Consider the following 111,963-nt stretch of genomic DNA (forward strand, 5'->3'; position numbering starts at 1 on the left):
TCCAGCGCGGTGTGGTTGCGCTTCATCGCCGCGAGGATGCGATCCGAGCCCGCCTGCACCGGCAGGTGGACGAACTTCACCAGCTCCGGCACTTCGGCATGGGCGGCGATCAGCGCGTCGGAGAATTCCAGCGGGTGCGAGGTGGTGTAGCGGATGCGCTCGATGCCCTCGACCTCGGCGACCACGCGGATCAGTTCGGCGAAGTCGGCGATTCGCCCGTCATGGGTCTCGCCGCGATAGCCGTTGACGTTCTGCCCCAGCAGGGTGACTTCGCGCACGCCGTGCTCGGCGAGGTGGATGACTTCGGCGAGCACGTCGTCGAACGGCCGGCTGACTTCCTCGCCGCGGGTGTAGGGCACCACGCAGAAGGTGCAGTACTTGCTGCAGCCTTCCATGATCGAGACGAAGGCGCTGGGGCCGTCGATGCGCGGCTCGGGCAGGCGGTCGAACTTCTCGATCTCGGGGAAGGAGATGTCCACCTGCGGCGTGCGCGTGCTGCGCGCGGCATCGATCATTTCCGGCAGCCGGTGCAGCGTCTGCGGGCCGAACACCACGTCGACATAGGGCGCGCGGTCGCGGATCGCCGCGCCCTCCTGGCTGGCCACGCAGCCGCCGACGCCGATCACCAGGCCGGGGTTCTCCAGTTTCAGCTCGCGCCAGCGGCCGAGCTGGGAGAACACCTTGTCCTGCGCCTTCTCGCGGATCGAACAGGTGTTGAGCAGGATCACGTCGGCTTCGGCGGGGTTCGCCGTGACTTCCAGGGCCTCGTGCTCGCCCAGCAGGTCGACCATGCGCGAGCTGTCGTACTCGTTCATCTGGCAACCGTGGGTTTCGATATAGAGCTTCTTGGTCATGGCAACGTCAGGGTGGTTAAAAAATGACCGGCGATTATAAGGGCGCCGCCGTGATCAGGCTACAGCGCGGCGGAAGGCGAGGCGGCGTTCGATTTCGCCGCGCCAGTCGGGCGGGCCGGCTGTGCTACCATGCGCGCCCCGTTTCTCCTCCCCGAGCCGCCCCGTCAGCATGAGCAAGCGCGATACCCCGATCTACAAGGTGATTTTCCTCAACCAGGGCCAGGTGTACGAGATGTACGCCAAGCAGATCTTCCAGAGCGATCTCTGGGGTTTCCTGGAAATCGAGGAATTCGTCTTCGGCGAACGCACTCAGGTGGTCGTCGACCCCAGCGAAGAAAAGCTCAAGGCGCAGTTCGAGGGCGTGGTGCGCAGCTTCGTGCCGATGCACGCGATCGTCCGCATCGACGAAGTGGAGCGTCTCGGTACGCCGAAGATCAGCGAAGCGAAGGGCGGCGGCAACGTGATGCCGTTCCCCATGCCGATGCCGGACAAGTAAGCGACCGTTCGAGGGCGCCCGCCGCGCGGCGGGCTATGGAAGCGGCGCGAACGGCGAATTGGCGCCGTCGACCGTCTGCAGGTCGGTGAGGTAGTTGCGGAAGATCTGCCCGAGCACCTGGGTGGCGATGTCCAGCTCGTCGCGACGCATCTGCGCGGCGACCAGGTCGGCGGTATCCAGCGCTTCGTCCGAACCGTTCACCGCCGCCATCTTCAGCACGATGAACGCCTGCATGTTGTTCGCCGGCACGCCTTCGCCGCGGAAGAACATGCCGCCCAGACGCAGCTGCGCGTTGGCGTGGCCCTTGAGCGACGCCTGCTCGAACCAGTTGAGTGCCTGCTTGAGGTCGCGCGGGGCGCGCTGGCCGTCGTAGTAATACTCGCCGAGTTCGAACTGCGCTTCGCTGTCGCCGCTCTGCGCCGCCTGCTGGCAGGCCGCGAGGGCTTCGGGCATGTCTTCCGGCGCGGTGTTCAGCGAGCAGCGCCCGTTGGCCGGGATCAGCAGGGAGTTGCCCCCCGCCGTGACCAGCGCGGGAAGCAGAAGCAGCAGGCAGCCCAGGATTCGGCTGCGGCCGGTGCGGTTCATGCGAGTCGAAACGCCTCAGAAACAGAGACGGGCCCATGCCCGGCCGACAAGCGTGTCGGCACGTTCATTATGGAATAACCCGTAGCTCGCTTACAAAGCCTTTACCCGCTTTTGTGTCAGCTTTTCTTCAATTCGGCGAAGGCGCGTTCGGCGGCGTCGAGGGTGATCTTCAGCTCCGCATCGCCATGGGCGATCGACGTGAAGCCGGCCTCGAACGCGCTGGGCGCCAGGTACACGCCGCCGTCGAGCATCAGGTGGAAGAAGCGCTTGAAGCGTTCGACGTCGCTGCCCATCACGTCGTCGAAGGTGACGATGTCGTCGGCGCCGCTGAAGTACAGGCCGAACATGCCGCCGGCCTGGGTGGTGACGAAGGGAATGCCGGCCGCATCGGCGCGGTCCTGCAGGCCCTGCAGCATGCGGCTGGTGTAGTCGCTCAGCTCGGCGTGGAAGCCTTCGCGCTGGATCAGCCGCAGGGTGGTCAGGCCGGCGGCCATCGCCAGCGGATTACCGGACAGCGTGCCGGCCTGGTACACCGGGCCGAGCGGGGCGATGCGCTGCATGATCGCGCGCTTGCCGCCGAAGCAGCCGACCGGCATGCCGCCACCGATGATCTTGCCGAAGGTGGTCAGGTCCGGAACGATGCCGTAGTGCGCCTGGGCGCCGCCGAGGGCGACACGGAAGCCGGTCATCACTTCGTCGAAGATCAGCACCACGCCGTGCTCGTCGCACAGCTCGCGCAGGCCTTCGAGGAAGCCGGGTGCCGGCGGCACGCAGTTCATGTTGCCGGCGACCGGTTCGACGATGATGCAGGCGACCTCCTGGCCGACCTCGGCAAGCATCGTCTTCACCGCTTCGATGTCGTTGAACGGCAGGGTCAGCGTGTGTTTGGCGAAGGCTGCCGGAACGCCCGCCGAACTCGGTACGCCCTGGGTCAGCAGGCCGGAGCCGGCTTTCACCAGCAGGCTGTCGGAGTGGCCGTGGTAGCAGCCTTCGAACTTGATGATGCTGTCGCGGCCGGTGAAGCCACGTGCCAGGCGGATCGCGCTCATGGTGGCCTCGGTCCCGGAGCTGACCATGCGGACCATCTCCATCGACGGCACCAGGCGGCAGACGAGGTCGGCCATCTCGGTTTCCATGGCGGTCGGCGCGCCGTAGGAGAGGCCGTGCTCGAGCTGCCTGCGCACCGCGTCGAGCACGTCCGGATGGCTGTGGCCGAGGATCATCGGCCCCCAGGAGCCGACGTAGTCGACGTAGCGCTTGTCGTCCTCGTCGATCACGTAGGCGCCGGCGGCGTGCTTGAAGAACAGTGGGGTGCCGCCGACGCTCCGGAAGGCGCGGACCGGCGAATTGACGCCGCCGGGGATGTGTTTCTGGGCGTTGGCGAACAGGGTTTCGGAGCGGGACATGCGGGGGCCTCTCGGAGGTCGGCGGGCGGATCAGCGTCGCTCATCCGCCGAAATGGTCAGGGGGTTGCGAACAAGGCACTGAAGGCGTGGGCGCGACGCTCGACTTCCGCGGCGTTTTCGGCGCTGAACAGGGCGTGGATCACCGCCACCAAGCTGGCGCCATGGGCGATCAGCGAGGGGGCGTTGTCGAGGGTCACGCCGCCGATGGCGACGATCGGCAGGCCGGCGAGCTGACGGGCCTGGGCCAGCAGCTCGAGGCTGGCAGCCGGTGCGCCCGGCTTGGTATTGGAATCGAAGAAACGACCAAAGGCGACGTAGCTGGCGCCTTCGCGGATGGCCTGCTCGGCGAGGTCGAGGCGCGCATGGCAGGTCGCGCCGATGATCGCCTTGCGGCCGAGCAGGGCACGCGCCGCGGCCAGGGAACCGTCGCCCTGGCCGAGGTGCAGGCCGACGCCCAGGCGTGCGGCGAGCTCGGCGTCGTCGTTGATGATCAGTTGCGCGCCGTGGCGGGCGCAGAGTTCGCGCAGCGCCTCGGCTTCGCGCAGGCGGCGGGCGTCGTCGCTGGATTTGTCACGGTACTGCAGCAGTCGTGCGCCGCCCTTGAGCGCCGCTTCGACGTAGGGCAGCAATTTGCCGCCCGCGAGCAACTGGCTGTCGGTGATGGCGTAGAGGCCGCGCAGTTTCATGACGGCCGGCTCACGAGCAGAAATCCAGCGGCAGGCGACGCGGCACGTACTGGCCCTTGCCCGGCGCCTCGGCGTCGCGCAGCGTGCGCCAGGTGTAGCTCAGCGCCGTCTGCACCGCGCTGGCGAGGTCTTCGCCAAGGGCCAGGCGCCCGGCCAGCGCGCTGGCGAGGGTGCAGCCGGAGCCGTGGTAGCTGCCCGGCAGGCGCTCGCAGGTGAAGCTGTGGCGGGCGCCGTCGCGGGAATAGAGGCGGTTGTGCACCTGCTGCTCGTCGCCATGACCTCCGGTGATCAGCAGATGACGGCAATAGGGCAGGAGCTTCTCGGCACACTCGTCGGCGCTGCCGTCGGGCAGCTCGGCGAGGATGCGCGCTTCGGGGAGGTTGGGCGTGGCGATGGCGGCGATCGGCAGCAGCCGCTCGCGCATCGCGAAGCCGACGTCGTCCTTGCCCAGGGTTCCGCCGCCGCCTGCGCGCAGCACCGGGTCGCAGACGAGCGGCACGCCCGGCAGCGAGCGCATCACTTCGAGGACGGTTTCGACCATCTCCACCGAGCCGAGCATGCCCAGCTTGACCGCGGCGACCGGCAGGTCCGCGATCACCGCATGCGCCTGGGCGAGCACCCATTCGCGGTCGAGCACGCGAAAATCGACGACATCGACGGTGCTCTGCACGGTCAGCGCAGTGACGGTTGGGGCGGCGTGGCAGCCTTGCGCGAGCAGGGCTTCGATGTCGGCCTGCAGGCCGGCACCACCACTGGGGTCATGCCCGGAGAGGCAGAGGACAACGGGGCGAGAGGGCATATTCATGGTGCGCGAGCTTATCACTAAACGCTCGCCTGAGGACCTCCAGGCGGCTGCCGCGACAGGGGCCAGTGCCCGCGCGCGGGCCTGCGCCGTCGGCGGCGGACTGGTACAGTTCGCCGCTTTCTCACCCGATCGGCCGGCTGCGCTCCTCCAGAAAGCGCTTCTGTCACCGGCCGTTTTGTGCAGGACGTATGCGGCAACTCCTTCTCTCCATCCTTTGCCTGTTGCCGAGCCTGGCAGCGGCGATCAGCTTCGACGAACGAACCGAGAATGTCCCGCTGGGACGCGCGATGGCGGTCTTCGAGGACCCGCGCGGCGAGGTCGGCATCGAAGAGATCAGCTCGTCCGCCTTCGACGGCAAATTCCGCGCGCATGACCAGGACGTGCTCAACGCCGGTTATTCGCATTCGGCGTTCTGGCTGCGCGTGGACCTGGACTACCGGCCGCACGGTGCCGGCGATGGGCGCGACTGGCTGCTGGAACTGGCCTATCCGCCGCTCGACGACCTGCAGTTCTACCTGGCCGACGCCGAGGGGCGCTACCGGCTGGTGCGGCACACGGGCGACGGCCTGCCGTTCGCCAGCCGCGAGCTGAAGCAGAACAACTATCTGTTCCGCCTCGGCCTGCAGCCCGGTCAGCCCGTGCGCGTCTACCTGCGGCTGAAAAGCGAGGGTTCGATCCAGGCGCCGCTGACGCTGTGGGCGCCGCATGCCTATCTCGAAGGCCAGACCGGCCGCGTCTACATGCTTGGAATCATCTACGGCGTGCTGCTGGTGATGCTCTTCTACAACCTGTTCATCTTCCTCAGCGTCCGCGACGTAAGCTACCTCTACTACATCCTCTACATCGCTTCGTTCGGCCTCTATCAGGTATCGGTGAATGGCGCCGGCATCCAGTATCTCTGGCCGGACAACCCCTGGTGGGCGAATGCGTCCACGCCGTTCTTCATCGGTGCCACGGCGCTGTTCGGCAGCCAGTTCGCCCGGCGTTTCCTGCGTATCGGGCAGTACTCGCTGCCGCTCGATCGGTTGCTGCGCGTGCTCATGGTCAGCGCCGCGCTGGTCATGCTGCTGTCGCTGTGCAGCAGCTACGCCATCGCCTTGCGCCTGGCCACGCTGTTGGCGCTGGCGTTCACCGTCACGGTGTTCGCCGCCGGCGTGCTGGCCTGGGCGCGCGGGATGCAGGTGGCGCGCTATTTCACCCTGGCCTGGAGCGCCTTCCTCGGCGGCGGACTGATCAACACGCTGATGGTGCTCGGCTACCTGCCCAACGTCTTCTTCACCATGTACGCCAGCCAGATCGGTTCGGCGCTGGAGGTCGGCCTGCTGTCGCTGGCCCTGGCCGACCGGATCAACGCGCTGAAGGAGGAGCGCACCGGCATCCTGCAGGCGGCCGAGCGGAAACTGCAGGCGCTCAACGCCGAGCTGGCGGCGGGCAATCGCCTCAAGGACGAATTCCTCGCCACCCTGACCCATGAGCTGCGCACGCCGATGAACGGCGTGATCGGTTCGCTGGACCTGTTGCAGACCATGCCGCTGGACACCGAATCGGCGCTTTACCGCAAGACCGCGGCCGATTCGGCGCGCGCGCTGCTGGGCATGATCGATGACCTGCTGGCACTCACCGAGCTGCAGGCCGGGCGCCTGCGCGCCGTGCGCGAGCCGTTCAGCCTCGGCGGGCTGCTCGAGGCGCTGCGCGGCAGCTACGCGGCGCGTGCCGAGGACAAGGGCCTGCGCTTTTCCCTCGAGCGTCAGCCTGGCCTCGAAGAGGTGCTCGAGGGCGACGCGCAGAAGATCGCCCAGTGCCTCGGCCACCTGCTGGACAACGCGATCAAGTTCACTGTACGCGGCGGCGTGGTGCTGCGCGTGGCGCGCGAAAGCGACGCCGCGGGCCACCTGAGCTTCGTCGTCAGCGACAGCGGGATCGGCTTCGTCACGCCAGCCGATGGCTCGTTGTACCAGCATTTCAAGCAGCTCGACGGATCGCTGACCCGCACCCACGGCGGCCTGGGCATCGGCCTGGCGTTGTGCCGCCAGCTCGCCGGACTGCTCGGCGGCGAACTGCGCCACCAGTCCTTGCCGGGCCGCGGCAGCCGCTTCGAGCTGAGGCTGCCGCTGGCGTCCGGCGTCCGTCACACGACCGGCACGGCAGCCGGCGCCGTCGCGCCGCGGCGCCCGGCCGACTGCCGGGTATTGCTGGTGGAAGAGGACACGGTCAGCCGCCTGGTGTCGCGCGGCATGCTGCTCAAGCTGGGCTACCAGGTATTCACCGTCGACAACGGCGAGCAGGCCTTCGAGCTGCTCGCGCTGGAGCCGGTGGATGCGCTGCTGATCGATTGCGCCGCCCCCGGCGATGACGCCTATGCCACCTGTCGGCGCCTGCGCCAGCGGTCGGAGTACGCCGGGCTGGTGCTGCTGGGCATGGTCGGCGCGCCGCAGGCCGCTGCCCGCGAGCATTGCCTGGCGGCGGGGATGGACGATTGCCTGGGCAAACCGATGCGCTTCGAGGAGCTGCAGCGGCTTCTTCGCCGCGCGCTGCTCAACCGAACCAACCGGGTGCGGTCAGAAGAACAATCGGCCGGCGGCGACGCCCTCTGCCGTACGTCGGGATGAACGCCTTGGCGGAGTAAGGCCTGCGCTTTGGCCGATTTCCCGCTTTCGCAAACATCTGAACGTTGGTTCACTTCTTGTGAAGCAATCGGGAGCCACCCATGGCCTACCGCACCACCCCCGCCCGCATGGATCGCGATGAGCAACTGCGCCAGCGCATTCTCGACTGCGCCCTGAGCCGGGTGGCCGGCGGCGGTTTCGCCAGCCTGACCATGGTCGCCCTGGCCGACGACGTCGGCATCGCCACCGGCAGCCTGTACCGCCATTTCCACAGCAAGGGCGAGCTGGCGGCGGAGGTGTTCGCCAGCGCCAGCGGCCGCGAGGTCGAGGCGCTGCGCGAGGTGTTGAGGGGCGACGGCGATCCGGCGACACGCCTGGCGCGCGGCGTCCGGCAGTTCGCCGCGCGGGCCTGGAGCAGCCGTTCGCTGGCCTTCGCCTTGATCGCCGAGCCGGTAGAGGCGGAGGTGGACGAGCAACGCCTGCTCTACCGCGAAGCCTATGGCGAGCTGTTCTGCGAGCTGCTGGAGGAAGGCGCGGCTCAGGGCGCGTTCCAGGTCGCGCAACCGCGAGTGATCGCCGCGTGCCTGGTGGGCGCGATTGCCGAATCGCTGGTCGGTCCGCTGTCGCCGCCCGCCTGGGCGGCGCGCGAGGCCGGTCGGCCGTCCGTTGAACTGGCCGTGGTCAGCGATGCCCTGACCACTTTCTGTCTGCGCGCTGTCGGCGCCAAGGAGCCCCATCCGTGAATTCCCCTCAGTCCGCGTTCAGTGCCCTCGGCGAAACCCACGAGGTCTTCAACCAGGTGCCGCCGCTGGACGGCGCCAACCTCTACCGCGTCGACCTGCCGTTACAGGAGTGGGTGCACCGCTTCCAGGGCGGCTGGGCCGAGGACCGTCTGCAGGCATACGGCGCGCTGGCCGGCGGGCCGCTGATGGCGGCGGGTTTCCTCGCCAACGAGAACAAGCCGGTGTTCAAGAGCCATGACCGCTATGGCCAGCGCATCGACCTAGTGGAATTCCATCCGGCCTACCACGAGCTGATGCGCACGGCCATCGAGCACGGCATCCCGTCGCTGCCCTGGACCGACCCGCGCGCCGGCGCCCACGTGGCGCGGGCCGGGCTGAGTTACCTGCACTCGCAGGCAGAGTCCGGCAGCGGCTGTCCGCTGACCATGACCTTCGCCAGCGTGCCGGCGCTGCAACTGCAGCCGGACATCGCCGCGCAGTGGCTGCCGCGCGTCCTCGCCAGCGAATACGACCCGCGCAACCTGCCGATGGAGCGCAAGGCCGGCGTCACCCTCGGCATGGCGATGACCGAGAAGCAGGGCGGTACCGACGTGCGCGCCAACACCACCCGCGCCCACGCCCTCGGTGCCGGCGGGCCGGGCCAGGCCTACGAGTTGGTCGGCCACAAGTGGTTCTGCTCGGCGCCGATGTGCGACGCCTTCCTGACCCTGGCCTACACCGACAAGGGCCTGACCTGCTTCCTGCTGCCGCGCCACCGCCCGGACGGCACGCGCAACGCCTTCTACATCCAGCGTCTGAAGAACAAGCTGGGCAACTGGTCGAACGCCTCCAGCGAAGTGGAATACCGCGGCGCGCTGGCCTGGATGATCGGCGAGGAAGGCCGCGGCGTGCCGACCATCATCGAGATGGTCGGGATGACCCGCTTCGATTGCATGGTCGGTTCCAGCGCCCTGATGCGCCAGGCGCTGAGCCAGGCCACGCACCACTGCGCGCACCGTCAGGTCGGCGGCCGCCTGCTCGCCGAACAGCCGCTGATGCGCAACGTGCTGGCCGACCTCGCCCTGGAAAGCGAAGCCGCGCTGGCGCTGAGCCTGCGCATGGGGCACGCGCTGGACAACGCCGACGATGCCCAGGAGGCGACCTTCGCCCGCCTGGTCACCGCGGTCGGCAAGTACTGGATCTGCAAGCGCGCGCCGGGAATGATCGCCGAAGCCTCGGAGTGCCTGGGCGGCGCCGGTTACGTCGAGGAAACCATCCTGCCGCGGCTGTACCGCGAGGCACCGGTCAACTCGATCTGGGAAGGCTCCGGCAACGTGCAGTGCCTGGACGTGCTGCGCGCGCTGTCGAAAGAGGCCGGGGTGCTCGACGCGCTGTTCGCCGAACTCGGCGATGGCCACGGCGATGCCCGCCTGCGCGCGCACATCGAGCGCCTGGCGAAGAACTTCCGCGACACCGACGACATCCAGTACCGCGCCCGCCAGCTCACCGAGGACGTGGCCATCGGCCTGCAGGCCAAACTGCTGCTGGAGGCCGGCAACGCCGTGGTCTCCGACGCTTTCATCGCCAGCCGTCTGGGCGACGGCGGCCGCGAATACGGCACCCTGCCACGCGGCGTGGATAGCGAGGCGCTGCTGGCGCGCAGCACCCCGCATCTGTTCTGAATGTGGCGGACGTTTCGCCCGCGAGACGTCAGTGCAGGACGCTGTGGAGGAACTGCTGCGTGCGGGCTTCCTTCGGCGCGGTGAACATCTGCGAAGGCGGCCCCATTTCGACGATGCGGCCGTCCGCGAAGAACACCACCCGATCCGCCACTTCGCGGGCGAAGCCCATCTCGTGGGTCACCACGATCATGGTCATGCCTTCCGCGGCCAGGCCCTTCATCACGTTGAGCACGTCGCCGACGGTCTCCGGGTCGAGCGCCGAGGTCGGCTCGTCGAACAACAGCAGGCGCGGCTTCATCGCCAGCGCGCGGACGATGGCCACGCGCTGCTGCTGGCCGCCGGAAAGCTCCGACGGGTAGCCGTCGGCCTTGTGCTGCAGGCCCACCCGCTCCAGCAACGCCAGCGCCTCGCGCTCGGCATCCGCGCGCGACGCCCGCTTGAGCTTGACCGGCGCGAGCGTCATGTTCGCCAGCACCGTCATGTGCGGAAACAGGGTGTAGTCCTGGAACACCATGCCGACGTCCTCGCGCAGGCGGGCCAGCGCCCTGCGGTTTCCCGCCTGGATCGATTCGCCGCCGTCGATGACGACGGTGCCGGCGGTAGGCTCTTCGAGGCTGTTCAGGCAGCGGATGAAGGTCGACTTCCCCGAGCCGCTGGGGCCGATGATCACCACCACCTCGCCCTCGCTGACGTCCAGGTCGACGCCTTTGACCACCTCGTGCTCCCCGAAGTGCTTGTGCAGGTCACGCACGGTGAGCATCGGCTTCATAGGCCGGCCTGCGCCCGGGTCGCCGCCTGCAGCCGCTCATGGGCCGCCGCCAGGCGGTCGCGGCGGGCCTGGTTGGCCTGGCGCTCCAGCTCGACGCGTTGATTGGCGCGGATCAGGCTGGGCTCCAGCGAGAGCAGCGAGGGGCCGCCAGCGGAGGTGCGCGCCTGCACGTTGGCGGTGGGGTCGAGGCAGTCGCGCACCTTGTCCGCGGCCAGGTTCAGCGGGTGGCCGAGCTGCTCCAGCGCGCAGACGTCCACCATCGCCGTGTCGATGCGGTGCGCCGGAATCCCCGCGTCCATCGCCAGGCGCACCACGCCGCCGACGACGTGGTGCGCCTCGCGGAACGACAGGTCCGCCTCGCGCACGATCAGGTCGGCCAGGGCGGTGGCGGTGGAGAAGTCCTCGCCGGCCCGTTGCACCCCCAGTCGCGCGTTCGGCGTCGCCGTGCGCAGCACCAGATCGAGCAGCTTCAGGCAGCGCAGGCTCTCTTCCGCCGCCTCCCAGAAGCTGCGGGTGCCTTCGCGGTTGGCGTCGCCGGTGTGGGAAAAGTTGCTGCCCTTGATGGTGGTGCTGGCGCCCATCAGCAGGCCGACGATGTGCCCGCTGCGACCCTTGAGGTATTCCAGGACGGTCGGGTTCTTCTTCTGCGGCATGATGCTGGAGGTCGCCGCGACGCTGTCGGGGAAGTCGATCAGGCTGAACTCGTGGGTGCTCCAGACGAAGTAGTCCTGCGCCACGCGGCTCCAGAACACCGACAGCAGGCTCAGGTGGGACAGGCTTTCGAGAATGAAATCGCGGGAGCCCACGGCGTCCAGGGCGTTGTCCAGATAACCGTCGAAGCCCAGCAGCTCGGCGGTGCGCGCCCGGTCTATCGCGAACGGAGTGCCGGCGAAGGCGGCGGCGCCCAGCGGGCTCTGGTTCATCGATTCGAGGGTCTGGGTCAGTCGCCGGCAATCGCGCTCCAGCGCCTGCTCGACCGCCGACAGGTAGAACCCGTAGGTGATCGGCTGGGCCGGCTGCAGGTGGGTGTAGCCCGGCATCACCACGCTGGCGAACGCCTCGGCCCTTTCCAGCGCGGTCTGGCGTACCTGGATCAGCGCGTCGATGAGGTCCATCAGGACTTCCCGGCAACGCAGGCGGTCCAGGGTCGCGAGCATGTCGTTGCGGCTGCGCCCGGTGTGCAGGCGGCCGCCGATGTCGGCGCCGATCTGCTCGATCAGGTGCGCCTCGTAATTGAAATAGGCGTCCTCGCGGGAGGGGTCGAGGGTCACCGCGGCCGGCCCGGCCGCCTCCATGTCCAGCACGCCCCTGGCCAGCACTGCCGCATGTTCTTCGCGAATCAGGCCGCGCTCGGCGAGCATGACGATGTGCGCCTTGTTGACGTCGCCCAGATTGGCGAAGCCGTCGGCGAAACCTTCCAGGCGCGGCCGGTAGATGTACTCGTTGACCTCCGGGGCGGTGGCTTCCTTCAGGCGCCGACTGACTTTGGATTCTTGCATCATGAAACCCCCTGGTTTTTGGTACGCATCGCCGGGCGGCCCAGGCGGCGTTCGAGATAGCGGCTGAGCCAGCTCAGCGACGAACAGATGACGAAATAAACCAGCAGGACGCCGCCGTAGACGGTGAACGCCGGGCTGACGCCGGTCATCACCGTGGCGCGTTCGATGATGATCTGGCCGACCTTGAGGAACTCGCTGACCCCCACCAGGGCGCCAAGCGAGGTGGCCTGGACGAGCATCGTCAGCAGGCCGGTGTAGGCCGGCAGGATCGCCCGCATCGACTGCGGGGCGATCACGTGCAGGTAGATCTGCCAGGGCCGCAGCCCCAGCGTCCAGGCGCTCTTCCACTGGTGGCGGGGCACCGATTCGAGGCCGCCGCGGACGATTTCGATACCGTTGGCGCTGCCCCACAGGGTCAGCCCGGTGGTGACGGCGGCGAACGGGCTCAGGTCCAGGCCCAGCATCGGCGCGCCGAAGAAGATGAAGAACACGTTGACGATCAGCGGGATCGAGCGGAACAGCTCGACGTAGGCATGGATGAGCGTGCGCAGCACGCGGTTGCGCAGGGTTGCCAGTACGCCGAACACCGACGAAATCAGGGTGGTGAACAGCAGGACCACCAGCGCCAGGCGCAGCGTCATCCATAAACCTTTGGAGACGAACCCCCAGTTCTCGATGAGGATGTTCATGGCGACCTCAGTGCTGGAAAGGACGTTGCAGGTGGGCGGACAGGCGCCCGGTCAGCGCCGCCAAAACCGCTACCAGGGCCAGGTAGATGACGCAGATCGCGCTGAACATCTCGATCGCGCGAAAGTCCGTGGCGATGCGGTCCACCGCGACGAAGGTCAGCTCCGCCAGGCCGATGGCCTGCAGGTAGGAGGAGTTCTTCAACAGCGAAATCGCCGTGTTGAGCATCGCCGGCAGGCTGGTGCGGAAGGCGATGGGCAGGGCCACCAGGGCGAAGTAATGGATCGGCTTGAGGCTCAGGGCCATGCTCGCCTCGCGCATGCCGTACTCGACGGTGGCCAGGCCGCCGCGCACGTTTTCCACCTGGTAGGCGCCGGCCCACAGCGACAGGCACAGCACCCCCGACCAGAACAGCGAGAGCTCCATGCCGATGGCCGGCAGGCCGTAGAAGATGAAGAACAGCTGCACCAGGATCGGCGTGTTGCGGATCAACTCCACGTACAGGGCGACGAACTGCGCTAGCAGCGGGATCTTCATCACCCGCGCGGCGCCGCCGAGAACACCGATGACCAGCGAGGCGGCGATGGCCAGCAGCGACACCCGCAGGGTCATCAGCACGCCGTCCAGCAGCGCCGGCCATTGCGCCAGCAGGTAGTCGAAATCGAAGTCCATCGGCGGCCGACGCTCAGAGCGCTTCGGCAGGTTTGGCCTGCTCGAAGACGCTCAGGTAGTAGCTCTGGATGTTTTCCGGCACGTACTGCTGGACCCAGACGCGGAACAGTTTTTCCTCGTGCATCCGCGCCACCGCGGCGCTCAGGTAGTCGCGCCAGGCCGCCTCGTTCTTGCGCACGCCGATGGCGGCGTCGGAGATCTGGAACGGCTCGTTGAGCAGGCGCGCATTCTTGTCGTTGTCGGCCACCACGACCAAGGTCGCCGCGTCGTGGGTGTAGGCGTCGGCGCGTCCCTGGCGGAAGGTCTGCAGCGCATCGGCGGCGCTGTTCATGCGCAGGGTCTTCACCTCGGGCATGTGGTCCTCGAACCACTTGGCCTGCACCGAGCCCTTCAGGGTGGCGAGGGTCTTGCCGTTCAGGTCGGTGATCTTCCTGATCGGGCTGTCCTTCTTCACCACCACGTCGCTGGCGCCCCAGCGATAGGGCGTGGTGAAGTCGATGACGCGCTGGCGCTCGGGGGTCACGCCGAGCGTCGCGATCAGGAAGTCGACCTTGCGCCCAAGCAATTGCGGCACCCGGTTCTCGGCGGTGACGCAGGTGAAGGTCACCTTGTCCTTCGAGCCCAACGCCCAGAGCGCGATTTGCCTGGACATCTCCACCTCGACCCCGGCGAACTCGCCGCTTCCATCCTGGAAGCCGTAGGGAGGCTGGTCGCAGCGCACGCCCGCGCGCAGCTGGCCGGCTTCCTTGATGTCATCGGGAACGGCAGGCAGCTCGGCGGCATGCAGCGGCGCCAGCCCCGTCAGGGACACGCAGGAAAAGGCCAATACGGTGCGAAGGGTCTTGAAGGAAAACGACATGGTGCCTCCTGGTCAACGTTCAGCATCGCGTGCACCGGCACGGCGACACATGATTTCAGGGCAGGAACCGAGACGGGACTCGGTGCAAGGGACGGGCTCGTACTTCTCCGGACAGCGCATCCATCTGCGCGGTTGCATCGCTGCCGAGAACAGTTATAAGGCCTCTGGTTCATGCCAACAAATGACAATACAGTGGGGGCTCATACGGAATTGATATGGTCTGGCCATGAATTTCAAACAAGTCGAAGCCTTCCGCGCCGTGATGTTGAGCGGTTCGATGACCGCCGCCGCCGAGTCGCTGCACACCTCGCAACCCAATATCAGCCGGCTGATCGCGCAGCTGGAGCGGCAGAGCGGCTTCCGCCTGTTCGAGCGCCTGGGCGGACGGCTGATGCCCACCGACGAGGGAACGGCGCTGTTCGCCGATGTCGAGCGCGCCTTCATCGGCCTGCACAGCCTGGAGCAGTCGGCACAGAACATCCGCCGCGCCGGCACCGGGCGCCTGCGCATCGCCGCCGTGCCTTCGCTCTCGCTGACGCTGCTGCCGCGGGTGATCCAGCGCTTTCGCGCGGAGAACCCGGACGTGGCGGTCTCGATCCACACCAACGACTCGCCGACGGTCGCGCACTGGGCCGCCTCGCAGTTCTGCGACCTCGGGCTGGCGTCCTATGTGGGCAAGGAGTTTCCTGGCGTGAAAAGCCAGGCCATCTGCGATGTGCCGGGAGTCTGCGTGTTTCCCAAGGGGCATCGGCTGGGCGCTCTCGATTCGGTGGGGCCGGAGGACCTGAAGGGCGAGGAGTTCATTTCGCTGTCGCAGAACGACGGTTCGCGCGCGCGGGTGGACCGGGTGTTCCCGGACGGCAAGGGCCAGCGCAAGCTCAACCTGGAAACGCCCTACGCGGCGACCATCTGCTCGCTCGTCGCGCTCGGCCTGGGCGTGAGCATCGTCAACCCGATGGTGGCGATGGAATACCTGCACCGGGATATCGAGACCCGCCCGTTTCACCCGCAGATTCGCTTCCCGACCTACCTGCTGTTGCCGGTGGACCGGCCGCAGAGCGTGCTGACCCAGCGCTTCGCGCAGTTGATCCACGAAATGCTCACCGCCGCATCGAAGGACTGGCTGTGAAGCGGGCGCCGGCGGGGAATGAAATGGCCGTGCCGGCGTCCAAAGCGCTCGTCCGTGCGAGCCCGCCCGCGAGCCGATCAAAACCGGCCGTGCGCAGGACCCTCCGCTTCAGGTAACGTCATCACATGTCCCCAACCCCTGGTTCCGTCGACTCCGCCGGAATCACGCGCCTCGGAAAGCTCAATGTCCCTACGAAACACGATCAACGCCTCGGTATCGCCCAAGGGCAGCCTGGAAACCCTCTCCCAGCGTGAAGTGCAGCAATTGCGCGAAACCGGCTCCGGCAGCGTGTACGCGCTGTTCCGCCAGTGCGCGTTGGCGATCCTCAACACCGGGTCGCACAGCGACAACGCCAAGACCATCCTTGAGGCCTATCCGGACTTCGAGGTGAAGATCCACCAGCAGGATCGCGGCATTCGCCTGGAGTTGCTCAACGCCCCGGCCGATGCCTTCGTCGATGGCGAGATGATCGCCAGCACCCGCGAGATGCTGTTCAGCGCACTGCGCGACATCGTCTACACGCAGAGCGAACTGGAGAACCAGCGCGTCGACACCGAGACCTCGCAGGGCCTCACCGACTACGTCTTCCACCTGCTGCGCAATGCCCGCACGCTGCGCGCCGGGGTCGAGCCGAAGATCGTCGTGTGCTGGGGCGGGCATTCGATCAGCAGCGAGGAATACAAGTACACCAAACGCGCCGGCCACGAGCTGGGCCTGCGCGGGATGGACATCTGCACCGGCTGCGGCCCCGGCGTGATGAAGGGGCCGATGAAGGGCGCGACCATCTCCCACGCCAAGCAGCGCATCCTCGGGGGTCGCTACCTGGGCCTGACCGAGCCGGGCATCATCGCCGCCGAGGCGCCGAACCCGATCGTCAACGAGCTGGTGATCCTGCCGGACATCGAGAAGCGCCTGGAGGCCTTCGTCCGTGTCGGCCATGGCATCATCATCTTCCCTGGCGGCGCCGGCACGGCGGAGGAATTCCTCTACCTGCTGGGCATCCTCATGCACCCGGACAACGCCGAGCTGCCGTTCCCGCTGATCCTCACCGGGCCGAAGAGCGCCGCGACCTACCTGCAGCAGCTGCACGCGTTCATCGGCGACACCCTCGGCGAGGCGGCGCAGAAACGCTACACGCTGATCGTCAACGACCCGACGGAAGTAGCCCGGCAGATGGCGGCGGGAATCAAGGCGGTCCAGCAGTTCCGTCGCGAGCGCAACGATGCCTTCCACTTCAACTGGCTGCTGAAGATCGACGGCAGCTTCCAGCATCCGTTCGAGCCGACCCACGCCAACATGGCCGGCCTCAACCTGACCCGCAACCAGCCGCTGCACGAGCTGGCCGCCAACCTGCGCCGGGCCTTCTCCGGCATCGTCGCCGGCAACGTCAAGGCCCACGGCATCCGCCTGATCGAGGAACACGGTCCCTACGAGATCAGCGGCGACAAGGACATCATGCAGACCCTCGACCGCCTGCTGCAGGCCTTCGTCGAGCAGCACCGCATGAAGCTGCCGGGCGGCAGCGCCTACGTCCCCTGTTACCGCGTGGTGACCTGAGAGAAGGCTCCGCCGCGCTTTCTTGAACAAGGTCTCCGACGGTACCGCCACAGCATCGGCAGCCTCCGCAGCGCCGGGCGCTTCGCTCCCCTCTCCCGTTCACGGGAGAGGGGCCGGGGGAGAGGGGCTTTACCCGACGCCTATCAGCGAATGATCTCCGCCAGCATCTGCCGGTCGATGTTGGCGCCGCTGAGGATCACCGCGGCGCGGCCGCCGCGGTTGGTCTCGCGTTCCTGCAACAGTGCGGCGAGGGCGGCGGCGCCGGCGCCTTCGGCCAGGTTGTGGGTGTCCTCGTGGAGCACGCGGATCGCCGCGCGGATTTCCTCGTCGTCGACCCGCAGGATGCGCGCGGCGCCGGCGCGGATGATCTCCAGCGCCTCGGCCTGCGGGTCGCGGCAGGCCATGCCGTCGGCGAAGGTCTCGGCACGTTCGGTGCGGCGAATTTCCCCGGCCTCGAAGCTCTGCGCGTAGGCGTCCGCGCCGCGCGCGACGACCCCGACGATCTCGGTGCTTAGGCCGAGCAGGTCGCGGGTGCGGATCAGCCCGCAGATGCCCGAACCCATGCCGATCGGCACGTACACACGGTCCAGCGGCGGCGCCGCCTCGAACAGTTCCAGCGCGTAGGTGGCCACCCCGCGCACCAGGTCCGGGTGCAGCGCGGGCACGAAATGCAGGCCCTCGTCGCGGGCCATTCGCGCGGCCAGCGCGCGGGCTTCGTCGAAGTCGCGGCCCTGCTCGATCACCTCGGCGCCGAACGCGCGCATCGCCGCGTTCTTTTCCCGCGCATTGCCCTCCGGCACCAGGATGCGCAGCGCCAGCCCGGCGTGGCGGGCGGCCAGCGCGAGGCTCTGGCCGTGGTTGCCGCGGGTGGCGGTGATCAGCCCGCGCAGCGCCGGCAACCGGCGGCGCAGGCTGTCGACGTAGACCAGCCCGCCACGCAGCTTGAAGGCCCCGGTGGGGTTGTGGTTCTCGTGCTTGACCCAGACTTCGCAGCCGCTCCGCTCGGCCAGCAACGGCCAGGCGATCTGCGCGGTGGGTGGGACGAGGGGACGGATCAGGTGGGCGGCATCGCGCAGTTGCTGCAGGTCGAACATCGGCTTTCTCCGTGGGTTTGACCCGATGCTACGGTGCGCGCATTGTATGGGTAAATCCTTATATTGCATGGCAGACAATGTGGCTTCCTGAGCTCGATACCGCCAACCAGCCGACCTACCTGGCGCTGGTCGAGGCGATCTCCACGGCGATCCGCAGCGGCGAACTGGCCTGCGGCGCGCGCCTGCCGCCGCAACGGCGGCTGGCCTGGGCGCTCGGCATCAACCCGAGCACGGTGATGCAGGCCTACCGCGAGGCGGCGCGCCGGCACCTGGTCTCCGGCGAGGTCGGCCGTGGCACCTACGTGCTCGCCGACAGCCGCGAGGCGAGCCTGTTCCTGCTCAAGCAGCCGCCGGCCGACAGCGAACGCATCGACCTGTCGACCAACGTGCCGGTGACCGACGCCGACAACCGCGACCTGTCGCAGACCCTCGCCCGGCTGGCCGCGCGCGGCGAGCTCGACGCACTGCAGAGCTATGCGCCGGCGGCCCTGGTGATGCGTGGGCGAATCGCCGCCAGCCACTGGCTGCAGGGGCGCGGCCTGGACTGGCCGGCGTCGCGCGTGCTGCTCTGCGCCGGCGCCCAGCAGGGCGTGTCTGCGGCGCTGCTGTCGCTCTGCGAGGCCGGCGAACCGCTGCTCGCCGAGGCGTTCACCGCGCCCGGCATCAAGGGCGCGGCGCGGCAGTTGCGCCTGCCGCTGCACGGCGTGGCGATGGACCGCCAGGGCATCCTGCCGGAGGACCTGGACCGCCAGGTGCGCGCCACCGGGGCGCGGGTGCTGGTGCTCACGCCGTGCCTGCAGAACCCCACCGGCGCCTGCATGGATGCCGAGCGGCGCGCGCGTGTCGCCGAAGTGATCGAGCGCCACGGCCTGTGGCTGATCGAGGACGACGTGTACGGCGCGCTGAGCGACCAGCCGCCGCTGGCGCAGCGGCTGCCCGAGCGCAGCCTGCTGGTCACCAGTCTGTCGAAGACCGTTTCGCCGGGGCTGCGCCTCGGCGTCATCGCCGGTTCGCCGCAGTTGCTGGCGCGCATCGACCGCGAGGCGCAGGCGACCAACTGGGCGGTCTCGCCGCTGTGCCTGGCGGTCGCCTGCGAGTGGATCGAGGACGGCACCGCGCAGCGGCGTCTCGACTGGCAGCGCGAGGAGGTACGCCAGCGCTGGCGCCTGGCGACGCGCCTGCTCGGCCCGCGGATGCCGCAACAGCCCGCCGCGCCGCACCTGTGGTTGCAGGCAGCGGGCGGCGCGTCGCTGGCGGCGGCCTGTCGCGCGGCCGGGGTCGAGGGCGCGCCGACGGAGGTGTTCGCGGTGGGCCATGCGCCGCTGAATGCCGTGCGCATCAGCTTGGCCGCCGCCCGTAGTCGCACCGAGCTGAAGCGGGCGCTGGAGCGGGTGGTCGAGCACTGGCCGTAGAGGCGCGCTGGCCGTCCCCGGACGAGCGCGCTTGCGAAGCAGCGGCAATCGGTGGCAGCGTGCGGGCATCGCTTCGAATCGCAAGACAAGGAACCCCGCATGACCGATCACGTTGCCGACGAATACGTCGTCGCTTCCACTGCCGAACAGGCGGTCGACCTGCTCACCGAGCTGCACCAGCGCGCCGCGACCTCGCTGAGCCAGGCGCTCAAGCGCTACCTCAAGGAACGCGCCGAGCCCGATGCCGCGCAGCGCGCGCTGTTTCGCTACCCGGAACTGCGCCTGACCTACGCCACCCAGGGCGAGGCGGCGTCCACCACGCGCGCCTACGCCAAGGTTCAGGTGCCGGGCGTGTACCGGGTCACCGTGACCCATCCCGAGGCGTTCCGCGGCTACCTGCTCGACCAGTTACGCCCGCTGATGAGCGACTACACGCTGCGCGTCGAGGTCGGCTCCAGCGCGCAGAACATCCCCTATCCCTACGTCGTCGAGCAGGGCGACGAGCTGGCCGGCAGCGGGGTGACCGCCGCCGAACTGGCGCGGGTGTTCCCCAGCACCGACCTGTCCGCCGCCACCGACTCGGTGGCCGACGGCCTCTACGACTGGACCGACACCGAGGCGCTGCCGCTGTCGCTGTTCGACGCCGCGCGCACCGACTTCTCGCTCAAGCGCATCCAGCACTACACCGGCAGCGACTGGCGCCACGTGCAACCGTGGATTCTGCTGACCAACTATCACCGCTACGTCGACCAGTTCATCCGCCACGGTCTCGAGCAACTGCGCGACGATCCGCGCTTCGTGCGCATGGTGCTGCCGGGCAACGTGATCATCGAACGCGGCACGCCCGAGGAGGACGCCCAGGCGGTGGCCGACGCGGTGGTCTGGCACCGCTACCAGATGCCGGCCTACCACCTGATCGCCAGCGACGGCCACGGCGTGACCCTGGTGAACATCGGGGTCGGCCCCTCCAACGCGAAGAACATCACCGACCACCTCGCCGTGTTGCGCCCGCACTGCTGGCTGATGATCGGCCACTGCGGCGGCCTGCGGCAGTCGCAGACCATCGGCGACTACGTGCTGGCGCATGCCTACATGCGCCGCGACGGCATCCTCGACCGCGTGGTGCCGCCGCACATCCCGATCCCGGCGCTGGCCGAGGTGCAGCAGGCGCTGCAGGAGGCCGCGGCGCAAGTCACCGGCGACAAGGGCGAAGCGCTCAAGCGACGCCTGCGCACCGGCACCGTGCTGACCTACGACGACCGCAACTGGGAGCTGCACTGGGCCCACGAGCGGGCGCTGATCAACCTCTCGCGGGCGGTGGCGGTGGACATGGAAAGCGGCACCATCGCCGCCCAGGGCTACCGGCTGCGGGTGCCCTACGGCACGCTGCTGTGCGTCTCCGACAAGCCGCTGCACAGCGAGATCAAGCTGCCCGGCGCGGCCGGCGCGTTCTACGAACGCGCGGTCAGCCAGCACCTGAAGATCGGCATCGCCGCGCTCGACCTGCTGCGCAGCCAGCTCGACTCGCTGCACTCGCGCAAACTGCGCAGCTTCGACGAGCCGCCGTTCCGCTGAGCGGAGTTCGGCGAGACCCCATCCGGTGGGTTACGGCGCGACCCATCGCGGATGTCCGCAGCCGCACCGTGCGCCTAACCCACCCTACGAAATCGGTTCCAGCCCGACCGTAGGGTGGGCTTCAGCCCACCGAGCGGCGTTCGGCGAGACTGCGTCCGGTGGGTTACGGCGCGGGGCATCGCGGATGTCCGCAGCCGCACAGCGCGCCTCACCCACCCTGCGAAACTGAGTCGCCTCAGCGTGCGGGGCGAACCGGCGCGTCGAGGCGCAGATGCAGGATCGGGAAGGGCCGCCCGCCGCCGTCCAGCGGCGAACGGCCTGCGACGACGAACCCCTGGCTCAGGTAGAACCCCAGCGCGCGGGGGTTCTGTTCGTTGACGTCGACCTCGGTCGCGCCCAGGCGTTCGATGGCGTCGCGCAGCAATGCCGTGCCGATGCCATGGCCGTGCACACGCGGGTCGACGAAAAGCATCTCCACCTTGCCCTCGGCATAACCGAGAAAACCGGCGACTCGGCCATCCGCGGCACGGATGCAGCTCAAGCGCAGCTGCGGGAAGTACTGCCCGATCAACAGCGGCTTGAGCAACTGGATGTCGGCCTCGTCGAGAAAGTCATGGGTGGCGCGCACCGCGGCCTCCCAGACCTCGAGCATGTGCGGGAAGTCGTCGGCGGCGGGCGTTTCGATCGGGTTCGGCATGGCGTGCAACGCAGGGTGGAAAACAAGGGGGCGGATCATGCCGCGGTCCGCCTCCTTCTGTCATTTGCTGGCGTCGAGCACCACGCGGTAGCGCGCCTTGCCGGCGCGCAGGTGGTCGATGGCGGCGTTCACCTGGCTCATCGGGAAGTGCTCGACCTGCGGCACGATGCCGTGGCGGGCGCAGAATTCCAGCATGCTGGCCATGGTCGCCGGCGACCCGACCGGCGAGCCGGAAAGGCTCTTCTGCTGCGGGATCAGGCTGAACACGTGTACCGGGATGGCGCTGGGCACGATGCCGACGAAGTGCAGGCGACCCTTGGCGTTGAGCGTACCGAGCAGGGCGTTCCAATCCAGGTCGGCGCTGGCGGTGACCAGCAGGAAGTCCAGGCTGCCCGCGATCGCCTTCATCGCCTGGCTGTCGGTGGAGGCCACCACCTTGTGCGCGCCCAGGCGCTGCGCTTCTTCCTGCTTGCTCAGCGACGAGGTGAACGCCGTGACTTCGCAGCCCCAGGCGTTGAGGAAGCGCAGCGCCAGGTGGCCGAGGCCGCCGATGCCGACCACGCCGACGCGGTCGGTGGGCTTCACGCCGAACTCCAGCAGCGGGCTGAAGACCGTGGAGCCGGCGCAGAACAGCGGGCCGGCGAGGCTCGGGTCGAGACTGTCGGGCAGGGCGATGGCCCAGGCCCAGTGCGCACGCACCCGGTCGGCGAAGCCGCCGTTGCTGCCGACGATGGTCGGTTTCACCGTGCGGCAGAGCTGGTGCGAGCCCTCCATGCACGAGCTGCAGTGCATGCAGCTGCCCTTGTACCAGCCGATGCCGACGCGCTGGCCGAGCTTCAAGCCGCGGGTCTGCTCGCCGAGACGGACGACGGTGCCGACCACTTCGTGTCCGGGCACGAACGGATAGCGCGCGTTGCCCCACTCGTTGTCGATCATCGACTGGTCGGAATGGCAGATGCCGCAGTATTCCACGGCGACTTCGACGTCCTCGGCGCCCAGCGGGCCGGGGCTGAATTCATGGCGTTGCAGCGGCTCGCCGGCGGCCATCGCGGCCCAGCCGGTGAAGGTGTCGAGTACGGATTCGGAAGTGCTCATGCCAGGACCTCGCGGTGGATTGGAACGTCCGGGGGAGCATAGCCGGCCGCCGGCAGGACGGGGCAGCACAATAAGCGGCGGCAATGGTCGGGGCGTGCCTCGGTTACACTGCGCGTCCCTTAGCCCCCTGGAATGTGCATGCCTCGCGCGCCCCGCCCGCCCCAATCGCGCTCGAATCCCCGACGGGTGGCCAAGGCGCCGCCCGCCGAGCCGCGCCTGATCCTGCTGAACAAGCCGTTCGACGTGCTCACCCAGTTCCAGGACGAAGCCGGCCGCGCGACCCTGAAGGATTTCGTCCAGGTGCCCGGCGTGTACCCGGCCGGTCGCCTGGATCGTGACAGCGAAGGCCTGCTGCTGCTGACCAACGACGGCCGCCTGCAGGCGCGCATCGCCGATCCGCGGCACAAGCTGGCGAAGACCTACTGGGTGCAGGTGGAGGGCGAGCCGGGCGAGGAGCAGCTGCAGCGTCTGCGCGACGGCGTTGCGCTGAACGATGGTCCCACGCTGCCGGCCGAGGCGCGGCGCCTCGACGAGCCGACGCTGTGGGAGCGCCATCCGCCGGTACGTTTTCGCAAGAGTGTGCCCACCGCCTGGCTCGAACTGGTGATCCGCGAGGGGCGCAATCGCCAGGTCCGGCGGATGACCGCGGCGGTCGGCCTGCCGACCCTCAGGCTGGTGCGCGTGCGGATCGGCGAGTGGACGCTGGACGGGCTGCAGCCCGGCGAGTGGAAAGATTTGCCGCTGCCGAAGGCCTGAGCGTGCCGGCGGTGCGCGCGGGGCGCACCCTATGTGAGGCCTGGCGAACCGACGTAGGGTGCGCCATGCGCACCAAGGGCCAGAACGCTCCGTCGAGGCCACGACCCTCGGAGCGCACCCGGGCAAGCCGCCCACGGATAGCGAAACGCACACGCACAACTGTAGGGTGCGCCATGCGCACCGGGGGCTAGAAGCCGCCTTCGAGACCGGCGACCACCAGCGATTTGATCAGGAATCCGGCGACGCCCAGGCCCAGGGCGAGGAACAGGATCATGGTGCCGAAACGTCCAGCCTTGGACTTCTTAGCCAGGTCCCAGACGATGAAGGCCATGAATGCGATCAGCGCCGTGACCAGGCTGTACATCATTATTTCTTCGAACAGTTCGGGTTGCATCGGGATCTCCGGGAGGTGTGCCTCGCCCGCGCCCGGCAGGCGCGGCGCCTGGCGCGCGGCCGGCGCAACGCGTCAAGGACCACACCGGCACGGCGAAGCGCGGCGATTATACGGCAAGCCCGCGGTCATCGGCTCAGCCGCGCAGATGGCCCAGCGGCAGCTCGGTGCTGCCGAGCACCTGATCGAGCACGAAGGCGGAGCGCACGCTGGTGACGCCTTCGATGCGGGTGAGCTGCCCGAGCAGGAATTTCTGGTAGTGCTCCATGTCCTGCACCACCACCTTGAGCTGGTAGTCGGCGTCCATCCCGGTGACCAGGCTGCATTCGAGCACCTCCGGGCACTTGCGGATGATGTCCTGGAAATGCTCGAAGCGCTCCGGCGTGTGCCGGTCCATGCCGACCTGCACGTAGGCGGTCAGCGTCAGGCCGAGCTTCTTGCGATCCAGCAGTGCCACTTGGCGGCTGATGTAGCCGTCGTCCTCCAGTTGCTTGACGCGCCTCGAACAGGGCGACGGCGACAGGCCGATGCGCTCGGCCAGCTCCTGATTGGAGATGCGCGCGTCGCGCTGCAATTCGGCGAGGATGCGCAGGTCGTAGCGGTCCAGCTTGTCCATTTTTCTTGGGCTCTTAGGTTTTATTGCTGGCGATCATGCATGTGCGAGCTTTGATTGCGCAAGTAGTGGCGAAATGGGCAATTTTAGCAATCACCTGTCGCCGCCGCGGGCGTACGCTTTACCTCAGTTTCAAGGCCCGGACGAAATGTCCATCCGGCCCGCTCAATCAGGCGGGTTGGCGCCGACGGTCCCACCGGGCCGCTCTGGCACCCGGGTCCGCACTGCCCAACCAGGCGGGCGACGAAAGCGGCGATATCCTCGCCAGTACCGGACGCGCAGTAAAAGGGGGAAGACCGGACGGTCTTCCCCCTTTTGTTTGGGCGGCGTTCGGGACGAAACCTTCGCCCTCAGTCCGGATTCGCGCGAATCAGCCGCAGCGCCTCGTCCACGCCGAGCGGCTGGCGCATGCGTTCGGCCAGCAGGGCCATGGCCCGTTGGCGCTCGCAGCCGACGGCAGCGGCAACCCAGTCGCCCTGGCGCAGCAGGGCGATGAACTCGAAGCGTTCCGGTTCCCCCTCGTAGACCACTTCATCCCAGCGCTCGGCATGGCCGAGGTAATCGATGCGCTTGCCGAAGTGGAAGGTCCAGAAGAACGGCACGTCGCGGTAGCGCACGTCGCCCCCGAGCATGTTCTGCGCGGCGATGCGCGCGTGCTGCTGCGCCAGGCGCCAGTGCTCGATGCGCGTCGGCTCGCCTGCGTAGGGGAAGCGCGCGATGTCGCCGGCCGCCCACAGCCCGTCGGCGGCGCGCATGCCGGCGTCGACCGGCAGTGCGCCATCCTCGTCGAGCAGGGCATCATCGAGCATCGCGGTGACCGGGCTGACGCCCACGCCGAGCAGCACCAGCTCGGCCGGCAGCTGTTCGCCGTTGTCCAGCAGCACGCCGTGCACCCGCTCGTCGCCGTCGAAGCGCAGCACCTTGGCGCCGCGGTGGAAGATCACCCCGTTGTCCTCGTGCAACTGGCCGATGGCCGCGCCGATGCGTTCGCCGAACGCGCTGGCGAAGGACACCCGATGGCGCGCGATGACGCTTACCACCAGGCCGCGCTGGCGCAATGCCGACGCGGCTTCCAGGCCGATGAAACTGTCGCCGACGATCACCGCGCGGGTGCCCGGCCGCGCCGCCTGCAGGATGGCCTCGGCGTCCTCGCGCGAGCGCAGCAGGAGCACGTTGTCCAGGGTTGCGCCCGGCAGCGGCAGGCGTTGCGGCTCGCCGCCGGTGGCCAACAGCGCGGCGTCGTAGTCGAAGTGGCGGCCATCGAGCAGGCTGGCGCGGCGCGCCACGGCGTCCAGCTGCACGACTTCACCGTGGATGCGCTGGATGTCCTGTTCGGCGAAGAACGTCTCGTCGCGCAGCGCCGGCACCTCGGCGGGCGGCACCTCGCCGGAGAGGACGAATTTGCTCAGCGCGGTGCGGTCGTAGCCGGGTCGCCGTTCCCGGTCGATCAGCAAGAGTTCGCCGGCGAAACCCTTCTCGCGCAGTGCCGCGGCAGCGGCGGTGCCGGCCGCCCCGGCGCCGATGATGATGAAGCGGCGTGCGTCCTCGGCGGGTTCGGCCGACGTTTCCGCCAGCGCCTGGCTGCCGACGCGCACCTCCCCGTCGACCACCTCTACCGGATAGCGCTTCAGGCCATCGAGGGCCGGCGGCTCGCAGAGGCTGCCGTCGGCCACGGCGAAGGCCGCCTTGTGCCAGGGGCAGGTCAGCCGGCCGTTGCACACCGCGCCCTGGTCCAGCGGCGCGCCGGCATGCGGGCACTCGGCCTGGTAGGCGTGCACCGTCTCGCCGGTGCGCAGCAGGAGGACCTTGGTTTCGCCGATTTCGACGCGTGTGCCTCGGTCCTCGCGCAGGTCGGCGAGGCGGGCGACGGGATGGAGCGACATGGGCTTCCCCTCAGCGGGCGTTCTCATCAGGTATGCCTGTTTGGAGTCCGCCCGCGTCGGAGGGGTTCAGTGCCGCCGGTAGCGCGCGGCGTTCGGCGGGTCGGCGTGAACCAGCACCTCGGCGCGCGGAAACTCCTGACGGATCGCCGCTTCGGCCTGGTCGCAGAGCGCATGGCCTTCGTCCAGCGACAGCCCACCGGGCAGCTCCAGGTGCAACTGGACGAACCAGTGGGTGCCGGACATCCGCGTGCGCAGGTCGTGGGTGCCGAGCACGCCGGGCACCGCGCAGGCCAGGTCGTGCATGCGCTGGCTGATCTCGACCGGCAGTTCCTCGTCCATCAGCACCGAACAGGCGCCGCGGATGATGCTCGTGGCGCTGTAGAGGATGTACGCGGCGATGCCCAGCCCGAACAGCGCATCTGCCCGGTGCAGGCCGGCCTGGGCAAGTAGCAGCGCGGCGAGGATGCTGCCGTTGAGCAGCAGGTCGGAACGGTAGTGCAGGGCGTCCGCGGTGATCGCGGTGGAGCCGGTGACCTCCACCACGTGCCGCTGGAAGCGCAGCAGGGCGAGCGTCGCCAGCAGCGACACGACGATCACCGCCAGCCCCGCCCCGGTGGCTTCCAACGGATGGGGATCGGCGAGGCGCTGGACGCCCTGATAGCCGACGAAGACCGCGCTGGCGCCGATGAACACGCCCTGGCCGAGCCCGGCCAGCGCCTCGGCCTTGCCGTGGCCGTAGCGGTGGTTGTCGTCCGCCGGACGCAGCGCATAGGCGACGGCGAGCAGGTTCAGCAGCGAGGCGGCGCCGTCGAGCAGCGAGTCGGTGAGCCCGGCGAGCAGGCTCACCGAACCGCTGAACCACCAGGCGACGGCCTTGGCGAGGGCCAGCGACAGCGCCACGGCGAGCGCGGCGCGGGTCGCCAGTCGCATCAGCCGGGCATGCTGGGGGTCGATGATCATCGGCGTTCGATCGGTGAAGGGGCGACCCGCCGCAGCGGGGCTCGCAGGCGCATCACGCGGCCGGGCGCAGGCCGTAGGCGGCCAGTTGTTCGAGGCTGCCGCTGTGCTGGATCAGGCGCGGGTCGTCGAGCGGCAGAGTGCGGCCGGTTTCGCGGGCGATGATCGCCTTGAGCTTCTGCTTGTCGACGCTGCCGTCGGCGCTGATCGCGTCCTGCAGTTTTTCCGGCGCCACCGAGTAGTGCTCGTTCGGTGCCAGGTAGATCGCGCCGGTGGCGAAGTCGATGCCGAAGGCGATCAGCCCGGGGATCACGTAGAAGAGAATGCCGACGGCGTCGAGCGCGGCGACCAGTGGATCGATCCGGCCTTCGATCTGGCCACGGCGGTCGGGGAAGAACAGGGTGCCGCAGGCGCTGAGCTGGGTGAGCAGGGTAACGGCGAGAGCGCCGCCGATGATGCGGTTACGCATGAGCATGAAGGACCTCCAGGGAAAGCAGTGCGCCACTATATCAAGCGCCGGGGGGCGTTTTCCGCAGGCCGTACAAAGGTTTTTCTGCAACCTGTGTCGCCCCCTGTGAGACCGCGTCGGCGCGCCGGCGTTTCTTCGCCGGTGGACGAACCCACGGCCGCGCCGCTTACCCGCGCGGCGCGCTTATAATCCGCTCCCCCCGTTCCGGAGCCGCCATGCACGCCCTGCCCATCGATGCCGTTCTGCCCGCTCTGCGCGAGGCGCTGAGCCAGCGCCACGAAGCCGTGCTGGAGGCGCCGCCCGGCGCCGGCAAGACCACCCGCGTGCCGCTGGCGCTGCTCGGCGAAGCCTGGCTCGCCGGGCAGAGCATCCTGATGCTCGAACCGCGTCGCCTGGCGGCGCGCGCGGCGGCCGAGCGGCTGGCCGCCGAACTGGGCGAAGCGGTCGGCGAAACCGTCGGCTACCGCATCCGCCTGGAGTCGAAGGTCGGTCCGCGCACTCGCATCGAAGTGGTCACCGAAGGCATCCTCGCGCGGCGCCTGCAGGACGATCCGGCGCTGGAGGGCGTCGGCCTGGTGATCTTCGACGAGTTCCACGAGCGCAGCCTCGACGCCGACCTGGCCTTGGCGCTGACCCTCAACGGCCGCGAGCTGCTGCGCGAGGAGCCGCCGCTGAAGGTGCTGCTGATGTCGGCGACGCTGGAGGGCGAGCGGCTGTCGGCGCTGCTCGGCGCCGCGCCGGTGGTCAGCAGCGATGGCCGCATGTTCCCGGTGGACACGCGCTGGGGGCGTCCCGCGCAGCCGGGCGAGTGGCTGGAGCCGCGGGTGGTGCAGACGGTGCTGCAGGCGCTGGACGACGAGCTCGGCAGCCTGCTGGTGTTCCTCCCCGGTCAGGCCGAGATCCGCCGGGTCGCCGAGCAGCTCGGCGAGCAACTGCACAGGCGAGCCGACGTGCTGCTCTGTCCGCTGCATGGCGAACTCGACCTCGCCGCCCAGCGCCGCGCCATCGAGCCGGCGCCGAGCGGGCAGCGCAAGGTGGTGCTGGCGACCAACATCGCCGAGACCAGCCTGACCATCGACGGCGTGCGCGTGGTGGTGGATGCCGGCCTGGCGCGGGTGCCGCGCTTCGACCCGGCCAGCGGCATGACCCGCCTCGACACCCAGCGCATCTCGCGGGCCTCCGCCACGCAACGCGCCGGTCGCGCCGGGCGGCTGCAGCCGGGCGTCTGCTACCGGCTCTGGTCGCAGGCGCAGCATGAGCAACTGGCCGCCCACGCAACCGCGGAAATCCTCCAGGCGGACCTCGCCGGCCTGGCCCTGCAACTGGCGCGCTGGGGCGTCGAGCCGGAGCAACTGGCCTGGCTCGACCGTCCGCCCGCCGCGGCCTACGCCCAGGCCCGCGAACTGCTCGGGCGGCTCGGTGCGCTGGCCGACAACGGTGCGCTGAGCCGCCACGGCCAGGCCATGGCCGAACTGCCGGCGCACCCGCGCATCGCCCATCTGCTGCTTCGCGGCCAGGAGCTGGGGCTTACCGAGCTGGCCTGCGACCTCGCCGCGCTGCTTGGCGAGCGCGACATCCTGCGCGGCGAAGGCGCCGACCTGCACCACCGTCTGGCCCTGCTCGCCGGGGAAACTCGCGCCGCGCGCTCGGCGCAGCACGGCGTGCAGCGCGCGCGGCAACTGGCCAGGCAGTTTCGCGGCCTGTTGCGGCGGGCGCCGGTCGAGCCGCGCGAGGATGCGCAGGACCCGCGCTGGCTCGGCTGTCTGCTGGCCTTCGCCTATCCCGACCGCATCGCCCGCCAGCGCCGGGCCGGTGGCGCCGAGTACCGCCTGGCCAATGGCCGCGCGGCGCAGTTCGGCGAGGCCGATGCGCTGATGAAGGAGCCCTGGCTGGTGGTCGCCGACCTCGGCAGTCGCCAGGGCCAGCGCGAGGAACGCATCTACCTGGCGGCCGCGCTCGACCCGGCGTTGTTCGAGGGGCCGCTGGCCGAGCAGGTCGCCACGCTGGAGGTGCTCGACTGGGACGAGCGCGAAGGCGTGCTGCGCGCCGAACGCCAGCGGCGCGTCGGCGAGCTGGTGCTGGGCAGCGAGGCGCTGAGTGGGCTGGACGACGCCGCGCGGGCGCGCGCACTGGTCGGCCTGGTGCGGCGCAAGGGCCTGGAACTGCTGGCCTGGACCCCCGAGCTGCGCCAGTGGCAGGCGCGCATCGGCCTGCTGCGCGAGCTGGACCTGCAGGCCGGCGGCGCCAGCGAGTGGCCGGATGTCGGCGATCCGGCGCTGCTGGCGAGCCTGGAAGACTGGCTGGCGCCGTACCTGGGCAAGGTCTCGCGGCTCAGCCATTTCGCCGCGCTGGACCTGGCCGGGATACTTCAGGGGCTGCTGCCCTGGCCGCTGCCGCAGCGCCTCGACGAACTGGCACCGAAAGCCCTGGAGGTGCCGTCCGGCTCGCGCATCCGCCTGGACTACGCGGAGTTTCCGCCGGTGCTGGCGGTGCGTCTGCAGGAGCTGTTCGGCCTGGCCGACACGCCGCGCATCGCCGGGGGCCGGCTGGCGGTGAAGCTGCACCTGCTGTCGCCGGCGCGGCGCCCGGTGCAGGTCACCCAGGACCTGGCGAGCTTCTGGAGCAACACCTATATGGACGTGAAGAAGGACCTCAAGGGGCGCTATCCGAAGCACTACTGGCCGGACGACCCGCTGATCGCCGAGCCCACCGCCCGTGCCAAGCCGCGGCGCTAGGCGCCTGTTCGTGCGCCGCGCCCGTCCCTGGCAGGGCTAGCGCCGTTCGTGGGGGCGTGGGAACGCCGTCATTCCTTGCGCAGCTGCAGATCGGCGCCGGTCGCGCGCAGCGCCCGGTAGACCCGGTCGAGGTCGTCGCGCAGTTTCTGCGCGTTGGCGCTGCGCGCCGAAATGATGAACTTGATCGGCACCCGCACCAGCTGCACCGAAGGGGGCGCCGCGATGCCCAGTTCCTTCGCCGCCTGGTTCACCGACTGGTCGTAGTCGAGGAGGAAGTCGCCGCGTCCACGGTCGAGCATCAGCAGCGCGGCGGTGTGCGTGCTGGTGCGGTGCTGGCGCAACTGCAGCGCGGGATCCTGCAGCGCCGCGTTGATCTGCGGCCAATAGGTGTAGCCGGTGATCAGGATGACATCGCGGGCGGCCAGATCGCGGGGAAACGCCGGGGTCGGGCTGCCGGGACGGTAATAGAGGTTGAGGCTGATTTCCGCCAGCTGCTCGTTGGCTTCCAGGGTTTGGTCCTGCAGGTTGGGCTTGCCCGGCGAGCCCGGCCAGATGTCGATGCTGCCGTCGACCAGCCCGGCATAGAGTCGCGCGCTGGGCAGTTCGCGAAAGCTCACCCGGTAACCGGCGTTGTGCAGCAGCAGGCGGGTGAGGTCGACCAGAGAGCCCCGGGCTTCGCCGCGGGCGTCGGCGTAGATCGCCGGCGGCGAGTTGTAGTACCCCACCTTGACCAGCGGTTGCGGCGGTTCCGGCGCGCGGCCGGCGAAGCTGGCACCGCAGAACAGCGCGCCGAGCAGGGACAGAAGCAGTCGTGGAGGTTTCGACATCGGTTTTCGCTGCGGCCTGGGACCGTCTTGTCACCCATCGACAGCGGAAGGCGCCGTCGTATCGACCGCAGTGTAATTCGGTTTTCGCGTCGGTAGCGGCGTTTTGCTATCGGATCGGTCAGCTTTTTTCTTCGATCAGCATGAAGAGCCGGAACATCGCCACGCTGGCGAACAGCTGCACGAAGCCGATCGCGCAATCGAGCAGCACGCTGGGCAGGAACGCCGGATCGTCGCCGAGCCAGCCGGACGACCAGGCGCCGAGCAGCCAGAGCGGCAGCATCGTGCTGAGCACCAGCGCGAGAATCTGCAGGAAGTGCCCCTGGGTCAGGCGATAGCTGTCGCGCAGCGCCGGCAGAGGTGGCATCCCGCGCAGCACCAGCAGGTATTCGGAGAACGCCAGCTTGACCATCACGACGATCGCCGGCAGCACCAGCAGCGACATGCCGAGCATGATCAGCAGGCTGGTGATCGCCGTGAGCAGCGCCAGCCGTGGCCACAGTCCCAGCGCGCCGGCCCAGAGCCGGACGGTGCCGGGCGTTTCGCCACGGCTGCGGCTGTCGAGGAAGAGAATCAGCGATCCGGTGTAGAGCGGGTAGAACAGCAGCCCCAGCAGCACGTCGTAACCGGCCGACGGTTGCGTGCCGTCGACCGCCCGCAGCGCCTGGCGGCTGAGCGATTCGAGGGCCAGCGGCGGCAGGCAGAGCAGGGCGATGGCGCCCAGGTGGCGGCTGAAGAAGAACCAGGAGTCACGCAGGATCGGAAGCGGATTCATCGAACTCGACGGGCAAGCAGGGAAGGGCCGCCACTGTAGCGGAAGACCCGGAACAGGCCAAACGGCCTCGGCGCACCGGGCGGGTTTACTCAACCTTTACGCGCGCGGGCGTTGAAATCGCCACGGCCAGTCGCACATTGAACAGGTGGCGGGCCCACCCGCAGACACCGAATTTCCCCAGATCGGAGACGTGCCATGCAATCCGAAGAACAGCAGGTGATCGACGGACTCTTCAACCGCCTGAAGGACGCCGAGGCGCAGTCGGCTGCGCGTGACGCCCAGGCCGAGGCGCTGATCAACGAACACATCGGCCGGCAACCCGTCGCGCCCTACTACATGGCCCAGGTCATCCTGATCCAGGAGGCCGGCCTCAAGCGCCTGGACCAGCGCGTGCGCGAGCTGGAGGCGCAGCTCGAACAGGCGCAGCGGCAGCGCCCGGCGCAGGGCGGTGGCGGTTTCCTCGCCGGGTTGTTCGGCGCCGGTCCGTCGCGCTCCTCGGCGCCGAGCGCGGAGGCGCGCGGCTGGAGCGAGCCGGGGCCACGCTCGTCCGCCGTGCCGCCGGCGAACCCGGCGCCGGGCGGTTTTGGCCAGGGCTATGCCCAGCCCCAGGCGCCCTCGCGCGGCACCGGCTTTCTCGGCGGCGCGCTGCAGACCGCCGCGGGCGTGGCCGGCGGTATGGTACTGGGCAACATGCTCACCGGCCTGTTCCAGCATTCGCAGCCGCAGGAAATCGTCGAGATCATCAAGGAGCAGCCGGCCGCCGCGGACAGCGCACAGACCCAGGACTACGCCGCCAGCGACAGCGCCGACTACTCGGGCGGCAACGACTACCCGAGCGATGACGGCTACCAGGACGCGGGCCTGGACGAGAGCGGTGGCGGCTTCTTCGATGACGACGACAGCTTCGTCTGAGCCCGACCAACGCACCGCAGGGCGGCGGCGAAGCGCGCATAATCGCGGTCCTTTGCCGCTGCCGTGGGTCATCCATTGAAAAGAATCGCGCTGTTCGCCGACGTGCAGAACCTCTACTACACCGTGCGCCAGATCCACGGCTGCCACTTCGACTACACCGCGTTATGGCGCGCGGTGGCCAGCCACGGCGCGATCGTCGAGGCCTACGCCTACGCCATCGAACGTGGCGATCCCAAGCAGCAGCAGTTCCAGCAGATCCTGCGCAACCTCGGTTTCACGGTGAAGCTCAAGCCGTTCATCCAGCGCAGCGACGGATCGGCCAAGGGCGACTGGGACGTCGGCATCACCATCGACATGCTCGACGCCGCGCCGCGCGTCGATGAAGTGGTGCTGGCCTCCGGCGACGGCGATTTCGACCTGCTGCTCGAGCGCATCGCCCGTGATAGCGTGACCACCCGCGTCTACGGCGTGCCCGGCCTCACCGCGCAATCGCTGATCCGCTCCGCCGGCCACTACCACCCGATCGAGGGGGAGCTGCTGCTGCGTCATTGAACGGGCGCCTGTATCGGTGCTCCGCTCGGCTTCTGTATCTGTCGGCACGCGTGGCGCTGACGCAGAATCGGCGGCCCTTCGCCGTGAGCCCCGAGCATGTCCGCGCCTCGTTTTCCCCTGCTGCTGGTCGGCGCCTTCGCCGCGCTCTACCTGGTCTGGGGCTCCACGTACCTGGTGATCCGCATCGGCGTCGAATCCTGGCCGCCGCTGCTGATGGCCGCGGTGCGCTTCCTCATCGCCGGCAGCCTGATGTTTGCCTGGCAGCGCTGGCGCGGCGCGCCGCTGCCGACGCGGCGCCAGTGGCTGGCGTCCGGGGCCGTCGGGTTTCTGCTGCTCAGTTGCGGCAACGGCGGCGTGACGCTGGCCGAGCACGGCGGCGTGGCGTCCGGCGTGGCGGCCCTGGCGGTGGCGACGATGCCGCTGTTCACCCTGGTTTTCGGCCTGTTCTGGGGCCATCGCAACACGCGCCTGGAATGGTCCGGGATCATCCTCGGACTGATCGGCATCGGCTTGCTCAACCTCGGTTCCAACCTCCAGGCCAGCCCGCTGGGCGCCGCCCTGGTGCTGTTCGCCGCCGCAGCCTGGGCGTTCGGCTCGGTATGGAGCAAGAGCCTCACGCAACCGGCCGGGCCGATGGCCAGCGCCGCGCAGATGCTGGTCGGCGGCGCCGTGCTGCTGATCGGCAGCGTCGCCAGTGGCGAGCGCATGACCCAGGCGCCGACGCTGGCCGGCTGGGCGGCGCTGGCCTATCTGGTGCTGTTCGGCTCGATCGTCGCCTTCAGCGCCTACCTCTACCTGCTGAAGACCGTGCGTCCGGCGGCGGCCACCAGCTACGCCTACGTCAATCCGGTGGTCGCCGTGCTGCTGGGCATCGCCTTCGCCGGCGAGCGCATCGGCCATGAGGAGTGGCTGGCGATGGGCCTGATCGTCGGCGCGGTGGTGCTGATCGGGTTGCCGCAATGGCGGCGTGGGGCGTAGTCCCATCGGAAATACTGACGGTGCGCGCGGCGCACCCTACGACACCTCTGGGGTTAAACTGCGCGCCTCGTTCCGCTTCCCGGTTTTTCCCATGACCTTCGCTTCCCTCGGCCTGATCGAACCCCTGCTGCGCACCCTCGAGGCGCTCGGCTACCAGACGCCCACGCCGGTGCAGGCCGAGGCGATTCCCGCCGTGCTCAAGGGCCGCGACCTGATGGCGGCCGCGCAGACCGGCACCGGCAAGACCGCCGGTTTCGCCCTGCCTCTGTTGCAGCGGCTGACCCTGGAAGGCCCGCAGGTGGCGCCCAACTCGATCCGCGCGCTGGTGCTGGTGCCGACCCGCGAGCTGGCCGAGCAGGTGCAGCAGAGTTTCCTCACCTACGGCGAGCACCTGCCGCTGCGCAGCTACGCGGTGTACGGCGGGGTCAGCATCAACCCGCAGATGATGAAGCTGCGCAAGGGCATCGACGTGCTGGTGGCGACCCCTGGCCGGTTGCTCGACCTGTACCGGCAGAACGCGGTGAAGTTCGCCCAGTTGCAGACGCTGATCCTCGACGAAGCCGACCGCATGCTCGACCTCGGCTTCTCCCGCGAGCTGGACGACCTGTTCGCCGCGCTGCCATCGAGACGCCAGACCCTGCTGTTTTCCGCGACCTTCTCCGAGGCGATCCGGCAGATGGCCGGCGAGCTGCTGCGCGATCCGCTGTCGATCGAGGTCAGCCCGCGCAACGCGGCGGCGAAGAGCGTGCGCCAGTGGCTGGTGACGGTGGACAAGAAACGCAAGTCGGAGCTATTCCTGCACCTGCTGCGCAAGAACCGCTGGGGCCAGGTGCTGGTGTTCGCCAAGACCCGCAAGGGCGTCGACGAGCTGGAGGGCGAACTGCTGCGCAACGGCATCCGCGCCGACGCGATCCACGGCGACAAGCCGCAGCCGACGCGTCTGCGTGCGCTGCAGCGGTTCAAGGACGGCGAGGTGCAGATCCTCGTCGCCACCGACGTCGCCGCACGCGGGCTGGACATCGACGACCTGCCGCTGGTGGTCAACCTCGACCTGCCAATCGTTGCCGAGGACTACGTGCATCGCATCGGCCGCACCGGTCGTGCCGGGGCTTCTGGCGAGGCGCTGTCGCTGGTCTGCGCCGACGAGGTGCAGTTGCTCGCCGCCATCGAGGTGCTGACCGGGCAGACGCTCAGACGCGTCGAAGAGCCCGGTTTCGAGCCGGATCACCGGGTCCCGGCGACCGACGCCAGCGGCCAGGTGCTGAAGAAACCGAAGAAGCCCAAGCAGAAGAAGGACCCCGGCGGCAAGGTCCACCTCGGGCGCTGGTTCGACAACGACGAAAAGCCCGCCGCCAAGGCCGTGCGCAAGGCACCGGCCTTCGGCAAAGGCCCGGCGAAGGGCGCGCCCAAGGGCGGCAAACCGAAGAAGCCGTAACGCAGGCGTTCTCCGCACATCGCCGCCATCAAGGTTGCGCATCCGTAGGGTGGGTTAGGCGCACCGCGTGGGCGCGGGCGTTCACGGGTGATGCGCGCGTAACCCACCAGGCGAGGTATCGCCAACCACCGGACGTGATATCGCCCGGCTCCGCCCGGTGGGTTACGCGGCGGTGAAGGTGGGGGTGGGGTCGATTCCTCTTCATATCGCCGCTAACCCACCCTACGTTGAGGTGAGGCGTATCCGTAGGATGGGTTAGGCGCTCCGTGTGGGTCCGGGCGCTCACGGTGATGCGCGCCGTAACCCACCAAGCGAGGTATCGCCAACCACCGGACGTGATATCGCCCGGCTCCGCCCGGTGGGTTACGCGGCGGTGGAGGTGGGTGGTGGGGTCGATTGCTCTGCACATCGCCGCTAACCCACCCTACGTTGAGGTGAGGCGTATCCGTAGGGTGGGTTAGGCGCTCCGTGTGGGTCCGGGCGTTCACGGTGATGCGCGCCGTAACCCACCAAGCGAGGTTTCGCCGACCACCGCCCGTTGGGTTACGCGGCGGCGGAGGAGGGGGTTTGTGGTCGATTCCTCTGCATATCGCCGCTAACCCACCCTACGCTCGGGGTTGGCGCATCTGTGGGGTGGGACGGTTGCGTTACCGCGGATGGGGTCGGATGACCCAAAGCGGTGCGCGAGTCGGTCGCAGCGCAAGGGTGGATCGCGCTGCCACGGGGCTTGCGGAGGGCTGGCGCAGATCGTGCATTTTTTCGCCGCACCTTCGTCCAGCGACCGAGCGAGATCGCCAATGCCCCATAAATTCCTCAAGCACTGGAGCTGCGGCATCGCCCACCTGTTGTCGCTCGAACCCGGTCGTGCACGCCTGCGCGGGTTGAGCCAGTGGCTGCGCCAGGTCTGCCCGGTGGATCACTTCGTGCTGTTCGTCTATGAGGGCAATCACCGGCCGCTGGCGCTGTTCGATACCTTTCCCGCCGACACCCGGCACATCTACGTCGAGGATTACCAGGCCGGTCCCTACCTGCTCGATCCCTTCTACCTGGCCTGCACGCGCAACCAGCCCGCCGGGCTGTGGCGGCTGCGGCAGCTGGCGCCGGACCACTTCTACCTCGGCGAGTACTACCTGACCTACTACCAGCAAACCGGCCAGACCGAGGAAATCGCCTTCTTCGTCGACCTCGACTGCGGCGCCAAGGCGGTGCTCTCGCTGATGCGCAGCGTGTCCAGCCCGGCCTATTCGCGCGACGAGATGCAGATCCTCGAATGCGCCCGGCCGGTGGTCGAACAGGTGGTCCGCGAAGCCTGGCAGTTGCGCCGTGCCGAGCGGCCGCGCCCGGCGCAGGACCTGGACTACAGCGTCCACGAAGCCTTCGCCCGCTTCGGCGCCGGGGTGCTTACCGCGCGTGAGCAGGAGATCGTGCGTCTGCTGCTGCGCGGGCACTCCAGCGCGTCCATCGCCGAGCAACTGGCGATCAGCCCCGGCACGGTGAAGATCCACCGCAAGAACCTCTACGCCCGCCTCGGCATCGGCAGCCAGTCGGAGCTGCTCGGCCTGTTCATCCGCGAGCTGACGCTGCCCGAGCGTGCGGCGGACCTGCGCGCCACCGGCTGATCGCCTCTATCCCCCGGGGGATATATACGCGGCGCGAAGCCGGTTGATAGCGTGAACCCTGCAATGCAACCGCAGGGGAAGAAGCGTGAGCGAGTACGGGCAGTCCTTCGATATCGAGTTCCACGGCGTGGTCAAGCGCTACGGCGGCGTCACCGCCGTCGATGGCCTTAACTTCCGTGTCGCGCGCGGCGCCTTCCACACCTTTCTCGGCGGCTCCGGCTGCGGCAAGACCACCACCCTGCGGATGATCGCCGGCTTCGAGCAGCCCAGCGAAGGCCAGGTGCTGCTGGCCGGCCGCGACGTGGTTGGCGTGCCGGCGTTCCAGCGCCCGGTGAACATGGTGTTCCAGCAATACGCGCTGTTCCCGCACCTGTCGGTGGCCGAGAACATCGCCTACGGCCTGCGCTACCGCACGCCGCGTCCGGATCGCGCGCAGCAGCGCCGCCTGGCCGACGAAGCGCTGGAGATGGTGCGCCTGTCCGGCTTCGGCGCGCGCAAGCCGCACGAGCTGTCCGGCGGCCAGCAGCAGCGCGTGGCGCTGGCCCGCGCATTGGTCAACAAGCCCACCGTGCTGCTCCTCGACGAACCCCTGGCCGCGCTGGACCGCAAGCTGCGCAAGGAGATGCAGTCCGAACTGCTGCGCCTGCAGCGCGAGGTCGGCATCACCTTCGTGCTGGTCACCCACGACCAGGAAGAGGCGCTGTCGATGAGCGACTCGATCAGCATCATGCGCGACGGCAAGATCATCCAGACCGCCAGCCCGGAGGCGCTCTACGAGACCCCGGCGAACCGCTACGTGGCGGACTTCATCGGCGAATCCAACCTCTTCGACGGCACCGTGCGACGCCTCGACGGCGACCGCGTGGTGCTCGACACCGGCAACGGCCTGGAGCTCGCCAGCCCGGCCAGCGGCAGCGGCGCGCGGCTGTTCGCCGGCAGCGCCGCGTGCATCGCGGTGCGCCCGGAACTGATCGCCATCGGCGCGCCGAGCGCCCCGCCGAGCGCCGAGGTGCGCCTGGACGGCGTGGTGGAAGACCGCATCTACCTCGGCAACCTCACCGAGTACCGCGTGCGCACCGGCCCCTTCGGCGTCGTCTGCGTGCGCGTCCCACGCCAGGGCGGCGCGCCGCAGGGCGACTTCGAGCACGGCGCGGCGGTGAGCATCGGCTGGGACCAGGCCAAGGGCCTGGCGATGGCCGTCTGAACCGACGCTTCGACCCTTTTGCAGAACGACACGACGACCAGGAGACGGACGATGGACAAGAAGACTTTCATCAAGACCCTACGCAGCTGGCAGAACGGCTCGATCACCCGCCGCGATTTCCTCGGCCGCACCGGCCTGGGCCTGGCCGCCGCGGTGATGGCGGCGAACATGCCGGGGCTGCTGACCAGCCGCGCCTTCGCCGCCGAGAAGGGCAGCATGGGCGACCGCGTCAACCTGGCGACCTGGCCGAATTACCACAGCCCGGACAACTTCGCCGCCTTCGCCGAAGCCACCGGCGCCAAGGTGCAGATGAACGTGTTCGGCTCCAACGAGGAGATGCTCGCCAAGCTGCAGGCCGGCGGCAGCGGCTGGGACCTGTTCGTGCCGACCAACTACACCATCAGCACCTACGTCGAGCTGGGGCTGATCGAACCGCTGGACCTCGCGCGCATCCCCAACTTCGATCCCAAGGCCTTCGAGCAGCGCTTCATGGCCCAGGGCACGGTGGACGGCAAGGTCTACGCGGTGCCGAAGAACTGGGGCACCACCGGCATCGTCTACGACTCCAGCGCGCTGAAGACCCCGGTGGACAGCTGGAAGCAGTTCTGGGACCTGACCAAGACCAGCGCCTCGGGCCGCACCATCGTCCACGACTACCAGCTCACCGCCATCGGCAACGCGCTCAAGTACTTCGGCTACAGCTTCAACTCGCTGGACCCCAAGGAACTGGCCGACGCCGAGAAGCTGCTGATCGACTGCAAGCCGCACCTGTTCGCGATCAACTCCGACATCCAGCCGTCGATGCGCAGCGGCGATGCCTGGATGGCCATGTGCTGGACCGGCGACGCCTCGCAGCTGCACCGCGACAACCCCGACATGCAGTTCGCCCTGGGCCGCGAGGGCGGCGAACTGTGGAGCGATTTCTTCGCCATTCCCAAGGGCGCCGAGCACCGCGATGCGGCCTACGCGCTGATCAACTACCTGCTCGATCCGGCGCACAACAAGCTGGAAGTCGAGGCCCACGGCTACCCGAGCGGCGACAAGCGCGTGGACGCGCTGCTGCCCAAGGAAATGCTCGACGACCCGATCATGTACCCGGCCGCCGAGCTGCTCAGCCACCTGGAGTTCGGCGCCGCGGCGACCCTCACCAGCCCCGTGCGCGCCGAGCTGATGGCGCGCTTCAAGGCGGCGTGACGATGCCTGCAATTTCCGCCCGGGAAGGGGAGCCGAATGCCTGAGGTCTTGCCTATGCGCGGGGATTCGCCGATGAACACCGCCGTCAATGCGTCGCCCGCCGGGGTGGCGCCAGCGCTGGGCCTCGGCCGGCGCATCACCTGGCTCCTGCTGCTGCCCTCGACGCTGTGGTTCCTGCTGCTGTTGCTGATGCCGCTGCTGGTCATCCTGGTGTTCAGCTTCGGCGAGCGCAGCTCGGTGGGCGGCTACGGCGGCGGCTTCACCCTCGACAACTACCTGGCGCTGGGCTCGCGTGCCGGCGCCTTCAGCAACACCCTCGTGCTGGCGCCGCTGGGCACCCTGGTGTGCCTGCTGGTGGCCTATCCGCTGGCCTACTTCCTGGCGGTGAAGGTGCGGCGCAACCGCTCGCTGCTGCTGACCCTGGTGATCGTGCCGTTCTGGACCAGCTTCCTGATCCGCACCTACGCCTGGATCTTCATCCTCGGCGGCAAGGGTATCCCGGCGCTGCTGGCGAGCCTCGGCCTGGAGGGCGTGCGGCTGATCAACACGCCCACCGCGGTGCTGGTGGGGATCGTCTACGGCTACCTGCCGCTGATGGTGTTCCCGCTCTACGTCAGCCTGGAAAAACTCGACAAGCGTCTGCTGGAAGCCTCCGGCGACCTCGGCGCGAGCCGCTTCGAGACCTTCCGCCGCGTCACCCTGCCGCTGTCGGCGCCGGGGATGATCACCGGCGTGATGCTGGTGTTCATCCTGCTGATGGGCGAGTTCCTGATTCCGGCGATCCTCGGCGGCGGCAAGGTGTTCTTCGTCGGCAACGCGCTGGTCGACCTGTTCCTGCAGTCGCGCAACTGGCCGTTCGGCAGCGCCCTGGCGATGACGCTGGTGGCCTTGATGCTGGCGATCATCCTGGTCTACCTGAAACTCGCGGCGCGCTTCGGCGGCGCCAGCCGCGACGGAGTGCTGTGAGATGTGGCTGCGCAGTTATTCGACGTCGCTGTACCTGTTCCTCTACGCGCCCATCGCGCTGATCATGGTGTTCGCCTTCAACGCCGGGCGTAGCGGGTTGTCCTTCCAGTGCTGCTCGGTGCAGTGGTTCGGCCGCGCCTTCGGCAACCCGTTCATCATGGAGGCGCTGGGCAACAGCGCGCTGATCGCCCTCTGCTCGGCGTTGCTCTCGACGCTGTTCGGCACCCTCGCGGTGTTCGGCCTGCAGCGTGTCGGCGGCCGCGTGCGGCGCTTCTTCGACGCGCTGACCTACTGCGCGATCATCGTGCCGGGAATCGTCATCGGCATCGCCACGCTGATCGCCTTCATCACCCTGTTCGACCTGCTCAACCCGCTGCTGCAGGCCATCGATCCGGCGCTGCCGCGCCTGCGCATGGGCTTCGGTACGGTGGTGGCGGCGCACTCGCTGTTCACCATGGCGCTGGTCATGGTCATCGTGCGGACCCGCGTCGAGGCGCTGGACAAGGCCCTGCTGGAAGCGTCGGCGGACCTCTACGCACCACCGCTGTCGACCTTCTTCCGGGTGATCCTGCCGCAGATCGCCCCGGCGATCCTCGCCGGCTTCCTGCTCGCCTTCACCTTCAGCTTCGACGATTTCATCATCGCCTTCTTCGTCGCCGGCTCCGAAACCACCCTGCCGATCTACATCTTTTCCTCGATCCGGCGCGGCATCACGCCCGAGATCAACGCGCTGTCCACGGTGATCATCGCCGCCTCGCTGGCGCTGCTGGTGGCCTCGCGCTACCTGCAGAACCGCCAGCCCGGCGCCTGATCCGTCCTGCTTACTGCCCTGAAGGTGAACGCCATGCGCGACCAGCTGTACATCAACGGCCAATGGGTCGGCCCCGACCTGGGCGGCCGCTTCGAAACCCTCGATCCGGCCACCGAGGAGCCGCTGCACAGCCTGCCGGCGGCGACCGAGGAAGACATCGACCACGCCGTGCGCGCGGCCCGCCAGGCGTTCCGCAACTGGGGCGAGAGCCGCGGTGCCGAGCGCGCGGCCTGGCTCGACCTGCTCGCCGATGGCCTGGAGGCGCGCCACGAAGAGCTCGCCGTGCTGGAAGTGCGCGACAACGGCAAGCCGCTGCCGGAGGCGCGCTGGGACGTCGGCGACGCGATCGGCTGCTTTCGCTATTACGCCGGCCTCGCCCGCGAACTGGACGGCCGCCAGAACGAGCCGCTGGCGCTACCCGACGAGCGCTTCCGCTGCTCGCTGCGCTACGAGCCGGTCGGCGTGGCGGGCCAGATCATCCCCTGGAACTACCCGTTGCTGATGGCCGCCTGGAAGGTCGCGCCGGCGCTGGCGGCGGGCGCCACGGTGGTGCTCAAACCGTCCGAGCTGACCTCGCTGAGCGCGCTGGAACTGGCCGCCGCGGCCGACCGCATCGGCCTGCCGGCCGGCGTGCTGAACGTCGTCACCGGCCTCGGCGGCGAGGCCGGCAGCGCGCTGGCCGCGCATCCCGGGGTGGACAAGCTGGCCTTCACCGGCAGCGTTCCGACCGGCTCGAAAATCATGTCGGCGGCCGCCGCGGACATCAAGAACATCAGCCTGGAGCTGGGCGGCAAGTCGGCGTTCATCGTCTTCGAGGATGCCGACGTCGAGGCCGCGGTGGAGTGGGTCCTGTTCGGCATCTTCTGGAACCAGGGCCAGGTGTGCAGCGCCACTTCGCGCCTGCTGGTGCACGAACGGCTGGCGCCGCGCCTGCTCGAGCGACTGGTCGAGGAAACCCGCAAGATCCGCATCGGCAACGGTCTGGAGGAGGGCGTGCTGCTCGGCCCGCTGGTCAGCCGCGGCCAGTACGACAAGGTGCTCGGCTTCATCGCCCAGGGTCAGGCCAGCGGCGCCCGGCTGCTCACCGGCGGGCGCCGGCCGAGCGGCTTCGAGCGCGGCTACTTCGTCGAGCCGGCGATCTTCGACGAGCCGGACGTGGACAGCATCGTCTGGCGCGAGGAAATCTTCGGCCCGGTGCTCTGCGTGAAGCGCTTCCGCAGCGAAGAGGAGGCGATCCGTCTGGCCAACGACAGCCGCTTCGGCCTGGCCGCGGCGGTGATGTCGGCCGACCCGGCGCGCGCCGCGCGGGTCGCCAACCGGCTGCGTGCCGGCATTCTGTGGGTCAACTGCTCGCAGCCGACCTTCAGCGAGGCGCCCTGGGGCGGCATGAAGCAGAGCGGCATCGGCCGCGAATTGGGTCGCTGGGGCCTGGACAACTACCTGGAAGTGAAACAGGTGACCGAGTACATCAGCCCCGAGCCCTGGGGCTGGTACCTGAAGTAGGCGCTGCCGCAGGTCATCGACAGGCGCGGGCGCGGCGGGCAGGATGCGCCTTCCGTCCCGTTGCGAGCCATTCCCATGTCCGTGTCGCTGATTCCTGCCGTGTACAGCCTCGACGACTTCGAGCAGCGCGCCGCCGCGTGCATCGAGCCGGGCTATTGGGCGTACCTGCAGGGTGGCGCGGCGGACGAGGCGACGCTGCGGCGCAACCGCGAAGCCTTCGCCGAGATTCGCCTGCAGGGGCGCGTGCTGGCCGATCTGGGCGGGGCCAGCACGCGCTGCGAACTGCTCGGCCAGACGCTGTCGATGCCGCTGCTGCTGGCGCCGGTGGCGGCGCAGCGGCTGGTGCACGCGGACGGCGAGCGCGCTGTGGCCGAGGCCGCGGCGGCGATGGGCGTCGGCATGGCGCTGAGCACGTCTTCGAGCCTGTCGCTGGAGGAGGTCGCCGGCGTCGCCCGTTCGCCCTGGTTCCAGCTGTACATCCAGCCGGATCGCGACTTCACCCTGCAGCTGGTGCGTCGTGCCGAGGCCGCCGGCTACCGCGCGCTGGTGCTGACCGTGGACGCACCGGTGAATGGCGTGCGCAACCGCGAGCAGCGCGCTGGCTTCCAGCTGCCCGAGGCGGTCAACCTGCGTGGCATGCGCGTCAGGCCGGCGAAGGCGGCGGGCATCCTCGACAGCCCGCTGTTCGACGGCCGGCTGGGCAGCGCGCCGACCTGGCGCGACCTCGACTGGCTGCTCGGCAACACGCGGCTGCCGGTCCTGCTCAAGGGCGTCAGCGCCGCGGCGGACGCCGAGCGCGCGGTGCAGGCCGGAGTTGCCGGGCTGATCGTCTCGAACCACGGTGGCCGCGTGCTGGATAGCCTGCCGGCGAGCATCGAGCTGTTGCCGCGCATCGCCGACCAGGTCGGTGGACGCGTGCCGCTGCTGCTCGACGGCGGCATCCGCCGTGGCACCGACATGCTCAAGGCGCTGGCCCTCGGCGCCCAGGCGGTGCTCATCGGAAGGCCCTACGTGCACGCGCTGGCGCTGGGCGGCGCGGTAGGCGTGGTGCAACTGCTGAACATCCTGCGCGGCGAGTTCGAAGCGGCGATGGCGCTCACCGGCTGCGCCACCCTGGCGGACATCGACCGCGGCGTGCTCTGGCAGCGCTGATCAGCGCCCGCATACCCCGTAGGGTGGGCTTCAGCCCACCGATATTCTGCTCTGCGATGGTGGGCTGAAGCCCACCCTACGCACGTCCGGCTATAGCCTGCCCGCGTCGCGCAACCACGCCAGCATGCCCAGGCCGGCGTGGCGGCCGCTGGCGAAGCAGGCGGTGAGCAGGTAGCCGCCGGTGGGCGCTTCCCAGTCCAGCATCTCGCCCGCGCAGAACACGCCGGGCAGCGCGCGCAGCATCAGGTTGGCATCGAGCGCCTCGAAGGTGACGCCGCCGGCGCTGCTGATCGCCTCGTCCAGCGGGCGTGTGCGCAGCAGTTCTATCGGCAACGCCTTGATCGCTGTCGCCAGCCGCGCGTGGTCGGCGAACGCCTCGGCCGGGGCGCATTCGCGCAGCAGCGCCGCCTTCACGCCGTCCAGGCCGAGCTGTCCGTGCAGGTGCCTGGCCATCGAGTGCTTGCCGCGCGGGCGGCTCAGGCGCTTTTCGATATCCTGCGCCGACAGCGCCGGCAGTAGGTCGAGGCGCACCACTGCGCGGCCGTCGGCCTCGATGCGCCGACGGATCGCGGCGGACAGCGCGTACACCAGGCTGCCCTCGATGCCGTTGGCGGTGAGCACGAATTCGCCGCGCCGCGCGGTTTCGCCGTCCAGCGCCAGGGCGACGGACTTGAGCGGCGCGCCGGCGAACCTGTCGCGCAGCAGCGCGCTCCAGCCGGCCACCTCGAAGCCGCAGTTGCTCGGCCGCAGCGGCGCGATCTCCACGCCGCGCGCCTGCAACAACGGCACCCAGGCGCCGTCCGAGCCCAGCCGCGCCCAGCTGCCGCCGCCCAGCGCCAGCAGGGTGGCGTCGGCGTACAGCGCCTGCTCGCCCTCGGCGGTGGCGATGCGCAGCGCGCCGTGATCGTTCCAGCCCAGCCAGCGCTGCCGGGTGTGCAGGTGCACGCCCTGTTCGCGCAGGCGCTTGAGCCAGGCGCGCAGCAGCGGCGCGGCCTTCATGTCGGTGGGGAAGACGCGGCCCGAGCTGCCGACGAAGGTGTCGATGCCCAGGCCGTGAATCCAGGCGCGCAGGGTGTCGGCGTCGAAATCGGCGAGCAGCGCGGAAATCGCCTCGCGACGTTCGCCGTAGCGTGAGAGGAATGCCTCGCGCGCCTCGGAGTGGGTGATGTTCATGCCGCCGACGCCGGCCAGGAGAAACTTGCGCCCGAGCGACGGCATGCCGTCGTAGAGGTCGACGGCGATGCCGGCGGCGCTGATCACCTCGGCCGCCATCAGCCCGGACGGACCGCCGCCGACGATGGCGACGCGGGGGACGGAAGTGGCGGGCATGGTCGGTCCTGGCGCGGAAGAAAGGCGCCGATTCTAACCGGCTTCGCCCCGCCCGGCACGGCGCCCCGTGGCCGGGGCGCCTGCCAGTGCCTCAACCCAGCGGCGATACCCCGGGCGTGCCGGGTGCGGCATCGGTGAACGGCCGGGCGCTGAACTGCGGCGCGGTTTCCGGGACGAGGATCACCTTGCGGCAGTCCTCCTGCTTGTCGTTGAAGATCTTGTAGCCGTCGCTGGCCCTGGACAGCGGCAGGCGGTGGGTGATGATGATTTCCGGGTTCAGCTCGCCGCTCTCGATGTGCCCGAGGAGCGTCGGCAGGAAGCCATGCACGTGGGTCTGGCCCATCTTGAAGGTCAGGCCCTTGTCGAAGGCGTCGCCGAACAGGAAGCCGTGGATGAAGCCGGCGTAGACGCCAGGCACGCTGACCACGCCGCCGCGGCGCACGGCGGCGATGCACTGGCGCAATGCCTTGCCGCTGGAGCCTTCGAGCTTGAGGTTGGTGAGGAGGGTCTCGGTGGTGCTGCCCTTGGCCTCGAAGCCGACCGCGTCGATCACCGCATCGACCCCGCGCATGCCGGGCGTGGCCTGGATGATCACCTCCGCCGGGTCGTCCTGCTCGTCGAAGTTGATCGGCACCACGCCGTAGGCCTGGCGGGCGAAGTCCAGCCGGTACTGGTGGTGATCGATCATGAAGATCTGCTCGGCGCCGAGCAGGCGGGCGCTGGCGGCGGCCATCAGCCCGACCGGGCCGGCGCCGAAGATCGCCACGCTGGAGCCCCGGCCCACGCCGGCATTGACCGCGGCCTGGTAGCCGGTGGGGAGGATGTCGGTGAGGAACAGCACCTGCTCGTCGTTGAGCGTGTCCGGGACCTTGAACGGGCCGGCATTGGCCTTCGGCACGCGGACGAACTCGGCCTGGCCGCCGGGCATGCCGCCGTACAGGTGGCTGTAGCCGAACAGCGCGGCGCCGGAGGGGATCGATTTCTTGTTCATGATCGCGCCGCGGTCCGGGTTGGTCGTTTCGCAGGCGGCATGCAGGTTCATCTGGCAGAAGAAACAGTCGCCGCAGGCGATCACGAACGGCACGATCACGCGATCGCCTTTCTTCACCGCGGTGACCGCCGGCCCGGCCTCTTCGACGATGCCCATGAATTCGTGGCCGAGGATGTCGCCGCTCTTCATGGCCGGCATCTTGCCTCGATACAGGTGCAGGTCGGAACCGCAGATGGCGGTGGCCGTCACCCGCAGGATGATGTCGTCGGGGGCCTGGATGACCGGGTCGGGAACGTTATCCACGCGAACGTCGCGGGCACCGTGATAGGTCAGGGCTTGCATGGCTTTTCCTCGTTCTGGGTAGGCGCGTCTGCGCGTGACGCCGCGTTCGGCGCCGGCGGCAGCGCGGCATTCCCTAGTTGATAGGGCTGGCGGCGGGCTTTGGTTCAGGCGGACGGACGAGTGGGCTCGTCGCGGAGCGCGCGGCGGCGATGCGGGCCGCCAGGCGCCGTGGCGAGCCAGGCCGGCGGCGAATCTCCCGTCGGCGCAGCGGTCCGATGTCGGACACGCTCGTCGAGGAGTCCGCATGCCACACCCCGTTCCCAGCCTGCGCAGCGAGCGCCTGATCCTGCGTCCATGGATGCCCGAGGACCGCGCGCCGTTCGCCGCGATGAACGCCGATCCGCAGGTGATGGCCTACTTCCCCGCCTGCCTGGACCGCGAGCAGAGCGATGCCCTGGCCGCGCGCATCGAAGCGCACTTCGCCGAGCACGGCTACGGCTGGTGGGCGCTGGAGGTGCCGGGGGAGGAGTCCTTCATCGGCTACGTCGGCCTGCAGGTAGTGGACTTTCCCGCGGCCTTCGCCCCGGCGGTGGCGATCGGCTGGCGGCTGGCCCAGGCGCACTGGGAGCTGGGCTACGCCCACGAAGCCGCCGAGCGCGTGCTCGACCACGCCTTCGATGAGCTGGGCCTCGAGGAAGTGGTCGCCTTCACCGTGCCGGACAATCGCAATTCGCTGGGCCTGATGCAGCGCCTGGGCATGCGCCGCGACCCGGCCGCGGACTTCGAACATCCGCACCTGCCGCGCGATCACCGGCTGCGCCACCACCAGCTCTATCGCCTGCGCGCCGGAGAGTGGCGGCAGGAATGACCGCGGCGCCGGTAAACCCATTACCATGGCGGCAACGGGCCGCGCGAGCCCTGAACCGTGCCTGAGGCTGATCGAGGAGCGAAACAATGAGCCAAGTACTGGACGACCTGGTCGCCTTGCTGAGCCTGGAAACCATCGAAGAAAACCTGTTCCGCGGCGTCAGCCAGGACCTCGGCTTCCGCCAGCTGTTCGGCGGCCAGGTACTCGGCCAGTCGCTGTCCGCCGCCAGCCAGACGGTCGACCCGGACCGCCCCGTGCATTCGCTGCACGGCTACTTTCTGCGTCCCGGTGACGCCAGCCTGCCGGTGGTCTACAGCGTCGACCGCGTGCGCGACGGCGGCAGCTTCACCACCCGCCGCGTCACCGCGGTGCAGAAGGGCCAGACCATCTTCACCTGCAGCGCGTCGTTCCAGGTCCGCGAGGCGGGCTTCGAGCACCAGTCGCAGATGCCCGACGTGCCCGGCCCCGAGGGCCTCAAGTCGGAAACCGAACTGGCCCTGGAGATCGTCGACCAACTGCCGCCGCGCATGCGCGAGAAGGCCGTCAGCCGCAGGCCGGTGGAAATCCGCCCGGTGCACGTCGGCAACCCGTTCCTGCCGGTCTCCAGCGAGCCGGTCAAGCACGTCTGGTTCCGCGCAGACGGCGCGCTGCCGGACATCCCGGCGATCCACAAGTACATCCTCGCCTACGCCTCGGACTTCGGCCTGCTGACCACGTCGCTGCGCCCGCACGGGGTGTCCGTGTGGCAGAAGTTCATGCAGGTGGCGAGCCTCGACCACGCGCTGTGGTTCCACGACGACCTGCGCGCGGACGAGTGGCTGCTGTACGTCATGGACAGCCCCTGGGCCGGCGGCGGGCGCGGTTTCAACCGCGGCAGCGTGTACAACCAGCAGGGCAAGCTGGTGGCCTCGGTGGCGCAGGAGGGGCTGATCCGCCAGCGCGAGGACTGGAAGTGACGCTGGGCGAGGCGCGCCACTGGGTGTTCGACATGGACGGCACCCTGACCGTCGCCGTGCACGACTTCGCCCTCATCCGCCGCGAGCTGGACATCCCCGCGGAAGACGACATCCTCCATCACCTGGCGGCGCTGCCCGCTGAGGCGGCCTCGCGCAAGCGCGCCTGGCTGCTCGACCACGAACGCGAACTGGCGCGCGCCTCACGCCCGGCCGTGGGCGCGGTGGCGCTGGTGCGCGCCCTCTGCGAGCGCGGCTGCCGGCTCGGCATCCTCACCCGCAACGCCCATGAGCTGGCGCTGGTGACCCTGAAGGCGATCGGCCTCGACGACTGCTTCGCCGCCGACGATATCCTCGGCCGCGACGAGGCCCCGCCCAAACCCCACCCCGGCGGCCTGCTGCATCTGGCCGAACGCTGGGGCGTCGCCCCCGGCGCGCTGGTGATGGTGGGCGACCACCGCATGGACCTCCAATGCGCCCGCGCGGCCGGCGCGCATGCACTGCTGGTGAACCTGCCCGAGAACCCCTGGCCGGAATGGAGCGACGGCTTCGTGCGCGATTGCGCAGAGGTGCTGGCGGGGTTGGGTAGCTGATCCGAGGCAAAGGCCCCTCTCCCTCGGCCCTCTCCCATGAATGGGAGAGGGGGTGGTGCGGGGTGAGTGATGGAGTGCGGTGCTGGGCTGCTGAGTGTTTGGTGCTTGGTTATGGCTGGGATGATTCGGGGCAACGGCCCCTCTCCCCGGCCCTCTCCCATGAATGGGAGAGGGGGTGGTGCGGGGTGGGTGATGGAGTGTGGTGCTGGGCTACTGAGTGTTTGGTGCTTGGTTATGGCTGGGATGATTCGGGGCAACGGCCCCTCTCCCCGGCCCTCTCCCATGAATGGGAGAGGGGGTGGTGTGGGGTGGGGGATGGAGTGTGGTGCTGGGCTGGGCTGCTGAGTGTTTGGTGCTTGGTTATGGCTGGGATGATTCGGGGCGGTGGTCCTCTCCCCGGCCTCTCCCATGAAGGGGAGAGGGGCGTGCGCCAAGTCGAAGGGCTGCCGAGCCCCACGTCGTGGCGCCGAACCCGCACGGGCAGCCCCCTCTCCCGTTTACGGGAGAGGGCTGGGGAGAGGGCTGAAGCCTTCCAGCAGCGTCAGCCGTATACGCTCCAGCACCGCCTCCGTTTCCCCCAACACCTCGTGATTCCAGAAGCGCAGCACGCGAAAGCCGCGGTCCTCGAAATAGCGGTCGCGCGCGGCGTCCTTGTCCGACGCCTGCTGGTGCTGGCCGCCGTCCACCTCGATGATGAGGAAATGCTCCAGGCAAACGAAGTCGACGATATAGCGCCCCATGGGCTTCTGCCGCTTGAACTTGAGGCCTAGAAAACGATGGCCGCGCAGCTGACGCCACAGCAGTAGCTCGGCGTCGGTCATCTGGCTTCTCAGGGTCTTGCTGTTCGGTAACAGGTCCATGAGCATCCTTGCTCCCGTGACGATCCTGAGAACCTAGCCGATGTTCACAACGCCTTCGCCTCGAAGGTATCGCAGCTGTCCGGCGAGCCGCTTTCGAAGCCGGCCTTGAACCAGCGCACGCGCTGTTGCGAGGTGCCGTGGGTGAAGGAGTCGGGCACCACGCGGCCCTGGCCTTTGCGTTGCAGTTGGTCGTCGCCGATGGCGCTGGCGGCGTTCAGGGCTTCCTCGAGGTCGCCGGGCTCCATCCAGTCGAGGCGCTTCTGCGCGTGGAAGGCCCAGACGCCGGCGTAGCAGTCCGCCTGCAACTCCTGGCGCACCGAGAGCCCGCTGGCGCCCTCCATCGGCTGGCCGCTGCGGCGCGCGGCGTCCACGGTGGCGGGAACACCCAGCAGGTTCTGCACATGATGGCCGACTTCGTGGGCGATCACGTAGGCCTGGGCGAAGTCGCCGGCGGCCTTGAAGCGCTGTTCCAGTTCGCGGAAGAAACCGAGGTCCAGGTAGACCTTCTGGTCCAGCGAGCAATAGAACGGGCCGACCTGCGAAGAGGCATAGCCGCAGGCGGAGTTGGTGCCGCCGCTGAACAGGCGCAGTTCCGGCTGGCGGTACTGGCCTCCGCCGGTGGCGAAGAGCGCGGCCCAGGTGTCTTCGGTATCACCGAGGATCGCGCTGACGAAGTCCACCTCGGGATCGGCGCGGCCGTCCGCGGGCTGGCTCTGCTCGACCTGCGAGCCCTGGCCGGAGAGCTGGCCGAGGATCTGCAGCGGGTCCTGGCCCATCAGCAGGCTGATCACCACCACCGCGACGATGCCCCCGAGGCCCAGCCCGCCACCGATGCGCAGGCCGCTTCCACCGGAGCGGCCGTCCGTCACGTTTTCGCTTCTTCTCGCCCTTTGCCAACGCATTGCCGGATCTCCTTGAAGGCCGGTGAGTCCGGCGCTTCATGCTAGGACGCGCGAGGCGCGATGACGTTCAGTCGCAGGCCAGCACCACCCGGTCGCGGCCTTCGTTCTTCGCCTGGTAGAGCGCCTGGTCGGCGCGGCGCAGGGTGCGCTGGAAGTCCGGATGACCGTCGTGCAGGGCCACGCCGAGGCTGACGGTGGTGCGGATCGAGCGGTTCGCCGCGAGCTGGAAGACTTCCTCGGCGACTCGCCGGCGCACCCGCTCGGCGAGTGTCATGGCGGTGGCTTCTGTGGTGTCGACGAGGATCAGCAGGAATTCCTCGCCGCCGTAGCGGAAGGCGTAGTCGCCGCCGCGTATGCAGCTGGGAGAGAATCGCGGCGACCTGTTGCAGCACCAGGTCGCCGGCTTCGTGGCCGAGGTTGTCGTTGACGCTCTTGAAGTGGTCGATGTCGACCATCAGCACGGCGAACGGGCTGTGGGTGGTGCGCGCGAGGGCGATCTCGCGGTTTAGGACGACGCTGAGGAACTTGCGGTTGAGCATCTGGGTGAGGCTGTCGCGGCCGACCTCCAGTTCGCCGGCGCGGGCGAACAGGGTGTCCAGCAGGTAGCGCACGACGCGGGTGGATTCGCGAAGCTCGCGCAGTTGCCGCAACTTGCCCTCCGCCGGCTGGAAGTGGGCGATGCAGCGCTCGATACGGTCGACGTGTTCGCGGATGGCGCTCATCTCCACCGCGTCCTGGAAGGCATGCGTCGCCTTGTGTTTGAACCACAGGCCGAAGTCCGACTGCAGCAGCGGCTGCAACTGCCCGGCCTGGGCACCGAGGGCGATGTCGTACATCAGCTGGTTTTCCCAGTCGAGCAGGCCGGCGCGCTGGCGTTCGCGCTCGGTGCCGATGTTCTGCGATACCGAGAACATCCGGTAGGCCTCCTCGGAACGCGCGTTGCGCTGATGCGCCAGGGAGTACGCCTGGCTCATGACCTCCAGGGCGATGTCGATGTTCTCGCTGACGAAGGTGATGGCGTCGAGCTGGGCGCGTCCGAGCCTGGCGCTGCCCAGTTGCAGGAAGATCGCTGCCTTGAGGAAGCGCGCGCCGCGCATCACCAGGCTGATCGGGATGTCGACCCGCGCATGGATTTCGCCGATCCGTTTCTGCAGTTCGATCAGTTCGGGAACGTCGGAGCGGTTGCGCAGGGCGAACATCTCCTGCAGCCAGCGCCGCATCGACGGCTTGAGGTGTTCCTCGACGCGCTGGTGGGCGAGGAACTGCCCGGCGTGGCTGTCATCGCCCATGTGCTGGTAGAACCGTTCGGCAAGCGATTCGGCGTGCGCGTCGATCAGTGCGCCGACGGTTCGGCAGAGGGTGGCGTCGTAGCGGTCGATAAGGGCGCCCCAGTCGGCGGCCAGGGGAGCGAGAACATCGGCTGTCATGGGTGGGGTCCGATCACTGCGAGAGGACGGAAGCGTTGCGCGCTTAGGCGAAGCGCCATCATGCAAAGCGCGCGAATCTACACCAGCGTTCGCGCCTCTGCGCGTGTCCGAACGGTCGGTTCCTGACGAAAGGAAACACCCCGAACCACCTGTTTGACGCCGGTCAATGGGCCGGGTAGTCGCTCACTACGCTCTGTTTGCCGTCGGTGCCCACGCCGATCACCTGATAGGCGTCCTTGCGTTCGCCCATTTCCATACCCGGCGAGCCCATCGGCATGCCCGGCGTGGCGATGCCGGCCAGGTCGGCGCGCTGGCGCAGGGCGAGCACGTCCTTCGCCGGCACGTGGCCTTCGACGAACTTGCCGTCGATCACCCCGGTGTGGCACGAGCCGAGCGCGTGCGGCACGCCGAGGCGGGTCTTCAGCGCCGGCATGTCGTTCTCGATGTGGTCGCGGACGCTGAAGCCGTTCTGCTCCAGGTGCTTGATCCAAGACGTGCAGCAGCCGCAGTTGGGGTCGCGATAGACGTCGATGGCCACCGGCTCGGCGGCCTGGGCGACGCCGCCGACGAGCAGCGCGGCGAGCAGGGGAAATGCGCGCATGGTGAGTCTCCTGAGGGTGAGGCGCGCAGGATAGCGCGCCCGGTGGCGTCCGGGACTGGCCTGGCGCACGCCGAGGCGGCGAAGGTGTGACCGCCTGTTGCCGAAATGCGCTTCATCGGCCGTCAAAGGGTGCGACGAACCATCGCAGGTGGGTCTACTCTCAATTACAGATTCCGTCGCCGACACCCCGCCGGCGCGGTCTCGACACAGCCCCGTAAGGGGCGGGAGAGGAGGGAGCGCGATGATCAATCACGTATGGGGACTGTTGTCCCGTCCGACCCGCGAATGGGCCCAGATCAACACCGAAGGCGAAACCGTCATCCACCTGTATGCCCATCACGTGTTGCTGATGGCGCTGATACCGGTGGTCTGCGCCTTCATCGGCACCACCCAGATCGGCTGGAAGCTCGGCGACATGCAGACGTCGGAGGTGTCGCTACCCGTCGCCGTCGCCCTGGGTGCCGGCTTCTACCTGATGATCCTCGCCGCCATCGCGGTGATGGGAAACGTGATCTTCCGCATGGCCGAGCGTTATCCGGAGCGCCCCAGCGTCGACCGCTGCATCGTGTTCGCCGGCTACGTGGCGACGCCGCTGTTCCTCGCCGGCGCGGTGCTGCTCTATCCGCTGATCTGGCTGTGCATCCTGGTGGGCTGCGTGGCGCTCTGCTACACGGCCTATCTGCTGTACCTGGGGATTCCGTCGTTCCTGCAGATCCCGCGCAAGGACGGTTTCATCCTCTCCAGCGGAACCTTGGGCATCGGCGTGCTGGTGCTCGAGGCCCTGCTGGCGCTGACCGTGCTGATCTGGAGCGTGGGCTCGAACTTCGGCATCGGCCGGCTGTTCCTCGGCTGACGGCGAGCCGTTGGGTCAGCGCCGCACTAACAGCACGCCGGACTCCATGTGGTGCGTCCAGGGGAACTGGTCGAACAGCGCGCAGCGCTCGACGCGATGGGTGTCGTGCAGTTGCGCGATGTTCTGCGCCAGGGTTTCCGGATTGCACGAGATGTACAGGATGCGCTCGAAGCGTCGCGTCAGCTCGCAGGTGTCCGGGTCCATGCCGGCGCGCGGCGGGTCGACGAACACGCTGCCGAAGTCGTAGCTCGCCAGGTCGACGCCGGCCAGGCGGCGGAACGGGCGCACGCCGTTCAGCGCCTGGGTCAGCTCCTCGGCCGATAGCCGCACCAGGGTGACGTTGTCGATGGCGTTGTCGGCGAGGTTGGCCAGCGCCGCGTACACCGACGACTTGCTGATCTCGGTGGCCAGTACCTTGCGCACGCGGGTCGCCAGCGGCAGGGTGAAGTTGCCGTTGCCACAGTACAGCTCCAGCAGGTCGTCGTCGCGCTCGCCCAGCGCCTCGTAGGCCCAGGCGAGCATCTTGCCGTTCACCGTGCCGTTGGGCTGGGTGAAGGCGCCCTCGGGCTGGCGATAGCGAAAGCGCCGCCCGGCGACCTCCAGTTCCTCCTCGACGAAATCCCGCCCGATGACGATGCGCTGACCGCGCGACCGGCCGATCAGGCTGACCTGCAGGTCGGCCGCGAGCTGTTCCGCCGCCGCCTGCCAGGCGTCGTCCAGCGGCCGGTGGTAGGCCAGGGTGATCAGCGCGTCGCCGGCCAGGGTGGTGAGAAATTCCACCTGGAACAGCTTGAACGACAGCGCCGTGCTGGCCTGCCAGGCAGCCTTGAGCGGCGCCATCAGCGCGTTGATCCGCGCGCTGGCAATGGGGAAATCCTCGATCAGGATCGGCGTGTACTTGTCGCCCTTCTCGAACATCGCATAGAAGCGCTCCTCGTTTTCCCGCCACAGGCGGAACTCGGCGCGCAGCCGGTAGTGCTGCAGCGGCGAGTCGAACACCTGCGGTTCGGGCGCATCGAACGGTGCCAGCAGCTCGCGCAGGCGCGCGGTCTTCTCGGTGAGTTGCTGGGCGTAGGCGGCGGAATCGAGGGGGACGGAACTCATGGATCACTCAGGCGGGCGCGGAAATCGGGCGGCCATTGTACGGATTCGCCAGGACGGCGGGGATGGCTTTGTCATGGAACGGTAGCCCGCGGCAATTGAGTACCGGCGCATGACGGGCTGAAAACCCGCCCGGTACGCCTCGCCACCGTAGGGCGCGCCGCGCGCACCGCCCAGTCGGAGTGACGCAGCGCTGCGGTGCGCATGGCGCACCCTACGGCTTATAGCGGGGATGAGTCCTTCGGGGTCGGTGCTGGTTTATCCGGTCGAACCCGACCCGGTACGCCGCTACCGTAGGGTGCGCCGCGCGCACCGCCCGGTCGAAACGACGCAGCGCTTCCGTGCGCATGGCGCTCCCTACGGATACCAGCCGAGCTTGATCACGAAGAGGATCGAGAGCACCACCAGCGCCGAGTTCAGCTCGCGGCCGCGGCCGGCGAGCAGCTTGATCGCGGTCCAGGCGATGAAGCCGAAGGCGATGCCGTTGGCGATGGAGAAGGTCAGCGGCATGGCCAGCGCGGTGATCACCACCGGCGCGGCGACGGTGATGTCGTCCCAGTCGATCTCGGCCAGGCCGGCGGTCATCAGCACCGCGACGAACAGCAGCGCCGGTGCGGTGGCGAACGCGGGCACGCTGCCGGCCAGCGGCGAGAAGAACAGCGCGAAGAGGAACAGCACCGCCACCACGATGGCGGTCAGCCCGGTGCGCCCGCCGGCGCTGACACCGGCGGCGGACTCGATGTAGCTGGTGGTGGTCGAGGTGCCGAGCAGCGACCCGACCATCGCCGCGCTGCTGTCGGCGATCAGCGCTCGGCCCATCTTCGGCATGTAGCCGTCCTTGCGCATCAGGCCCGCCTTCTTCGCCACCGCGATCAGCGTGCCGGAGTTGTCGAACAGGTCGACGAAGAGGAAGGCGAAGATCACGCTGACCAGGCCGATGTCCAGCGCGCCGCGGATGTCCAGTTGCAGGAAGGTGGGCGCCAGCGACGGCGGCATGGAGACGAAGCCGCCGAAGCTCGATACGCCCAGGGCGATACCGGCCGCGGTGGTGACGAGGATGCCGATCAGCACCGCGCCGGTCACCTTGCGCGCCTCCAGGGCGACAATCAGGAAGAAGCCAAGGATCGCCAGCACCGCTTCTGGCTTCGCCAGGTCGCCCATGCCCACCAGCGTGGCCGGGTTGGCGACGACGATGCCGGCTTCCTTCAGGCCGATCAGGGCGAGGAACAGGCCGATGCCGGCGGCGATCGCCGAGCGCAGTTCCAGCGGGATGCTGTTGATGATCCATTCGCGGATGCGGAAGATCGAGAGCAGGAAGAACATGCAGGCCGAGAGGAACACCGCGCCGAGTGCCACCTGCCAGCTGTGGCCCATGTGCAGCACCACGGTGTAGGTGAAGAAGGCGTTCAGGCCCATGCCCGGTGCCAGCGCGATCGGGTAGTTGGCGATCAGGCCCATGATCGCCGAGCCGATGGCCGCGGCCAGGCAGGTGGCGACGAAGATCGCGCCCTTGTCCATGCCCGTCTCGCCGAGGATGCTCGGGTTGACGAAGAGGATGTAGGCCATGGTCAGGAAGGTGGTGACCCCGGCCAGGATCTCCGTGCGCACCGTGGTGTTGTGTGCCTTGAGTTGAAAGAGTCGTTCCAGCATGGCGATCTCCCGACGCGCTCTGCAGGCGCGCTTGATGCTCGTGGATGCGGTGCGTGGGCGCCGCGATGGGTTCGGCGGCCTCGGGAAGTTGCCCGGTCGGTCAGCAAAACGGCGCGAATCATAGCAAAACGGTAGCCGAAATCACCGCCCGTGGATCGGCTCGGCGAGCCCGCCGAACGCCGCTTCGCGCAAACCCGCGCGGCGCGCGGTACCCTCCACCCATCGACCTCTGGAGGTGCCTATGCCCCGAGCCCTGTTGGCCGTCGCCGACGGCGTGGAAGACCTGGAAACCGTGACCGTCCTCGACGTGCTGCGCCGCGCCGAGATCGAAGTGGTGATGGCCAGCGTGGAGGCGCGGCGGATGTTCACCTGTGCGCGCGGCAGCCGGCTGACCGCCGATGCCATGCTGCTCGACGTGCTGGCGCAGGATTTCGACCTGCTGGTGCTGCCCGGCGGCGCGGTGGGCGCGGAGCGGCTCGGCGCGCACCTGCCGCTGGCCGAACGGGTCCGCCGGCAGGCCGCCGCCGGTCTCGAATTCGCCGCGATCTGCGCGGCGCCGGCCCTGGCGCTGCAACCTTTCGGCGTGCTCAAGGGACGGCGCATGACCTGCTACCCCGCGTTCAGCGACCGCCTGTCCGGCTGCGTGTTCGTCGACCAGGCGGTGGTGGTCGACGGCAACCTGACCACGGCCCAGGGCCCGGCGGCGGCGCTGGAGTTCGCCCTGACCCTGGTCGAGCGCCTGGCCGGCAGGGCGGCGCGGCGCAAGGTCGGTGAGGCGATGCTGTTGCGCTGAGGCGGCCTGGTCGAACTCGCGCGCGCCCCGGCGGGTCAGTGAAGACAGGCCGGCGCTCCGATCGGTATCGAGTGAATGATGAGGCGAAACGAATGGATGGCGTCGATCTGACGGTGTTGCGGCGCGCCCGCGACTGGCTCCGCGAAGGCCATGACGTGGTGCTCTACAGCGTGGTGGAAACCTGGGGCAGCGCGCCGCGCCCGGTGGGGTCGCTGCTCGCCCTGCGCGGCGACGGGCGGGTCGAGGGTTCTGTGTCCGGTGGCTGCATCGAGGACGACCTGCTGGCGCGGTTGCCGCTGCGGGTCGACGAACAGGCGCGCTGCGCGCTGATCACCTATGGCGTGACCAAGGAGGAGTCGGCGCGTTTCGGCCTGCCCTGTGGAGGCACCCTGCGGCTGGTGCAGGAGCCCCTGCGCGACGCCGGCTGGATCGACGAGCTACTGCAACGCTGCGAGGCCCACGAACGCGTCGCCCGGCATTTACACCTGCGCAGCGGCGCCGTCACGCTGGCGCCGATCGGCCGCGAGCAGGCGCTGCACTTCGACGGCGAGCACCTGGTCGCGCCCTTCGGCCCGGCCTGGAGGCTGCTGCTGATCGGCGCCGGACAGCTGTCGCGCTACGTCGCCGACCTGGCGCACACGCTGGGTTTCGAGGTGCTGATCTGCGACCCGCGCGAGGCCTACGCCCACGACTGGCCACTAGAGCGGGTGCGCTTCCTGCCCGGCATGCCCGACGACGCGGTGCTCGCCGCTGAGCCGGATGCGCACACTGCCATCGTCGCGCTGACCCACGACCCACGCCTGGACGACATGGCGCTGCTCACCGCACTCGGTTCCGAGGCGTTCTACGTCGGCGCGCTGGGGTCGAGGACGAACAACGAGAAACGCAAGCAGCGGCTGATCTCCCTGGGGCTGGACGCCGCCGATGTCGGCCGCCTGCACGGCCCGATCGGCCTGCCCATTGGCAGCCGCACGCCGGCGGAAATCGCCCTGTCGCTGATGGCCGAGATCGTCGCCCTGAAGAACGGCGCGCGGGTTGCCCTGCCAGGTCGCCAGGCCGGGCTGGATGCGGCTCGGCCCGGCGCGGCCCGACTGAAGTCCGCCTGATGCGGGGGGGCGTTCGTACCCTGCTGCTCGCCGCCGGCGTGGGCAGCCGCTATCGCGCGGAAAGCGACAGCGACAAGCTGCTGGCGCCGAGCCGGGCGGGCGATCCGCATTCCACACCGGTGCTGCTGGCCGCGCTGCACACCCTGCAGGGCGTCGCCGAGGAGCTGGTGGTGGTGGTCCGCGCCGACAACGCCGCGCTGATCGAGCGCCTGCGCGGGGAGCCCTGCAATCTGCTGGTCGTGGAAACCAATGGCCTCGGCCACAGCCTGGCACAGGCGGTGCGCGCGCATCCGGCCGAGCGGGGCTGGCTGGTGGCGCTCGGCGACATGCCCTACGTGCGGCGCGACACGCTGCTGGCGGTGGCGCAGGCGATCCGGCCGAAGGGGCTGGTTGCGCCGGTCTACCAGGACCAGCTCGGCCATCCGCGGGGCATCGGCAGCGCTTATCGTGAACAACTGCTGGCGCTGGACGGCGAGCGCGGCGCGCAGACGCTGTTCCAGGGCGACGCGGTGCAGCGCCTGGCCCTGGACGATCCCGCCGTCCTGCGCGACATCGACCGCCCCGGTGACCGTCTTGCCTAGGACAAGGTCCAGCCTCCCCACTGACTCGGGTAGGGTGGGCTTCAGCCCACCAGCGTGCCCACCCGTGGCCTCGGCGTATCGGTGGGCTAAAGCCCACCCTACGGCTCGCGCAGCCCATGTGGTGTGCATGGCGCATCCTGCGGGTGACGAGACGGGTGCACCACGCGCACCGGCGCATCGCGTTGCGGAGAAGCCCGCCGGATCGATACCGCTCCTCGCCTGCGCTGAACGTTTCCGGGCCTGTCTGCGTCGTACCTCGTAGACGCGGAACACCGCGCAGCGAGTGCCCGCCGCCGGGCGCGAATGCAGACCAGACCGTGAGGCACCCATGAGCGCCACCTCCCTTCGCGAGGGCCGCAGCGATCCTGCCGCCCATTCGATTTCCCTCGTTCTCAATGGCCAGCCGCGTCAGCTCGACGTATTGCCCTGGACCACCGTGCTCGACCTGCTGCGCGAACAGCTCGACCTGACCGGCAGCAAGAAAGGCTGCGACCACGGCCAGTGCGGCGCCTGCACCGTGCTGCTGGACGGCAAACGGGTGAACGCCTGCCTGACCCTGGCGGTGATGCTCGACGGCCGCGACCTGACCACCATCGAAGGACTTGCCAACGGCGACCAGTTGCACCCGTTGCAGGAAGCCTTCGTCAGGCACGATGCCTTCCAGTGCGGCTATTGCACGCCCGGGCAGATCTGCTCGGCGGTCGGCCTGGCCCGCGAAGGGCGTGCGCAGAGCCGCGACGAGATCAGCGAGCTGATGAGCGGAAACCTCTGCCGCTGCGGCGCCTACAACAACATCCTCGATGCCATCGAGGAGGCGCTGCCGGCCACGCGCGGGGAGGGCGGCGCATGAATCCCTTCGCCTACAGCAAGCCGGCCGCGGTCAATGAGGCGCTGCGCCTGGCCGGGCCGAACGCGCGCTTCATCGCCGGCGGCACCAACCTGCTCGACCTGATGAAGGAAAACGTCACCCGTCCCGAGCGGCTGATCGACATCAACGGCCTGCCGCTGCGCGGTATCGACGCCACCGCCAGCGGCGGCCTGCGCATCGGTGCGCTGGTGAGCAACGCCGACCTGGCCTGGGACGCGCGCATCGAGCAGCGCTACCCGCTGCTGGCCCAGGCGATTCTCGCCGGCGCCTCGCCGCAACTGCGCAACATGGCCAGCACCGGCGGCAACCTGCTGCAGCGCACCCGTTGCTACTACTTCTACGACGCCGGCGTGCCGTGCAACAAGCGCGAGCCCGGCAGTGGCTGCCCGGCGAAGGACGGGCTCAACCGCATCCACGCGATCCTCGGTGCCAGCGACGACTGCGTGGCGGTGAACCCCTCGGACATGTGCGTGGCGCTGGCCGCGCTTGAGGCGGTGGTGATCGTCGCCGGACCGCAGGGCGAGCGACGCATCGATTTTGCCGATTTCCACCGGCTGCCGGGCGATACGCCGGAGCGCGACAACGTGCTGGCCGACGACGAGCTGATCCTCGCCGTCGAGCTGCCGGCCGAAGGCTTCGCCGCGCACAGCCGCTACCTGAAGATCCGCGACCGCGCCTCCTACGCCTTCGCCCTGGTTTCCGTCGCCGCGGCGCTGGAGCTGGACGGCGGCATCATCCGCGCGGCGCGCCTCGCCCTCGGCGGCGTCGCCCATAAGCCGTGGCGCCGACAGGAGGCCGAGGAGGTGCTGATCGGCAAGCCGGCCAGCGACGAGACCTTCGCCCTCGCCGCCGACCTGTTGCTCGAAGGTGCCCGTCCGCTGGCGCACAACGGCTTCAAGATCGAGCTAGCGCGCCGCGCCGTCGTTCGCGCACTGGGCGATGCCGCCCATTCCATCCAGCACCAGGGAGGCCGCCCATGAACGCCCACGCCCAACCGGATTCGTCGCCGCTCGGCCGGCCACTGGATCGCGTCGACGGCCCGTTGAAGGTCACCGGACAGGCGCGTTACGCCGGTGAATTCAACGAGGGCGGGCTGCTCTACGGCAGCGTGGTGTCGAGCACCATCGCCCGCGGTCGCGTGCTGTCCATCGATGGTGCCGCCGCCGAGGCAGTGCCCGGCGTGCAGCTGGTGCTGACCCACCTGAACCGCCCGCGCCTGGCGGCCGACGACGACAGCTACGAGGACATGGATTCCGCCGAGGGTTCGGCCATCCGCCCGCTGTTCAACGACCGGGTGCTCTACAGCGGCCAGCCGCTGGCGCTGGTGGTGGCCGACAACCTGGAGATCGCCCGGCATGCCGCCTCGCTGGTGACCATCGAGTACGCCGCCGAGGCGCACCAGACCGATCTGGTCGCGGCCCTCGACCAGGCCCACGCGGCCCCGGCCGAGCTGCCAGAACCGCGCGGTGACGCCGAGGCCGCGCTGCTCGGCGCCGCGTTGAGTATCGAGCTGGAATACGCGCTGCCCATCGAGCACCACAACCCGATGGAACCGCACGCCTCGACGGTGCTCTATCAGGACGACGGCAGCCTGCTCATCTACGACAAGACCCAGGGGCCGCAGAACAGCCAGCAATACGTGCAGCACGTGTTTCTGCTGGACAAGGAAAAGGTGCGCATCCTCGCGCCCTTCGTCGGCGGCGCCTTCGGCTCCGGCCTGCGCCCGCAGTACCAGTTGCCACTGGCGGTGATGGCGGCGCTGGTGCTGAAGCGCTCGGTGCGGGTGACGCTGACCCGCCAGCAGATGTTCACCTTCGGCTATCGCCCGCGGATGTTGCAGCGCCTGCGCCTGGGGTGCACGGCCAACGGCACGCTGCAGGCGATCACCCACGACGCCTTCGCCCAGACCTCGCGCTTCGAGGACTTCACCGAGCACGTGGTGGAGTGGTCCGGCATGCTTTATCACTGCGACAACGTGCGGCTGGGCTACCAGATGGTCCCGTTGGACGTTTTCACCCCGCTGGACATGCGCGCGCCGGGCGCCACCGAGGGCGTGTTCGCCCTGGAGTGCGCGATGGACGAGCTGGCCTGCGCGGCCGCCATCGATCCGTTGCAACTGCGCCTGCTGAATTTCGCCGACACCAACCAGAACGAGGGCAAGCCATACTCCAGCAAGGAGCTGCGCGCCTGCTACGCGCAGGGCGCCGAGCGCTTCGGCTGGGACCGGCGCTCGATGGAGCCGCGCAGCATGCGCGACGGCCACCAGCTGGTCGGCTGGGGAATGGCGACCGGCGTCTGGGAGGCGATGCAGAATCCGGCCAGCGCCAGGGCCGCGCTGGCCGCCGACGGCACGCTGACGGTGAGCAGCGCCACCACCGATATCGGCACCGGCACCTACACGGTGATGACGCAGATCGCCGCCGCCGCGATGGGCCTGCCGGTGGAACAGGTGGAATTCAAACTTGGCGATTCGAGCCTGCCGACCGCGCCGCTGCAGGGCGGCTCGTTCACCGTGTCCTCGGTGGGCACCGCCGTGCAGCAGGCCTGCACGGCCTTGCAGGGCAAGCTCTTCGAGGTGGCGCAGCGCCTGCCGCAGTCGCCCTTCGCCGGGGCGGTGCTGGAGCAGGTCGAGTTCGTCGACGGCCAGTTGCGCCTGCGCGAGTCGCCGGAGACCGCCCTGGCCATCGCCGAGGTGCTCGCCGCCAGCGGCCCGCTGGAAGCCCAGGCCGATGCCAAGCCGGACGAAAAGCGCGACAAGTTCGCCACCGCCACGCACTCGGCGGTGTTCGTCGAGGTGAAGGTGGACGAGGCGCTGGGCAGCATTCAGGTCAGCCGGGTGGTCAGCGCCATCGCCGCCGGCCGCGTGGTCAACCCGAAGATGGCGCGCAACCAGATTCTCGGCGGCGTGGTTTGGGGCATCGGCATGGCGCTGCAGGAGGAAACCCAGATCGACCACAACCTGGGGCGCTACATGAACCACAGCCTCGCCGAGTACCACATCCCGGTAAACGCCGACATCCACGACATCGAGGTGATCTTCGTCGAGGAAAACGACGACGTGGTCAACGCGCTGGGCTCGAAAGGGGTCGGCGAGATCGGCATCGTCGGCGTCGCCTCGGCGGTGGCCAACGCGATCTACCACGCCACCGGCAAACGCATCCGCGAACTGCCGATCACGCTGGACAAGCTGCTGTAGGGATTGGTTGACGTAGTGAGATGTTTGCCGTGACACCGCCCGGTGGATCGGTGAAGCGTGAGACCGCTATGCGTAGGGTGCGCCATGCGCACCATGCGGGGCGTGTGGTGCGCGCGGCGCACCCTACGGGTTCACGGCGGCTGTGGTGCGCTTGTTCCCTAGCTGGTAGGGCGAGTGAAACCCGCGGCTCGGTGTTCGGCGGGCATTGGCATAGCGGATTGTCCCCGCCCTACGGATGACCGCTCTGCGTAGGGTGCGCCATGCGCACCATGCGGGGCGTGCGGTGCGCGCGGCGCACCCTACGGGTTCGGGGCGGCTGTGATGCGCTTGTTCCCTAGCTGGTAGGGCGAGTGAAACCCGCGGCTCGGTATTCGGCGGGCATTGGCCTCGCGGATTGCCCCCGCCCTACGGATGACCGCTCTGTGTAGGGTGTGCCATGCGCACCGTGCTGGCATCTGGTGCGCGCGGCGCACCCTACGGTTTCGGGGGCGAGCCGGCCTGCAGGTGCTCCTCGGCTTTTGGTTCGCGCAACCGGTCGCGGTTGGCGAGGGTCGGGAACAGCTTGATCCAGGCGCCGGTTACCAGCAGCGTGCCGACGCCGCCGAGCACCACCGCCTGGACGGTGCCGAACCAGTGCGCGGTGAGGCCGGATTCGAATTCGCCGAGCTGGTTCGAGGCACCGATGAACAGGCCGTTCACCGCGCTGACCCGGCCGCGCATCTCGTCAGGCGTCTCCATCTGCACGAAGGTGCTGCGGATCACCACGCTGATCATGTCCGCGGCGCCGAGCACGGCGAGCACCGCCAGCGAGAACCAGAACGAGGTGGAAAGACCGAAGGCGATGGTGGCCACGCCGAACAGGCCGACCGAGGTGAACATCACCCGGCCGACATGGCGCTCGACCGGAAAACGCGCCAGCCAGAACGACATCAGCAGCGCACCCACCGCCGGCGCCGAGCGCAACAGGCCGAGGCCCCAGGGGCCGGTGAGCAGGATGTCGCGGGCGAACACCGGCAACAGCGCGGTGGCGCCGCCGAGCAGCACGGCGAACAGGTCCAGGGAGATCGCGCCGAGCACGTCTCGACGGCTGCGGATGAAGCGAATGCCGGCCAGCAGCGAATGCAGGGTGGCCTTCTCCTGTTTCATCGGCTGCTGGCGCGCCGGCAGTTGCAGCATCAACGCCACGGCGAGGCCATAGAGCAGCACGGCCGGGCCGTAGACCCAGATCGAGCCGAAGGCGAACAGCAGGCCGCCGAGGGCCGGCGAGATGATGGTCGCCGCCTGCATCGCCGAACCGGACGCCGCCACCGCCGCCGGGAACAGGGCGGGCGGGATGATGTTCGGCAGCAGCGCCTGGGTGGTCGGCATCTCGAAGGCGCGGGCGGTGCCGAAGAGGAAGGCGATGGCGAAGATCATCTCGCGGGTGACGCTGTCGGTGGCGCTGCCGATCACCAGCGCGAGGGCCGTCAGCCCTTGCAGCGTCTGGCACAGCGCGGCGACCTTGCGCCGGTCGTAACGGTCGGCGACGTGCCCGGTGTGCAGCATGAACAGCACGCGCGGCATGAACTCGAAGAGCCCGACCAGGCCCAGGTCGAGGACATTGCCGGTCAGCTCGTAGATGTGCCAGCCGATGGCCACGGTGATCATCTGGAAGGCGCTGGAGGTGAACACCCGGGCGAACCAGAAAGCGAGGAAGGGGCGCTGATGGCGAAGAAGTAGTTTGGCGTGGGTGGACATGCGGCGGGTCGCCTCGGAAGCGGGGGCGCAGAGTAGCACGCAGGTAACCGGATGTTTCGGCGGGCCGCCCGGCTGCTACCGAGGGTGCAGATGAACCAAGGGCGCCTCGCGGGGCGCCCTCAGGGGTTGAACGGACTCATGCGATGTCCTCAGGAAGCGCGGTTGTGCTCGGCATCCTGCTGGGCCACCAGATTGCCCTGGTCGAAGCCGCTCTCGATCAGCGAGGCGCGGTTGTGCTCGGCGTCCTGTTGGGCGACCTGGTCATGGTTGGAGCGGGTTTCGATCAGCGAAGCGCGGTTGTGTTCGGCGTCCTGTTCGGCAACCAGGACTTGGGCGGCCGGAGTGACACCTGCGGTTTGGTTCTGGATGGCAGGCTGTGCGGCGAAAGCGGCGGTGGAGAGGCCGGCGACGATCAGGCTGGCGAGAAGTTGAGTTTTCATGGTGCACCTCGTGTTCGGAAGAAGTCGGTAAGTGAGTACGGTTCCCATGCTAGCGCGACGGATTCGATAAAGAAGACGATCCGTGTGATGGTGTATATCGACGCGCTTAATTGTTTGATTATCATTAGTTAAAACAATTGGTTAGGTCGTATATCAGCGGATTTATGGGCGGCCTTCGAGGCGTCGCAAGGAAGTTTATAATTGATCTAAAATATCCATAAATTAGATGTTTTCGCCGTGATCGGACCTCCGGATGTATTAGCAGCCGGTAGGTCGCGCATCGCATCGGTTTTCATTTGAAAGTTATTCTCGATAAATATATGGTCCGCCTCTTCCCGAGCCTCGAGTGTTCGACGTGTCGTCGCCCTCCGATTCCCCGTCCCCCGACGGCCAGTTCCAGCGCCATGCCGGCGAGCTGCTGCGTTTTCTCACGCGCCAGCTGAATTGCTCGGAACTGGCGGCGGACCTGCGGCAGGAAACCTGGCTGCGTTTCCGTCGCGCCCAGCCGGGGGAGATCGGCAACCTGCGGGCGTTTCTCTACCGCATCGCGCGAAACCTGGTCATCGATCATCTCCGCCAGCTGGACGCCCGCGCGCCGCAGGAACCGATGGACGAGCAACTGGAAAGCCCCATGCCCGGACCTGAACGTTTCGCCTCCGGCAGCCAGCAACTGGCGCAGCTGCATGCGCTGTTGCAGGAACTGCCGCCGCACGTGCGCAAGGCCCTGCTGTGGAATCGCCTCGACGGGCTGACCCAGCGCGAGATCGGCGATCGCCTCGGCGTCTCCGAAAGCATGGCCGGGCGTTATATCCTGAGGGCCCTCGAGTACTGCCAGAGCCGCATGGATGACCCGTCATGAATGAGCCCGCCACCCGTGCCCGCGAATGGCTGGTGCTGCTCAACTCCGGTCGCGCCAGCGCCGCCCAGCGAGCCGAGGCGGAGGCCTGGCGCCAGGCCTCGGCGGCGAATGCCGAGGCCTGGAACCGCGCGCAGCGCCTGTGGGGCCTGATCGGTGAGCTGGGCAGCAGCGCCGCGGCGGTCGACCCCGTGCCGCTGCCCGCGCCACGCCGTCGTTCGCGGCTGGGTTGGGCCGCGCCGCTGGCAGCGGCCGCCTGCCTGGTGATCGCCCTGTGGCTGCCGCAGGAACGCTGGGTCGGCTGGTACGCCGACATCCACACGGGCGCGGGGCAACTGCGTGAAGTGGCGCTGGAGGACGGTTCGATCCTGATGCTCAACGGCAATACCGCGCTGGACTGGGACATGCACGGCGGCGAGCGCCGCGTTCGGCTGTATCAGGGCCAGGCGGATTTCCAGGTCGCCAAGGATGCCAAGCATCCGTTCGTCATCCAGGCCGGGCCGGCGCGCATCCGCGTCACCGGCACCCGTTTCGACGTCAACTACAGCGGTGACCGCGTGCTCTTGTCGGTCAGCGAAGGGCGCGTCGAGGCGAGCCAGGAAGGTCAGCCGGCGGTGGCGGTGACCGCGCAGCAGCAGGTGCTCTGGCAACACGGCGTGCTGCAGGCGGTCCAGCCGCTGGATGCCAGCCAGGCGCTGGCCTGGCAGCGCGGACGGCTGGTGTTCAGGTCGCAACCGCTGGAAGAGGTGTTCGCCGAGCTTGCGCGCTACCAGGATGGCCGCGTGCTGTTCCTCGACGATCAAGCCCGGCGGCTGGCGGTCACCGGAGTGTTCTCCCGGCAGCAGCCGCAGGCGATCTTCGACGCCATCGAGGCGACCCTGCCTGTCAGGTTGACGCGCCTTCCCGGCCTCCTGCTGGTCTCCGCCAGCGGCGCGCAGGCCCCGGCCCGGTAGCCGGAACGCGTCCCGATTTTCGCGGGCGCGAAAATAAAGTGGCGTGCCAGGTTCAGAAAAGAGAGGGCGTTTCGTCTTCCTCCTGCAAATGCGAATTTCTCGCATCGTCCTTTGCAGTGATCAGGAATCGAACCATGCGGCCACATCGCCATCCTCTCGCCCGCGCCCTTCTCGTCGCTCATTTCGCCATCGCCCTGCCGGCCGCCTGGGCCGTGCCGCTGGATGTCCCCGTGCAGAGCCTGGAATCCGCGCTTACCGCCTTCGCCGAGCAGGCCGACATCCGCCTGCTCTACAGCGCCGAGATGACCGACGGCCTGAGCACTGCGCTGCCCCTGAAGGGCGATTACTCCGTGGCCGAAGGCCTGCAGCGCCTGCTGCAAGGCTCCGGGCTGGGCTACCAGGCCGCCGGCGACGGCACCATCACCCTGGTGCGCAACCCGCAGGGCGCGGCTCTGGAACTCGGTACTGCGACCGTTACCGCGCGCTCGGCCGCCGCTGACGGCCTGCCGGAAGCCTACGCCGGCGGCCAGGTGGCCCGCGGCGCGCGCATGGGCATCCTGGGCAACCAGGACATGCAGGACGTGCCGTTCAGCTTCTCCAGCTACACCTCCGAACTGATTGAGAAGCGCCAGGCGCAAACCCTCGGCGACGTGCTCGCCAGCGATCCGGCCGTGCGCCAGTCCTACGGCTTCGGCAACTTTTCGCAGGTCTTCGTCATTCGCGGATTTCAGCTCTACTCCGACGACATCGCCTTCAACGGGCTTTACGGGATACTGCCGCGGCAGATCATCTCCACCGAGGCGGTCGAGCGGGTCGAGGTGTTCAAGGGCGCCAACGCCTTTCTCAACGGCGTGGCGCCCGGCGGCAGCGGCGTGGGCGGGGCGATCAACGTCGTGTCCAAACGCGCCGAAGACACACCGACGCGCCGTGTGACGCTGGATTACACCAGCGACAGCAAGACGGGCGTCCACCTCGACCTCGGGCGGCGCTTCGGCGAGGACGATCGCTTCGGGGTGCGTGCCAACATCGCCCAGCGCGACGGCGAGTCGGCCGTCGATGGGGAGAACTCGCACTTCACTCTGGCGGCGTTCGGGCTGGATTACCGCGGCGACCGCTTGCGCCTGTCGACCGATTTCGGCTACCAGAAACAGCGTGTCAACGAAGGGCGGTCGGTGGTCTATCTGACCACCAGCGGGCCCACCAGCACGCTGGCGGGCAAGACCCCGGAGGCGCCGCATGCCTCGAACAACTATGCGCAGCCCTGGAGCTGGTCGGAGCTGGAAGACACCTACGGCATGGCCAGCGCCGAATACGACCTGACCGATAACTGGACGGCGTACCTTTCCGCCGGCGGCAAATACACCCGGGAGAACGGTGTATATGCCTCCAACTATGTTTACGGCGCCAACGGCGACGCGCGCGTAGGCCGGCTCTATTCGCCACTGGACCAGGAAACCCGAAGCGCCGTTGCAGGGCTCCGCGGGCAGCTGTCCACCGGGGCGGTGAGTCACCAGCTGAACCTGGCCATCAACGGGACCTGGCAGGAAAAGCGCAACGCTTATGAATCCACCCTGGCGGCCAACCGTGGCTACGGCAACCTGTACGACGGCGCGCCGGTCGCCGAGCCGCCGGCCAATACCCTGGCCGGCGACATCCATGACCCGGACACGACCGCCAAGGTACGCAACCGCAGTGCCGCGATCTCCGACACCCTGGGCTTCCTCGACGACCGGGCGTTGCTCACCCTCGGGCTGCGCCGCCAGTCCATCGCGGCGGATGCCTGGAGTGCGGTGAGCGAACTGCGCACCTCCAACTACGACGACAGCATCACCACGCCGGTCTACGGGTTGGTGATCAAGCCCACCGACTATCTGTCGCTCTACGCCAATCGCATCGAGTCCCTTCAGCAGGGGCCTACGGCCCCCGCCGCTTCGAGCAATCCGGTAGGGCAGATGTTCGCGCCCTATCGCAGCAAGCAGATCGAGGCGGGCATCAAGCTCGACTGGGGCACCTACGGCGGCAGCCTCGGGGTGTTCCGCATCGAACAGCCTCAAGGGGTGACCGGCACCGACAACATCTACCGGGTGGACGCGGAGCAGCGTAACCGCGGGGTGGAGGCGAGCCTCTTCGGCGAGCCGCTCGACGGCCTGCGTGTTCTTGTAGGCGCCACCTGGACCGACGCCGAACTGCGCGGCACCCTCAATGGCACCAACGATGGTAATCAGGCGGTGGGTGTTCCCGAGTTCCAGTTCAACATCGGTGCCGACTTCGATGTGCCGGGCGTGCCGGGACTCTCGCTCAACGGCCTGCTGCTGCGCACCGGCGGGCAGTTCTATGACTCCGCGAACGAGTACAGCATTCCCGCCTGGACCCGGGTGGATCTCGGTGCGCACTACGCATTCAAGCTGGATGAACGCGACATCACCCTGCGCGCCGGCCTGGAGAACGTCGCCAACGAGGACTACTGGGCGTCGACCAATGGAGGCTACCTGACCCAGGGTGCGCCGCGCACGCTGAAGGTTTCGGCCACCGTCGATTTCTGAGGTGTTTCCGGCGCCCCTCGTGCGGCGCCGGAGGCGCTACTTGCGCGCCTTGAGGATGACGAACTTGGGCGTCGCCGCGACCTGCTCCACGCCGCGGAACAGGCGCTTGAGCTTGACGTGATAGCCCAGGTGGCGGTTGCCGACGATCCACAGTTCGCCGCCCTGCACCAGCGCCGCGTGGGCCTGCTGGAACATCCGCCAGGCGAGGAAATCGCCGACCGCCTGCTGCTGGTGGAAGGGCGGGTTGCACAGCACCAGGTCCAGCGAATCCGCCGGCTGGCTGGCGAGGCCGTCGTCGGCGCGAATCTGCACCGGGCGTTCGCCCAGCGCCGCACGCCAGTTGGCCGCCGCCGACTGCACGGCCATGTACGACTCGTCCACCAGCGTCAGCTGCGCCTGGGAGTTGCCCAGCGCGTAGACGATGCCGAGCACGCCGTTGCCGCAGCCGAGGTCGGCCACGCGCAGTTCGCCCAGTTGCCGCGGCAGGTGCGCGAGGAACGCGCGGGTGCCGATGTCCAGGCCTTCGCGGCAGAACAGGTTGGCGTGGTTGAGCAGTTCCAGCGGCGGCTGCTCCAGGCGGTAGCGGCTGGGGTAGGGCGAGCGCGGCGCCGCTTTCTGCTCCGGCGTGGCGAACAGCAGCCGCGCCTTCTTCACCGCCAGCGAGGCCTGCAGCGGGCCGATGTATGTCTCCATCAGCTCGCCGGCGGCGCGCGGCAGGTGCTTGATCATCGCCCCAGCGACCACCCGCGCGCCCGGCGCCAACTGGTCGTGCAGGCGAATCAGCTGTTCTTCGAGCAGCGCCAGGGTCTTCGGCACGCGGATCAGCACCCAGTCGAACGGACCTTCGGCGCGCTGGCTGGCGGGCACGAACGCGACGGCGTCGGCGGGCAGGCCATTACGGGCGAGGTTCTTCTGCAGCGCCAGGTGGCCCAGGTGCGAATCGCCGCTGCTGACCACGCGGGCCTTGCCGGCCAGGGAGCAGGCGAGGGCGCCGAAACCGTCGTTGAGCAGCAGCACCCGGTCGTCGGCTACCAGCCCCTGCTGGTGCAGATGGTTCAACAGGTACTCGTCGGCGGCATCGAAGGCCTGCAGCGGCTCGTGGTTCTGCTCCGGCTGACGGATCAGTTCGAGTTGGGCGAAGGGCGTGGTGAAGGTGTTCATCGGCGGATCGCGGGCGCTGGCGGCTGGGCCCGGCATTCTACCTGCAAGCGACGCCCGCCGAAGCGCCCGGTACTTGCTTCATTTGACGTGTCTTTCACATCGGCTTGACCTGGCGTTGATGAGGGCGCGGCTAGGATGCGCGCGCCCGGCTTCCTCGCCGGACGCCTCCCACCTGTCGCCGTATCCACAGGAAGTGTCCATGCCGTCGTCGTCATCCCGTTCCCGCCTGCCCGCGCCGCGCGCGTCCATCGCCCGTCACCTGGCGTTCACCCTGGGGAGCGGGCTCGTCCTGCTCGTCCTCTATTCGCTGCTGCGCGCGGCCTTGCTGGTGTACAACCGCGAGCTGATCGGCAGCGCGACGCCCGAGATGTTCGGCGAGGCCTTCTTCAATGGCCTGCGCTTCGACCTGCGCCTGGCGGTCTACGCCTGCGCGCCGCTGGTGCTGTGTCTGCTGTGGGCGCCGGCGATGCGCCTGCGCGGGGCGATGCGCGCGTGGCTGGTGCTGTTCGCCAGCCTCACGCTGTTCCTCGGTCTGCTGGAAATGGACTTCTACCGTGAGTTCCACCAGCGCCTCAACGCGCTGGTGTTCCAATACCTGCAGGAAGACCCGACCACCGTCGCCAGCATGCTCTGGCACGGCTTTCCGGTGGCGCGCTACCTGCTGGCCTGGGCGCTGGGAACGCTGCTGCTGGCCTGGCTGTTCAAGCGCCTGGACCTGGCGACCCGCGCCGCGCCGCAGTCGTCGGGCCGGGGCGCCGCCTGGTACTGGCGCCTGCCGGTGTTCGCGCTGTGCCTGGTGGTCTGCGTGATCGCCGCACGCGGCAATCTGCGCCAGGGGCCGCCGCTGCGCTGGGGCGATGCTTACACCACCGAATCGATGTTCGTGAACCACCTCGGCCTGAACGGCACCCTGACCCTGGTGGACGCCGCCAAGCACAGTTTTTCCTCGCACCGGCAGAACGCCTGGAAGGCCAGCCTGCCCGCGGATAGGGCCCTGCAGGTGGTGCGCGAGATGCTGCTGACGCCCAACGACCGCCTGGTCGATGCCGACAGCGCCGCGCTGCGCCGTGACACCACGCCGCCAGAAGCCGGCACGCTGCCGATCCGCAACGTGGTGGTGATCCTGCTGGAGAGCTTCGCCGGGCGTTACGTCGGTGCGCTGGGCGAGCCGGGCAACATCACGCCGAACTTCGACCGCCTGGCTAAGGAGGGGCTGCTGTTCACCCGTTTCTTCTCCAACGGCACCCACACCCATCAGGGGATGTTCGCCACCATGGCCTGCTTTCCCAACCTGCCGGGCTTCGAATACCTGATGCGCATGCCGGAGGGCGCGCACCGCTTCTCCGGGCTGCCGCAGCAACTGAATGCCCGCGGTTACCGCGACGTGTACGTCTACAACGGCAATTTCCAGTGGGACAACCAGTCCGGGTTCTTCAGCAACCAGGGCATGAGCCGCTTCGTCGGCCGCGAGGATTTCGTCGACCCGGTGTTCATCGATCCGACCTGGGGCGTGTCCGACCAGGACATGTTCGATCGCGGCGCCGAGGAACTGCTCAAGCTGGGCAGTGACGGAAAACCCTTCTACGCGCTGTTGCAGAGCCTCTCCAACCACACGCCTTACGCGTTGCCCAAGGATCTGCCGGTGGAGCCGGTCACCGGGTTCGGCTCGAACGATCTGCACCTCACCGCGATGCGCTACGCCGACTGGGCGCTGGGCCAGTTCTTCGAGAAGGCGCGCAAGGCGCCGTACTTCAAGGACACCCTGTTCGTGGTGCTCGGCGACCACGGTTTCGGCAGCACCGAACAGCTCACCGAGATGGACCTGTTCCGCTTCAACGTGCCGCTGCTGCTCATCGGGCCGGGCGTGCAGGAGAAGTTCGGCAGCCTGCGCGACACCGTCGGCACGCAGATCGACGTGGTGCCCACCATCATGGGCCGGCTCGGCGGCACCACCCGCCAGCAGTGCTGGGGCCGCGACCTGCTCAACCTGCCGGCCGGCGACCAGGGCATCGGCATGATCAAGCCGTCCGGCGGTGAACAGACCGTGGCGCTGGTGAAGGGCGGGCAGATCCTCGTGCAGCCGCGCGACCTGCCGTCGCGGCTGTACGACTACCGGCTCGGCCACGATGCCAAGGTCAGCCTGGCCACCGATACGGCGGCCGAAGCGCAGATGAAGGACACCCTCGACGCCTTCATCCAGACCGCCACCCGCAGCCTCAAGGAGAACACCGCCGGCGCCGTCGGCCAGCCGTAAGTCGCGGGCGCGCTCCGGCGCAGAGGCGAAACCTATGCCTCTGCGCGGGCTATACACCTGCCGCCCGCCGGTGTTTATGCCGTTGGCAATGCGCGACACTAGGCGCGCATTGCCAGACGAGAGCGAGCCATGACCGCCAGCGACGACAAGTTCACCCGCCAGACGCTGCTCGACGTGCAGCCGCTGACCCCAAGTCTGTTCAGCCTGCGCACCACGCGCGATCCGGGTTTCCGCTTCCGCGCCGGTCAGTTCGCCCGGCTCGGCGTGACCAAGGCCGACGGCAGCACGGTGTGGCGGGCCTACTCCATGGTCTCGGCACCGCACGACGAATTCCTCGACTTCTTCTCCATCGTCGTGCCGGGCGGCGAGTTCACCAGCGAGCTGAGCCGCCTGCGGGTCGGCGACGAGCTGCTGGTGGACAAGCAGGCCTTCGGTTTCCTTACCCTCGATCGCTTCGTCGACGGCCGCGACCTCTGGCTGCTGGCCACCGGCACCGGCGTCGCGCCCTTCGTCTCGATCCTCCAGGACTTCGAGGTGTGGGAGCGCTTCGAGCGGATCTTCCTCGTCTACAGCGTCCGCGAGGCGCGCGAGCTGGCCTACCGCGAGCTGATCGCCGGTCTCGCCGACCGCGACTACCTGCAGGAGCATGCGCACAAGCTGCGCTTCATCCCGGTGGTCACCCGCGAGGCGCATCCCGGCGCACTGCAGGGGCGCATCACCACGCTGATCGAGAACGGCGAGCTGGAGCGCGCCGCCGGAGAAACGCTGCAGCCGGGACATTCGCGGATCATGCTGTGCGGCAATCCGCAGATGATCGAGGACACCCGCGCGCTGCTGAAAGCCCGCGACATGCAGCTCTCGCTGAGCCGTCGGCCGGGGCAGGTGGCGGTGGAGAACTACTGGTAGCGGCGAACGCGCTGTTACGTTTTTCTGCTTAGCGTTCGCCGCGCCGGCCACTAGCATCTGGATTCCTTTCCCCGGAATCCGCCCCTCGATGGACAGTGACTTACCCCGCCGGACCCTTTACCGATCGCCCTTCCACCCCTTCGCCCGCCGCGGAGGATCGTACTGATGGAATGGATCGCCGATCCCACGGCCTGGCTGGGCCTGCTCACGCTGATCGTCCTGGAAATCGTCCTGGGCATCGACAACCTGGTGTTCATCGCCATCCTCGCCGACAAGCTGCCCCCCGAGCAGCGCGACCGTGCGCGGCTGATCGGCCTGTCGCTGGCGCTGGTCATGCGTCTGGGCCTGCTGGCGAGCATTTCCTGGCTGGTCACCCTCACCGCACCGCTGTTCGAGGCCTACGGTCACTCGTTTTCCGGACGCGACCTGATCATGCTGTTCGGCGGCATCTTCCTGCTGTTCAAGGCGACCATGGAGCTGCACGAGCGCCTCGAGGGGCGTACCCACGTGCAGCAGGGCGCGCGTGCCTACGCGGCCTTCTGGCCGGTGGTGGCGCAGATCGTCGTGCTCGACGCGGTGTTCTCGCTGGACGCGGTGATCACCGCGGTGGGGATGGTCGAACACCTGCAGGTGATGATGATCGCCGTGGTGATCTCCATCGGCCTGATGATCATCGCCAGCAAGCCGCTGACCACCTTCGTCAACGCCCACCCGACGGTGATCATGCTGTGCCTGGGCTTCCTGATGATGATCGGCTTCAGCCTCACCGCCGAAGGCCTGGGTTTCCATATTCCCAAGGGCTACCTGTACGCGGCGATCGGCTTCTCGATTCTCATCGAGTTGTTCAACCAGCTCGCCCGCTGGCGCCGCAAGCGCCACCTGCAGGGCCGTCGCAACATCCGCGAACGCACCGCCCACGCCGTGCTGCGCCTGCTCGGCGGGCGCCGGCTGGATGCCGAGGAGGTCGACGAGGAGATCGCCGACATGCTCGATGCCGGCGACGGCGAGGCGGCGCTGTTCGGCCGGCGCGAGCGGGTGATGATCAGCGGCGTGCTGAACCTCGCCGAACGCTCGATTCGCACGGTGATGACCGACCGCATGCGCGTCGCCCACCTCGACCTGCTGGCGCCGCCGGAGGAGCAGCGTCGCAGGCTGCTGGATTCCCCCTATTCGCGCCTGGTGGTGGCGCGCGGCGCGGCCATCGACGAGCCGCTGGGCTACGTGCAGAAGAAGGAATTGCTGCGCGAGCTGCTGCAGGGCGAACAGCCCGATATCGAACGCCTGGTGCGCGTGCCGATCAACCTGCCGGAGAGCTGCTCGGTGCTCAACGCGCTGGAGCAGATGCGCCAGGCATCCACCCACGTGGCCTTCGTGGTCAACGAGTTCGGCCATTTCGAGGGGCTGCTGACGCTCACCGACATCCTCGAGTCGATCGCCGGCGAGCTGCCTGATGCCAGTGAAGTGCAGGGGCCGGACATCCTCGAGGCGGACGACGGCTATCAGGTCAGCGGCGCGCTGAACCTGGCGGTGCTGCGCCGGCGCCTGGGCTTCCAGGCCAGCGCCACCGACGATTACCAGACCCTCGCGGGCCTGGCGATGAGCCTGCTCGATCGCCTGCCGGTCAGCGGCGACCGGCTCGAGTACGCGGGCTGGCAACTACGCGTGCTGGAGGTGAAGGACCGGCGCATCGCCCGGCTGGAGCTGCGGCCGCCGGCGGCCTGAGTCTCCAGGAATGAAAACGGCGCCCGAGGGCGCCGTTTTCATTTCATCGCGGACTGCTCAGAGCGGCGGTTTCGTGTCGATCACCGGGCTGCGCTGCTCCTTGAGGATGTCGCGAATCTCGGTCAGCAGCACCTCTTCCTTGGTCGGGGCCGGCGGCGCGGCCGGTTTGACCTCTTCGTGCTTGCGCAGCTTGTTCATCATCTTGACCGCCATGAAGATCGCGAAGGCGACGATCAGGAAGTCGAACACCGTCTGGATGAATTTCCCGTACGCCAGCACCACCGCGGGCGCATCGCCTTGCGCCGGCTTGAGGATCACCGCCAGGTCGGAAAAATCCACGCCGCCGATCAGCAGGCCCAGCGGCGGCATGACCACGTCGCCGACGAACGACGAGACGATCTTGCCGAACGCGGCGCCGATGATGATGCCGACGGCCATATCGACGACGTTGCCTTTCATGGCGAATGACTTGAACTCTTGGACAAAGCTCATGGGCTGCTCCTTCTGATCGGGGAAACGGATTCTCCGCACCCGGGGCGCTGGCTCCGGGCGCGGACATGCAAGGTGTTAAGAGGGACTGCACTCCAAGCCCGGCAGTTCCGGTGGAGTTAAGGCCAGTTTACGTCGGGAAGCGCCTCGAAGGCGGGTTTGGCGAACAGATAGCCCTGGTAGAGGTAGATTCCCATCGCCTTTAGCGCGGCATATTCCCCGGCGGTTTCCACGCCTTCGGCGATCAGCTCGATACGCAGTTTGCGGCAGATCTGCGCCACGCTTTCCACCAGCACCTGGCGCACGGCGTCACCGTCGATGCCGCGCAGCAGCTGCATGTCCAGCTTGATCAGGTCGGGCTGGAAGTCGGCGAGGAGATTGAGGTGCGCATAGCCGGCGCCGAAGTCGTCGATGGCGGTGGAGAAACCCATCTTGCGATACGCGCGCAGGATGCCGGCCAGGTGGTCGAGGTTCTGCACCTGTTCCTGCTCGGTGACCTCGAAGATGATCCGTTGCAACGGGAAGTCCAGCTGACGGGCGGTTTCCAGGGTCGCGCGGATGCAGGTCTCGGCCTTGTACACGGCGTTGGGCATGAAGTTGATCGACAGCTTTCCCGGCAATGGCAGCCGTGCCGCCTGGCGCAGCGCGGTGATCCGGCACAGTTGGTCGAAACCGTAGCGGTTGGACGCATCCACCTGCTGCAGCACGCTGCCCGCGCCCTCGCCGGTGGGGCCGCGCACCAGCGCCTCATGGGCGAAAATGCTGCGGTCGCGAACATCCACTATCGGCTGGAAGGCCATGCTGATCGGCTGCTCGAAAGACTCTCCTTCGCGACAGGCGGTGCAGCGTGAGAGGTCGTTGTTCATCGGGGCTCCAGGGGCGGCGAGCAGTCATTCCGGTAGACGCGGAGGGCTGCGACAAATTCACTTGCAGAGGGCTTGAATGGGTTTGATCGGGGTCAAGGGCGGACGAGTAGCGGTGGTTTACGTTGCGCCAAATTTTCAACTATGGAAGCGCAATCATGCACATCGAATACTATTCTCAGCCCAGTGAGTTCGATCGGCAACGTTCCGATTCCCTGAAACTGCGCAAGGCCAACCCGCGTTTCGCCCGCCTGGCCGACCAGTTCGACGACGTCGACAAGCGCATCCTGCGCGTCGAGAGCGGCGTCGAGAAACTCGATGACACCCAGCTTTCTGCATTGAAGATGCAGCGTGTCGGCCTGCAGAAGGACCTCAGCAGCCAGTTGCGCAAAGCCGCCGGCGAGTGCTGCAACTGCGGCAAGGCCTGCAGCGCCTGATTCCAGCGCAAGCCTCCCTCCAGCCCGGACCGAGCGATCGATCCGGGCTTTTTTGTGGCCGGAGATTGCCTGCCGGCCCTGCGCGCGGTCGAGGCATGCGCAGCGGTTATGATGGCGCATTCTTTTTCGTGGGAGTTCTCCATGGCCAAGGCCAAGCGCATGTACGGCTGCACCGAGTGCGGCGCCACTTTCCCCAAATGGGCCGGCCAGTGCGCGGAATGCAACGCCTGGAACACGCTGGTGGAAACCATGGTCGAGGGCGCACCGTCCTCGACCTCCGGGCGTGCCGGCTGGGCTGGTGAACAGGCCCAGCTCAAGACCCTGGCCGAAGTCAGCATCGAGGAAATGCCGCGTTTCTCCACCGCCTCCGCGGAGCTCGACCGGGTGCTCGGCGGGGGCCTGGTGGACGGTTCGGTGGTGCTGATCGGTGGCGATCCGGGTATCGGCAAGTCGACCATTCTGCTGCAGACGCTGTGCAACATCGCCGCGCGGTTGCCGGCGCTGTACGTCACCGGCGAGGAATCGCAGCAGCAGGTGGCGATGCGCGCGCGGCGCCTGGAGCTGCCGCAGGACAAGCTCAAGGTGATGACCGAAACCTGCATCGAGTCGATCATCGATACCGCGCGGCGCGAGCGGCCCAAGGTGATGGTGATCGATTCGATCCAGACCATCTACACCGAGCAGCTGCAATCGGCGCCCGGCGGCGTCGCCCAGGTCCGCGAGAGCGCGGCGCTGCTGGTGCGTTTCGCCAAGCAGAGCGGCACGGCGATCTTCCTGGTCGGCCACGTCACCAAGGAGGGTGCGCTGGCCGGGCCGCGCGTGCTGGAGCACATGGTGGATACCGTGCTGTATTTCGAGGGCGAGTCCGACGGCCGCCTGCGCCTGCTGCGCGCGGTGAAGAACCGCTTCGGCGCGGTCAACGAACTGGGCGTGTTCGGCATGACCGACAAGGGCCTGAAGGAAGTCTCCAACCCCTCGGCGATCTTCCTCACCCGCGCCCAGGAGGCCGTGCCCGGCAGCGTGGTGATGGCCACCTGGGAAGGCTCGCGGCCGATGCTGGTGGAGGTGCAGGCGCTGGTCGACACCAGTCACCTGGCCAACCCTCGGCGAGTTACCCTCGGCCTCGACCAGAACCGACTGGCGATGCTGCTCGCCGTGCTGCACCGGCACGGCGGCATCCCGACCTATGATCAGGACGTGTTCATCAATGTGGTTGGCGGGGTCAAGGTGCTGGAGACGGCGGTCGATCTGGCGCTGATGGCCGCGGTCATCTCCAGCCTGCGCAACCGGCCGCTGGAGCATGACCTGCTGGTGTTCGGCGAGGTCGGCCTGTCCGGCGAGATCCGCCCGGTACCGAGCGGTCAGGAGCGCCTGAAGGAAGCCGCCAAGCACGGCTTCAAGCGCGCCATCGTGCCGCGCGGCAATGCGCCGAAAGAGGCGCCGCCGGGCTTGCAGGTGATCGCGGTGACGCGCCTGGAGCAGGCGCTGGATGCGTTGTTCGAATAGACGGGCGGCGGCCTTACACCCCGCCCAGAGCCGCCAGCTCGCGCTCGAGCAGGGCTTCGTCGCCGAGGTTCAGTTCGACCAGCCGGCGCAGGTGGCTGATGGAGTCGAGGTCGATGTGCTGGCAGATGAATCCCAGATAACCGCCCTGCTCACGGGCCAGGCGCATTTCCATGTGCACCTGGATATCGCCACCCAGGTCGATCAGGGCGCGGAACGGCTGTTCCGGATCGCCTGACCATTGAGCCGGCTGCTTTATCAGCAGCCCATGCAGGGACACGTCCTGTAATGCGCCCACCCAGCGCTGATCGCCCTGGGCAATCTCGGTCACGGCGTCGAATGCGATGCGCTGGAAACGCCGACGTTCGTTGTTATCGCTAGTCATCTCGGGCTCCTCGGGTTTTCCACACTATAGCGACCCTGCGGCCAACCTGCGCGGCCGGTCGATCGCGGGTGTGAACGGTGCCGCGTGCCTTCCGTCCGAATGGACCTCGCGGTGGCTCAAGGGCGGGGCTCGCGGATCATCGGAAAGGCTTGTGCTCCGCGCCCAGGCCGGCAACACTTCGGCCCGTCGTTTCGCTTACTGGCAACAGGCGCGGGCGACAGCCAGGATCATGCTGCCGCGCGTAGCGATTTGGTCGAATAGGGATTTGTTCGGGCCGGGTCTAGACTGTTGCGGCAGTCGTCAGTTCTCTCGTTGGGAGTCCCTCATGAACAATAACAATAGCCTCCTGCGCCATCTGCCTTGGGCAGTGCTGGCCGTGGTGGGCGCGTGTGCCCTTGGTGTCGTGGCCCTGCGCCGCGGTGAAGCCATCAATGCCTTGTGGATAGTCGTGGCGGCGGTCGCCCTCTATCTGGTCGCCTATCGCTACTACAGCCTGTTCATCGCCAACCGCGTGATGCAGCTGGACCCGACCCGTGCGACGCCGGCGGTGCTCAACAACGACGGTCTGGACTACGTTCCGACCAACAAGCACATCCTCTTCGGTCACCATTTCGCCGCCATCGCCGGCGCCGGCCCGCTGGTCGGCCCGGTGCTCGCGGCGCAGATGGGCTACCTGCCCGGCACGCTCTGGCTGATCGCCGGCGTGGTGCTCGCCGGCGCGGTGCAGGACTTCATGGTGCTGTTCATTTCCACCCGTCGCAACGGCCGCTCCCTGGGCGAGCTGGTGCGCGAGGAAATGGGCCAGGTGCCCGGAACCATCGCGCTGTTCGGCGCCTTCCTGATCATGATCATCATCCTCGCGGTGCTCTCGCTGATCGTGGTGAAGGCCCTGGCCGAAAGCCCGTGGGGCATGTTCACCGTGATGGCGACCATCCCGATCGCGATGTTCATGGGCCTCTACATGCGCTATATCCGCCCCGGCCGCATCGGCGAGATCTCGGTGGTCGGCGTGGCCCTGCTGCTCGGTTCGATCTGGCTCGGCGGGCAGATCGCCGCCAGCCCCGAGTGGGCGCCGCACTTCACCTTCACCGGCGTGCAGATCACCTGGATGCTGATCGGCTATGGCTTCGTGGCCGCCGTGCTGCCGGTCTGGCTGATCCTCGCCCCGCGCGACTACCTGTCCACCTTCCTCAAGATCGGCACCATCATCGCGCTGGCCATCGGCATCCTGGTGGTCATGCCCGAGCTGAAAATGCCGGCGCTGACCCAGTTCACCGACGGCACCGGCCCGGTGTGGAAGGGCACTCTGTTCCCGTTCCTCTTCATCACCATCGCCTGCGGCGCGGTGTCCGGCTTCCATGCGCTGATCTCTTCGGGCACCACGCCGAAGCTGCTGGCCAACGAATCCCACGCCCGCTACATCGGTTACGGCGGCATGCTGATGGAGTCCTTCGTCGCCATCATGGCCATGGTCGCCGCCTCGGTGATCGAACCGGGTGTGTACTTCGCCATGAACAGCCCCGCGGCCGTGGTCGGCGGTGACGTTCAGGCGGTTGCCGCGACGGTCAGCAGCTGGGGCTTCGCCATCACCCCGGAAGCCTTGCAGGCGGTCGCCCACGACATCGGCGAGAACACCATCCTGGCCCGCGCCGGCGGTGCGCCGACACTGGCCGTGGGGATCGCGCAGATTCTCCACAGCGTGCTGCCGGGCGAGAACACCATGGCGTTCTGGTACCACTTCGCGATCCTCTTCGAGGCGCTGTTCATCCTCACCGCGGTGGACGCCGGCACCCGTGCCGGGCGCTTCATGCTGCAGGACCTGCTGGGCAACTTCGTGCCGGCGCTGAAACGCACCGAGTCCTGGACCGCCAACGTCATCGCCACCGCGGGTTGCGTGGCGATGTGGGGCTGGCTGCTGTACCAGGGCGTGATCGACCCGCTGGGCGGGATCAACACCCTGTGGCCGCTGTTCGGCATCTCCAACCAGATGCTCGCCGGTATCGCGCTGATGCTCGGCACCGTGGTCCTGATCAAGATGAAGCGCCAGCGCTATGCCTGGGTGCCGATGATTCCGGCCCTCTGGCTGCTGATCTGCACCACCACGGCCGGCATGATCAAGCTGCTCGATCCGAACCCGGCGGTCGGCTTCCTCGCGCTTGCCAAGAAGTACCAGACCGCGCTGGACGCCGGCCAGGTCATCGCCCCGGCCAAGGACATCACGCAGATGCAGCACGTGATCTTCAACGCCTACACCAACGCGACCCTGACCGTGCTGTTCCTGTTCGTCGTGCTCAGCGTGCTGTTCTACGCGATCAAGGTCGGCCGCGCCGCCTGGGTCAAGCCCGAGCGCAGCGACCGCGAGGCACCGTTCCAGCCGATCCCGGACGCTTGAGGAGACGCCCATGTTCAATGACCTGAGTCGTATGGGGAAATACCTCGGACAGGCCGCCCGTATGCTGGTCGGCATGCCCGACTACGACACCTACGTCGCGCACATGGGCAGCAAGCATCCCGATCTGCCGGTGATGAGCTACGAGGCGTTCTTCCGCGAACGCCAGGAGGCGCGCTACGGCGGCGGCAAGGGGCGACCCATCCGCTGCTGCTGAGCCCGCCGCGCCAGGCCGCGTGCCTGGCGCGACCGGCGATTCCGATGTGTCCGCGCGCCACGCCTCGTCGTGGCGCGTTCTTTTTCAGGGTGGATGACGGCTTGTTCATCCGCCGGTCAACCGCTCGGTGGATCGAGAAGGCGTGATCCACCCTCCGCAGGACGATCCGATGTCATCCATACCCACCTCTGTCCCCATCCCTGTAACCGTACTCAGCGGTTTTCTCGGTGCCGGCAAGACCACCCTGTTGCGCCACATGCTGGACGCCGAGCACGGCCTCAAGCTGGCGGTGATCGAGAACGAGTACAGCGACACGCCGATCGACAGCCAGTTGCTCGGCAGCGAGCCGGTGCAGGTGATGACGCTGGCCAACGGCTGCGTCTGCTGTTCGATCCATGTCGAGCTGGAGAAGGCGCTCTATCTGCTGCTGGACAAGCTCGACAGCGGCGAACTGGCGTTCGACCGGTTGGTGATCGAATGCACCGGCCTGGCCGACCCGGCGCCGGTGGCGCAGACCTTCTTCGCCGGCGACGAGCTGTGCGAGCGCTACGTGCTCGACGGAATCGTCACCCTGGTGGACGCCGCCAACGCCGCGCGCCACCTGCAGGAAACCATCGCCCAGGCGCAGGTCGGGTTCGCCGACCGCATCCTGCTGAGCAAGACCGACCTGGTGGATGCCGCCGCTGTCGAGGCGCTGGAGCAGCGCCTGCAGCGGATCAACCGTCGCGCGCCGATCCGCGTGGTCGAGCATGGCCGCATCGATCTTGCCGAACTGCTGGACATCCGCGGCTTCAACCTCAACGCCGACATCGGCCCGTCGTTGAGCCTGCGCCCGCTGACGCCCGCCGGCGCGACACCGGACCGTATCGCCACGCTGGTGCTCAGGAGCGAGCGGGCGCTGGACATCGACCGGCTCAGCGCTTTCATGGAGCGCTTGCTGGAGACCCACGGCAACTCGCTGCTGCGCTACAAGGGCGTGCTGGACATCGCCGGCGAAGACCGTCGGATGGTGTTCCAGGGCGTGCTGCGCCTGTACGGCTTCGACTTCGACAGCGAGTGGGGCGCCGACGAAAAGCGCGAGAGCGTGATCGTGTTCATCGGCGACAACCTGCCGCAAGACGAGATACGCCAGGGGTTCGCCGAACTCGGAGCATAAAAAAACAGGCTCGCGAGGGAGCCTGTCTGTTTCAACCGAACGAGCTGGCGATCAGAGTGCCATGTCGCTTGCCGCGTCTTCCTTGCGCGGCGCTTCGTCCCCGCTCGGAGTCGGCGCGACGCTGGCCTTGTTGACGGGCGGCGGCGTGGTCAGCTGCAGGACACCCGCGGTGTAGTTCCATTCCTCGGCCACGCGATCCGGGCTGTCGTTGAGCTTGGTGCCGTAGCTCGGCACGATCTGGCGGATCTTGGCTTGCCACTCGGGCGTGGCGACCTTGTCCTTGAACACCTTCTCCAGCACGCCCAGCATGATCGGCGCGGCGGTCGACGCGCCCGGCGAGGCGCCCAGCAGGCCGGCGATGCTGCGGTCTTCGGAGGCGACGATCTCGGTGCCGAGCTTCAGCACGCCGCCTTTATCGGCATCGCGCTTGATGATCTGCACGCGCTGGCCGGCTTGCCACAGACGCCAGTCTTCCTTCTTCGCGTTGGGGAAGTACTCGCGCAGGGCGGCCATGCGGTCGTCGTCCGACAGCATCAGCTGACCGGCGAGGTACTCGACCAGCGGGTACTCGGCGATGCCGACCTTGGTCATCGGCCAGACGTTGTGGGTGTTGGTGCTGGTCAGCAGGTCCAGGTAGGAACCCTGCTTGAGGAACTTGGTGGAGAAGGTGGCGAAGGGCCCGAACAGGATCACGCGCTTGCCGTCGAGCACGCGGGTGTCCAGGTGAGGAACCGACATCGGCGGTGCGCCGACCGACGCCTTGCCGTAGGCCTTGGCCAGGTGCTGCTGGGCGATCGCGGGGTTCTCGGTGACCAGGAACGAGCCGCCGACCGGGAAGGCGCCGTATTCGCGCGCTTCCGGAATGCCGGACTTCTGCAGCAGGTGCAGCGCGCCGCCACCGGCGCCGATGAAGACGAACTTGGCGTCGGTCTGCGTCTCGCTGTTGTCCTTCAGGTTCTTGTAGGTCACGCGCCAGGAGCCGTCCTGGTTGCGCGTGATGTCCTCGACTTCGCTGGACAGCTTGAGCGAGAAGTTCTCCTTGCTCTGGAGGTTGGCGACGAACTGGCGGGTGATTTCGCCGAAGTTCATGTCGGTGCCGATCGGCGTCCAGGTCGCGGCGATCTTCTGCGTCGGGTCGCGACCTTCCATCATCAGCGGAACCCACTGCCTGATCTGCGCCGGGTCCTCGGAGTACTGCATGCCGCTGAACAGCGGGCTGGCCTGCAGCGCCTCGTAGCGCTTCTTCAGGAAGGCGATGTTGTCGTCGCCCCAGACGAAGCTCATGTGCGGGGTGGAGTTGATGAACGAGCGCGGATTCTTCAGCACGCCCTGGCGAACCTGCCAGGACCAGAACTGGCGCGAGACCTGGAACGACTCGTTGATCTCGATCGCCTTGGAGATGTCGATCTTGCCGTTCTTGTCTTCGGGGGTGTAGTTCAGCTCGGCGAGGGCCGAGTGGCCGGTGCCGGCGTTGTTCCAGCCGTTCGAGCTTTCCTCGGCGACGCCGTCCAGGCGCTCGACCATTTCCATGGTCCAGCCCGGTTCCAGTTCGTTGAGCCAGATGCCCAGGGTGGAGCTCATGATGCCGCCGCCGATGAGCAGGACATCGACCTTCTTCGCCTCTTCGGCGAAGGCGGACGGGGTGCCCATGACGATCGCAAGGCCAAGCAGGGCAGGATTGAGTTTCTTGAACATCTTCAGATTCCCATAGTGAACGAGCATCCACGCCAGCCTGACGGGCATCAGCCTCGCTCGCTCACGATGGTCTGCGCGGACATGGCCGCATCGACTGGACATGGACATATGGAGGTCGGCGTTCGCCTTGCCTCCAACTTCCTGTCTCTCCCGCGCTGACTTGTTGTTCGTCGTTGGAATCTGCTGCTTGAGTGACATTCTGTGTGCTGGATCGGGCTGCACGCCTGTCGATCAGCAGGTTCTGTGCGGCCACCGGGGGTGAGGGTGCGACAAAACAGCGCAGGATCATATCACGTCTCGCAGTTGCCGCGCTCCCGGCAGCGCCGCGTGCCCCGGGGCCCGGGCGTCGCCTCCCGCGCCCTTGCCCGAACGGCGGGCAAGAAAAAGCCCGGCATCGGCCGGGCTCTTCTGTCGCGGTTGCGGGTTACTTGCCGTAGACCGGCAGGCGCGTGCAGATCGCCTTGACCTTCTCGCGCACGCTGGCTTCGATGCCTTCGTCGCCGAGGTTGCCCAGCAGGTCGCAGATCCAGCTGGCCAGTTCGCGGCAGTCGGCTTCGACGAAACCGCGGGTGGTCACGGCCGGGGTGCCGATGCGCAGGCCGGAGGTGACGAAGGGCGAGCGCGGATCGTTGGGCACCGAGTTCTTGTTCACGGTGATGTGGGCACGGCCGAGGGCGGCGTCCGCGTCCTTGCCGGTGATGTCCTGCTTGATCAGCGAGAGCAGGAACAGGTGGTTCTGCGTGCCGCCGGAAACCACGTCGAAGCCGCGCTCGATGAACACTTCGGCCATCGCCTGGGCGTTCTTCACCACCTGCTGCTGGTAGGCCTTGAACTCAGGCTGCAGGGCTTCCTTGAAGCACACCGCCTTGGCCGCGATCACGTGCTCCAGCGGGCCGCCCTGGGCGCCCGGGAACACGGCGGAGTTGAGCTTCTTCTCGATCTCGGCGTTGGCCTTGGCGAGGATCAGGCCGCCGCGCGGGCCGCGCAGGGTTTTGTGGGTGGTGGTGGTGACCACGTCGGCGAACGGCACCGGGTTCGGGTAGACGCCGGCGGCGACCAGACCGGCCACGTGGGCCATGTCGACGAACAGGTAGGCACCGACCTTGTCGGCGATTTCGCGGAAGCGCGGGAAGTCCAGCACCTGCGAGTAGGCCGAGAAGCCGGCGACGATCATCTTCGGCTTGTGCTCGAGGGCCAGGCGCTCGACTTCGTCGTAGTCGATCAGGCCGTTGCCGTCGATGCCGTACTGCACGGCGTTGTACAGCTTGCCGGAGGAGGACACGGAGGCGCCGTGGGTGAGGTGACCGCCGTGGGCCAGGCTCATGCCGAGGATGGTGTCACCGGCCGAGAGCAGCGCCAGGTAGACGGCCGAGTTGGCCTGCGAGCCGGCGTGCGGCTGGACGTTGGCGTAGTCGGCGCCGAACAGTTCCTTGGCGCGGTCGATGGCGATCTGCTCGACCACGTCGACGTACTCGCAACCACCGTAGTAACGCTTGCCCGGATAGCCTTCGGCGTACTTGTTGGTCAGCACCGAACCCTGCGCTTCCATCACCGCCGGGCTGGTGTAGTTCTCCGAGGCGATCAGCTCGATGTGGTCTTCCTGGCGCTGGGCTTCCTGCTCCATGGCGGCGAAAAGCTCGGCATCGAAGCGGGCAAGGGTCAAATCTCGGCTGAACATGGCAATCCCCTGGATCGTCTGGGAGGTGGTGGAGAGGCGCGAATTCTACCTGAAGCCACGCGGGCTGACACATGAGGCGGCGTCATGCGCTGGACGAGCGGGGTTCATCCACGCGCGACGGATACCGCGACGGCCGTGCGGCGGCCGTCTGCGGCGGGGCTTCAGCTGAGCACGAAGAGCGCCGCGCCGCTGAACATCGACTCGAACTGCGCGGCCGGCATCGGTCGGCCGAACAGGTAGCCCTGCACTTCGTCGCAGCCGTGCTGGCGGAGGAAATCCAGCTGCGCCTGGGTCTCGACGCCCTCGGCGATCACCGAGAGGTTGAGGCTGTGGGCCATGGCGATGATCGCGCGGGCGATCTGCGCGTCCTGTTCGCCCTCCGGCAGGCCGTCGACGAAGCTGCGATCGATCTTCAGCACGTCGATGGGGAACTGCTTGAGGTAATTCAGCGAGGAGTAGCCGGTGCCGAAATCATCCACCGCGATGCACAGGCCAAGGCGCTTGAGGTTGTCGAGGATCTGCATGGTCTCGGCGACGTCGCGCATCAGGATGCTCTCGGTCAGCTCCAGTTCCAGGCAGGCGGCCGGTACGCCGCTGTCCTTGAGGATGCAGGCGATGCGCTCACCGAGCTGGCCGTCGGAGAACTGCCGCGCGGAGAGGTTCACGGAAATCTTCGGCAGGCGCACGCGCGCCTGGTGCCAGGCCTTGAGCTGGCGACAGGCTTCCTTGAGCACCCAGTCGCCGACCGGCACCACCAGGCCGATTTCCTCCAGCACCGGGACGAAGTCGTTCGGCGGCACCAGCCCGCGGGTAGGGTGCTCCCAGCGCAGCAGGGCCTCGGCACCGGTCAGGCGCTTGCCGTCGCCGGACAGCTGCGGCTGATAGTGGAGGACGAACTGGCCCTGCTCCAGCGCATGGCGCAGGTCGCTTTCCAGCTCCAGGCGCTCCAGGGCGCTGGCGTTCATCTCGGCCTGGTAGAACTGGAAGTTGTTCTTGCCGCGCTCCTTGGCGTGATACATCGCGGTGTCGGCGTTCTTCATCAACTGGCTCAGTTCCTCGCCGTCCTGCGGGCTGAGGGCGATGCCGATGCTGGCAGTGACGAAGAACTCACGGCCTTCGAGGATGAACGGCCGGGAAAGGCTGGCGAGGATCTGCTCACCCACGTGGATGGCCCGTTTCAGCGCGCTTTCGCGGCAATCCTGGGCCCGCAGCAGCAGGGTGAATTCGTCGCCGCCCATGCGCGCCACGGTGTCCGAGTCGTCGCCGCAGGCGGCCAGGCGTAGCGCCACTTCCTGGAGCATGCGGTCGCCGGCGGCATGGCCCAGGGAGTCGTTGATCGGCTTGAAGCGGTCCAGGTCGAGGAACATCAGCACCACCCAGTCCTCGCGCCGTTCCGCGGACTGCAGCGCGGTGTACAGGCGGTCCTGGAACAGCGTGCGGTTGGGCAGGTGGGTCAGCGGATCGTAGTAGGCCAGGCGGTGGATGCGCTGCTCGCTGGCCTTGCGTTCGCTCATGTCGCTGAAGAAGCAGACGTAGCTGACCAGGTCCTTCTCGTCGTCGTGGACCGCGGTGATGCCCACCCAGGCCGGGTAGTTCTCGCCGTTGTGGCGCTTGAGCCAGACCTCGCCTTCCCAGCTGCCGTGCTGGTTGAGTTGGGCGAGGATGTACTGCATGTGGCCGCTTTGCTGGCTTTCCGCGGTGAGCAGGTTGGGCAACTGGTCGAGCACCTGGGCGCTGGCGTAGCCGCTGATGCGGCTGAAGGCTTCGTTGACCTGGACGATGTAGCCGGCCGGGTCGGTGACCAGGATCGCCGCGGTCGAGTGCTCGAACACCGTCGCCGCCATGCGCAGTTCCTTCTCCGCGCGGCGTTGCGGGCTGATGTCGCGGACGATGCCGAGCATGCCCTCGAAGCGCCCGTGCTCGTCCCACATCGGCATCGCGCGCAGTTCCACGGTGACCTTGCGGTCGTCGGCGCGCAGGCAGTCGAGAACGAACATCTGCATCTGGTGTTCGTTGCGCAGCTCGATCATCAGCAGCGGATTGCGCTGCGCCTCGCGGATGCGGTCGAGCAGGGCCTCGAAGCCGCCCAGCTGCGCCCGGTTGGCGATCAGGCTGCCCATGCCGTTGCGCATGATCCAGTCGGTGTCGTAGCCGAGCAGCTCGCGCACCGACGGGCTCAGGTAGTTGAGGCGCAGGTCGTCGTCGGTGGTGAAGATCACGTCGCTGATGCTCTCCGCCAGCAGGCGGTAGCGGCGCTCGCTGTCGCGCAGCGATTCGCTGGCCTCGATCTGCTCGGTGATGTCCTTGGCGACGCCGATCAGGTGCTTCACGCGGCCGTCGGGCGTCCGCGAGAGCGCCTGTTCGCGGATGCTGAACCAGTGCCAGCGGCCATTTCGATGGCGCCAGCGCAACTGCGATTCGAGCAACTGGTTCTGCCCGACGACCTGCTGCAGGGCGCGGATGCGCCAGTAGTAGTCGCTGTCGTCGGGATGCAGGATCTGCTCCCAGAAGTGCTGGCCCATGGCGCGCAGTTCCGGTTTGCTGTAGCCGAGCTTGAGGCCGAGGCTGTGGTTGCTGTAGACCACCTCGCGGCTGAGCATGTCGTGCACGTAGAGCATGTCCGGCGCCGCGCGCACCACCTCCGACCAGAACCGCTCGCGCTCGATCAGCGACAGTTCGACCTGCTTGCGGCTGGTGATGTCGCTGACGCTCAGGGTGACGGCGTGGTAGTCCTGTTCCTGCTCCGGCAGGCGCAGCACCATCCACAGGTGGCGCTCGTCCCCCTCGGGCGTGAGGATGCGGGCTTCCATCTCGAGCCGCCGTTGTCCTTCGAGCAGTGCGGCGATCAGCTGGAAGCGCAGGCCTTCGGCGTGCAGCGGCGAATCCCCGAGCAGATGCTGCCAGGCACTTTCGATGCTGTTCACACCCACCAGCTGCAGCGCCACCTGGTTCGCTTCGGTGATGCGCATCTGCGCCACCAGCTCGGCGTGACGCTGCGGGTTGGCCTGAATCCAGGCCTGCAGCGACTCGGCGTCGACGATGCCCTGGTCGCGCAGGAACGGCGGCAGGCCGGCCAGGTCGAGGACGCAGAGGGCGATGCCGGTGCCCTCGAAGATGTCCTGGTAGCGGCGCCGGGTTTCCTGCAGCACGCGCATGCTCTGCTGCTCTTCGGTGACGTCGCGCATCACCCAGACGAAGCCCTGGTGCCGCTCGCCCTCGCTCAGCTCGCTGCGGGTCACCGCGAACAGACGCGTCTCGCCGTGCTGCGCCAGCTCCACCAGGTCGGTGCCGAGGTCGCGGTGCATATCGGCGACGTTGATCAGCAGCGGGTCGAGACCGGGCAGCAGGTCGAGGATATGCAACCCCTGGGCTTCCTCGTCGCTGAGGCCGAAGAGGTCCTCGGCCTGCGGGTTGAGGTAGCTGACGCGACCGTCGGCATGGGTCAGCAGGACGCGTTCCTCGATGGTGCGCAAGGCGCTGGCGGCCTGCCGCAAGGAGCGGCGCGAGGCATCGTTCAATTCGCGCAGCGCGCGCTGCTCACGCAGCAGGCCGACCAGTGCGCCGAGTACCAGAAGGCTGCAGACGAGGAACAGCAGGAGCTTGCCGGAAAGCGCCGGCCACTGTGCCGCGCGGGCCTCGGCGGCATCGAAGAGCACCCGCAGTTGCCAGTCGCTGCCCGGCAACGGGAGCACGCGGACGCTCAGCGAGCGTTCTTCGGCGCTGAGCGGCGCGATTCGCGGGTCCGGGTTGGCGTGCTGTGAACGGCGCGCGATGGCGCGTTGCTCGACCTTATCCTCCAGCAGCCAGCCGTGCGCGTTCTGCTGCAGCAGCCAGCGGTGCATCGAGTCGCCGCTCAGGCGCAACAGCCAGTGCCCGCGCGGTTGGTCGTCCGCGCTCTGGCGCAGCACGAGGTAGACGGTGCCACCCTCGGTTTCGGCATACAGGTAGTGGAAAGGATCATCCCCGGCGCGGCGTAGCAGGGCAGGCAATGCGGCGATATCGCCCGACTCGCCCTCGGTGTCTTCCAGCAACCGGCCCTGCTCGTCCAGCCAGGCGAGGCTGCGCAGGGACGGATAGATGCGTTGCAGGTCGCCGAGCAGGCTGGGACCGCCGAGCCGGGAGAGCGGCGCGGGCCCACGCTGGTGCAGCAGCGCGAGCGCGGCGTGGGCCTTGAGGTCCATGCTGGCGGCGAGGTGGTCGGCGAGCTGGATGCCCGATTCAAGGCTGCGCTGCCGCTCACTGGCCTGGCCTTGCTGGAACTCCTGGCGCAACTGCCAGAGCAGCAGGCTCAGAACCACCAGCACCAACGCGACCAGAATGCCTTTGACCGAACCTCGCCGAGCGCCGTCGATGGCATGCGGGAGGGATGAGGGCAGCTTCAACACCGGCTATTCCTGCAAAATCAACACTATAGAGAACCGGCGTCTCCCGGAAAAAAGGCGGGCTGGCGCGGGCGGCTAGCATGCCCGGAAAGAAGGCAAACTGCCAGTATGGCCGACGAGCGTGGTTTGCCCTCGCCCGCGTGTTCCGGTAGCTTTGCCGGCACGCGCGGGGGTGACGCTGGCGCCTGTTCGGCGGCTTTCATCGAAGGTCCGGCAAGGGCTTCATCGTTAGGTTAGGCCAGCCTGCAAAATGTTCCTCGGCGAAGCCTCCCTGCTTCGCCCCAGGGCTCCCGCCCTCATCGAATCCTCTTCCAGTCCAAGGTCCGTCATGGCTCAGTACGTTTACAGCATGCACCGGGTGAGCAAGGTCGTTCCCCCGAAGCGCGAAATCCTCAAGGACATCTCGCTGTCCTTCTTCCCCGGCGCCAAGATCGGCGTGCTTGGCCTCAACGGCGCGGGCAAGTCGACCCTGCTGCGGATCATGGCCGGCGTCGACACCGAGATCGACGGCGAGGCCCGCCCGATGCCCGGCATCAAGGTAGGTTATCTGCCGCAGGAGCCGCAGCTTGACCCGACGAAGACCGTTCGTGACATCGTCGAAGAGGCCGTGGGTGAGATCAAGAACGCCCAGGCGCGGCTGGACGAGGTCTACGCCGCCTATGCCGAGCCGGATGCCGACTTCGACGCGCTGGCCGCCGAGCAGGCCAAGCTGGAAGCCATCCTGCAGGCCTCCGACGGGCATAACCTGGAGCGCCAGCTGGAAGTCGCCGCCGACGCGCTGCGCCTGCCGCCGTGGGACGCCACCATCGAACACCTGTCGGGTGGCGAGAAGCGCCGCGTGGCGCTGTGCCGTCTGCTGCTGTCGGCGCCGGACATGCTCCTGCTCGACGAACCGACCAACCACCTGGATGCCGATTCGGTGGCCTGGCTGGAGCACTTCCTCCACGACTTCCCCGGCACCGTGGTGGCGATCACCCACGATCGCTACTTCCTCGACAACGTTGCCGGCTGGATCCTCGAGCTCGACCGCGGCCATGGCATCCCCTACGAAGGCAACTACTCCGGCTGGCTGGAATCGAAGTCCGCCCGCCTGGCCCAGGAAGCCAAGCAGGAGGCCTCCCACGCGAAAGCGATGAAGGCCGAACTGGAATGGGTGCGCCAGGGCGCCAAGGCGCGTCAGGCCAAGTCCAAGGCGCGCCTGCAGCGATTCGAGGAAATGCAGTCGCAGGAATTCCAGAAGCGCAGCGAAACCAACGAAATCTACATCCCCGCCGGTCCGCGCCTAGGCGACAAGGTCATCGAGTTCCACGGCGTGTCCAAGGGCTACGGCGACCGCGTGCTGATCGACAACCTCAGCTTCAGCGTGCCGAAGGGCGCGATCGTCGGCGTGATCGGCGGCAACGGCGCGGGCAAGTCGACTCTGTTCCGCATGATCACCGGCAAGGAGCAGCCCGACTCCGGCAGCATCGAGATCGGCGACACCGTGCAGATCGCCAGCGTCGATCAGAGCCGCGACATGCTCGAAGGCAACAAGACCGTCTGGGAGCAGGTGTCCGACGGCTTCGACATGATCAAGGTCGGCAGCTACGAAGTGCCTTCGCGTGGCTACGTAGGTCGCTTCAACTTCAAGGGCGCCGACCAGCAGAAGTTCGTCAAGGACCTCTCCGGCGGTGAGCGCGGGCGGCTGCACATGGCGCTGACCCTCAAGCAGGGCGGCAACGTGCTGCTGCTCGACGAACCGTCCAACGACCTCGACATCGAGACCTTGCGCGCCCTCGAGGAAGCGCTGCTGGACTTCCCCGGCGCGGCCATCGTGATTTCCCACGATCGCTGGTTCCTTGACCGTATCGCCACGCACATCCTGGCCTACGAAGACGACTCCAACGTGACCTTCTTCGAAGGCAACTACACCGAGTACGAGGCCGATCGCAAGAAACGCCTCGGCGACGCGGCCGCCCAGCCGCATCGGGTGAAGTACAAGAAGCTGGCGCAGTAGCCGCGAGCCACGACGGAGCCGAAAGGCTCCGTCTTCGTTTGCACCAGCGTTTTCCACTGGTGGCGGTTGCTGCCTATACGGGATAATCGCCCGCGCGCATCCCATCGACCTGCATGCGCGGATCGGCCACGGCACTGAATGGAGTTCACATGGCGGCACTTGGCTTGCGCGGAAAATCGTTGCTGGCGTTACTGCTGACCTGCCTGTTGGCCCTGGGAATGGCCGGATTGGTCGGCTGGCAGGCCCTCAAGGGCGTGCAGAATCGCTACGGCGAGGCCTATGGGCGCAACGTCGCCCAGCTCAACCGGGAGAAGATCGCCGCCCCGGTATCGCGGGAGCTGGCCCTGGCGATGCGCCTGGCCGATTCGGAAATCACCCGCCAGTGGCTCCTCGACGAAAACGATGCCGCGAAACGCGCGCTGTTCTTCCGCGAAGCCGCGGGATACCAGAAGGTGTTCGCCGAGGGCACCTATTTCGTGGTTGGCGCCGAACACCTGGGCTACTACTTCAACGACAGCAGCAAGCCCTTCAGCGACCAACCGCGCTACCTGCTCAACAACGGCGACGCCAAGGACGACTGGTTCTTCCGCAGCCTCAACGACCCGGCGCCGTACAAGCTCAACGTGGACCGCAACCTGGAGTCCCGCGACCTCAAGGTGTGGTTCAACATCCCGGTCAGCGACGGCGACCGGCGCATCGGTGTACTCGGTTCGGGTATCAGCCTGTCCTCGTTCCTCGACGACTTCGTCACCGCCAACACCGCTGGCGTGCTGTCCATGGTGCTGGACGGGCAGGCGTCGATCCTGGTGCACCCGGATGAGAGCCTGGTCGCCGAGAACGCCGACGGAGCGACCGGCCGCTCGGTGGCCACCAGCATCTATGGCCAGCTCGACAACATCGACGATTCCGCTGCGGTGCGCGGCGCGCTGGCCGACGCGAAGAGCAAACCGGGCAGCGTCGAAACCCTCTGGGTGAGCATGGACGGCCGCACCCAGCTGCTGGCGCTGGCCTGGATTCCGGAGCTGGACTGGTACGTGGCCAGCGCCATCGACCTGGGCGTGGCGCAGGTCATCGAGCTGGATTCACTGGTGCCGGCCCTGATCGCCTTCGTCATCATCATGCTGCTGCTGATCGGTGGCGTCGCCTGGCTGGTGGAGAAGCGCGTGCTCAAGCCGCTGCGCCTGCTGCGCCACAGCGCTCAGGCGATGGCCGCGGGACAGTACGACGCGCCGCTGCCGGTCGATCGCGATGACGAGATCGGCGAGCTGAGCGCGGCCTTCGGCGTGATGGCGCAGAAGGTCCGCAGCCACACCAGCGAGCTGGAAAGCCGCGTGCGCGAGCGTACCCGGGCGCTGGAACAGGCCAACCGCGAGATGGCCGCCGCGCATAAGAAGATCGACGACTCCATCGACTACGCGAGTCTGATCCAGCACGCGATCCTGCCCAAGCGGCAGTTGGTCACCGCGCTCGGCGAGCGTCACGCCGTGCTCTGGCGTCCGCGTGACGTGGTCGGTGGCGATTTCTACGTCTACCGCGCCGGCGATGGCGGTTGCCTCTTCGGCGTGGTCGACTGCGCCGGACATGGCGTTCCCGGCGCGCTGATGACCATGCTCGCGCACGCCGCCATCGACCAGGCAATCGCCGATGTCGGCCTTGCCGATCCTGCCGTGGTGCTGGCCCGCACCGACCGCATTGTGCGCAGCATGCTGCGTGACGATGTCGAGCAGCCGGCTCTGGCGACCAACATGGACGTCGGCCTCGCCTACGTGGATTTCCAGACCCGCGAGGTGACCTTCTCCGGCGCCAAGATCGCCCTTTACTACAGTGACGGCGAGACGCTGGAGGAGCTGCCGGCGGCGCGCCGCGCGATCGGCGACAAGCGCGTCGGCGAATACACCAATGCGCGGATCGCCCTGCAGAGCGGGCGCACCTTCTACCTGACCACCGATGGTTTTCTCGATCAGGCCGGTGGTGAGTTAGGCTATGGCTTCGGCAACAGCCGCTTTGCCGAGATGATTCGCCGCCATGCGCGTCTTCCTTTGGCCGAACAGGGCGCCGCTTTCAGTGCGACCCTCGCCGAGTACCAGGGCGACTACCCCCAGCGTGACGACATTACGATGCTGTGTTTCCGTTTCGATTGAGAGCGTTGTCCAACCCGGAGCTTGCCAAATGGAATCCCTTGACCTTTTTGCCATGCGCGAGAGCTACAACCGCCAGCAGATAATGCTCTGCTTCAACGGTCCCATCTCGCGCAGCCTGATCGAGGAAATCGGTAATGCTTTGCGCAATTACCTGACCGCCGATCACGCGCACCCGTCCTCCGCGATGGACGTGTTCGCGGTGTACATCGAGATGACGCAGAACATCCGTCATTACACCAAGGTGAAGAACTGGTCCGATCAGGAGGCCGGTGCCACCGTGGTGGTGGCGCGCAATGACGCGGGCCGCTACGTGGTGTCCGCGGGCAACCTGATCGAATCGTCCGACGGCGAGAGCCTGATGAGCGCAGTAAAGGTGTTGGCCGAGATGGACAAGAGCCAGCTCAAGGCGATGTACAAGGAACAGTTGCGCCGTCCGCGCGACGAGAACGTGGTATCCGGTGCCGGCCTCGGGCTGATCGACATTGCCCGAAAATCCAGCGAACCCCTGCAGGCCAGCCTGCGGGATGTCGCCGGTGGCCGTGCTTTCATCAGCTTGAGCGCCGTTATCTGACATTAAGAGCACTCCGCCAAATGACTAATTTTTCCATCCCGGGCAGCCAGTCTTCCCCTTCCATCCAGTCCGACTGGGACAAGGGCATCCTGTCCATGCAGGGCGACTCCTACCCGGAGAATTCCTACGAACTGTTCCGCCAGGTGTTCGAGTGGATCGAGCGCTTCCTCGCCGAAGCCGGTCGCCCGTTGACCCTGGAGCTGCGCCTGCTGTACCTCAACACCAGCAGCATCAAGGCGATGATGGACATCTTCGACCTGCTCGAGGCGGCGCATGGCGAGGGCAAGCAGGTCGCGGTGAACTGGCATTACGACCGTCGCAACGAGCGCGTGGTCGAGCTTGCCGAAGAGTTCAAGGAAGACTGCAGCTTCCCCTTCGCGATCCTCAGTCACGACTAAGCAGGGTTCATCCTATGCGTGGACAAAGCGCGCTCGAGGAAATGATCGAAAAGTTGCTCGCCGACCCGCAGCACAAGGACCACGCGTTGCGCGATGCCCTGAACCTGCTGTGGGAGTCGCACAACGATCTGCTGGTGCGCATCGAGCGGATCACCCGGGTTTCGGACGGCTACCAGAGCATCGCTCGCGAGCGCGAGCTGAGCCTTTCCGCGCGCTTCGACAAGCAGTTGCGCCAACTGGAGAAGGTTGCGCGCATTTCCGACCGCTACCAGCAGATGATGCGCGACCTGAACATCGCGCTGAAGGAAGCCTCCACCCATGACGCATTGACCGGCATCGGCAACCGCCGGCTGCTGATGGAGCGCCTGCGCGACGAAGCCGATCGCGCCAAACGCTACGAGCGTCCGCTGAGCGTAGTGATGCTCGACATCGACCGCTTCAAGGCGATCAACGACGATTTCGGCCACGAGATCGGCGACCGCGTGCTGATCGAGATCGCCCGCGTCATGGAAGCCGAAGTGCGCGAACAGGACCTCTGCGGCCGCTGGGGCGGCGAGGAATTCCTGATCCTGATGCCGGAGACCGACGTGACCACCGCTGCCCAGGTGATGGAACGGGTGCGTGCCAGCATCGGCACCCTGGCGGTGCGGGTGAACAACGACCTGCTGTCGGTGACGGTGAGCGTCGGTGTCGCCGCGCTGCATGCCGACGAGAACTACTCCAGCACCATCAACCGCGCCGACGTCGCCCTGCTTTCCGCCAAGCGCAGCGGGCGCAATCGCGTCGAGGTCGACGCCTAGTCAGGCCTGAGCGTCGCCTTCCGTGTCGCGGTTGAGCCGCTGCAGGATGTCCGCGACGATCTGCTCGGGCGACGCGTCGATGTCCACCAGCAGCGCCTCGCCTTCCTGTGGTTTCTCCAGCGTCTGCAACTGACTGCGCAGCAGGCGCGGATCGAAGAAATGCCCTCCGCGACCGGCCAGCCGCTTGGCCAGCAACGCCTCCGAACCGTCGAGGAACACCCAGCGCACCGCGGGATCGTCGCCGCCGAGCGCATCGCGGTAGGCGTGCTTGAGCGCGGAACAGGCGAACACCCAGTCGCGCGCCTGGCCTTTCTTCTCATCGATCGCCGCCCGCAGGCTGGCCAGCCACGGACGGCGGTCGTCCTCGTCCAGGGGCACGCCGCGGGCCATCTTCGCCTTGTTGGCGTCGCTGTGGAATTCGTCGGCATCGGAGAACCCGCAGCGCAGGCGCGCTGCCAGTTGCGCTCCGATGGTGGTCTTGCCGCTGCCGGAAACGCCCATGACGATCACGATCATGCGCGGGTCGTCCGACGCGCGCGGATGAAGGGCGTGGAAAACGTGACGGCGTTGGCGTGGTTCATGGCGGGTCCCTGAAACGGCGAATGCCGACATGCTGCCAGATTTACAGCGCGTCGGCGGTCCGTTGGTCCTGTCTCAGTTGTGGCTCAGCGCCTTGGCCATGGCCTGGCTCTCGTGCTGGCGCCACGCGCGATCGCGGTCGCTGCCGATGCGCTCGAGCGCATCCTGGCGGTCCTCGCTGATCCGCTGCGCCTGGCATTGGTTGAAACCGTCGGACCAGCCGGTGGCGTAGGTGGCATCGGCGAGAAAGCGCGGCACATCCTTGCGGAATTCGCCGCTGATCGCCCCGGCTGCCTGTCGGCCGCTGCCGCAACCGTCCTGGAAACCGTCGGCGAAGGCCGGTGGATAGCCGGCGGCGAGCAGTTGCTCATGGGTGGTCTGGCAGCCCGCGAGGAGCAGCAGGGCGAGGAGTAGAGCGTGACGCACGATGGCCTCCGGCACCGTCGAAGAAGGGCGACGGGCAGAGGCATTGTCGGCGCGCGGGGGTGAGAAATTCGTCAAGAACCCGTGAGGCGTTCGTCATGATCAGTAGTGGTACCAGCGCAGCTCCAGCATCAGTTCGTTGCGTGGTTGGTCGAAGTGGCTGAAGTCGCGCTGCGCGGTGAGGCGCAGGCCTAGGTTGCGCGACAGCTCCCACTGCTGGTTGAGCGACAGCGCACGGCGGACCTCGCCGTTGTGAAAATAGTCGCCGCGCGCCTCCAGGCTCAGGTTGCCCAGCGCGTTGCGCCATAGCAACCCGGTGTCGAAGCCCAGTGCGGGGGCGATGAAGCCGGCGAAGTCCGGGTTGTTCTCCAGTCGCGTGGTCGCCAGGGCGAAGCCGAGCAGGTCGTCGCCCAGCGCCCAGCTGCCGCCGGCACCGCCGTTCAGCTGGCGCACCAGGGTCTGCTTGCCGTCGCGTCCGGCGACCCGCTCCAGGCCGGTGGAGACTTGCCAGGAGAGCGGCTGCAGCAGGCGATTGCGCGGTGTCAGCGAGCGAATGCTGGCCAGGTCCAGGCGCTGCAGTTGCCAGTGCTCGTCCTCGTACTGGCGCACGCGCAGGTCGAGGATTTCGATCTGTGCGCCGATCGGGAAGCCGGCGCCGTTGTCGTTCAGGTCGTGATAGGCCATGCGCAGGCCGTACTCGGCGAAGGCCTCGCCATCGCGGCTGCCGGCGCCGAGCTGCCAGGTGCGCGATTCGTGCCCGGTTTCCGGAAGCCCCGGCCGTTCGACCGTCAGCGCCGGCGGTGGCGTGCGGTTGATCGCCCTGAGCAGCGCGTAACTGCGCGCGGCGCCCACGTTGTCGCGCTCCTCGCCGGTGGCGCGGTAGCGGACCAGGCGATACGCGGCGTCCTGGACCAGCGCCCGGCGCTCGACGGGCAGGGCGGCGAACTGCAGATCGTCGAGGCGTTTCTCGTCGTCGGCCAGGCGCAGCGCCCATTCCCGCTCATCGTCCGACAGCGGTTCGGCGCGCGCCAGCAGTTCCTTTTCCCGCGAAGGGCGGTAGTCGATGCGCTCGACCAGGCCGGCCTCCTTGACCGCGCGCACGGTGTCGGTGGGGATCGCGGTGAGCGGGAACTGATTGGTCAGTTGCAGCCCGGGGCGCGCCACCTGCAGCAGTTCGAGCAGGCGGTAGGAGCAGTTCTCGTCGAAGAAGTAGTAGTCGAAGCGGATCTGGTTGAGCTCCCAGACGTGCTCGATCATCCGCGCGGTTTCCTGCGGCGTCAGGTTCAGCCGGTACTCCCAGAGGTCGCGGTTTTCCAGGCGGTTGTACTCGCTGAGCTTCTCCCGGTAGGGCACCAGGGAGAACAGGCCCGGATAGCCGCCGGCGAGGCCTTTCCAGGCGTAGAGGATGCTGTTGTCCATCCCCTCGATCATCGCGCCGAAGTTGAGCGCGTAGCTGAGCAGCGGGCTGCCCTGGTCATCGACGCCTTCGGGATCGATGCGCAGCAGCGTGTGGCCGAACATCGACGACGGGCTGTTCAGGTAGGCGGCCGGAAACACCAGCACCGCGCTATGCGGCGCGACGTCGGCGTACCAGGTGCGGAATTCGTCGCAGCTCGGCTGCGGCAGGTCGGTCAGTTGCAGCTTCTCGCGCAGCCAGCGGGTGCGCGCCGGGTAGCGGCACTGGGCGTGCCGGTCGCCGCTGGAGGTTGGTTCGTAGAGCGCGTCCAGGGTGGCGCGCAGCTCGGCCTGGGGATCGTGCTCGCCCTGGGCGGAGAGGAAGAACTTTTCGTCGTCGACGTAGCTGCGCCAGCCGCCGAGCGTCTTGCGTTCGTAATGACCGAGGGCCAGCCAGTAGTCGTCCGATGCCAGTTCGGCCAGGCGTTCGGGGGCTATCCGGGGAGCGGCGAGGGCGAAGGGTGCGCAGACGCACAGCAGCAGGCTCGACAGCAGGGCTTTACGCATCCGACTTCCTGTCTGGAAAGAGGCGCCCGCCCGAAGGGGCGGGCGGGGCAAGCATCAGGCGTCAGGCCTGTTCGACCACGTACTTGGACAGGCGCGGGTCGTTCTTCATGACTTCCAGTGTGGCCGCGTGGACATCCGCCGCGGTGGCATTGGCGTTGCTGAAGATCTGGTTGAAGTGCTCGTGGGTGACACTGGAGAAGTAGGCGCGATCCTCCGGCTTGATGCCGAGCACGACGGCGTAGCTGGTCAGCGCCTCGCCTTCGCCCTTGGCCATGTCCTCGGAGACTTCGTCGAGCATGCCGCTCAGGGCGATCAGCGACTTGCCGCCGTAGGTCAGCTTGCCGTCGGTGGAGCAGCCGTTGGTGCCGGAGGTCATGCCGAAGGTGGCGTTGCCGGAGGTGCCGTTGGTGATCGAGGCGACGATGTGCGAAGGCGTGCCGCGCTGGCCTTCGAAGAGCATGTTGCCCCAGCCGCAATTCGGGCCGCCGGGCGCTTCGGCCAGGGCGTTGAAGGAAACCGCAGCGAGCAGACTACCGAGCAGAATTTTATTCATGATTATTTCTCTACCGTATCGGAAGGATGGAACCGGGTTGAGCTGCACGACGATCGCTACGACGGGAAGGCGATCACCCTCGGGCAACACGGCGGAACCGTCGGAAATCCGACGGAGGCGCACGCTTTTGAGGTTAGCCGAGCGCTGCGGTTCCGTGCGACGGCAACTATCCGGTGGATGACGCGCGCCGGCCGGGCGGGCGCTTGCCAGTGTCGTCCGCCCAGCGCCAGAATGCGGGCGTCATTCCCCGCGGCGCGCGCCGCTCGAAAAGGATTCCCGATGCCCCAGCCCTTCGCTGCCGTGCTGCGTCTCGCGCCCGATGCGCTAACCCGTCCGTTCGCTCCCGATCAGTTCAACTTCACCACCACCGATGACCTGGAGCCGTTCCGCGGCGTGCTCGGGCAGGAACGTGCCGTCGAAGCACTGCAGTTCGGCGTCGCCATGCCGCGTGCCGGCTACAACGTGTTCGTCATGGGCGAACCCGGCACCGGTCGCTTTTCCTTCGTCCAGCGCTACCTGAAGGCCGAGGCCAAGCGCCTGGAAACGCCGGCCGATTGGGTGTACGTCAACCATTTCGACGAACCGCGCGAGCCGCGCGTGCTGCAGCTGCCGCCAGGCAGTGCGGACGCCTTCATCGGCGACCTCGACCACTTGATCGACAACCTGCTGGCGACCTTTCCCGCGGTCTTCGAGCACCCCGCCTACCAGCAGAAGAAGAGCGCCATCGACCGCGCCTTCAACCAGCGCTACGACCGCGCCCTGGACGTCATCGAGCGGCTGTCGCTGGAGAAGGACATCGCCCTCTACCGCGACAACACCAACATCGCCTTCACCCCGATGAAGGATGGCAAGGCACTGGACGAGGCCGAGTTCGCCCAGTTGCCGGAAGCCGAGCGCGAGCGCTATCACCAGGACATCTCCGAGCTGGAGGAGCGCCTCAACGAGGAGCTCGCCAGCCTGCCGCAGTGGAAGCGCGAGTCGAGCAACCAGCTGCGCCAGCTCAATGAGGAAACCATCACCCTGGCGCTGCAGCCGGTGCTTGCGCCGCTGTCGGAGAAGTACGCCGAGAACGCCGGTGTCTGCGCCTATCTGCAGGCGATGCAGGTCGATCTGCTGAAGACCGTGGTCGATCAACTGATCGACGACAACCGTACCGACGCGCAGCGCCGCCAGGGCCTGGAAGACCAGTACAGCCCCAGCCTGGTGGTGGCGCACCACGCCAACGGCGGCGCCCCGGTGGTGTTCGAGCCGCATCCGACCTACGACAACCTGTTCGGCCGCATCGAGTACGGCACCGATCAGGGCGCGCTCTACACCAGCTACCGCCAGTTGCGCCCGGGCGCGCTGCACCGCGCCAACGGCGGCTTCCTGGTGCTGGAAGCGGAAAAGATGCTCAGCGAGCCCTTCGTCTGGGAGGCGCTCAAGCGCGCCATGCATTCGCGCCAGCTGAAGATGGAATCGCCTCTGGCCGAGCTTGGCCGGCTGGCCACGGTGACCCTGGCGCCGCAGGTGATCCCGCTGCAGCTCAAGGTGATCATCATCGGTTCGCGCCAGCTCTACTACACGCTGCAGGACGTCGATCCGGACTTCCAGGAGATGTTCCGCGTGCTGGTCGACTTCGACGAGGACATCATGCTCGCCGACGAGAGCCTCGAGCAGTTCGCCCAGTTGCTCAAGACGCGCACCTCGGAAGAAGGTCTCGCGCCGCTGACCGCTGCCGCCGTCGCGCGCCTGGCGACCTACAGCGCGCGCCTCGCCGAGCACCAGGGTCGGCTCTCGGCGAAGATCGGCGACCTGTTCCAGCTGGTCAGCGAGGCCGACTTCATCCGTCAACTGGCCGGTGAGGCGACCACCGACGCCGGCCACATCGAGCGCGCGCTGCGCGCCAAGGCGACGCGCACCGGGCGGGTCTCGGCGCGGATTCTCGACGACATGCTCGCCGGGATCATCCTCATCGATACCGAAGGCGCGGCCATCGGCAAGTGCAACGGGCTCACGGTGCTGGAGGTCGGCGATTCGGCATTCGGCGTGCCGGCGCGGATCTCCGCCACGGTCTACCCGGGCGGCAGCGGCATCGTCGACATCGAGCGCGAGGTCAACCTCGGCCAGCCGATCCACTCCAAGGGCGTGATGATCCTCACCGGCTACCTGGGCAGCCGCTACGCCCAGGAATTTCCCCTGGAAATCTCCGCCAGCATCGCCCTGGAACAGTCCTACGGCTATGTTGACGGCGACAGCGCTTCGCTCGGCGAGGTCTGCACGCTGATATCCGCGCTCTCGAGGACTCCGCTCAAGCAGTGCTTCGCCATCACCGGGTCGATCAACCAGTTCGGCGAGGTGCAGGCGGTCGGCGGGGTCAACGAGAAGATCGAGGGCTTCTTCCGCCTCTGCGAAGCGCGCGGGCTGACCGGCGAGCAGGGCGCGATCATTCCCTACGCCAACATCGCCACCCTGATGCTCGACGAGCGCGTGCTGCAGGCCGTGCGCTCCGGCCAGTTCAACGTCTACGCGGTGCGCCACGTGGACGAGGCGCTGAGCCTGCTGCTCGGCGAGCCGGCCGGCTCGCCGGACGAGCAAGGGCGCTTCCCGACCGGCAGCGTCAATGCGCGCGTAGTCCAGCGGCTGCGGGAAATCGCCGAGATGGGCATGGAAGACGACAGCAAGGACGCCGCGGAGAAGGACAAACCGACGCAAGGCTGATCGACGTTCGGCTGTCTTGGGAATGCTCGGCGCAATTGCTGGTCACAGGATGAAGCGGCGACGGAGCTGTCCGTCGCCGTGCCGTCAGGGCCGCGCGGATAATCCGGCGGGCCGCTTCTGCGCCATGTGTTCACCGCTCGCGGTGTGTGGCAGAACCAAGGACCCAGCGAGGAACGCCGCCATGTCGCGCACCCTCTGCCTCACCCGGGAATGCCTGGGGATGACGACCCGCATCGAATGCGTGATCCGTCCCCTCAACGGCGACAACGGGCTTTGGACGCTTCTTTGCGCCGCCGGCGTGTCCGGCGCACAACCTTCCGCCATCAAGGTACAGGGGCCGTTCCACGGTCCCTTCGTCGCCGAGGGCGTGCTCGATGCCATTGCCGAATGCCTGGCCGTGCAGGGCTACGCCGTCTGCGAGGAACCGCAGATCTGGCGCCTGCACATGCAGGGCGAGCTGCGCAAGTTGACCCGGCCGCGCCAGTCTCAGGCGGGTAGCTACGCGCTCCAGCCGGAAAGCTGATCTTTTCCCGAGCTCTTTCGAGCGAAGCCGTTTCCGCTCCGCCGATTTCGTTCGTCCCGATAACCGCTCCCGGCGAGAAGCGAGGCGGCGCTCCGCACGCCTTGCCGCTGGCGCTTCGCTGGGTATACTCGCGGCATTTTTCGCGGAGCTGAGAACACCATGGAACGCTTTTTCGAGAATGCCATGTACGCCACGCGCTGGCTGTTGGCGCCCATCTATTTCGGCCTGTCGTTCGCCCTGCTGGCGCTGTGCCTGAAGTTCTTCCAGGAGGTCTATCACATCCTCCCGAACGTCTTCGAGAAGGCCGAATCCGATCTGATCCTGGTGCTGCTCTCACTGATCGATATGGCGCTGGTCGGCGGCCTGATCGTGATGGTGATGATCTCCGGCTACGAGAACTTCGTCTCGCAACTCGACATCGACGAGGGCAAGGAAAAGCTCGACTGGCTGGGCAAGATGGATTCCAGCTCGCTGAAGATGAAGGTGGCGGCATCGATCGTGGCGATTTCCTCGATCCACCTGCTGCGGGTGTTCATGGACGCGCAGAAGATCGAAAACGATAAGCTGCTCTGGTACGTGGTGATCCACATGACCTTCGTCCTGTCTGCGTTCGCCATGGGTTACCTGGACCGACTGACCAAACACTGATTTCTCCGGTCTCATGGCTATCGTCCCACCTGCCAGGAGACCGCGATGACCCTCGCCCAACTGCAGCAACTGGCCTTGGCCGGTGACATCCATGAGCTGAACCTGCTCTCGCTCGAGGGCGGTTTCTACGTCCTGCAGGCACTCACCGCCGACGGCAATGCGCGTCTCGAGGACGATCAGGGGCGCGTGTCGCACCTGCGCTCGCTGGACCACGCTCGCTTCGTGCTGCGCGAGGTGCCCGAGCTGCCGCTGTACCTGGTGCAGTTCTCCGCCTACGACGAAATGGTCGGCATGGCTCCGCGGAGCGAGTCGCCGCTCAAGGTGAAGGTCAGCGCTCGCGCCCTCGACGGCTGAGCGCGCGTGGCGGGTGTGGTAGTCTGCGGGCCTTTTTTACGGAGACAGCAGATGAGCACAGTTGACCTGAACAGCGACGAAACCCGCGTCAGTTACGGCATCGGCCGCCAGCTCGGCGACCAGCTGCGTGACAACCCGCCGCCCGGCGTGAGCATCGACGCCGTGCTCGCCGGTCTGACCGACGCCTTCGCCGGCCAGCCGAGCCGAGTCGACCAGGCCGCCATGGCTGCCAGCTTCAAGGTGATTCGCGAGCGCATGCAGGCCGAGGCCCAGGCGAAGGCCGACGCCGCCGCTGGCGAGGGTCGTACCTATCTTGTGGAGAACGCCAAGCGCGAAGGCGTGATTACGCTGCCTTCCGGGCTGCAGTACGAAGTGCTGACAGCGGGCGACGGCGCCAAGCCGACGCGTGAAGACAGCGTTCGCACCCACTACCACGGCACCCTGATCGACGGCAGCGTGTTCGACAGCTCCTACGCCCGTGGCGAGCCGGCCGAGTTTCCGGTGGGTGGCGTGATCGCCGGCTGGACCGAGGCGCTGCAACTGATGGGCACCGGCAGCAAATGGCGTCTGCACGTGCCGAGCGAGCTGGCCTACGGCGGGCAGGCGGCGGGCAGCATTCCGCCGCACAGTGTGCTGGTGTTCGACGTCGAGCTGCTCGACATCCTCTGAGTCGAATCCGCCGATGACCGTCCGCCGACGGTCATCGCTCAGGCAGGCAGGCGGCTGAGCAGAGCACCTTCGGATTCCCGGCATTGGCGCTTGCCGCAGCTGGCGCAGTTCAGTTCGCTATTGGGGCGCAAGGCCCGCGCGTAGCAGAACAGGAACAGGTTTCGCACCAGCTCCTTGACGATCATGGGTTCGCAGGAATTCAGGCCGGCCAGGTCGAGGTCGCCCTGATCCCGCAGCTCGTCGAGCGCTTCCTCTTCCAGTACCGCACAGACTTCCCCGGTTTCCCGATGCAGGATGCGCAGGTAGGGGTGCGGACGTTCCAGCCAGGCATCGATCAGATAGGTCATGGGGTCATCTCCGGTGAGTGGTTAGAGATGAGAATAATTCTTATTACAGGAATAGCAAGCGTCTATTTCACAATCCGCCATTCATGCGCATCAAACCCTTTGCAGGCGCGCGCTCGCGGGCGCGGTGTGATGAGCGGTTGGATTCAGTGCGTGCGGGCGACGGCGAAGCGGGTCAGTTCGACCAGTGCATCGCGATAGACGCTGGCGGGCAGCGCTTCCAGGCAGGCGATGGCGCGATCCGCGTGTTCGCGGGCGAGGCGGGCGGTGTAGTCGAGGGCGCCGGAGGCCTCGACGGCCTCGCGGATGCTGTCGAGGTCTTCGATGCCGCCTTTCTGGATCGCATGGCGCACCAGGGCGGCCTGCTCGGCGGTACCTTCGCGCAGGGTGTAGATCAGTGGCAGTGTCGGCTTGCCTTCGGCGAGGTCGTCGCCGACGTTCTTGCCGAGGGTTTCGGCGTCGCCCTTGTAGTCGAGCAGGTCGTCGACCAGCTGGAAGGCGATTCCCAGATGATCGCCAAACGTCTGCAGGGCTTCGCTCTGCTCGGGGCTCGCTTCGGCCAGGGCGGCGGCGCTGTGGGTCGAGGCCTCGAAGAGCATCGCGGTCTTGCCGCGGATGACTTCCATGTAGGTCTCTTCGGTGGTGCTCGCGTCGCGAATCTTCGAGAGCTGCAGCACTTCGCCTTCGGCGATCACGCGGGTCGCCTGGGAGATGATGCGCATGACCTGCATCGAGCCCAGCTCCACCATCATTTCGAAGGAGCGTGCATAAAGAAAGTCGCCGACCAGCACGCTGGGCGCGTTGCCCCACATGGCGTTGGCGGTCGAGCGGCCGCGGCGCATGCCGGACATGTCGACGACGTCATCGTGCAGCAGGGTCGAGGTGTGCAGGAATTCGATGGTGGCTGCCAGCAGGCGCAGCGAGTCGCCTTCCAGGCCGAGGGCCTTGCCGGAGAGCAGCACCAGCAGGGGGCGCATGCGTTTGCCGCCCGCGGAGATGATGTAGTCGCCGATCTTTTCCACCAGGGGGACGCGGGAGCTGAGCTGTTTACGGATGATTCCGTCGACAGCGGTAAAATCGTCCGCCACCACGTTATAGAAGGCCTGGGGTTGCATTGGCGAGTCGTACTCCTATGGATTGCGCGGCATGCTAGGGGCCGGGTCCGGCACTGTCAAGGCGAGGCCGGACGGTGCTTGCGCGTACAACCTGGCTTGCGTACAATCGCGCACCCCGAACTTCCCTGGGCATTTCCCTGCCTTACGCAATTGCCTGGTGTCTATCCGGCCCCAGGCAGCCATGCCAGCCGCCAACTCTTCCTACAAAGCGCTGGGTGAGCAGGATCAACGGAGATATTCCATGTACGCTGTAATCGTTACCGGTGGCAAGCAATACAAAGTCGCCGAAGGTGAATTCCTCAAGGTCGAGAAGCTGGAGATCGCCACTGGCGAATCCGTGACTTTCGATCGCGTTCTGCTGGTCGGCAATGGTGACGACGTCACCATCGGTGCGCCGGTAGTCGACGGTGCCAAGGTCGTCGCTGAAGTGGTCTCTCAAGGCCGTCACGATAAGATCCGCATCATCAAGTTCCGTCGTCGTAAGCACCACATGAAACGTCAGGGCCACCGTCAGTGGTTCACCGAAATCAAGATCACTGGCATTCAGGCCTGATCCCTTTTAGGAGGCTATGACTCATGGCACACAAAAAAGCTGGCGGTTCTACCCGCAACGGTCGCGACTCAGAAAGCAAACGCCTTGGCGTTAAGCTGTTCGGCGGTCAGGTCATCAAGGCCGGTAACATCATCGTGCGTCAGCGCGGTACCCAGTTCCACGCCGGTTATGGCGTTGGCATGGGCAAGGATCACACCCTGTTCGCGAAAGTGGCCGGCGTGGTCAAGTTCGAAGTGAAGGGCGAGTTCGGCCGTCGCTACGTGAGCGTCGTCGCGGCCTGATCGCGGCGTTGCTGAAGAAGCCCTGTCTTGCGACGGGGCTTTTTCGTTTCTGTATCCTATCGTTTTTTTCAGCCCGCCCGAGGGCGGGAGGCGTTCCATGAAATTCGTCGATGAAGTATCGATCGTTGTAAAAGCAGGTGATGGCGGCAATGGCTTGATGAGCTTCCGCCGCGAAAAATTCATCGAGAAGGGTGGCCCCAACGGCGGCGATGGTGGTGACGGAGGCTCCATCTATATGGAGGCCGACGAGAACCTCAACACCCTGGTCGACTACCGCTATACCCGTCGCTTCGACGCGCAGCGCGGTGAGAACGGTGGCAGCAAGGACTGCACCGGGCACAAGGGTGACGATCTGGTGCTGCCGGTCCCGGTGGGCACCACGGTCATCGATGCCAATACCCAGGAAATCATCGGCGACCTGACCAAGCCCGGCCAGCGGCTGCTGGTGGCGCAGGGCGGCTGGCACGGCCTGGGCAACACCCGCTTCAAGTCGAGCACCAACCGGGCGCCGCGGCAGACCTCGCCGGGCAAGCCGGGCGAGATGCGCGATCTCAAGCTGGAGCTGAAGGTGCTTGCCGATGTCGGGCTGCTCGGCCTGCCGAATGCCGGCAAGAGCACCTTCATCCGCTCGGTGTCGGCGGCCAAGCCGAAGGTGGCGGACTACCCCTTCACCACGCTGGTGCCGAACCTGGGCGTGGTCAGCGTCGGTCGCTACAAGAGCTTCGTCATCGCCGACATCCCCGGCCTGATCGAGGGTGCCGCCGAGGGTGCCGGTCTGGGTATCCGCTTCCTCAAGCACCTGGCGCGCACGCGCCTGCTGCTGCATCTGGTGGACATGGCGCCGCTGGACGAGAGCGATCCGGCCGAGGCGGCCGCGGTGATCGTCCACGAGCTGGAGAAGTTCAGCCCGTCGCTGGCCGAGCGCGACCGCTGGCTGGTGCTGAACAAGGCTGACCAGATCCTTGAGGAGGAGCACGAGGCGCGCGTCAAGGCGGTGGTCGAGCGGCTTGACTGGAAAGGCCCGGTGTACGTGATTTCCGCGCTGGAGCGCGAAGGTACCGAGGCGCTCAGCCAGGACATCATGCGTTACCTCGACGAGCGCACCATGCGCCTGGCCGAGGAGCCGGAGTACGCCGAGGCGCTGGCCGAGCTCGATCAGCGTATCGAGGATGAGGCGCGCGCCCGTCTGCAGGCGCTGGACGACCAGCGCGCCCTGCGCCGCGCCGGGCTTAAGAGCGCCGACACCGTCGAGGACGAAGACGACTTCGACGATGACGAGGATGACGGCGACGGGCCGGAAATCTTCTACGTGCGCTGAGGTTTCTCGGGAGCGGGATGGCCGGTCCTTTCCGCTGTGTGCATCTGGACTGGGATGGAATCATGCGGGACAAGGTGACCGGCGCGCAGCGCTGGGTGGTGAAGATCGGCAGCGCGCTGCTGACCGCCGACGGGCGTGGACTGGATCGCGCGGCCATGGCGGTGTGGGTCGAGCAGATGGTTGCGCTGCGGGCGGCGGGCGTGGAGCTGGTGCTGGTGTCGTCCGGCGCGGTGGCGGCGGGCATGAGTCGTCTCGGCTGGACGGCTCGTCCCAAGGCCATGAACGAGCTGCAGGCGGCGGCCGCGGTCGGGCAGATGAGCCTGATCCGCGCCTGGGAATCGAGCTTCGCCGAGCACGAGCGGCAGACCGCGCAGATCCTGCTGACGCATGACGATCTGTCCGACCGCAAGCGTTACCTGAACGCGCGCAGTACCCTGCGCACTCTGGTCGACGTCGACGTGATCCCGGTGATCAACGAGAACGACACGGTGGTCACCGACGAAATCCGTTTTGGCGACAACGACACGCTGGCGGCGCTGGTCGCCAACCTGGTCGAGGCCGATCTGCTGGTGATCCTCACCGACCGCGACGGCATGTTCGATGCCGATCCCCGTCTGAACCCCGGTGCCGTACTGATTTCCGAAGCCCGTGCCGACGATCCGGCGCTGGATGCCGTCGCGGGCGGCACCGGCGGCGCCTTGGGGCGTGGCGGCATGCAGACCAAGCTGCGCGCGGCGCGTCTGGCGGCGCGTTCGGGTGCCTACACCGTCATCGTCGGTGGGCGCATCGAGCAGGTTCTGGCGCGCCTCAAGGCGGGGGAGCTGCTCGGTACGCTGCTGGCGCCCGAGCGTGATCCGCTGGCGGCGCGCAAGCAGTGGCTGGCCGGCCAGCTGCAGACCCGTGGCACGCTGGTGCTGGACGCCGGTGCGGTCAAGGCGCTGCGCCAGGATCACAAGAGCCTGCTTTCGGTGGGCGTGAAGGCGATCCAGGGCAGCTTTCGCCGGGGCGAGATGGTGGTCTGCGTCGATCTCGAGGGGCGCGAAGTGGCTCGTGGCCTGGTCAACTACAGTGCGATCGAGGCGCAGAAGATACTCGGTCGCTCGTCCGACGCCATCGAGTCGCTGCTCGGTTACGTGAATGAGCCCGAACTGGTGCATCGCGACAATCTGATTCTGCTGAGGAGTGCCGAATGAAGTGCCTGTGGCTTGCTGTGTTCTTGGCAGTTCCCGCCCTGGCGGCGGCCGAGCAGATCGGCGAAGTCGCTACCGTCTTCAAGTGGGTCGGCCCCAACGACAAGATCGTCGTTGAGGCCTTCGACGATCCGAAGGTAGAGGGCGTGACCTGCTACCTGTCGCGGGCCAAGACCGGCGGTGTGAAAGGTGGGCTGGGCCTGGCCGAAGACCGTGCGGAGGCCTCCATTGCCTGTCGTCAGGTCGGCGCCATCCGCTTCAAGGGCGAGCTCAAGGATGGCGAGGAGGTGTTCAAGGAGCGCACCTCGCTGGTGTTCAAGAGCATGCAGGTGGTGCGTTTCTTCGACGAGAGGCGCAACACGCTGGTCTATCTGGTTTACAGCGACCGCATCATCGAGGGCAGTCCGCAGAATGCGGTGACCGCCATTCCGATTCTTCCCTGGAAGTGAGTCGATTAGTCTTGGCGTGAGCTCGTTGGGTGCGAGCTGCCCGCGTCGCGATCCATCCCGGGATGCCTCGAGCGACAGGGCGCTCGTTCAGGTGCAGCGCCTGTCTTCGCTCTGCTCGCAAGGGCTATGTGCACGGGCATAAAAAAACCGGCCAGTGGCCGGTTTTTTCAAGAACATCACGCTCAGGCTGCAGCGGCTTCGCCGAGTGCCTTGATGTGAGCGTTCAGACGGCTCTTGTGACGAGCTGCCTTGTTCTTGTGGATGATGCCTTTGTCGGCCATGCGGTCGATTACCGGTACAGCCAAGGTGTAGGCAGCCTGGGATTTTTCCAGGTCTTTGGCGTCGAGCGCCTTGACTACGTTCTTGATGTAGGTGCGAACCATGGAGCGCAGGCTGGCATTGTGGCTGCGACGCTTCTCAGCCTGTTTTGCGCGTTTTTTGGCGGAAGGGCTGTTGGCCACCGTCGAACTCCTCGAAACTTTGGGGGGATGCAAACAAATAAGGCCGCGAATCTTGCCGCCGCCGGGGGCGCTTGTCAAGCCTGTTGGATGCCTGCCTCGACTTGGGCGACGAGCGTCGCCTGTCGGCCGAGCCTTTATCTGGAGATCGGCGCACTGGCGATGCGTACGCACGCTAACGGGTGCTTTATTTCCAGGCCAGCCCTAAACTCGGCGGCTTCTTTCGGCGCGGCGTCGCGAGTCTCGCGCGCTGCGCAGCGCGGGTCGAACTGCATGGCTATCCATACCCTATGAATCTACTCAAATCCCTGGCCGCAGTGAGTTCGCTGACCATGGTCTCCCGTGTGCTGGGCTTCGTGCGCGACACCATCATGGCGCGGATCTTCGGCGCGGGCGTCGCTACCGACGCCTTCGTCGTCGCCTTCAAGCTGCCCAACCTGCTGCGGCGCATCTTCGCCGAGGGCGCGTTCTCCCAGGCGTTCGTGCCGATCCTCGCGGAGTACAAGAGCCAGCGCGGCGATGAGGCGGCGCGCACCTTCGTGGCCTACGTATCTGGCCTGCTCACGCTGGTACTGGCGCTGGTGACGGCGCTCGGCGTGCTC

102 protein-coding genes (2 of these 102 running past the window's edge) are annotated in these 111,963 nt (G+C 67.6%); 58 read left to right on the forward strand and 44 right to left on the reverse strand.

Annotation, left to right across the window (positions count from 1 at the left end):
• A protein-coding gene (gene miaB, locus BLV15_RS07240) for a tRNA (N6-isopentenyl adenosine(37)-C2)-methylthiotransferase MiaB (protein ID WP_090226000.1) crosses the window boundary here: on the reverse strand, positions 1-854 show its 5' portion. Its footprint begins 487 nt before the window's first position; the window shows 854 of its 1,341 coding nt (coding positions 1-854); its start codon is at positions 852-854; the stop codon falls past the left edge of the window.
• Positions 855-1,023: 169 nt separating this feature from the next.
• On the opposite strand from miaB, the gene BLV15_RS07245 reads away from it, so the two are divergent.
• Entirely contained in the window at positions 1,024-1,350 is a 327-nt protein-coding gene (locus BLV15_RS07245) for a DUF1820 family protein (RefSeq protein ID WP_090226002.1), read from the forward strand.
• A 33-nt stretch (positions 1,351-1,383) separates the two neighbouring features.
• On the opposite strand, the gene BLV15_RS07250 is transcribed toward BLV15_RS07245, so the two are convergent.
• The 4 genes from BLV15_RS07250 to BLV15_RS07265 all read right to left on the reverse strand — a co-directional run bounded on the left by BLV15_RS07250 (position 1,384) and on the right by BLV15_RS07265 (position 4,832).
• On the reverse strand, positions 1,384-1,935 hold the full coding sequence (locus BLV15_RS07250; protein WP_090226004.1) for a tetratricopeptide repeat protein: 552 nt from the start codon (positions 1,933-1,935) through the stop codon (positions 1,384-1,386).
• Between the two features lie 116 nt (positions 1,936-2,051).
• Positions 2,052-3,341: a glutamate-1-semialdehyde 2,1-aminomutase gene (hemL, locus tag BLV15_RS07255; RefSeq protein ID WP_090226007.1), complete on the reverse strand. Its 1,290-nt coding sequence runs from the start codon at positions 3,339-3,341 to the stop codon at positions 2,052-2,054.
• Between the two features lie 56 nt (positions 3,342-3,397).
• Entirely contained in the window at positions 3,398-4,027 is a 630-nt protein-coding gene (thiE, locus tag BLV15_RS07260; RefSeq protein ID WP_090226009.1) for a thiamine phosphate synthase, read from the reverse strand.
• 10 nt (positions 4,028-4,037) lie between these two features.
• The gene (locus BLV15_RS07265; RefSeq protein ID WP_090226012.1) at positions 4,038-4,832 is read right to left on the reverse strand and encodes a hydroxymethylpyrimidine/phosphomethylpyrimidine kinase; all 795 of its coding nucleotides are present in this window, start codon (positions 4,830-4,832) and stop codon (positions 4,038-4,040) included.
• Positions 4,833-5,020: 188 nt separating this feature from the next.
• Here BLV15_RS07265 and BLV15_RS07270 point away from each other — a divergent pair, with 188 nt between their 5' ends.
• The 3 genes from BLV15_RS07270 to BLV15_RS07280 all read left to right on the forward strand — a co-directional run bounded on the left by BLV15_RS07270 (position 5,021) and on the right by BLV15_RS07280 (position 9,842).
• Entirely contained in the window at positions 5,021-7,441 is a 2,421-nt protein-coding gene (locus BLV15_RS07270) for a 7TM diverse intracellular signaling domain-containing protein (protein ID WP_090226015.1), read from the forward strand.
• A gap of 98 nt (positions 7,442-7,539) precedes the next feature.
• Entirely contained in the window at positions 7,540-8,181 is a 642-nt protein-coding gene (locus BLV15_RS07275; protein ID WP_090226020.1) for a TetR/AcrR family transcriptional regulator, read from the forward strand.
• Positions 8,178-9,842: an acyl-CoA dehydrogenase family protein gene (locus tag BLV15_RS07280; RefSeq protein WP_090226023.1), complete on the forward strand. Its 1,665-nt coding sequence runs from the start codon at positions 8,178-8,180 to the stop codon at positions 9,840-9,842. Before BLV15_RS07275 ends, BLV15_RS07280 begins: the two co-directional genes overlap by 4 nt.
• A 28-nt stretch (positions 9,843-9,870) precedes the next feature.
• On the opposite strand, the gene BLV15_RS07285 is transcribed toward BLV15_RS07280, so the two are convergent.
• Genes BLV15_RS07285 through BLV15_RS07305 form a run of 5 tightly spaced genes read right to left on the reverse strand, consistent with a single transcriptional unit; the run spans position 9,871 to position 14,328 of the window.
• Positions 9,871-10,611 carry an amino acid ABC transporter ATP-binding protein gene (locus BLV15_RS07285; protein ID WP_090226025.1) on the reverse strand — a complete coding sequence of 247 codons (741 nt, stop codon included), beginning with the start codon at positions 10,609-10,611 and terminating at the stop codon, positions 9,871-9,873.
• Positions 10,608-12,113: an argininosuccinate lyase gene (gene argH / locus BLV15_RS07290; protein ID WP_245728148.1), complete on the reverse strand. Its 1,506-nt coding sequence runs from the start codon at positions 12,111-12,113 to the stop codon at positions 10,608-10,610. Before argH ends, BLV15_RS07285 begins: the two co-directional genes overlap by 4 nt.
• Positions 12,110-12,799, reverse strand: a complete 690-nt coding sequence (locus BLV15_RS07295; RefSeq protein WP_090226027.1) for an amino acid ABC transporter permease — start codon at positions 12,797-12,799, stop codon at positions 12,110-12,112. Before BLV15_RS07295 ends, argH begins: the two co-directional genes overlap by 4 nt.
• Positions 12,800-12,806: 7 nt before the next feature.
• Positions 12,807-13,469, reverse strand: coding sequence for an amino acid ABC transporter permease (locus BLV15_RS07300; RefSeq protein ID WP_090226030.1), 663 nt, complete (start codon positions 13,467-13,469; stop codon positions 12,807-12,809).
• A gap of 13 nt (positions 13,470-13,482) precedes the next feature.
• The gene (locus BLV15_RS07305) at positions 13,483-14,328 is read right to left on the reverse strand and encodes a transporter substrate-binding domain-containing protein (protein ID WP_090226031.1); all 846 of its coding nucleotides are present in this window, start codon (positions 14,326-14,328) and stop codon (positions 13,483-13,485) included.
• Positions 14,329-14,554: 226 nt separating this feature from the next.
• Between BLV15_RS07305 and BLV15_RS07310 the strand changes: the two genes are divergently transcribed.
• Positions 14,555-15,457 carry a LysR substrate-binding domain-containing protein gene (locus BLV15_RS07310; protein WP_090226034.1) on the forward strand — a complete coding sequence of 301 codons (903 nt, stop codon included), beginning with the start codon at positions 14,555-14,557 and terminating at the stop codon, positions 15,455-15,457.
• Positions 15,458-15,640: 183 nt separating this feature from the next.
• Positions 15,641-17,014, forward strand: a complete 1,374-nt coding sequence (gene ppnN, locus BLV15_RS07315) for a nucleotide 5'-monophosphate nucleosidase PpnN (protein ID WP_090226037.1) — start codon at positions 15,641-15,643, stop codon at positions 17,012-17,014.
• Between the two features lie 143 nt (positions 17,015-17,157).
• Here ppnN and BLV15_RS07320 read toward each other — a convergent pair whose 3' ends face one another.
• A complete protein-coding gene (locus BLV15_RS07320; RefSeq protein WP_090226039.1) occupies positions 17,158-18,108 on the reverse strand; it encodes a threonine dehydratase in 951 nt (316 codons plus the stop codon).
• A 77-nt stretch (positions 18,109-18,185) separates the two neighbouring features.
• Between BLV15_RS07320 and BLV15_RS07325 the strand changes: the two genes are divergently transcribed.
• Complete coding sequence (locus tag BLV15_RS07325; RefSeq protein WP_090226041.1) at positions 18,186-19,520, forward strand: aminotransferase-like domain-containing protein; 1,335 nt, start codon at positions 18,186-18,188, stop codon at positions 19,518-19,520.
• A gap of 99 nt (positions 19,521-19,619) precedes the next feature.
• Positions 19,620-21,095 carry an AMP nucleosidase gene (amn, locus tag BLV15_RS07330; RefSeq protein WP_090226042.1) on the forward strand — a complete coding sequence of 492 codons (1,476 nt, stop codon included), beginning with the start codon at positions 19,620-19,622 and terminating at the stop codon, positions 21,093-21,095.
• Positions 21,096-21,330: 235 nt separating this feature from the next.
• Here the strand turns inward: amn and BLV15_RS07335 are convergent, their stop codons facing one another.
• Positions 21,331-21,831 carry a GNAT family N-acetyltransferase gene (locus BLV15_RS07335; RefSeq protein ID WP_407072469.1) on the reverse strand — a complete coding sequence of 167 codons (501 nt, stop codon included), beginning with the start codon at positions 21,829-21,831 and terminating at the stop codon, positions 21,331-21,333.
• A 21-nt stretch (positions 21,832-21,852) separates the two neighbouring features.
• Positions 21,853-22,887: an NADPH-dependent aldehyde reductase Ahr gene (ahr, locus tag BLV15_RS07340; RefSeq protein WP_090226048.1), complete on the reverse strand. Its 1,035-nt coding sequence runs from the start codon at positions 22,885-22,887 to the stop codon at positions 21,853-21,855.
• A gap of 186 nt (positions 22,888-23,073) precedes the next feature.
• Between ahr and BLV15_RS07345 the strand changes: the two genes are divergently transcribed.
• Positions 23,074-23,643, forward strand: coding sequence for a pseudouridine synthase (locus tag BLV15_RS07345; protein WP_175534333.1), 570 nt, complete (start codon positions 23,074-23,076; stop codon positions 23,641-23,643).
• A gap of 187 nt (positions 23,644-23,830) precedes the next feature.
• Here the strand turns inward: BLV15_RS07345 and BLV15_RS07350 are convergent, their stop codons facing one another.
• The 5 genes from BLV15_RS07350 to BLV15_RS07370 all read right to left on the reverse strand — a co-directional run bounded on the left by BLV15_RS07350 (position 23,831) and on the right by BLV15_RS07370 (position 27,962).
• The gene (locus BLV15_RS07350; RefSeq protein WP_090226054.1) at positions 23,831-24,037 is read right to left on the reverse strand and encodes a DUF2788 domain-containing protein; all 207 of its coding nucleotides are present in this window, start codon (positions 24,035-24,037) and stop codon (positions 23,831-23,833) included.
• 133 nt (positions 24,038-24,170) lie between these two features.
• The gene (locus BLV15_RS07355) at positions 24,171-24,650 is read right to left on the reverse strand and encodes an Lrp/AsnC family transcriptional regulator (protein ID WP_090226057.1); all 480 of its coding nucleotides are present in this window, start codon (positions 24,648-24,650) and stop codon (positions 24,171-24,173) included.
• Positions 24,651-24,997: 347 nt separating this feature from the next.
• Positions 24,998-26,530 carry an FAD-dependent oxidoreductase gene (locus BLV15_RS07360; RefSeq protein ID WP_090226059.1) on the reverse strand — a complete coding sequence of 511 codons (1,533 nt, stop codon included), beginning with the start codon at positions 26,528-26,530 and terminating at the stop codon, positions 24,998-25,000.
• A gap of 66 nt (positions 26,531-26,596) precedes the next feature.
• The gene (locus BLV15_RS07365; RefSeq protein WP_090226062.1) at positions 26,597-27,490 is read right to left on the reverse strand and encodes a cation diffusion facilitator family transporter; all 894 of its coding nucleotides are present in this window, start codon (positions 27,488-27,490) and stop codon (positions 26,597-26,599) included.
• 52 nt (positions 27,491-27,542) lie between these two features.
• Positions 27,543-27,962, reverse strand: coding sequence for a polyribonucleotide nucleotidyltransferase (locus BLV15_RS07370; RefSeq protein ID WP_090226064.1), 420 nt, complete (start codon positions 27,960-27,962; stop codon positions 27,543-27,545).
• Positions 27,963-28,171: 209 nt separating this feature from the next.
• On the opposite strand from BLV15_RS07370, the gene hrpB reads away from it, so the two are divergent.
• Positions 28,172-30,691, forward strand: a complete 2,520-nt coding sequence (gene hrpB / locus BLV15_RS07375) for an ATP-dependent helicase HrpB (protein ID WP_090226067.1) — start codon at positions 28,172-28,174, stop codon at positions 30,689-30,691.
• Between the two features lie 68 nt (positions 30,692-30,759).
• Here hrpB and BLV15_RS07380 read toward each other — a convergent pair whose 3' ends face one another.
• Positions 30,760-31,518, reverse strand: a complete 759-nt coding sequence (locus tag BLV15_RS07380; RefSeq protein WP_090226071.1) for a substrate-binding periplasmic protein — start codon at positions 31,516-31,518, stop codon at positions 30,760-30,762.
• A gap of 118 nt (positions 31,519-31,636) precedes the next feature.
• Complete coding sequence (locus tag BLV15_RS07385; RefSeq protein ID WP_090226074.1) at positions 31,637-32,290, reverse strand: YciC family protein; 654 nt, start codon at positions 32,288-32,290, stop codon at positions 31,637-31,639.
• Positions 32,291-32,485: 195 nt separating this feature from the next.
• Here BLV15_RS07385 and BLV15_RS07390 point away from each other — a divergent pair, with 195 nt between their 5' ends.
• The 11 genes from BLV15_RS07390 to BLV15_RS07440 all read left to right on the forward strand — a co-directional run bounded on the left by BLV15_RS07390 (position 32,486) and on the right by BLV15_RS07440 (position 44,616).
• Positions 32,486-33,202, forward strand: coding sequence for a DUF2076 domain-containing protein (locus BLV15_RS07390; protein ID WP_090226077.1), 717 nt, complete (start codon positions 32,486-32,488; stop codon positions 33,200-33,202).
• A 75-nt stretch (positions 33,203-33,277) separates the two neighbouring features.
• A complete protein-coding gene (locus tag BLV15_RS07395) occupies positions 33,278-33,754 on the forward strand; it encodes a LabA-like NYN domain-containing protein (RefSeq protein WP_090226079.1) in 477 nt (158 codons plus the stop codon).
• Between the two features lie 96 nt (positions 33,755-33,850).
• Positions 33,851-34,732 (forward strand): drug/metabolite exporter YedA, encoded by an 882-nt coding sequence (gene yedA, locus BLV15_RS07400; RefSeq protein ID WP_090226082.1) that lies wholly within the window; start codon positions 33,851-33,853, stop codon positions 34,730-34,732.
• A 91-nt stretch (positions 34,733-34,823) separates the two neighbouring features.
• On the forward strand, positions 34,824-36,167 hold the full coding sequence (gene rhlE1 / locus BLV15_RS07405) for an RNA helicase RhlE1 (RefSeq protein WP_090226084.1): 1,344 nt from the start codon (positions 34,824-34,826) through the stop codon (positions 36,165-36,167).
• 797 nt (positions 36,168-36,964) lie between these two features.
• Complete coding sequence (locus BLV15_RS07410; protein ID WP_090226087.1) at positions 36,965-37,786, forward strand: helix-turn-helix transcriptional regulator; 822 nt, start codon at positions 36,965-36,967, stop codon at positions 37,784-37,786.
• Positions 37,787-37,871: 85 nt separating this feature from the next.
• On the forward strand, positions 37,872-38,990 hold the full coding sequence (locus BLV15_RS07415) for an ABC transporter ATP-binding protein (RefSeq protein WP_090226088.1): 1,119 nt from the start codon (positions 37,872-37,874) through the stop codon (positions 38,988-38,990).
• Positions 38,991-39,041: 51 nt separating this feature from the next.
• Positions 39,042-40,184 (forward strand): ABC transporter substrate-binding protein, encoded by a 1,143-nt coding sequence (locus BLV15_RS07420; RefSeq protein WP_090226091.1) that lies wholly within the window; start codon positions 39,042-39,044, stop codon positions 40,182-40,184.
• Positions 40,185-40,256: 72 nt separating this feature from the next.
• Positions 40,257-41,150, forward strand: coding sequence for an ABC transporter permease (locus BLV15_RS07425; RefSeq protein ID WP_090226096.1), 894 nt, complete (start codon positions 40,257-40,259; stop codon positions 41,148-41,150).
• Between the two features lies 1 nt (position 41,151).
• Entirely contained in the window at positions 41,152-41,961 is an 810-nt protein-coding gene (locus BLV15_RS07430; protein ID WP_090226098.1) for an ABC transporter permease, read from the forward strand.
• A 33-nt stretch (positions 41,962-41,994) separates the two neighbouring features.
• Positions 41,995-43,464, forward strand: coding sequence for an aldehyde dehydrogenase family protein (locus BLV15_RS07435; protein WP_090226101.1), 1,470 nt, complete (start codon positions 41,995-41,997; stop codon positions 43,462-43,464).
• 75 nt (positions 43,465-43,539) lie between these two features.
• Positions 43,540-44,616 carry an alpha-hydroxy acid oxidase gene (locus BLV15_RS07440; RefSeq protein WP_090226103.1) on the forward strand — a complete coding sequence of 359 codons (1,077 nt, stop codon included), beginning with the start codon at positions 43,540-43,542 and terminating at the stop codon, positions 44,614-44,616.
• 90 nt (positions 44,617-44,706) lie between these two features.
• Here the strand turns inward: BLV15_RS07440 and BLV15_RS07445 are convergent, their stop codons facing one another.
• Together BLV15_RS07445 and BLV15_RS07450 are read right to left on the reverse strand one after the other, a co-directional pair.
• Positions 44,707-45,945 carry a TIGR03862 family flavoprotein gene (locus BLV15_RS07445; protein ID WP_090226106.1) on the reverse strand — a complete coding sequence of 413 codons (1,239 nt, stop codon included), beginning with the start codon at positions 45,943-45,945 and terminating at the stop codon, positions 44,707-44,709.
• Between the two features lie 91 nt (positions 45,946-46,036).
• Positions 46,037-47,278: a zinc-dependent alcohol dehydrogenase gene (locus BLV15_RS07450; RefSeq protein ID WP_090226108.1), complete on the reverse strand. Its 1,242-nt coding sequence runs from the start codon at positions 47,276-47,278 to the stop codon at positions 46,037-46,039.
• A 244-nt stretch (positions 47,279-47,522) separates the two neighbouring features.
• Between BLV15_RS07450 and BLV15_RS07455 the strand changes: the two genes are divergently transcribed.
• The 3 genes from BLV15_RS07455 (at position 47,523) to BLV15_RS07465 (ending at position 49,632) form a co-directional block, all read left to right on the forward strand.
• Positions 47,523-48,086 (forward strand): GNAT family N-acetyltransferase, encoded by a 564-nt coding sequence (locus tag BLV15_RS07455; protein ID WP_090226110.1) that lies wholly within the window; start codon positions 47,523-47,525, stop codon positions 48,084-48,086.
• 86 nt (positions 48,087-48,172) lie between these two features.
• Positions 48,173-49,042, forward strand: coding sequence for an acyl-CoA thioesterase II (tesB, locus tag BLV15_RS07460; protein ID WP_090226113.1), 870 nt, complete (start codon positions 48,173-48,175; stop codon positions 49,040-49,042).
• Positions 49,039-49,632 (forward strand): HAD family hydrolase, encoded by a 594-nt coding sequence (locus BLV15_RS07465; RefSeq protein ID WP_175534313.1) that lies wholly within the window; start codon positions 49,039-49,041, stop codon positions 49,630-49,632. The genes tesB and BLV15_RS07465 overlap by 4 nt, the downstream gene beginning before the upstream one ends.
• 497 nt (positions 49,633-50,129) lie before the next feature.
• Here BLV15_RS07465 and BLV15_RS07470 read toward each other — a convergent pair whose 3' ends face one another.
• The 4 genes from BLV15_RS07470 to BLV15_RS07485 form a co-directional block, all read right to left on the reverse strand.
• Positions 50,130-50,492: an endonuclease domain-containing protein gene (locus BLV15_RS07470; RefSeq protein ID WP_090227393.1), complete on the reverse strand. Its 363-nt coding sequence runs from the start codon at positions 50,490-50,492 to the stop codon at positions 50,130-50,132.
• A 44-nt stretch (positions 50,493-50,536) separates the two neighbouring features.
• Positions 50,537-51,394: a KPN_02809 family neutral zinc metallopeptidase gene (ypfJ, locus tag BLV15_RS07475; protein ID WP_090226116.1), complete on the reverse strand. Its 858-nt coding sequence runs from the start codon at positions 51,392-51,394 to the stop codon at positions 50,537-50,539.
• Between the two features lie 41 nt (positions 51,395-51,435).
• Positions 51,436-52,821 carry a diguanylate cyclase gene (locus BLV15_RS07480; RefSeq protein ID WP_425438509.1) on the reverse strand — a complete coding sequence of 462 codons (1,386 nt, stop codon included), beginning with the start codon at positions 52,819-52,821 and terminating at the stop codon, positions 51,436-51,438.
• 163 nt (positions 52,822-52,984) lie between these two features.
• Positions 52,985-53,422, reverse strand: a complete 438-nt coding sequence (locus BLV15_RS07485; protein ID WP_090226118.1) for a DUF411 domain-containing protein — start codon at positions 53,420-53,422, stop codon at positions 52,985-52,987.
• A 241-nt stretch (positions 53,423-53,663) separates the two neighbouring features.
• Between BLV15_RS07485 and BLV15_RS07490 the strand changes: the two genes are divergently transcribed.
• The gene (locus BLV15_RS07490; RefSeq protein WP_090226121.1) at positions 53,664-54,275 is read left to right on the forward strand and encodes a Yip1 family protein; all 612 of its coding nucleotides are present in this window, start codon (positions 53,664-53,666) and stop codon (positions 54,273-54,275) included.
• Between the two features lie 15 nt (positions 54,276-54,290).
• Here the strand turns inward: BLV15_RS07490 and trmA are convergent, their stop codons facing one another.
• Both trmA and BLV15_RS07500 read right to left on the reverse strand, forming a co-directional pair.
• The gene (gene trmA, locus BLV15_RS07495; RefSeq protein WP_090226124.1) at positions 54,291-55,379 is read right to left on the reverse strand and encodes a tRNA (uridine(54)-C5)-methyltransferase TrmA; all 1,089 of its coding nucleotides are present in this window, start codon (positions 55,377-55,379) and stop codon (positions 54,291-54,293) included.
• A 354-nt stretch (positions 55,380-55,733) separates the two neighbouring features.
• Entirely contained in the window at positions 55,734-57,026 is a 1,293-nt protein-coding gene (locus BLV15_RS07500; RefSeq protein ID WP_090226126.1) for an NCS2 family permease, read from the reverse strand.
• Between the two features lie 241 nt (positions 57,027-57,267).
• Between BLV15_RS07500 and BLV15_RS07505 the strand changes: the two genes are divergently transcribed.
• From BLV15_RS07505 to BLV15_RS07530, 6 genes are all read left to right on the forward strand, one after another.
• On the forward strand, positions 57,268-57,819 hold the full coding sequence (locus BLV15_RS07505) for a DJ-1 family glyoxalase III (protein ID WP_090226129.1): 552 nt from the start codon (positions 57,268-57,270) through the stop codon (positions 57,817-57,819).
• Positions 57,820-57,911: 92 nt separating this feature from the next.
• Complete coding sequence (locus tag BLV15_RS07510; RefSeq protein WP_090226132.1) at positions 57,912-58,925, forward strand: XdhC family protein; 1,014 nt, start codon at positions 57,912-57,914, stop codon at positions 58,923-58,925.
• Positions 58,922-59,506 carry a nucleotidyltransferase family protein gene (locus BLV15_RS07515; RefSeq protein ID WP_090226135.1) on the forward strand — a complete coding sequence of 195 codons (585 nt, stop codon included), beginning with the start codon at positions 58,922-58,924 and terminating at the stop codon, positions 59,504-59,506. Before BLV15_RS07510 ends, BLV15_RS07515 begins: the two co-directional genes overlap by 4 nt.
• Positions 59,507-59,834: 328 nt before the next feature.
• Positions 59,835-60,356, forward strand: a complete 522-nt coding sequence (locus tag BLV15_RS07520; protein WP_090226138.1) for a (2Fe-2S)-binding protein — start codon at positions 59,835-59,837, stop codon at positions 60,354-60,356.
• On the forward strand, positions 60,353-61,354 hold the full coding sequence (locus BLV15_RS07525) for an FAD binding domain-containing protein (protein WP_090226140.1): 1,002 nt from the start codon (positions 60,353-60,355) through the stop codon (positions 61,352-61,354). Before BLV15_RS07520 ends, BLV15_RS07525 begins: the two co-directional genes overlap by 4 nt.
• A complete protein-coding gene (locus BLV15_RS07530; protein ID WP_090226143.1) occupies positions 61,351-63,570 on the forward strand; it encodes a xanthine dehydrogenase family protein molybdopterin-binding subunit in 2,220 nt (739 codons plus the stop codon). The genes BLV15_RS07525 and BLV15_RS07530 overlap by 4 nt, the downstream gene beginning before the upstream one ends.
• Positions 63,571-64,044: 474 nt before the next feature.
• Here BLV15_RS07530 and BLV15_RS07535 read toward each other — a convergent pair whose 3' ends face one another.
• Together BLV15_RS07535 and BLV15_RS07540 are read right to left on the reverse strand one after the other, a co-directional pair.
• Positions 64,045-65,307, reverse strand: coding sequence for an MFS transporter (locus BLV15_RS07535; RefSeq protein ID WP_090226147.1), 1,263 nt, complete (start codon positions 65,305-65,307; stop codon positions 64,045-64,047).
• 149 nt (positions 65,308-65,456) lie between these two features.
• A complete protein-coding gene (locus tag BLV15_RS07540) occupies positions 65,457-65,747 on the reverse strand; it encodes a hypothetical protein (protein ID WP_090226150.1) in 291 nt (96 codons plus the stop codon).
• Between the two features lie 355 nt (positions 65,748-66,102).
• On the opposite strand from BLV15_RS07540, the gene BLV15_RS07545 reads away from it, so the two are divergent.
• The 3 genes from BLV15_RS07545 (at position 66,103) to BLV15_RS07555 (ending at position 70,099) form a co-directional block, all read left to right on the forward strand.
• Complete coding sequence (locus tag BLV15_RS07545) at positions 66,103-66,606, forward strand: RNA polymerase sigma factor (RefSeq protein ID WP_090227395.1); 504 nt, start codon at positions 66,103-66,105, stop codon at positions 66,604-66,606.
• Positions 66,603-67,556, forward strand: coding sequence for a FecR family protein (locus BLV15_RS07550; protein WP_090226153.1), 954 nt, complete (start codon positions 66,603-66,605; stop codon positions 67,554-67,556). Before BLV15_RS07545 ends, BLV15_RS07550 begins: the two co-directional genes overlap by 4 nt.
• A 134-nt stretch (positions 67,557-67,690) precedes the next feature.
• Positions 67,691-70,099 (forward strand): TonB-dependent receptor, encoded by a 2,409-nt coding sequence (locus BLV15_RS07555; RefSeq protein ID WP_090226155.1) that lies wholly within the window; start codon positions 67,691-67,693, stop codon positions 70,097-70,099.
• A gap of 36 nt (positions 70,100-70,135) precedes the next feature.
• Here the strand turns inward: BLV15_RS07555 and BLV15_RS07560 are convergent, their stop codons facing one another.
• Positions 70,136-71,260, reverse strand: a complete 1,125-nt coding sequence (locus BLV15_RS07560; RefSeq protein WP_090226157.1) for a methyltransferase — start codon at positions 71,258-71,260, stop codon at positions 70,136-70,138.
• A 199-nt stretch (positions 71,261-71,459) separates the two neighbouring features.
• Here BLV15_RS07560 and BLV15_RS07565 point away from each other — a divergent pair, with 199 nt between their 5' ends.
• The 3 genes from BLV15_RS07565 to BLV15_RS07575 all read left to right on the forward strand — a co-directional run bounded on the left by BLV15_RS07565 (position 71,460) and on the right by BLV15_RS07575 (position 76,142).
• Positions 71,460-73,514, forward strand: coding sequence for an LTA synthase family protein (locus BLV15_RS07565; RefSeq protein ID WP_090226160.1), 2,055 nt, complete (start codon positions 71,460-71,462; stop codon positions 73,512-73,514).
• A 129-nt stretch (positions 73,515-73,643) separates the two neighbouring features.
• The gene (locus tag BLV15_RS07570) at positions 73,644-74,420 is read left to right on the forward strand and encodes a ferredoxin--NADP reductase (protein WP_090226163.1); all 777 of its coding nucleotides are present in this window, start codon (positions 73,644-73,646) and stop codon (positions 74,418-74,420) included.
• A 165-nt stretch (positions 74,421-74,585) separates the two neighbouring features.
• Positions 74,586-76,142: a TerC family protein gene (locus BLV15_RS07575; protein ID WP_090226165.1), complete on the forward strand. Its 1,557-nt coding sequence runs from the start codon at positions 74,586-74,588 to the stop codon at positions 76,140-76,142.
• Positions 76,143-76,199: 57 nt separating this feature from the next.
• On the opposite strand, the gene mscL is transcribed toward BLV15_RS07575, so the two are convergent.
• The gene (mscL, locus tag BLV15_RS07580) at positions 76,200-76,634 is read right to left on the reverse strand and encodes a large-conductance mechanosensitive channel protein MscL (RefSeq protein WP_090226169.1); all 435 of its coding nucleotides are present in this window, start codon (positions 76,632-76,634) and stop codon (positions 76,200-76,202) included.
• Between the two features lie 116 nt (positions 76,635-76,750).
• The gene (locus tag BLV15_RS07585; protein WP_090226172.1) at positions 76,751-77,497 is read right to left on the reverse strand and encodes an EAL domain-containing protein; all 747 of its coding nucleotides are present in this window, start codon (positions 77,495-77,497) and stop codon (positions 76,751-76,753) included.
• A gap of 155 nt (positions 77,498-77,652) precedes the next feature.
• On the opposite strand from BLV15_RS07585, the gene BLV15_RS07590 reads away from it, so the two are divergent.
• On the forward strand, positions 77,653-77,931 hold the full coding sequence (locus BLV15_RS07590) for an HP1242/YdcH family protein (protein ID WP_090226175.1): 279 nt from the start codon (positions 77,653-77,655) through the stop codon (positions 77,929-77,931).
• A 141-nt stretch (positions 77,932-78,072) separates the two neighbouring features.
• Positions 78,073-79,437: a DNA repair protein RadA gene (radA, locus tag BLV15_RS07595; protein WP_090226178.1), complete on the forward strand. Its 1,365-nt coding sequence runs from the start codon at positions 78,073-78,075 to the stop codon at positions 79,435-79,437.
• 13 nt (positions 79,438-79,450) lie between these two features.
• Here the strand turns inward: radA and BLV15_RS07600 are convergent, their stop codons facing one another.
• Positions 79,451-79,819: a PilZ domain-containing protein gene (locus BLV15_RS07600; protein ID WP_090226180.1), complete on the reverse strand. Its 369-nt coding sequence runs from the start codon at positions 79,817-79,819 to the stop codon at positions 79,451-79,453.
• A gap of 325 nt (positions 79,820-80,144) precedes the next feature.
• Here BLV15_RS07600 and BLV15_RS07605 point away from each other — a divergent pair, with 325 nt between their 5' ends.
• The 3 genes from BLV15_RS07605 (at position 80,145) to yjiA (ending at position 83,581) form a co-directional block, all read left to right on the forward strand.
• Positions 80,145-82,211, forward strand: a complete 2,067-nt coding sequence (locus tag BLV15_RS07605; RefSeq protein ID WP_090226183.1) for a carbon starvation CstA family protein — start codon at positions 80,145-80,147, stop codon at positions 82,209-82,211.
• Between the two features lie 10 nt (positions 82,212-82,221).
• Entirely contained in the window at positions 82,222-82,425 is a 204-nt protein-coding gene (locus BLV15_RS07610; protein WP_090226186.1) for a YbdD/YjiX family protein, read from the forward strand.
• A gap of 169 nt (positions 82,426-82,594) precedes the next feature.
• Positions 82,595-83,581, forward strand: coding sequence for a GTPase (gene yjiA / locus BLV15_RS07615; RefSeq protein ID WP_090227398.1), 987 nt, complete (start codon positions 82,595-82,597; stop codon positions 83,579-83,581).
• Between the two features lie 51 nt (positions 83,582-83,632).
• On the opposite strand, the gene mqo is transcribed toward yjiA, so the two are convergent.
• From mqo to BLV15_RS07630, 3 genes are all read right to left on the reverse strand, one after another.
• Complete coding sequence (gene mqo / locus BLV15_RS07620; protein WP_090226188.1) at positions 83,633-85,276, reverse strand: malate dehydrogenase (quinone); 1,644 nt, start codon at positions 85,274-85,276, stop codon at positions 83,633-83,635.
• A gap of 424 nt (positions 85,277-85,700) precedes the next feature.
• Positions 85,701-86,954, reverse strand: coding sequence for a serine hydroxymethyltransferase (gene glyA / locus BLV15_RS07625; protein WP_090226190.1), 1,254 nt, complete (start codon positions 86,952-86,954; stop codon positions 85,701-85,703).
• Between the two features lie 161 nt (positions 86,955-87,115).
• Entirely contained in the window at positions 87,116-91,336 is a 4,221-nt protein-coding gene (locus BLV15_RS07630; RefSeq protein WP_407072444.1) for a bifunctional diguanylate cyclase/phosphodiesterase, read from the reverse strand.
• 328 nt (positions 91,337-91,664) lie between these two features.
• Here BLV15_RS07630 and ettA point away from each other — a divergent pair, with 328 nt between their 5' ends.
• The 5 genes from ettA (at position 91,665) to siaD (ending at position 97,242) form a co-directional block, all read left to right on the forward strand.
• A complete protein-coding gene (gene ettA, locus BLV15_RS07635; protein ID WP_090226193.1) occupies positions 91,665-93,332 on the forward strand; it encodes an energy-dependent translational throttle protein EttA in 1,668 nt (555 codons plus the stop codon).
• 149 nt (positions 93,333-93,481) lie between these two features.
• Positions 93,482-95,473 (forward strand): biofilm regulation protein phosphatase SiaA, encoded by a 1,992-nt coding sequence (gene siaA, locus BLV15_RS07640; RefSeq protein ID WP_090226195.1) that lies wholly within the window; start codon positions 93,482-93,484, stop codon positions 95,471-95,473.
• Positions 95,474-95,501: 28 nt separating this feature from the next.
• Positions 95,502-96,044, forward strand: coding sequence for a biofilm regulation protein kinase SiaB (siaB, locus tag BLV15_RS07645; RefSeq protein WP_090226198.1), 543 nt, complete (start codon positions 95,502-95,504; stop codon positions 96,042-96,044).
• A gap of 20 nt (positions 96,045-96,064) precedes the next feature.
• On the forward strand, positions 96,065-96,442 hold the full coding sequence (siaC, locus tag BLV15_RS07650; protein WP_090226199.1) for a biofilm regulation phosphoprotein SiaC: 378 nt from the start codon (positions 96,065-96,067) through the stop codon (positions 96,440-96,442).
• A gap of 14 nt (positions 96,443-96,456) precedes the next feature.
• Entirely contained in the window at positions 96,457-97,242 is a 786-nt protein-coding gene (gene siaD, locus BLV15_RS07655) for a biofilm regulation diguanylate cyclase SiaD (RefSeq protein WP_090226201.1), read from the forward strand.
• Here siaD and BLV15_RS07660 read toward each other — a convergent pair whose 3' ends face one another.
• The 4 genes from BLV15_RS07660 to BLV15_RS07675 form a co-directional block, all read right to left on the reverse strand.
• Positions 97,243-97,758, reverse strand: a complete 516-nt coding sequence (locus BLV15_RS07660) for a gluconokinase (protein ID WP_090226203.1) — start codon at positions 97,756-97,758, stop codon at positions 97,243-97,245.
• Positions 97,759-97,896: 138 nt separating this feature from the next.
• Positions 97,897-98,250, reverse strand: coding sequence for a hypothetical protein (locus tag BLV15_RS07665; protein ID WP_090227404.1), 354 nt, complete (start codon positions 98,248-98,250; stop codon positions 97,897-97,899).
• A 96-nt stretch (positions 98,251-98,346) separates the two neighbouring features.
• Entirely contained in the window at positions 98,347-100,206 is a 1,860-nt protein-coding gene (locus BLV15_RS07670; protein WP_090226206.1) for an Lnb N-terminal periplasmic domain-containing protein, read from the reverse strand.
• Between the two features lie 61 nt (positions 100,207-100,267).
• The gene (locus BLV15_RS07675) at positions 100,268-100,759 is read right to left on the reverse strand and encodes a DUF3015 domain-containing protein (RefSeq protein WP_090226208.1); all 492 of its coding nucleotides are present in this window, start codon (positions 100,757-100,759) and stop codon (positions 100,268-100,270) included.
• Positions 100,760-101,038: 279 nt separating this feature from the next.
• Here BLV15_RS07675 and BLV15_RS07680 point away from each other — a divergent pair, with 279 nt between their 5' ends.
• From BLV15_RS07680 to bamJ, 5 genes are all read left to right on the forward strand, one after another.
• Positions 101,039-103,459 (forward strand): Lon protease family protein, encoded by a 2,421-nt coding sequence (locus BLV15_RS07680; protein WP_090226211.1) that lies wholly within the window; start codon positions 101,039-101,041, stop codon positions 103,457-103,459.
• A gap of 181 nt (positions 103,460-103,640) precedes the next feature.
• Positions 103,641-103,982 carry a PA4575 family protein gene (locus tag BLV15_RS07685; protein WP_090226213.1) on the forward strand — a complete coding sequence of 114 codons (342 nt, stop codon included), beginning with the start codon at positions 103,641-103,643 and terminating at the stop codon, positions 103,980-103,982.
• Between the two features lie 159 nt (positions 103,983-104,141).
• Positions 104,142-104,630 (forward strand): TIGR00645 family protein, encoded by a 489-nt coding sequence (locus BLV15_RS07690; protein WP_090226216.1) that lies wholly within the window; start codon positions 104,142-104,144, stop codon positions 104,628-104,630.
• Positions 104,631-104,675: 45 nt separating this feature from the next.
• On the forward strand, positions 104,676-104,984 hold the full coding sequence (locus BLV15_RS07695) for a DUF6482 family protein (protein ID WP_090226218.1): 309 nt from the start codon (positions 104,676-104,678) through the stop codon (positions 104,982-104,984).
• Positions 104,985-105,035: 51 nt separating this feature from the next.
• Positions 105,036-105,653 carry a BamJ family beta-barrel-assembly machinery protein gene (bamJ, locus tag BLV15_RS07700; RefSeq protein ID WP_090226220.1) on the forward strand — a complete coding sequence of 206 codons (618 nt, stop codon included), beginning with the start codon at positions 105,036-105,038 and terminating at the stop codon, positions 105,651-105,653.
• Between the two features lie 38 nt (positions 105,654-105,691).
• Here the strand turns inward: bamJ and BLV15_RS07705 are convergent, their stop codons facing one another.
• Together BLV15_RS07705 and BLV15_RS07710 are read right to left on the reverse strand one after the other, a co-directional pair.
• Positions 105,692-106,000, reverse strand: coding sequence for a PA4570 family protein (locus BLV15_RS07705; RefSeq protein WP_245728149.1), 309 nt, complete (start codon positions 105,998-106,000; stop codon positions 105,692-105,694).
• Positions 106,001-106,143: 143 nt separating this feature from the next.
• Positions 106,144-107,112 carry a polyprenyl synthetase family protein gene (locus tag BLV15_RS07710; RefSeq protein ID WP_090226223.1) on the reverse strand — a complete coding sequence of 323 codons (969 nt, stop codon included), beginning with the start codon at positions 107,110-107,112 and terminating at the stop codon, positions 106,144-106,146.
• A gap of 241 nt (positions 107,113-107,353) precedes the next feature.
• Between BLV15_RS07710 and rplU the strand changes: the two genes are divergently transcribed.
• The 5 genes from rplU to BLV15_RS07735 all read left to right on the forward strand — a co-directional run bounded on the left by rplU (position 107,354) and on the right by BLV15_RS07735 (position 110,903).
• The gene (gene rplU / locus BLV15_RS07715; RefSeq protein WP_090226225.1) at positions 107,354-107,665 is read left to right on the forward strand and encodes a 50S ribosomal protein L21; all 312 of its coding nucleotides are present in this window, start codon (positions 107,354-107,356) and stop codon (positions 107,663-107,665) included.
• Positions 107,666-107,688: 23 nt separating this feature from the next.
• Positions 107,689-107,946, forward strand: coding sequence for a 50S ribosomal protein L27 (rpmA, locus tag BLV15_RS07720; protein WP_090226226.1), 258 nt, complete (start codon positions 107,689-107,691; stop codon positions 107,944-107,946).
• 97 nt (positions 107,947-108,043) lie between these two features.
• A complete protein-coding gene (cgtA, locus tag BLV15_RS07725) occupies positions 108,044-109,264 on the forward strand; it encodes an Obg family GTPase CgtA (RefSeq protein ID WP_090226229.1) in 1,221 nt (406 codons plus the stop codon).
• A 62-nt stretch (positions 109,265-109,326) separates the two neighbouring features.
• Positions 109,327-110,457, forward strand: a complete 1,131-nt coding sequence (proB, locus tag BLV15_RS07730; RefSeq protein ID WP_090227406.1) for a glutamate 5-kinase — start codon at positions 109,327-109,329, stop codon at positions 110,455-110,457.
• Positions 110,454-110,903 carry a CreA family protein gene (locus BLV15_RS07735; protein ID WP_090226231.1) on the forward strand — a complete coding sequence of 150 codons (450 nt, stop codon included), beginning with the start codon at positions 110,454-110,456 and terminating at the stop codon, positions 110,901-110,903. The genes proB and BLV15_RS07735 overlap by 4 nt, the downstream gene beginning before the upstream one ends.
• A gap of 182 nt (positions 110,904-111,085) precedes the next feature.
• On the opposite strand, the gene rpsT is transcribed toward BLV15_RS07735, so the two are convergent.
• Entirely contained in the window at positions 111,086-111,364 is a 279-nt protein-coding gene (gene rpsT, locus BLV15_RS07740; RefSeq protein ID WP_090226234.1) for a 30S ribosomal protein S20, read from the reverse strand.
• Between the two features lie 287 nt (positions 111,365-111,651).
• Here rpsT and murJ point away from each other — a divergent pair, with 287 nt between their 5' ends.
• Positions 111,652-111,963, forward strand: partial view of a murein biosynthesis integral membrane protein MurJ gene (murJ, locus tag BLV15_RS07745; RefSeq protein WP_090226236.1) — the beginning only. 1,227 nt of this gene lie beyond the right edge of the window; 312 of the gene's 1,539 nt are visible here — the first part of the coding sequence; it begins with the start codon at positions 111,652-111,654; the stop codon falls past the right edge of the window.

This window comes from Pseudomonas kuykendallii (genome assembly GCF_900106975.1).
In the GTDB taxonomy this organism is placed as follows: Bacteria; Pseudomonadota; Gammaproteobacteria; order Pseudomonadales; family Pseudomonadaceae; genus Pseudomonas_O; species Pseudomonas_O kuykendallii.

Excerpts from the sequence above, each read along its gene's own strand:
- BLV15_RS07245 (WP_090226002.1), top strand. The coding sequence starts at position 1,024 with ATGAGCAAGCGCGATACCCCGATCTACAAGGTGATTTTCCTCAACCAG.
- BLV15_RS07250 (WP_090226004.1), bottom strand. The coding sequence starts at position 1,935 with ATGAACCGCACCGGCCGCAGCCGAATCCTGGGCTGCCTGCTGCTTCTG.
- hemL (WP_090226007.1), bottom strand. The coding sequence starts at position 3,341 with ATGTCCCGCTCCGAAACCCTGTTCGCCAACGCCCAGAAACACATCCCC.
- thiE (WP_090226009.1), bottom strand. The coding sequence starts at position 4,027 with ATGAAACTGCGCGGCCTCTACGCCATCACCGACAGCCAGTTGCTCGCG.
- BLV15_RS07265 (WP_090226012.1), bottom strand. The coding sequence starts at position 4,832 with ATGAATATGCCCTCTCGCCCCGTTGTCCTCTGCCTCTCCGGGCATGAC.
- BLV15_RS07270 (WP_090226015.1), top strand. The coding sequence starts at position 5,021 with ATGCGGCAACTCCTTCTCTCCATCCTTTGCCTGTTGCCGAGCCTGGCA.
- BLV15_RS07275 (WP_090226020.1), top strand. The coding sequence starts at position 7,540 with ATGGCCTACCGCACCACCCCCGCCCGCATGGATCGCGATGAGCAACTG.
- BLV15_RS07285 (WP_090226025.1), bottom strand. The coding sequence starts at position 10,611 with ATGAAGCCGATGCTCACCGTGCGTGACCTGCACAAGCACTTCGGGGAG.
- argH (WP_245728148.1), bottom strand. The coding sequence starts at position 12,113 with ATGATGCAAGAATCCAAAGTCAGTCGGCGCCTGAAGGAAGCCACCGCC.
- BLV15_RS07295 (WP_090226027.1), bottom strand. The coding sequence starts at position 12,799 with ATGAACATCCTCATCGAGAACTGGGGGTTCGTCTCCAAAGGTTTATGG.
- BLV15_RS07300 (WP_090226030.1), bottom strand. The coding sequence starts at position 13,469 with ATGGACTTCGATTTCGACTACCTGCTGGCGCAATGGCCGGCGCTGCTG.
- BLV15_RS07305 (WP_090226031.1), bottom strand. The coding sequence starts at position 14,328 with ATGTCGTTTTCCTTCAAGACCCTTCGCACCGTATTGGCCTTTTCCTGC.
- BLV15_RS07310 (WP_090226034.1), top strand. The coding sequence starts at position 14,555 with ATGAATTTCAAACAAGTCGAAGCCTTCCGCGCCGTGATGTTGAGCGGT.
- ppnN (WP_090226037.1), top strand. The coding sequence starts at position 15,641 with ATGTCCCTACGAAACACGATCAACGCCTCGGTATCGCCCAAGGGCAGC.
- BLV15_RS07320 (WP_090226039.1), bottom strand. The coding sequence starts at position 18,108 with ATGTTCGACCTGCAGCAACTGCGCGATGCCGCCCACCTGATCCGTCCC.
- BLV15_RS07325 (WP_090226041.1), top strand. The coding sequence starts at position 18,186 with ATGTGGCTTCCTGAGCTCGATACCGCCAACCAGCCGACCTACCTGGCG.
- amn (WP_090226042.1), top strand. The coding sequence starts at position 19,620 with ATGACCGATCACGTTGCCGACGAATACGTCGTCGCTTCCACTGCCGAA.
- BLV15_RS07335 (WP_407072469.1), bottom strand. The coding sequence starts at position 21,831 with ATGATCCGCCCCCTTGTTTTCCACCCTGCGTTGCACGCCATGCCGAAC.
- ahr (WP_090226048.1), bottom strand. The coding sequence starts at position 22,887 with ATGAGCACTTCCGAATCCGTACTCGACACCTTCACCGGCTGGGCCGCG.
- BLV15_RS07350 (WP_090226054.1), bottom strand. The coding sequence starts at position 24,037 with ATGCAACCCGAACTGTTCGAAGAAATAATGATGTACAGCCTGGTCACG.
- BLV15_RS07355 (WP_090226057.1), bottom strand. The coding sequence starts at position 24,650 with ATGGACAAGCTGGACCGCTACGACCTGCGCATCCTCGCCGAATTGCAG.
- BLV15_RS07360 (WP_090226059.1), bottom strand. The coding sequence starts at position 26,530 with ATGTCGCTCCATCCCGTCGCCCGCCTCGCCGACCTGCGCGAGGACCGA.
- BLV15_RS07365 (WP_090226062.1), bottom strand. The coding sequence starts at position 27,490 with ATGATCATCGACCCCCAGCATGCCCGGCTGATGCGACTGGCGACCCGC.
- BLV15_RS07370 (WP_090226064.1), bottom strand. The coding sequence starts at position 27,962 with ATGCTCATGCGTAACCGCATCATCGGCGGCGCTCTCGCCGTTACCCTG.
- hrpB (WP_090226067.1), top strand. The coding sequence starts at position 28,172 with ATGCACGCCCTGCCCATCGATGCCGTTCTGCCCGCTCTGCGCGAGGCG.
- BLV15_RS07380 (WP_090226071.1), bottom strand. The coding sequence starts at position 31,518 with ATGTCGAAACCTCCACGACTGCTTCTGTCCCTGCTCGGCGCGCTGTTC.
- BLV15_RS07385 (WP_090226074.1), bottom strand. The coding sequence starts at position 32,290 with ATGAATCCGCTTCCGATCCTGCGTGACTCCTGGTTCTTCTTCAGCCGC.
- BLV15_RS07390 (WP_090226077.1), top strand. The coding sequence starts at position 32,486 with ATGCAATCCGAAGAACAGCAGGTGATCGACGGACTCTTCAACCGCCTG.
- yedA (WP_090226082.1), top strand. The coding sequence starts at position 33,851 with ATGTCCGCGCCTCGTTTTCCCCTGCTGCTGGTCGGCGCCTTCGCCGCG.
- rhlE1 (WP_090226084.1), top strand. The coding sequence starts at position 34,824 with ATGACCTTCGCTTCCCTCGGCCTGATCGAACCCCTGCTGCGCACCCTC.
- BLV15_RS07410 (WP_090226087.1), top strand. The coding sequence starts at position 36,965 with ATGCCCCATAAATTCCTCAAGCACTGGAGCTGCGGCATCGCCCACCTG.
- BLV15_RS07420 (WP_090226091.1), top strand. The coding sequence starts at position 39,042 with ATGGACAAGAAGACTTTCATCAAGACCCTACGCAGCTGGCAGAACGGC.
- BLV15_RS07425 (WP_090226096.1), top strand. The coding sequence starts at position 40,257 with ATGAACACCGCCGTCAATGCGTCGCCCGCCGGGGTGGCGCCAGCGCTG.
- BLV15_RS07430 (WP_090226098.1), top strand. The coding sequence starts at position 41,152 with ATGTGGCTGCGCAGTTATTCGACGTCGCTGTACCTGTTCCTCTACGCG.
- BLV15_RS07435 (WP_090226101.1), top strand. The coding sequence starts at position 41,995 with ATGCGCGACCAGCTGTACATCAACGGCCAATGGGTCGGCCCCGACCTG.
- BLV15_RS07440 (WP_090226103.1), top strand. The coding sequence starts at position 43,540 with ATGTCCGTGTCGCTGATTCCTGCCGTGTACAGCCTCGACGACTTCGAG.
- BLV15_RS07445 (WP_090226106.1), bottom strand. The coding sequence starts at position 45,945 with ATGCCCGCCACTTCCGTCCCCCGCGTCGCCATCGTCGGCGGCGGTCCG.
- BLV15_RS07450 (WP_090226108.1), bottom strand. The coding sequence starts at position 47,278 with ATGCAAGCCCTGACCTATCACGGTGCCCGCGACGTTCGCGTGGATAAC.
- BLV15_RS07455 (WP_090226110.1), top strand. The coding sequence starts at position 47,523 with ATGCCACACCCCGTTCCCAGCCTGCGCAGCGAGCGCCTGATCCTGCGT.
- tesB (WP_090226113.1), top strand. The coding sequence starts at position 48,173 with ATGAGCCAAGTACTGGACGACCTGGTCGCCTTGCTGAGCCTGGAAACC.
- BLV15_RS07470 (WP_090227393.1), bottom strand. The coding sequence starts at position 50,492 with ATGGACCTGTTACCGAACAGCAAGACCCTGAGAAGCCAGATGACCGAC.
- ypfJ (WP_090226116.1), bottom strand. The coding sequence starts at position 51,394 with ATGCGTTGGCAAAGGGCGAGAAGAAGCGAAAACGTGACGGACGGCCGC.
- BLV15_RS07480 (WP_425438509.1), bottom strand. The coding sequence starts at position 52,821 with ATGACAGCCGATGTTCTCGCTCCCCTGGCCGCCGACTGGGGCGCCCTT.
- BLV15_RS07485 (WP_090226118.1), bottom strand. The coding sequence starts at position 53,422 with ATGCGCGCATTTCCCCTGCTCGCCGCGCTGCTCGTCGGCGGCGTCGCC.
- BLV15_RS07490 (WP_090226121.1), top strand. The coding sequence starts at position 53,664 with ATGATCAATCACGTATGGGGACTGTTGTCCCGTCCGACCCGCGAATGG.
- trmA (WP_090226124.1), bottom strand. The coding sequence starts at position 55,379 with ATGAGTTCCGTCCCCCTCGATTCCGCCGCCTACGCCCAGCAACTCACC.
- BLV15_RS07500 (WP_090226126.1), bottom strand. The coding sequence starts at position 57,026 with ATGCTGGAACGACTCTTTCAACTCAAGGCACACAACACCACGGTGCGC.
- BLV15_RS07505 (WP_090226129.1), top strand. The coding sequence starts at position 57,268 with ATGCCCCGAGCCCTGTTGGCCGTCGCCGACGGCGTGGAAGACCTGGAA.
- BLV15_RS07510 (WP_090226132.1), top strand. The coding sequence starts at position 57,912 with ATGGATGGCGTCGATCTGACGGTGTTGCGGCGCGCCCGCGACTGGCTC.
- BLV15_RS07520 (WP_090226138.1), top strand. The coding sequence starts at position 59,835 with ATGAGCGCCACCTCCCTTCGCGAGGGCCGCAGCGATCCTGCCGCCCAT.
- BLV15_RS07525 (WP_090226140.1), top strand. The coding sequence starts at position 60,353 with ATGAATCCCTTCGCCTACAGCAAGCCGGCCGCGGTCAATGAGGCGCTG.
- BLV15_RS07530 (WP_090226143.1), top strand. The coding sequence starts at position 61,351 with ATGAACGCCCACGCCCAACCGGATTCGTCGCCGCTCGGCCGGCCACTG.
- BLV15_RS07535 (WP_090226147.1), bottom strand. The coding sequence starts at position 65,307 with ATGTCCACCCACGCCAAACTACTTCTTCGCCATCAGCGCCCCTTCCTC.
- BLV15_RS07540 (WP_090226150.1), bottom strand. The coding sequence starts at position 65,747 with ATGAAAACTCAACTTCTCGCCAGCCTGATCGTCGCCGGCCTCTCCACC.
- BLV15_RS07550 (WP_090226153.1), top strand. The coding sequence starts at position 66,603 with ATGAATGAGCCCGCCACCCGTGCCCGCGAATGGCTGGTGCTGCTCAAC.
- BLV15_RS07555 (WP_090226155.1), top strand. The coding sequence starts at position 67,691 with ATGCGGCCACATCGCCATCCTCTCGCCCGCGCCCTTCTCGTCGCTCAT.
- BLV15_RS07560 (WP_090226157.1), bottom strand. The coding sequence starts at position 71,260 with ATGAACACCTTCACCACGCCCTTCGCCCAACTCGAACTGATCCGTCAG.
- BLV15_RS07565 (WP_090226160.1), top strand. The coding sequence starts at position 71,460 with ATGCCGTCGTCGTCATCCCGTTCCCGCCTGCCCGCGCCGCGCGCGTCC.
- BLV15_RS07570 (WP_090226163.1), top strand. The coding sequence starts at position 73,644 with ATGACCGCCAGCGACGACAAGTTCACCCGCCAGACGCTGCTCGACGTG.
- BLV15_RS07575 (WP_090226165.1), top strand. The coding sequence starts at position 74,586 with ATGGAATGGATCGCCGATCCCACGGCCTGGCTGGGCCTGCTCACGCTG.
- mscL (WP_090226169.1), bottom strand. The coding sequence starts at position 76,634 with ATGAGCTTTGTCCAAGAGTTCAAGTCATTCGCCATGAAAGGCAACGTC.
- BLV15_RS07585 (WP_090226172.1), bottom strand. The coding sequence starts at position 77,497 with ATGAACAACGACCTCTCACGCTGCACCGCCTGTCGCGAAGGAGAGTCT.
- BLV15_RS07590 (WP_090226175.1), top strand. The coding sequence starts at position 77,653 with ATGCACATCGAATACTATTCTCAGCCCAGTGAGTTCGATCGGCAACGT.
- radA (WP_090226178.1), top strand. The coding sequence starts at position 78,073 with ATGGCCAAGGCCAAGCGCATGTACGGCTGCACCGAGTGCGGCGCCACT.
- BLV15_RS07600 (WP_090226180.1), bottom strand. The coding sequence starts at position 79,819 with ATGACTAGCGATAACAACGAACGTCGGCGTTTCCAGCGCATCGCATTC.
- BLV15_RS07605 (WP_090226183.1), top strand. The coding sequence starts at position 80,145 with ATGAACAATAACAATAGCCTCCTGCGCCATCTGCCTTGGGCAGTGCTG.
- BLV15_RS07610 (WP_090226186.1), top strand. The coding sequence starts at position 82,222 with ATGTTCAATGACCTGAGTCGTATGGGGAAATACCTCGGACAGGCCGCC.
- yjiA (WP_090227398.1), top strand. The coding sequence starts at position 82,595 with ATGTCATCCATACCCACCTCTGTCCCCATCCCTGTAACCGTACTCAGC.
- mqo (WP_090226188.1), bottom strand. The coding sequence starts at position 85,276 with ATGTTCAAGAAACTCAATCCTGCCCTGCTTGGCCTTGCGATCGTCATG.
- glyA (WP_090226190.1), bottom strand. The coding sequence starts at position 86,954 with ATGTTCAGCCGAGATTTGACCCTTGCCCGCTTCGATGCCGAGCTTTTC.
- ettA (WP_090226193.1), top strand. The coding sequence starts at position 91,665 with ATGGCTCAGTACGTTTACAGCATGCACCGGGTGAGCAAGGTCGTTCCC.
- siaA (WP_090226195.1), top strand. The coding sequence starts at position 93,482 with ATGGCGGCACTTGGCTTGCGCGGAAAATCGTTGCTGGCGTTACTGCTG.
- siaB (WP_090226198.1), top strand. The coding sequence starts at position 95,502 with ATGGAATCCCTTGACCTTTTTGCCATGCGCGAGAGCTACAACCGCCAG.
- siaC (WP_090226199.1), top strand. The coding sequence starts at position 96,065 with ATGACTAATTTTTCCATCCCGGGCAGCCAGTCTTCCCCTTCCATCCAG.
- siaD (WP_090226201.1), top strand. The coding sequence starts at position 96,457 with ATGCGTGGACAAAGCGCGCTCGAGGAAATGATCGAAAAGTTGCTCGCC.
- BLV15_RS07660 (WP_090226203.1), bottom strand. The coding sequence starts at position 97,758 with ATGATCGTGATCGTCATGGGCGTTTCCGGCAGCGGCAAGACCACCATC.
- BLV15_RS07670 (WP_090226206.1), bottom strand. The coding sequence starts at position 100,206 with ATGCGTAAAGCCCTGCTGTCGAGCCTGCTGCTGTGCGTCTGCGCACCC.
- BLV15_RS07675 (WP_090226208.1), bottom strand. The coding sequence starts at position 100,759 with ATGAATAAAATTCTGCTCGGTAGTCTGCTCGCTGCGGTTTCCTTCAAC.
- BLV15_RS07680 (WP_090226211.1), top strand. The coding sequence starts at position 101,039 with ATGCCCCAGCCCTTCGCTGCCGTGCTGCGTCTCGCGCCCGATGCGCTA.
- BLV15_RS07685 (WP_090226213.1), top strand. The coding sequence starts at position 103,641 with ATGTCGCGCACCCTCTGCCTCACCCGGGAATGCCTGGGGATGACGACC.
- BLV15_RS07690 (WP_090226216.1), top strand. The coding sequence starts at position 104,142 with ATGGAACGCTTTTTCGAGAATGCCATGTACGCCACGCGCTGGCTGTTG.
- BLV15_RS07695 (WP_090226218.1), top strand. The coding sequence starts at position 104,676 with ATGACCCTCGCCCAACTGCAGCAACTGGCCTTGGCCGGTGACATCCAT.
- bamJ (WP_090226220.1), top strand. The coding sequence starts at position 105,036 with ATGAGCACAGTTGACCTGAACAGCGACGAAACCCGCGTCAGTTACGGC.
- BLV15_RS07705 (WP_245728149.1), bottom strand. The coding sequence starts at position 106,000 with ATGACCTATCTGATCGATGCCTGGCTGGAACGTCCGCACCCCTACCTG.
- BLV15_RS07710 (WP_090226223.1), bottom strand. The coding sequence starts at position 107,112 with ATGCAACCCCAGGCCTTCTATAACGTGGTGGCGGACGATTTTACCGCT.
- rplU (WP_090226225.1), top strand. The coding sequence starts at position 107,354 with ATGTACGCTGTAATCGTTACCGGTGGCAAGCAATACAAAGTCGCCGAA.
- rpmA (WP_090226226.1), top strand. The coding sequence starts at position 107,689 with ATGGCACACAAAAAAGCTGGCGGTTCTACCCGCAACGGTCGCGACTCA.
- cgtA (WP_090226229.1), top strand. The coding sequence starts at position 108,044 with ATGAAATTCGTCGATGAAGTATCGATCGTTGTAAAAGCAGGTGATGGC.
- proB (WP_090227406.1), top strand. The coding sequence starts at position 109,327 with ATGCGGGACAAGGTGACCGGCGCGCAGCGCTGGGTGGTGAAGATCGGC.
- BLV15_RS07735 (WP_090226231.1), top strand. The coding sequence starts at position 110,454 with ATGAAGTGCCTGTGGCTTGCTGTGTTCTTGGCAGTTCCCGCCCTGGCG.